We start from the raw sequence: 115343 nt of genomic DNA on the forward strand, positions 1-115343 counted from the left end.
GGTCGGCGATCAGGCCGGCACCGATCTTGGAGGAGAGCACCTCATGAACACCATCGACTTGACTCCCACCGTCGACATCCGCCGCGCCGAGGACCGGTTCAAGTCCGACTTCGGCTGGCTGGATTCCAAGCACTCGTTCTCCTTCGGCCACCATTTCGACCAGGCCAACACTCATCATGGGCTGCTGCTGGTCAACAACGACGACATCGTCGATCCCGGTACGGGGTTCGACACACATCCACACCGTGACATGGAGATCGTCACGTGGGTACTGGAGGGCTCGCTGGTCCACCAGGACTCCACCGGCCACAACGGCGTGATCTACCCCGGCCTGGCCCAGCGCATGAGCGCCGGCACCGGCATCCTGCACTCGGAGAAGAACGACTCTTGGCGGCTCAGCGGCGACGTCCACCAGGACCCGGTGCACTTCGTGCAGATGTGGGTGGCGCCCGACGAGGCCGGTATTACCCCCGGTTACGAGCAGCTGGAGATCGAGGCGGAACTGCTGTCCGGTGGTCTGCTGCCGGTTGCCTCGGGTATGCGCAAACATGATGGCCACGCCGCGATCCGGATCCGGAACTCGCACGCGGCCCTGTACGCCGCGCGGCTCGCCCCAGGACAGTCGGTGCACCTGCCCGACGCGCCGTTCCTGCACCTGTTCGTGGCCCGCGGCGCGGTGACACTGGAGGGTACTGGCCCGCTGCATACCGGCGACGCGGTGCGCTTGACCGCCACCGGCGGCCAGCAGGTCACCGCGAGCGAGCCCGCCGAGATCCTGGTCTGGGAAATGCACGCCACCGTCCAGTTCTGACCTTCGGTACCCATCCACCGTCAGGGGCAAGGATGTGACTTTCTCGGGTTCAACATCCGCCGCCACCACGGCCGGGCCCGGCTGATCAAGCCCAGCGAGGACGACCGCTGCCGCCGAGCGGGCTGGTTGCGCACGTTGGATCGGCACACGCAGCCACTGCTGCCCCTACGATCCCCGCAGTGTTCTGCAACGCGGCGGCCACCACCGGCGTGCGGTTCTTCAGCAACGGAATCCATTTGTCGCCCTTGCGACTGACCCCGCCACCGGCGATGAACAGGTCGGGCGAGATCGCGTTTTCGATGGCGACCAGCACCTTCGTCACCTCCGGGGCCCACCGCTTATAGCTCCAGGCGTGCCTTTCCTTGACCGACGCGGCGGCCCGACGCTCGGCCTCCATTCCGCCGACCTGGATGTGACCGAATTCAGTGTTGGGCAACAACACACCGTTATGGATCACCGCCGAACCGATGCCGGTGCCGAACGTCAGCAGCACAATGACGCCGTCGTTGTCCTTGCCGGCACCGAACTCGACTTCGGCCAATCCCGCCGCGTCGGCGTCGTTGAGCAGGGTCACCGGCTGTCCGCCGAGTTCGGCGCTGATCACCTCCTGGGCGTTCACTCCGATCCAAGACTTGTCGAGGTGCGCGGCGGTACGGGCTACGCCGCCGCTGACCACCCCCGGATAGGTGACGCCAAGCGGCGCCTCCCACTGAAAGTGCTTCACCACCTCGCGGATCGTGTCGGCGAGAGTCTCCGGAGTAGCCGGCCGCGGGGTCGGGAGTTTGAAGCGGTCGCCGATCAGCTGCCCGGTGCCGAGATCGACGACGCCGCCCTTCACGCCGGTACCGCCCACGTCGATGCCGAAGCCCCAGCGATGCGGCCTAGCCTGGCTCGGCTTTTCGGTGACCGAAGCGGTGGTATCGCCCATGGACGCTCCAGTACGTGGCGGCGGCCCGAGGTCAGCTCCCTCCACAGATTCCGGGCTGGTCGTTACCGTGGGTTTCATCGAGTCCCCTGGTCACGAATCGGATATCGAGGCCGAGATTTCGGCGGGCTGCCCGTATTCCATCGAAAAAGGGCGCAAAGGGTTCAAGAATCTATTCTCCCCCCGAGCCGGTATTCCTGCTACCTGCAAAAGCGGCCGGTCCAATTGCAGTTCGACAGCCGACGGCGAGAACATCAAGTTCTACCGAGGCCATCGGGGTCGACATCAACTCCGAACTGCCATCAGATGTGTCGGACACCAGCGGCCGATCGGCACGATGCCCGGTTCGATCATTTCCAGCCTCGAAAAGAAGCGGGCGACCCGACATGAGGTACGTGCACCTTTTGTATGCTGCTGTGCTGCGTCGGCGTGCACGGTGGCCTCGGGGTCGAGATCGGCGGTGAGGTGCGTGAAGCTGGCGTATGACTGGCTGCGCCCCTGTCATGCTTGCCGTATGGCGGCAGGGACGGTCGAAATGTTCGAGCGGCATCGGGCACGATTGCTCGGTCTGGCGTATCGAATGCTCGGTTCGGCGGCTGACGCCGAAGACATCGTCCAAGATGCGTTCCCGCGGCTGATCGAGCCGATGGCCTGCCACGGAATCGCCGCGGTCGAGAAGCAGTCGTGGACACGCCTGTGAACTCTGCAGATGTCATCGTGGTGGGTGGTGGCCCCACCGGCATGACGGCCGCCGGTGATCTCGCTCGCGCCGGACGGTCGGTGAACGTGCTGGAGCGATGGCCGCAGATCAACCCGGCCAGCCGGGCATTCGCGACCATGGCTCGCACCCTGGAAGTCCTCGACGCCCGCGGTCTGGCCGAGGATCTACTCGCACAGGGCGCCACCACACCGGCGGTGAACCTGTTCGCGGGTGCGAAGGTCGATCTGACTCACCTGCCCTCACGGTACCGCTACGCGCTGATCACGCCGCAGACCAATGTCGACCAGGCCCTGGCCCGCTATGCCGAAGCACAGGGAGTAAATATCCATCGCGGTGTCGAGGTCGTCGGCCTGGTGCAGGACCGCGACGGTGTCACGGTGACGACCCACCACAAGGACGCACCGGTGAACACCGAGACAACCCGTTGGCGCGCAACGTATCTGGTGGCCGCCGACGGTGCCCACAGCACCATCCGAACCCTGCTCGGGGTGGAATTCGCGGGCAAGTCGGTGTTGTCCTCGGTGGTGCTGGCCGATGTGCTGCTCACCAATGGACCAGCCGGTGTGGCTTTGACGCTCGGCGACACCCGCGACTGCTTCGGATTCCTCGTCCCCTACGGCGACGGTTCCGGCTCCCGCTGGTACCGGTCGATGACCTGGGATCGCCGCAACCAGCTGCCGGACTCCGAGCCGGTGGACGAGCGCGAGGTGGTGGACGTGCTCACACGGGCGATGGGACGTGATGTCGGCGTGGCCGAGATCAGCTGGCGTTCCCGCTTCCACTGCGATGAGCGCCAGATCCACGAATACCGTTCCGGACGTGTGTTTTTCGCAGGCGACGCCGCACACATACACTCTCCGATGGGCGGGCAGGGCATGAACACCGGCATCCAGGATGCCGCCGATCTCGCTTGGAAGCTGGACACCGTCCTCGGTGGCGCGAACGACGCGGTGCTCGACTCCTACCACGCCGAACGCCACCCTATCGGCCGCCGCGTCCTGCGGCAGAGCGGCGCGATGATGCGCGCGGTCACGGTGAAACCGCGCGTCGCGCGCTGGATGCGGGACCGAATTGCCCCGAAAGTGCTTGGCTTCGGCCCGATCTCGGACGCGATCGCGGGCAGCTTCGCCGGAGTTACCCTGCGCTACCCGTCCGGCCGCGGCCAGTCCCCGCTGGTCGGAACCCGCGCCACGGAGACTCCCCTGCGGGGAGACCGGCTCACCGTGCTACAGCGCACACCCGGCTTCGTCCTCATCCGGGAACGCGGCACCGCCCCCGTCGCAACGAATCTCATCCAAGCCGAACGCACCGACACCGGCCCCGCCCTGCTGGTGCGTCCCGACGGCTACATCGCCTGGGCTGGACGCACCGCCGCCGACCACGGCTGGCGCGACCCCCTAGCCTTCTGGACCCAAAAGAGTTGAACCCCAACCCCGTCGAAAGGAGCATTCCCATGACCGTGACCGCGATCCAGATCGGCCTGCACCCCGACGTCATCGATTACACCTCCCCCGACTTCAGTCAATTCCCCGGTCTGACCAAGGACGTCCTATCCAAGGCCAACGACGACAATGTCGCCGGACCGCGCGCCGCCGGCTACGAGGTCGACAACTGCCTCATCGACCTCGGTGACGCCGGTGCCGAAAAGGCCCGAAAGTGGCTTGCGGCCAAGCACTATGACGCCGTGCTCATCGGTGCCGGTATCCGCCGGGTCGCCAGCAACACGGTGCTCTTCGAAGCGATCGTCAACACCGCTCACACACTGCAACCCGGCTGCCGATTTGTCTTCAACTACTCCGCCACCTCGACCCCCGACGACATCCGCCGCTGGTACTCCACACCGGACGACACCACCCCGACCCACTGACCTCCACAGCCGCGATATCCCGTGATGGCCCAGCTCAGTGAGCGCCCCTCGATGGTCATCGGCGCCGGTCCGGTGTCGATGACCATCAAGTGATGTGCCGAGCTAACATCGGTGTCCGACAGCGGGCGGGTCGCCAACCGCAATCAGATCGCCGCACGCCGACTGGGCTGGCGAGGATTCCGCCAGGAATAACATCTCACCGATTCGGCGTCAACAGCACCAGCGGGATCTCACGGGTGGTCTTGCGCTGATAGCCGGCGTAGCCGTCGTACGCCGCGACGACCCTGGGCCACAACGCCGCGCGTTCTTCCACGGTGGCCACACGAGCCGCCATCGGTTGCTTGGGACCACTCTGCAGCGCCACCTCGACATCGGGATGGTCACGCAGGTTCAGAAACCACGCGGGATGGGTGGGATCACCACCGCGCGAGGCCACGATCACGATCATCTCGCCATCGATGACCGGCGCGGTCAGCATGACCTTCCGCGGCTCACCGGATTTGCGACCGATCGTGGTGAGCTCGAGGGTCGGCATCCCCACAATCGTCCTGCCCAACCTCCCGCCGCTTACTTTGAGCAGGGCACGGTGAATGGCGTTTTGGATCTTCAACTGAGCATCACTTGGCATGGTGCGCAACCTACATCGGCACGCGTGCCACCGGGCAAGTACAAGTAGCCACGGGCACCAGGGCTACGGCCCGCCGATGTTCGGCCGGTACCCCCTCCACCGCGACAACTCCACTCGATTACCTCAGTGACGCGGTGGGACTCACCGTCCGGCACGAGCGCCGACGAGCTCGCCGCCCCCGCTGGCAGGACACCGCATGGAGAACAACTCCGGCAGCGGTAAGCCGGCTCCGGGAACTGTTCGAAAAGTTCGCCGCCGCGAGAACCAAGCAACCAACTGTACGAATCCGGACAATCACACGGAATCAGCATCGCGCCCGTCGCCACCCCACACGACCTCCCGGACCTGCGACACGCCCCAAATGCACCCGATGGCCAGACGCTCAGTGGAACGGAAACCGTCTGGATTGCGTCACAGGCGCGACACAGACTCAACCCATCCCAAAATTGCCCCAAACCTTCGCGTGGTTACATGCGATTTCTCCGTGCACAGCGGAACGTTCGCCCGGTCGACCGCTCAGTCGAGACCGCCCGGTCGACGCTCACACGCCTCTCGCATGACAGCGCGAGATCAACGGAACCCAGAGTCGTCGTCCCGAAGGACCCACCTGACCTCACTTCGGCCACTGCGCTCGCCCTGCTGCGCCTCATCCAAAACGTCGCGTCCGAGGCTGCGACAACCCGGACGCGCGACCGTTGAACGGCGACTAACACAGCCCGACAATGCATTCCGCGCGACCACGTGGCCTCACGGCGCGCCGATCATGACCAACCTCGCCGAACTTTATCGTGACCGGTTCAGCCAGCGCGCCATGCGGCTATTACAGGGTCGTTGCATAGCCTTCTGGTGGCACAGGCCCGCGGCCATCGAGGTTCCGGGCCTTTGGGTGTGGGGGTCGGTTCGGTTCTGGGGGGCGAGAGGTTGAAGTGGGGGCGGGCGGTCTCAAACCGTGTGCTTGGAGTTATGCGTGGGGGATCTACGTACGGCGCGGATTATCCCCGCAACGGAGAGCCCCGAGGCGAGTGCGATCAGTGGCGCGACGGCGCGGCTCCACTGGTTGCCGATCGGGCGATATCGGGCTGTACCGTCGCGGATCTCGATGTAGCCCAGGGGGCGTACGTCGGCTCCGCCTCCTTCGGCTCCGTCGCTGGACCCGGTTCGGCCGAATCCGAACCGTGCCTGTGCTACGGGAATGACGGTGATACCGCCGGCGGTGACGGGTTCACCGAAAACCGCTGCTGCGCGCGCTCGTTCACCCAGGCTGTCCACCCCATGCCGAGGCAACGCCGCTGAGATCGCCGCGGTACTGGCCTTGTCGATCACGCTGGACGAAAGATCAGGATCCCGTGATGTCCCCATGGCCGTCAACCTCTCCAACCGTTGCTGCCTTCGTCAAAGAGTAACCGGTGGCCGTGTCCGAGCCATCGGCATGTGCGAGTGGTCCACAACCGGACCGATCACTGCCTAGACAACAGCGATCCTCCCAGCTCGAAGGGCACTTTCTCATTCACCGCACACAGGCGACCGGCGCCGGCATTGTCTACCCTCCGAGTACGAACGCCCCAGGTTGCCTCGAGTCTGGGCAGCCGACCGGTCACCTCGGCAATCGATACGCTCGGTCCACTGCGCACGAACCGGAAAAGTCCTGTGCGGCATCCGAAATCGGCCAGAGCCATCCTGCGCGATCAGCTAGCTGAGCCGGTCGGCAGTGGGAGTGGTGCTGGGTTGTCGACCAGCGCTGCCTTGTAATACGCATCGACCACTACACCCTGCACGAGGTCGTCATGGTGCTTACGAGGGTGACGGAAACGGCCATCCGGGTCCTCCCAGCCGCGGAAACCACCACCGTTTCTCCGGCCTGCAACCCATCGACGTCGAGCAAACCGAAATAAGCTGTCATCCCTGGCATTCCGAGCGTACCCAACCAGGTCGGGCCGCCGCCGTACTCAAATCGACGCCGGTAAATCGGTCGTGCTTCGCACGGGCTGACTGCTACCGTGCAGCCATGAAGGTCAATTCACGAATCGTCGCCGCGGCCGCACGAGCTCTCAGCTCGCCGGTCGCTGCCGCCTGACCCCTTTCTCCCATGCCGGCGACCGGAAACGGTCGGCTGGTGTGCGCCGGTGTTGTTGCCGGACTTGCCATATGCGGTCGCTTCCGGTCGATTTCACATCGATGGAGCAACCACCGTGATCACGACAGACCAGACCGTTCAGACCTTCCTCGACTTCTTCCGCGAACGCGGGCACGAACTCACACCGGGCGGATCGCTCATTCCCTCGCCGGGGGATCCGATGCTGTTCACCACCTCCGGGATGCACCCGTTGACCCCATATCTGATGGGCCGATCCCACCCGCTGGGCAAGCGACTCACCAGCCTGCAGCGATGCCTGCGCCAGGTGCGCACCATCCTGCTCGATGAGGAACGCAAATTCGATCTGCTGCTCCAGCGCGGACGAAAGGTCCTGTCCCACAGCCGTTTCACCGGCCCCTTGACCGACGACGACTACCACTACCTGCACGACACCCACGGCCTGCCCCGCGATCTCGTGGTGTACCTGAACACCGAAACAGGTGCCAGTTGACATGCCGCTGCTGTGTCAGGCCGTGGTCGATCCGATCAGCGCCGTAAGCGGCTACAGCGTGCACGCGGAGTTATGACTTTGCTTCCGGATTGCCGTGTTGTTCGAGGGCTTGGTCGATCGGTGCTACGTACTCGGCCGGAATCGCCTTGCCGTTTCCGCAGATGCCTGTCCATGCCGGAGTTTTCGGGTCAGCGTCGCCGGCTCGCGGATGGCCGAACCTCCGCGACGTGCTCGCGCAATGCCACACAGCAGCGAAGCCACAGGTCAATGACCTGCGGCTTCGCCAGCGGGTGGGGCCTAACGCTCCACAACGCGAACACCCTGACGGCGGATGGGCCGCAGATCCGGGTCGAACCCGTTGGCACCCGCGTGGCGGACGGGGTTCGATAGCAGGAAGCCGCCGAGCGGCAGGCCACTGTCGTGCGACTGTGGATCGCACCCTCAGCGGCATTCGCGGAGGTTATCGGCTACAGGTGTACCGCGGTACGGACGAGGTTGGCGACGGCTTTGGATCTGCTGTGTGGTGGCCAGGCGATTACGGTTGTGACCGCCGGTGCGTCCGGCACGGGCACGATGGCGTGATCGTCGCGTAGCTGGGCTCGCAGCGACTCGGGCATGACCGCGCAGGCCCGTCCGAGCGTGATCAGCTGGGTCAACTGGGTATGGTCGCGCACCTGCGGGCCGGGGCCATCGGGATAACTTCCGTCCTGTCGAGGCCAGCGCGGCAGGGGCAGGTCCGTCAGGGCGTTGACCTCGGCCATCGACATGTGGGGTCGGTGGGCGAAGGGGTGCCCCGCGGGCAGGACCACGATCTGCTGTTCGGTGTGCAGGTCCTCGGTGTCGAATCCGGCTGTCGTGTCGTACGGCCGCTGAAGCAGAGCAACGTCGGCACTCCCGTTGCGTAGCAGGCTTTCCGGTTCGCCGGGCCCGCAGAGCACGACCTCGACTGCGACAGCGCAGGGGTCGGCGGCGTAGGCGTCCAGCAGCTTCGACAACAGTTCGCTGGACGCTCCTGCCTTCGCGGCCAGCACCAGACCGGGCTGGTCGGCCGCGGCGCGGCGGGTGCGCCGCTCGGCGGCTTCGACCGCGTCGAGCACGGTCCGGGCCTCTCGCAGCAGCACCGCCCCGGCCTCGGTTAAGGCGATGGCGCGAGCGGTGCGGTGCAGCAGGACGACTCCGAGCCGCCGTTCGAGCTGCTGAATGGCTCGTGATAGTGGTGGTTGTGCGATCGCGAGCCGTTGTGCCGCCCGCCCGAAGTGCAACTCCTCGGCGACGGCGACGAAGTATCGCATCTCCCGCGTCTCCACCAGGTCATGGTATCCGGCGATGACCGCGACCAATACCCGTGCGGTATCGCCGCCCACCCGATCGGTCTTGGACGCTGCACCCGCAACCGCAGCAGGATCAGCGGTGTGAGTGAACGGACGATTGCGCTGGTGACCGGCGCGAACAAGGGAATCGGATACGAGATCGCCGCTGGCCTGGGCGCGCTCGGCTGGCGAATCGGTGTGGGTGCGCGTGATCGGCAACGCCGCGACACCGCGGTGGAGAAGTTGCGCGCGGCCGGAACCGATGCGTTCGGTGTGCCGCTCGATGTGACCGACGACGCAAGTGTGGCCGCGGCGGCCGAATTGATCGCCGACCACGCTGGAGGGCTCGATGTTCTGGTCAACAATGCCGCAATCACCGGTGGTATGCCGCAGACACCGACCACGGTCGATCCCGCGACCGTGCGAATCGTCGTGGAAACCAACGTGATCGGGGTCATCCGGGCCACCAACGCTATGCTGCCGATGCTGCGCGCCTCGGCCTCACCGCGAATCGTCAACATGTCCAGCAGCGTCGGTTCGCTCGCCCTGCAAACCACGCCCGGCATCGATATGGGCCCAGTTCCTGCTGCGTACTTGGCCTCGAAGACCTTCCTCAACGCCGTCACGGTCCAGTACGCCAAGGAACTGGGTGATACCAACATTTTGATCAACTCCGGCTGTCCCGGTTTCACAGCCACCGACCTCAACGGCTTTCTCGGCGTCCGTACACCGCAACAGGGTGCGGCCATCGCGATTCGCCTCGCGACCCTGCCCGACGACGGCCCGACCGGAGGATTCTTCGACGACGCCGGAACGGTGCCCTGGTGACGGGCACACCGGTGGCCACCATTCCCGTTCTCGAAGTCAGCCACGCGTCGCGCGTCCGAGGAGAAGCACGACATTGACAAAGGCAGTCAGATACGACGAGTTCGGCGGAATCGAGGTCTTGCGGGTCGACGAGATCGACCGACCTGTGCCCAGGGACGAGCAGGTCCTCGTGCGGGTCAAAGCGGCAGGCATCAACCCCGGTGAGGCAGCCATCCGAACCGGCGCGATGGCTGACATCTTTCCCTCGACCTTTCCGTCCGGGCAGGGCAGCGATCTCGCCGGGGTTGTCGCGGAAGTCGGCGGCGGAGCCGACCGATTCTCGGTCGGCGACGAGGTGATCGGGTTCTCCGAGAAGCGGGCCGCTCAGGCCGAGCTGGTCCTGGTCGACGTCGACAACCTCACACTCAAACCGAACGACGTCTCATGGGAGGTGGCTGGCGGCCTATACGTCGCCGGCGTGACGGCCTGGGGGGCAGTACATTCCGTGCAACTCGACAAGGGGGAGACCGTTGTCGTCTCCGCAGCAGCCGGAGGAGTCGGCTCGCTCGCCGTTCAGCTCGCGCGCCGTGCCGGAGCCACGGTCATCGGCCTGGCGAGCCAGCACAACCACGAGTGGCTGCGAAGCCACGGCGTGATCCCGGTCGTATACGGTGACGGCGTCATCGACCGGATCAAGGCCGCCGCACCGGGCGGCATCGATGCCTTTATCGACACCCACGGCGGCGGGTACGTCGAACTGGCCCTCGCTCTTGGCGTCGCCGTCGAGCGGATCGACACCATCGCCGATTTCGGCGCGGCCGCAAAGTACGGAGTCAAGACCGAACCAGGAACCACCGCCAGGCCGGGCGCCGAGGTACTCGCCGAATTGGCCGCCCTGATCGCTGAGGGACACCTCGAAGTCCCGATCGCGAACGTCTACCCGTTGACACAGGTCCGCCAGGCCTACACCGAACTCGAACGCCAACACACCCACGGCAAAATCGTGCTGAGGCCCTAACTGGTGCGACTACACATCCGGAATTCGGCCATGAGCGTGCGTCTACTCTCGCTACATAGACAGCCCACCCGGAGAGTGTCGGGCTGACGACTCTGGATCGCTCGGAGACAATCGATGCTCATCGTTGGCTGAACGCACGCAAGGTGTTCGCGCAATGCCACACAACAGTGAGCCCAACGCTGATCAATCCGAACCATCCCACGGCCGAAGGGCCCCAGCTGCGCATCAAGCCGGTAGGCACGCGGCAGGTGACATCCAAGACAGTACCTGGACCGCGCGCTGTCCGAGCTGCGCGCTCAGGCGCGGAGTCAGCCGCTGCCTCGTAGAGAAGGTACGGAAGTTGAGGGCATCCAGGTCCATCGAGGGTGTTCCTCGGTATCGGAACCGCCCACCGCGTCAGGTTGTGACGTGGTGGGCGGTCGTGGTTCGCGTCTATTGGTTGTAACCGAAGATCGCGTTCCAGGCCCGTTGGTCGGTGGTGGCGTTGCTGATCGACTCGGCGGGGGTAATGCGATGCACCTTGGAGTCGGTGTAATCGGGCAGTTGCACGCCGCGCACCTTGGGCGCGGCGACATCGGTGCGGACCGAGTACTCACCGATATCGGCGAAGACTTGCTGGCCACGTTTGGAGAGGTTCCAGTTGAGGAACAGTTTCGCGGCAGCGGTATTGGTTGCTGTTGAGGCGACTCCGGTGTAGTAGTCGTATGCGGTAACGCCTTCGGCCGGGACGACGAATTTCACCGGCGCGTTCGCGTTGTTCGCGATATTGACGGCGCTGACGACAACGGTGCCCACGTCGATCTGGCCGCGGGCCAGCGCGTCGAGCTGGGCGCCGATTGAATCGAAAACCCTTGCCCCGGAAGAATATTGATGTAAGTAATCGTCGCCGAGCACTGCGCGCTGGAATCGGGTCAGTGCGAGGGCGCTGCCGCCGGCGCCGGCTTGGGCGATTCCCCGCTTGTTCGACCACCGGTCGTCCAGTAGGGATCGCCAACTGGTCGGCGCGGCGTCGGTGTGGACCAGCGCGGTGTTGTAGCCGAAGGTGTAGATGGGGTCGAACGTGCGGTAATAACTGCCGCCGTCGAAGATGACGTCATCATGCATATTCGTCGCCGTCGTTGGTTGGTAGGGCTGGAAGACGCCCCGCTCGGCGAGGCCGTGCACGAATCCGGCATCGGAGATGCGCACGACGTCGGCCTTGAGTTTGCCGGCGCCGTGCTCGGCGACGATTCGCTCGTAGAGGCGGTTGGGCGTGAGCCGGATCTGTTTGACCTGGATGCCGGTGTCGGCTTCGAATTGGTGCAGGAGTGTGGCTTCGCTGGCTTGGGTGTAGCCACTGTAAAGGGTGAGCTTGCCCTCGGCTCTGGCCTGTGCCCACAGGCTCTGGTCGGCGATTTGCTCACCGTTGATGATCAGAGCGTCGTCTCGCTGGATACTCTGGGCCGGTCCGGCCAAGGGCGGGCCTGCCGGCGGCGGCGCACAGGCGGTGAGGCCGGCCAAGACGATGGCGCCCAGGCCGATCACGATCTTCTTCATCAGACGGTTTCCTTGGATCCGAGTCGGCGCGACAGCATCGCGAGGGTGGCGATGACGACGCAATACAGCAGGCTGAGTTCGGCCGCGGCTTGGAAGGAGCCGTTGTCGTAGGCGTCGAAAATCGCGATCGACAGCAATCGGGTGTCGGAGGTGAACAAGAACAGCGCCGCGGTGAGTTCTCGCATGGACAGCATCAGCAGCAGCAGGAACGTGGAGGACAGACCGACCCGCAGCAGTGGTGCGGTGACGAAGCTGATCGCACGGTGTCGGCGGGCACCGAGCATGACGGCGCTGTCTTCGAGGTCCTTGTCGAGCTGGATGATCGAGGCCGACACGCCGCGGTACCCCTGGGGGATGAAGACCGCGACGAACGCGATGACCAGCACGGCGAGGGTTCCGTAGACCGGTACCGGCATGGCCAGCCAGGTCCACAGCAGTCCGAGTCCGAGCACGATGGCGGGTACGGCCAGCGGGAGCATGGCGAGGTATTCGAGTAGCTTGCGGCCGGGTGCGTTGGTGCGATACCGGGTGTAGGCGAGGGCGAAGCAGAGTGTGGTTCCGATCGCGGCGGTCGCGACGCCGACAGTGACGCTGTTGAGCACGACTTGGTGAAAATCGGAACTCTTCAGTGTCTGTCCCATGCCCCAGAACGACAGCGCGCCGGGGCGGCCCAACTGCGCGAGGTCAGCGACATAGGGACTGGTCTGCAAGCTCGCGAGGATGAGCGCGAGCACCGGCAGGGCCACCGCCAGCGCGAAGTACACCCAGGCGAAGATGGCGCAGGGGATGCGCCAGCCGCGCAGCGGCACCTTGCGGGCTCGCACACCTTTGCCTGTGACGGTGGTGTACTGCTTGCCGCTCATCGCCCGTTGTTGGAACGCGACCACCACGACGAGGAGCACCGTGAGGACGACAGCGACGGCGGCCGCGTCGTTGGAGCGCGCGGGCGAGGCGTTCATCAGCCGGAAGATCATGGTCGGCAGGGTGTCGATACCGCCTGCTACACCGATGACCTGCGCGACCGGAAAGTTCTCCACCGACAGGGCGAACACGAGGATGCCCGAGCCGACGATGGCTGGCATGACCAGTGGGAAAGTGACCTTGCGCAGCATCTGGGTGAGCTTGGCCCCGTGCAGGCTGGCCGCGTCCTCGAGATCGGGGTTCATCAGCGACAGCGCCGAGTGCACCATGAGAAACGGGTACGGCGCGTAGTACAGGCCGAGAACGAAGATCATCCCGCCGAAGCTGTAGATATTGATCGCGTTCGGCAGGCCGATGCTGTTCAACGCCAGATTGAGATAGCCGCTGGCGGGCCCCGCCAGCAGTACCCACGCCAGCGAACCTACGAGTGCGGGCAGGAACAGCGGGGCGATGCCGATGCCGTAGACGAGTTTGCGGCCGGGGATGTCGGTTCGGGCCGCGAGGAAGGCGAGGGTGCAGCCGATCACCAGCGCCAGCAGTGATGCGCCGATGCCGACCGCGGCCGAACTCAGCATCGCTGATCGTGCGGTCGCGGAACCGAGCACACGGAAGTTGTCCAGGGTGAAGTCGCCGAAGTCGAACAGCGAGGTGCGTTCGGACTTGTCGGTGAACGCGCCCATGACGATGAAGAACATCGGGCACAACACAATGAGCGCGAGCAGGGCCAGTTGCAGCAGCACCGGGAACCAGCGGCGCAGCCGGGGCCGCCGGTAGTGGGGCGCTGCGGTTTTCGGCGCGGTCTCGACCTGCTCGGAGTGCGGGTGATCGGTTGCCGTCGCCACTGCGTGGAGGGTTTGCTTACTCATGCTGGCACCGCTGTCGTCTCGACGCGGTCATCGCGCAGGATTTGGGCCCCGCCGGGGACGGCGGCGACCCTTGCGCGCTCGCCGATTCCCAGCACCCGACTGGCGTGGCCGGTGGCGATGGCTTCTACTTCGGGTCCATCGTCCAGTGTCACCCGGTAGCGGATCGAGGCGCCCTGATAACTGGCGACTTCGACGCGGCCGCTCCAGAACTGTCCGGTCGGTGTGCTCTCGTCTACCGCCGTGACCAGGAGATCCTCCGGGCGCAGGCAGACGATTATCGGGTCGGTCTCGGCTGGTGTGGCCTCCACCCGAACCGCGATGGACGGGTAGTCGGTGAGCTGCACCACGCCGCGTTGTCCGGTGCTGGGTGTGCAGCGGAAGATATTGCCGACGCCGAGGAAGTCCGCGATCGATGCGCAGGTCGGCTTGGTGTAGATCTCCTCCGGGGTACCGATCTGCACGATGCGCCCCTGCTGCATCAGTGCGATGCGGTCGGCCAGGGCGAACGCCTCGACTTGGTCATGGGTGACGTAGACGGTGGTCAGTCCGAGTCGCAGTTGCAGTTCACGCAATTCCATCCGGAGGCGTTCACGCAGGCGGGCGTCGAGGTTCGACAGCGGCTCATCGAGCAGCAACACGCTCGGTCGCATGACCAGGCTTCGCGCGAGCGCGACCCGCTGCATCTGCCCGCCGCTGAGCAGGCTGGCACCGCGGTCGGCCAGTTCCCGCAGACCCACCAGATCCAACGCCTCGAGCACTCGCGTGCGGATCTCCTGCTTTCCGACCTTCTGCATCTTCAACGAGAATGCGACATTCTCGAAGACGGTGCGGTGCGGCCAGACCGCGTACGACTGGAACACCATCCCGACATTGCGCCTGTGCGGCGGAACGGCGCGGCCTTTCGCCGAGTCGTAGACGACGTGATCCCCGATGGCGATGCGTCCGGCGTCGGGGGTTTCTAGGCCGGCGATGCACCGCATCGCACTGGTCTTACCGCATCCGGATTGCCCGAGTAGCACCAGTGATTCGCCGTCGGCGATGTCGAGATCGAGGTCGCGCACCACGGTGTTGCCCGCATAGGAGAGGGTCAGGTTGTCGATCGTGACTTTCATGTGTTTCCTTCATCCTGGACATCAATGTCCATGAGTTCGCCGACTATTCGCCCGGTGGTGATGGATCGGCCGGGGCAATGCGGTCGGCCTGGGGCCGATTGTCGTCGACCACCTCGTCGAGCTGTGGTGATTCGGCAGTTCACATCGGAATTCCCGGCGGCTCGCCGGAGCCTGACCGTCATGCGGAGCCGGCCAGGACCGCAGGCGGCGTGACGAAGAGCTCTGCGGTAGCGATGCGCCTCGCGGCTCGGTGCAAGGTGACCGATTCGAGGCCTGCCTCCGGTATCGCGGCGATGTCGAGGTGCAGGACACCGGCCGCGGTGCCCAGTCGAAGGGACCCGGGCCACCGGATGCGGGCATTGTCGGCGACAACGCTGCCGGACACGGTCACCGCGGCCGCCACCGCGACAGCCGAGGTGAGCCCGATCGCGGGATGCGGCGCGAGCATGGAGACCATCCGGACCGAAACGTCGTATTCCTCGGCGCTGATATCCTGCCCCGCGCTGGTGCGGTAGTCGCGTGGTGGGCCGATGATGCCGACCTTCGGGATCGCCTGCGAAACGGGAGCCCCGGCTCGGTTGAGCCCCATCCGCAGCGAGGATTCTCCGCGTAGCGCGATGAGCAGGGGCACGTGCTCGGCGATCACCTGATTGTCCTCGGCGCCGGTCAGCCCCAGGTCGGCGGCATCGAGCAGCGCGGCGGGGGCACCGGCACTCACCAGGGTGGCTCGGTAGTCGTTGTCACCGACCGTGACCCGGTCCCACGCCGCACCGGTCGGCAGTAGTGATCGGTGGTCGGCGGCCAGGTCGGTGAAGGTCAGCGAGACCGGGACGCCGAGCGCGCTGGTGCCCGGGACCGCGGCAGTGCCCTCGGCGGGGACGATCCCACCCGGGGTGGCGATCTCGGCGGTGAGGATCGCGCCAGTGTTCTCATTGCGCATGCGCACCGTCGTGGTCTCGGCGTCGACCGGGACGAGCCCTGCTTGCAGCGCGTACAGACCGATCGCTGTCGCGCAGTTTCCGCAGTTGCTGCCCCATTCGACTTGCCGGTCCCCGATCGCCACCTGGGCGAACAGGTAGTCGATGTCGATGCCGCGCGCGTTGGAGCGCCGGACGATCGCGGCCTTCGATGTGGTGGAACTGCCGCCGCCGACACCGTCGAGTTGGCGGGGGTCGCCCGAGCCGAAGGCCGATGTCAGGATCGCGTCGACCCCGCCCGCCGGAACGATCAAGGGGTCTACATCCACCGCGTTGAAGAGCCAGCACTTGCTGGTCCCTCCGCGCATCCAGGTCCCGCGGAGTGTGAACACCAGTCCGGCCGCCTTTCACTCGTGAAGAGGATTTGTGAAGCACCGCACAATCCGAACTCGTTCATGAGCTGGGTCACGGTGACAGGGACAAGCGTGCGTCATCGCAGGCTGGAGTACAATTTCGAAAATATCGATAAGGATTAACTTCTACTAAACACTGGAGCTGCGCCGTGCTCGATACTCGTCGCCTGTTGCTGCTGATCGAGGTGGTGCGCGCAGGCTCCATCACGGCAGCCGCGGCCAGACTCAGCTACACGACCTCCGCGGTCTCCCAGCAAATCGCCAAGCTCGAGAACGAGGCCGGCCAACCGCTGCTGGAACGGCATGCGCGCGGCATCCGGCTGACCGAGGCAGGGGCAACGCTGGCCCGCCGCGCCGAGCGCATCGAGACTCAACTGCTTGCCGCGCGCAGAGAGCTCGACGACATCGCCGGACTCCGCTCGGGCACCGTGCGGATCGGAACATTTCCCACGGCCGGATCCAGCCTGTTGCCGTCGGTGGTCAAACTGTTCAAGGCTCGTCATCCCGCCGTGGCGTTGACTGTGCGCAGCTCCCGCTTCGCACAACTGCGCGCCATGCTCGATACGCGCGAGGTCGAACTGTCGCTGCTCTGGGACTACGCGTGGGCTCGCGTCAACGATCAGGAGCTCGCGGTGCATGAACTCCTCATCGATCCACCGACACTCGTCGTATCGGTCAACCATCGCTTCGCGGATCGGAAAACAATCGCGATGCGCGAACTCGCCGACGAGCAATGGATTATTCGTGCGGACCAGCATCCAGTCGGGCTCGCCCTGGAAAGGGCTTGCAACGCAGCAGGATTCACCCCTTTCGTCGCATTCGCGGCCAACGATTATCAGGAAGCACAGGCGATGGTGGCGGTCGACCTCGGCGTTTCGCTGGCACCCCGACTTGCGCTGTCGAATCTGCGAGAAGACGTCCGCGTGATTCCGCTGACCGACGGAGCCCCGTCCCGGCGAGTTCTGCTCGCGCACTTGGCCGAACAGCGTCTCACTCCAGCGGCGAACACGCTCCTCGAGACGTTCGAGGAAGTCGCCAAGGGCTTTGTCGAACGATCCCTCGCGAGTCGCGGCTACTAGCGTGTTCCTGGAAGGTCATGTGTCTTGACTTGATCCATCCGGGTTGCGGGGCGGATTCACCGTCACACCACTACCTTCACCGATCATCGCCGCCGTCGCGCGGCGGGGTCGGTCTGTGCTTGCCACCGGACCAGCGCCGCTGCGGACGGCCGCGCATATTTCCCCAGGGATCTCACCGAGGTGTGCCTGCTCATGCGCATCAGCATCGGCGTGAACGATGTAGTCGCCGTGTCCGGGCACCTGTCGAGTACGGCAGCTCCGCCCAGCGCAGCACGGAAACGGTTCGGATAACGACACAAACGCGACAAAGCCGCAGGCCATTGACCTGCGACTTTGCCGTTCTGTTGGCCTAACGCAACACCACCCGAACACTCTGGTTGCCGCCGGTCCTGAGATTCATATCAAGCCTGTTGCGACTAGAGCTCTGAACACAACGGGTGGTCGCCGATGACCGGCAACCGCCTCGCTCAGGCCGGGGCGGCCGTCTGCCAGCCTGATGCCCACAGATTGGCCGGGCTGGTCTCGCCCCGGAAGATCGCAGCGTTGCGCTTGGCGAATTCCGCGAACGATGTCGGCCGGATTCCGAAGCGACCGAAGATCTCTACGTGCGGCTGCGATTCCGGACCACCCGCGCGCCGCAGGGCGAAGAGATCATCAAGGTCCTTCGCGAAGCGTTCCGAAATGCCCGCGGCGATCATCTGTTCCATCTTCGCGGCCGGATCGATATCCACATAGGTGATCGAATTACCGATCACCTCGGACAGCACCGCGCAGACCTCGGTCATAGGCAACGCTTCCGGCCCGGTCAACTCGAAGCACGCGCCTTCGTTGCCATCACTGTGCAGCACCTGATAGGCCACCTTGGCCACATCGTCGACATCCACTGGGGCAAGGCGGGTTTCCCCAAGCGGCTGTGCGAAGAAGCCCCGCGCCTGCATCGTCGGCACTTCACGATAGTAGACCTGCATGAATTGGCTCGGTCGCAGAAACGTCCACGGCACATCCGAACTCGCGAGATACCGCTCGATTTCCGCATGCATGCGACCGAAGCGAAACGGAGAGTCCAGTTCGGCTCCGAGTCCGGACACCTTGACGATGTGATGCACATGCGCGGCTTTCGCCGCATCGATCATGTTCAGCTGCGCTTGGACCATGTCGTCGTCCGCACTGGAGATCAGCATCAACTTGTCCACGCCGTGCACCGCCGCGCCAAGGGATTCCGGATCCAAGAGATCGCCGTGCACCACCTCAATCCCCGCTACCCTGCCCAGTTCGTCCCCCTTCACCCGATTCCGCACCAATACCCGGACAGGCCTCCCCTGCCGAACGAACTCTCGCACCACAGCCGAGCCGGTCAGACCGGTTCCTCCGGTAATCAGGATCATCGAATATCTCCTTCGCTGGCAATGCGGCGAATTCCGCACCCACTGATGTAGACCGCACCGATCCCGAGAACTGACCACAGTGCGTCGACGGGAATCCTGAAGACCGAACTCGCGTTCTCCGACGGGTGACCAGCAGCATGGCCGCGCGAGCTGATGCCGCGCTGATCCAGATCCACGAGCGATATCGCCAAGAGCTCGCCGGCTTCTGCTACCGCATGTTGGGATCGCCCTTTGACGCCGAGGACGCGGTCCAGGAGACATTGCTGCGGGCCTGGCGTGGCATGCACGGGTTCGAAGGTCGGGCCTCACTGCGAGTCTGGCTCTACCGCATCGCCACGAATGTGTGTCTGGATATGCTCCAGCAACGAGGGCGTCGGGCGCTGCCCATGCACGTGGGCCCGGCGGGCAACGCGGACGTGAGCCTTGGCGAGGCCGATCCCGGCGATACTTGGGTGCAGCCGGCGCCCGATACCCTGGTGTTGCCCGCCGACGCCGATCCCGCCGATTTGGCGATCCTGCGGGACACCGTGCGGCTCGCGTTCGTCGCCGCGCTGCAACACCTTTCGCCGCAGCAGCGTGCCGTGCTGATTCTTCGCGATGTACTGCGCTGGCGCGCCAATGAGGTGGCCCAGCTGTTGGACACCACCGTTGCCGCCGCCAACGGTATGCTGCGTCGCGCCCGAACCAAGCTCTCGGGCCTCACCCCCGCCGATTCCCGTGTGAATCAGCTCGACGCCGGTCAGACCACGCTGCTGCGCCGGTACGTCGAGGCATTCGAACGGAGCGATATCGACGCACTCATCGGGCTGCTGCACGAGGACGCCACACTGTCCATGCCACCGTACCGCCTATGGCTGTCCGGAGCCGACGAGATCGGCCGCTGGTTCGCCCGCGACCCCAACCCCTGCGCAGATTCCCGTGTTGTTCCATTGCACGCCAACGGATCTCCAGCATTCGCGAGCTACCACACGGCCGTCGGCCGCACAGACTACTCGGCCTTCGCAATCCATATCCTCACCTTGCGCGACACCCGCATCGCCGGAATCGACCTCCATCTCAACCCCGAGCTGTTCCGGCTATTCGGTCTCCCCGTCCGCCTCGAATTAGAAGATCCAGCCATGAAAAAGGCCGGTTCGGGCGGCTCGGGGGTCGTCCCCTCGGCAATACACGGAACGAGAAAGGCTCATGCTCTCCGTGAGCATGAGCCTCCTACGAGTGGGCCCAACGCTCCACAACCCGAACTCTCTGGTAGTGGTCGGCCATGGAACGGCAGCGACTCTATGGGTTCGCCGACCCGCCACCCCAATGGCTGCCGACCTCAGCCGGGCGTCACGGCATAATCGGCTTCGCCGCGGAACACAGCAGCGTTTCGCATCGCGAATTCCGTGAACGTCGTCGGCACAACGCTCAGCCTGTCGTGGGTGTCCTGTTGTACGGCGGCCCGGCCCAGTGCTCGACGCTCGGCGAACAGTTGGCCGAACGCCATCGCTCGTTCTGGCGGGTAGCCTGCGGCAATCCACTCACGCTGTTTGTCCTCGGGTGGTACGTCGACGTAGCGGATCTGGCGACCTACTGCGGCAGAGATGTGCCGCGCAATGTCGACCATGCCGAGAGCTTCTGGTCCCGTCATCGAGTAGCTGCGACCTTCGTGGCCTGTCGTGGTGAGCAGGGAATACGGTCGCCGAGCCGGGACGACCTGTCGCGCCTGTTATCAGGATCATTCTTGGGTTCCTTGTCTCGAGCATGCGGCCCCATAGCCGCCATGAAGAAATCCGGGTCCGGCGGTACCAGATGCGGACCGTGCCGGCTGGTTCATTTGCGAATGAACGCGGAGGCAAAGGTGCGCAGTGTTTCTGGGTTGAGGGCATCGGCGAATCCGACGATCAGTTCATCGACTCCCGCCCGCTCATAGACATCGAGTCGTCGGCCGATCGTGTCGAGTGTGCCCACGAGTCCGTAGTCGGCAAGTTGGCCGGGAAAGACCATCGGAGCCCACGGCGGGACTGCCGCTCGGGCTTGTTCGTCGGTATCGGCGATGATGCAGTAGGACGTGGAAGTCTTTGTGATCGTGGAGAAGTCTCGCCCAATGTCGGTGCAGTGCTTGGCAAGGATGCCGTATTTACGGGAGACGTCGTCCGGTGGTTCCTGCACATTGCACAGATCGCCGTATTTGGCGACGAGCTTGAGCGTGACCTTCTCGCCGCCGCCGGCGATCATGATCGGAATATGTGGTTCTTGCGCACCACGCGGCTGATTGATCGCCCGGTCGGCCCGGAAGTGGCTGCCGTCGAAGCTGGTTGCCTGCCCGGTCCACATTGATGTGATGATCTGCAGCGATTCCTCGAGTCGACGCATCCGCTCGGCTGTGGCCGGGTAGTCGTAACCGAAGGCGCGGTACTCGTCCTCGTACCAGCCCGCTCCGATGCCGAACTGCAAGCGCCCGTTGGCAATGACGTCGAGGGTCGAGGCCATCTTCGCCAACAGGGTCGGGTTTCGGTACCCGTTGCCAGTCACCAGTTGGCCGAGCTTGATGCTCGTGGTCTCCCGGGCCAGCGCGGCGAGCGTGGTCCACACCTCGAACACGTACGCGCCGGGTGGCCCGAAAGGCATGAAATGATCTGGAGCCCAGATTGTTTCGAAACCACACTGATCGGCGGTGACGGCGAGTCCGCGGATCGTCTCGAACGCTGCCACCGGGTCGGTGTAGCCGTAGAATTCCTGAGTGGTTCCGGTCGGGAGATAAAAGCTGAGTTTCACTGTGCGCCGGTCCTTTCGCGACTGTGGGCACACGCGGCTGGCGTGTCACTGGTTGAGACCATGCCCGCAGGTAAGAGGAATCGGGCTCACCGAACCTCACCGGTCAGCGACCCGGCGATCTCCGGGAATCCGAACGCAGGCACCAGCGTGGGATCGAGGAATGCCGTGATGCCGGTGACATGGTGACCGTCGATAGCCAGGACCGCCACCCCGAACGCGACGAACTCGTCGTCGAGATGCCCGCGAAAGTAGGCGACAGCTGCCGGCTGACCGTTGGCGATTGTCGGATACATCCGGAAGTGCCCGGCCTCTCCGAGGACCCACCGAGCCAGCTGTGCGACACACGACCGCTTACCCGACTGCCACGAGCGCAAAGGAACGGATTCGAGAGTGGCGTCGTGTCGCAACAATTCGGTGAGGGCGGCGATGTCGGCGTACTCGAACGCCTCCATGTATCGCTGAAGCAGGGCACGGGCCTGCGGTGAATCCGGCTCGATCACGGCATCATCTCTCGGTGTCACCTGATCGAGTTTGGCTCGGGCGCGCTGCAACGCGCTTTTGGCGGCCACGACGCTCATCTCCAGCATGTCGGCGACTTCTGCAGCCGGGTAGGCGAGCACTTCGCGCAGGATGAACACAGCTCGCTGGCGTGGCGGCAGATGCTGCAGGCTCGCCACCAGCGCCAGACGCAGGTTGGATCGGGACGCCACGATCTCGGCGGGGTCCGAACTATCTGAGAGCCGGTCAGGAAAGGGTTCGAGCCAGAGCGGACCGGGCTCAACCGGTTCAGCGAATTCCGTCATGGCCGGACCAAGTCCGGATGGCAGGACCCGGCGCTGCCGGCCCGCCACCGCCGTCAGACAAACGTTGGTCGCGATCCGATACAGCCAAGCGCGTACCGATGAGCGTCCCTCGAACGACTCCCAGCTGCGCCAGGCACGCAGGTAGGCGTCCTGGACGAGATCCTCGGCCTCGTGGACGGACCCCACCATCCGGTAGCAGTGCGCGATCAGTTCCCCCCTGTACATCTCGGCCTCGCGCAGAAACTCATTCCGGTCGATCTCGGGCGAGACTGTCGGTTGCATGGCAGCTCCTTCGGCAGTGGCCGGTGTCATTGGTGTGGACCCTCACAGCGGCCGAGATTCACCGGTAGAGAGGCCGCCTGTTGGGGGGGCTCGCATGGCACGTCTCGAACAGCCACTGCCCGAAATGCTGGGCGAGCACCCATGTCGACCATTCCCAGAGTTCGGCCGGAGGTACGTCGGCACCGGAAAGGACCGTGACACTCTTGGTGATCGCAATGGCCGTATCCGGGGTGAGAAACCGGATGTTCTGCACTTCGTGGACGCGCCGCGAGTTCTTCAGTGGGCCCGCGAAAGCAGCCCCCATCGCTGCTCGAATGCCATCCCGATTCGGCAGGTAGATGCCCGGTAGGATAACGGTCGCACCCTCGGCATAGCAGCTGACAAAAGCTTCGGTGTCGCCTTTCGCCCAAGCCGCGACGGCGTCGTCGAAGACGGCGCGGATGGCGGTATCCGCCTCGGCCGAGGCGCTGGAGGCATTGCCTGCGGTCATGGTTTTCCCTTCGGTCGCGAACGTGCCACCCCAGTCGGTGGGCACCTCTCGCAATAGAGACCCGAGTGGTCGTGCAAAGGAATCGCAGCCATCTGACACCAATAACTACTGGCGCATCAGGGGTCCAAGGGCAGCGCCCGCCGGGCGGCTTTCAGGGCTGCGCCCCGAACGGCACGCCGAACGAGAAAGGCGAGCGCTCTCGCGAACGCTCGCCTCCGACGAGTGGAGCTAAGGGGACTCGAACTCGAACCCCTGACTGACCCCCATTTTTGGAGTTCGAGTGGTCTCACGGTGTCGACGCTCTTCGAATTCCGGGTCTGGCACACATTTCGTGATCGGCTACTCCCGGTAGAGCCGGCGCTCCAGCAAGGTGTCGTGCCGGCATTCGCGGGCAACTCCGGGTGCGGACGGGCACGCGCTGAGAAGATTTACTGCCCAACCGATCTGAAGCCTTTAGGAATCGTGCCAGGCGGTTGAGCCTGCTTGATCGTGAGGCATACGCGGCGCTATGTGCGTGATGTCTCGAGCGCGCCAGCCGCTGTTCGAGTTCGGTGAGGAATGCTCCAGATTGGAAGTAATCTTGCCCAGTATCTTTGGGGCGTAAGCACCAATTTCCTCCCCCTCGTCCACGCTCTCCCGTGCTCTATAGCCATCCACTTCAGGACTGCCCGGCGGCCCCACGTCTGACAGCGAAATTCGTGTTACAAGAAGAAGGAAGAGGCTGCCCGCCTGACGAATTGGGCAGGCTGCCACCCGGAGCCGTCCCAGAGAATAGAACGACGACTGCGATCGCTTCGCCGTGGATCCTCCCACGGGCGATCACAACGCGAAGGCATGTCAGCGGGGCAGCAGGGTGATCCGGGCGTTGTGGGCGGGGCTGAGACCGGTGTGGTAGCGGCGTGGGGGTTCGACCGGGCCGGGGACCGTGTCGATGCGGCGATGTTCGAGGACAGTGCGGAAGAGGATGCGCGCTTCCGCGAGGGCGAATTGGGCGCCCAGGCAGCGATGCGGACCGGCGCCGAATGTCAGCCAGGTGTGTCCGTTCGGTCGCTCGTCGAGGAAGCGTTCGGGGCGGAAGACCATCGGGTCCTGGTAGTGCTGTTCTGATTCGTGAATGAGCAGGATCGGGACGATGACGATGGCTCCCTTGGGGATGTGGACACCGTTGATCACGGTGTCGCGTAGCGCTCGTCGGCCGGTGAACGGGGACACCGGGCGCAGCCGCATCGTTTCGGCGACCACGGCGTCCAGGTAGGCATCGAGCCTGGCTTGGTCGCCGGAGTCGGCCGCTGCGTCCAGTTCGGCCATGGCCGCCGGGTGGCCGGCCAGCATGGCGGCGATCCAGCCGAGCGTGATCGCGGTGGTCTCGTAGGCGCCGAGCAGAATGCCGCGCAGGTTGCGGGCCAGCGCGGCGTCGTCGTGCTGATCCAGATCGGTGCCGACGTACCGTGACAGCACATCTTTCCGGTTGTTCGCGTAGTCGGGGTCGGACCGGCGGGCGGCGATCTCCTCGATGATGACGGCGTCGACATCGGCTTGGCGGCGACCGAGCGGCGGGTAGGGCGGGGTGTATCCGCCGAACAGCGGCGTGAGCAACGTGACGGCGAGGAAGCCGCGACTTTCGATCTCCCCGAACCACTCGCTCACCGCCCGCTTGAGTCGGTCCCTGCGGGCCGGAGCCACGTCACCGAAGACGACGCCGAGCAGCACACCGATGGCCAGGTCGTAGCCGACCTTCAAGAACTCGATCGGTTCACCGACCGGCCAGGTGGGCAGTTCGCGCTCGACCACCTCGACCATGAGATCTTCGTAGGACCGCAGTGCCTTGTTCTGGAACGGCGGAGAGAACAGCCGGCGCTCGCGGCGGTGCTCGTCGCCGTCGAGGAAGATCAACGTCTGTTTGCCGAACATCATGTCGTGGCTGGATAACCGGCTCAGCACCTGCCCGATCGAGAAGTCGTCGTGGTTGGCGAACAGTTCTCGAACATCGTCCATGTCGTGGGTGACAAGCATGGTCGGGAATCCCGGCGGCGAAACGACGAACCGTTTCCCGAGTTGCAGCAAGGGGGAACTGTGGGTGCCGGGGCGCAGCAGTCCTCCGAGTTGCCCGAGATGGCGGGTACGTAGTCGAGGAAGTTGGTGCAGCGAGACCAAGGTGTCTGACACGTAGCCATACTCACCGTTGGCTCGACAATGCGCAAACTCGAAATCCCCACAGCGACAACGGACATCGAATGGCTGCTGCCCCTATTTTTCGGGGCGCACGGCGGCTACGTCGAATTTGCCGCCCCGGGAAAATGGCGTAACGATGGCTATATTGTGACGCTGTTAGTCGCAACGCGCCGCATGCCATGTTCCCGTAGATCGGGGAACCAGGAACGGCCGAATCTCGGATTTCACTGTCAGAGGAAGTAGTTCGTGCTCAACACTTTCGTCCAGACACTGTTCGCTCAGGTCGACAATCGGCCGACCGATGTGGTGTACCGGTTCCTGGACAGCGGTGATGTCGATGGTGTCGTCCGCGAAATCTCGTACGCAGACCTGGGTGTTCGTACTCGGGCGATCGGTGCCGCACTGCAGGATTCGATGCCTCGGCGGGCGCTGTTGCTGTACCCGGCAGGCATGGAGTTCGCCGAAGCGTTCTTCGGATGTCTGGCGGCCGGTGTGGTCGCCGTTCCCGCGCCGCTGCCCGAATGGGAGAACCGCGCGCTGCGTCGGCTGCGGCGGATGGTGGCGCACGCCGAGGTCGATGTGGTGCTGGCGCCGCGGCGGGTTGTCGCGGATTCGGCGGCGCTGTGTGCGGAGATTCCCGAGTTGGCGAATGTGCCGTGGCTGGCCACCGACGAGATCGCAAGCGAAGAGGCATCGCGGTGGGGGGAGCCGGATCTCGGCCCGGATTCGGTCGCGTTCATTCAATACACCTCCGGCTCGACCAGCGCGCCGCGCGGGGTACTGCTCACCCATGAAAATCTGCTGCACAACCAGCGGGCGATCGCGGCAGGGCTCGGGCACGACCGCGCGTTCGCCGACTCATGGGACGGCGCCCTGTTCGCCAGTTGGCTGCCGATGTACCACGACATGGGACTCATCGCGCCGCTGCTGCACACGATCTATCTCGGCGCCAATTCGGTGCTGATGTCGCCGCTGCATTTCCTCCAGCGTCCCGAGCAGTGGCTGCAGGCGATCGCCACCTATCGCGCCCACACCAGCGGTGGCCCCAACTTCGCCTACGAACTGTGCGTACGTCGGATCACACCGGAGCAGATCGATCGACTCGACCTGAGCAGCTGGCGGGTGGCGTTCAACGGCTCCGAACCGGTGCGGGCCGCGACGGTGCGGCGGTTCACCGACACCTTCGGACGGGCCGGATTCCGCGCCGAAGCCCACCAGCCGGTCTACGGTCTGGCCGAAGCCACCCTGATCGTGACCGCGCCGTCCACCGCCGTGCCGCCGACGCTTCGTGAGGTTCCGGGGGGCGATGCCCTTGGAGGCCCCGGACGCCGTGCCGAACTGGTCGGTGTCGGGCGGGCGGCCGAGGGAATGTCGATCGCGGTCGTCGACCCCGAGAAGGGCGCCGAATGCGCCGACGGGGTCGAAGGCGAAATCTGGGTCGCCGGAAACAGTGTCGCCGCAGGCTATTTCCGTGACCAGCAGGCCACCGCCGAGGTGTTCGGGGCAACGCTGCCCGGTGACGGTCGCCGCTTCCTCCGCACGGGGGACCTCGGAATCCTCTCCAGTGGCGAGTTGTTCGTCACCGGCAGACGCAAGGATCTGTTGATCGTCGACGGCCGTAATCATTATCCGCAGGACATCGAATCGACCGTCGAGGCCGCGCACGACAGTATCCGGGCCGGATGTGTCGCGGCCTTCTCCGTCGATCTCGGGCCGACCGGCGAGCAGCCGGTTGTGTTGGCCGAGGTGCGCGGCGAGGATCCCGGCGAACTGGCCGAGGTCGAGGTCGCCGTGCGCGGCGCGGTGGCGACCGAGCACGGGCTCACGCTCGCGACGGTGCTGCTGATTCGACCGGGCACCATATTCAAGACCAGCAGTGGGAAGATCCAGCGTTCGGCGTGCCTGGCGGCGTATCTGTCCGGCGAATTGCTCACGTTGACGGCGGGCCCCATGCGGTCGCCGGAGGACGAACTGAACGACTACGAATCGGATACGGCGACCGAGGAGTCGGCGGATCGGTCTGCCGCGGAGCCGTCCACGGAAGCGATCCGATCCTGGCTGGTGACGGAGATCGCGCGGCACGCGGCGCTGGATCCGGAACGCATCGATGTGCATCTGCCACTGGTCGAATTCGGTTTGGGCTCACACGATCTGGTGGAGCTGGTGGTCGAGCTGTCGGATTTCGTCGGACGCTTCATCGACACCAATCTGTTCTTCGACCAGCCCACGATCGACGGTGTGGTCACGGCACTGGCGCCCGCCGCGCCGATCGAGTCGGGTGCGGCCGCTCCCGAGGCGGAGACCGCGGACGACTCCGACGACGCGATCGCGATTCTCTCGATGTCCTGCCGATACGCCGGAGCGGCGGATTCACCCGAGGCCCTGTGGCGGCTGCTGGACGGCAACGGCGACGCGCTCACCGACATGCCCGCGGGCCGTTGGGACATCGACGGGCTGTACGACCCCGATACCTCCGCGACCGGCAAGGCATATACCTTCCGCGGCGGATATGTCGACGGCATCGATCGCTTCGACGCCGCCTTCTTCGGAATCGGCCCGCGTGAGGCCGCGGTAATGGATCCGCAGCAGCGGATGATGTTGCAGCTCAGCTGGGAGGCGATCGAACGATCGGGGCGCGATCCGCGCACCCTGCACGGCAGCGCGACCGGCGTGTACCTCGGCGTGTACGGCACTGGCTATCTTGCCGATCCGGCGCCGGAACAGCTGAACGGCCAAGTGGGAACCGGACTGTCGCCGAGTGTCGCGTCCGGGCGGATCTCCTACACGCTGGGGCTGCACGGTCCGGCGGTCACCATGGACACTGCCTGCTCCTCGTCGATCGTCGCGATGCACTCGGCGATGCAGGCGCTGCGGGCGGGAGAATGTGATCTCGCCTTGGCGGGCGGCGCCACGCTGCTGATGTCACCGATCGCCCATATCGAACTGTGCAAATTGGGTGTGCTGTCGCCGAGCGGCCGGTGTGCGCCGTTCTCCGCCGACGCGGACGGGACAGTGTGGGCCGAGGGCGCTGGTCTGCTGTTGTTGAAGCGGCTCAGCGATGCTCGCCGCGACGGGGACCGGGTGCTCGCGGTCATTCGTGGTTCCGCCGTCAATCAGGACGGCCGCAGCCAGGGGCTGAGCGCCCCCAACGGCGCGGCGCAGGAGCAGGTGCTGCGCTCGGCGCTGCGTGTCGCGGGTCTGGCGCCGCACGATATCGACTACGTCGAGGCGCACGGCACCGGTACGGCGCTCGGGGATCTGATCGAGGCCCGGGCACTGACACGGGTATTCGGGCCGGGTCGTGACCCGGCTCGGCCACTCGGTATCGGGTCGCTGAAATCCAATGTCGGGCACACCCAGGCCGCGGCGGGCGTGGGCAGTGTCATCAAACTTGTGCTCGCACTGCAGCACGAACGAATCCCCGCCACCTTGAACGCGAGTGTGCCGGCACCGCTGGTCGATTGGGAGCGAAGCGGTGTGGCGGTCGCGGCCGAGCCCATGCCATGGCGACGGGGTGATCGGCCGCGTCGTGCCGGTGTGAGTGCTTTCGGACTCAGCGGCACGAACACGCACCTGATCCTCGAGGAGGCTCCGCCCGAGCCCATGGTTGTGCCGGACACGTCAGCCGACGACCGGAGTGTTGCGCTGCTGCCGATTTCGGCTCGCAGTCAGGCGTCGTTGCACGGTCAGGCCGAGCGGCTGCTCGAACTGGTGGTTACCGACCCGCGATTGGAGCCGGGGCAGGTCGCGCGCGCACTAGCGTTGCAGCGCACCCAGTTCGAGCGTCGTGCGGTGGTGGTGGCGGCCGATCGGGATGAGATGGTCGGCGCGCTGCGCGATCTGGTGGACGGCGGGTCGTCGGAGAATGTCGTGGTCGGCGCCGGTGCGGTGCTCACCAACGCCAAGACCGCCTTCGTCTTCCCCGGGCAGGGCACGCAGTGGGTCGGTATGGCGCGCGATATGCTCACGTACTCCGAGGAGTTCCGCGCGGAATTCGAGCAGTGCGACAAGGCTTTCGGCGCACACACCGGCTGGTCGCTGGTGGACAAGTTGACCACCATGACCGCCGCGGACCTCGATGATTTTCCCGTAGTGCAGCCGCTGTTGTTCGCGACCATGGCCGCGCTCGCGACCACCTGGCGAGCGGCGGGCGTCATCCCGGATGCGGTGATCGGTCACAGTCAGGGCGAGGTCGCCGCTGCCTACTGCGCCGGTGCCATCGAATTGAGCGATGCCGCACGGATTATCGTCACGCGCAGCCGCCTGATGCAGGCCATCCGCGGAGCGGGCGCGATGGCGATGGTCGGACTGCCCGAAGCCGAGGTCAGCCGGCGGCTGGCAGGCTTCGACGGCCGGGTGTCGATCGCGGCGGTCAACGTGCGCCGTTCGACGATCGTGGCGGGCGAGCAGGCCGCGGTCGAGAAACTGCTGGCCGAGCTGAACCATGCGGGCATCTACACGCGGCTCGGCGGCTCGGGTACCGGCTTCGCCGGGCACAGCCGGTTGATCGAATCCATCCGTGAACCGCTGACAGCGGAGCTGGCCGATATGGCCACGAATTTGCCTGCGACGCAATGGTATTCGACAGTGTCGGGCGAGCCGGTGACGAGCGGGACGATCGGGCCCGACTACTGGTATCGGAACGCGCGCGAAACCGTGCGGTTCGCGCCCACGATCGAGCGCATGATCGCCGACGGATTCCGGTATTTCGTCGAACTGGGGGTACATCCGTCGCTGACCGCAGCCGTCAAGACGGTATCGGAGGACCTCGCGCGCGAGGTGGCGGCCGTGGGTTCGCTGGTACGAGACCAAGACGGACCGACCTGCCTGGCCAGGGCGCAGGCCGAACTCTACGTCGCGGGTCACGAACTCGACTGGACCAGTATGGTTCCCGAATACGGGCGGGTGGACCTGCCCACCTACGCCTTCGACGAGCGGCGGTTCTGGACCGACCGAGTGCACCGTGATACCACCTCGCTCGGGCTCGGAGACGTCACCCACCCCGTACTGGGTGCCGTTGTGCCGCAGCCTGATTCGGATGGCGTCATCTTGACCGGCCGGGTGTCGCGTCAACTGCAGGCGTGGGTGGCCGATCACGCGGGCCCGAACGCGGTACTGTTGCCCGGCGCGGCATTGGTCGAACTGGCCGTCCGTGCCGGCGACGAGGTGGACAGCCCGGTGGTGCGGGAGCTGGTATTGCGCGCCCCGATGCTTGTCCCCGAACGTGGAGCCTTGCAGATCCAGACGGTGGTCGGTGGCGTCGACGCCGATGACCGCCGGACGGTGCGCATCTACGCCCGCGACGAACACGATCCGGATACCCGGTGGACGCTGCACGCCGACGGCGTCCTGGCCGAAGAGTCCGAACCTGTTCCACCGCAAGTCGATTCGTCGGCGTGGCCGCCCGCAGACGCGGAACGCGTCGACGTCGACGGCCTGTACTCCGAGCTGTATACGCGCGGCCACCACTACGGTCCGCTGTTCCGTGCGATGCGGACGGCCTGGCGACGCGACGATGAAATCTTCGTCGAGGTAGAACTCGCCGAATCCGCTCATGGCGACGCCGCGAAGTTCGGTATCCATCCAGCACTGCTGGATGCCGCATTGCACGCCACCGCCCTGTTCGCCGCCGACGGCGAACACGCCATGCTGCCGTTCGTGTGGACCGACGTGGCGCTGTGGGCCTCGGGCGCCACCGCACTGCGCGTCCGGCTGACCCGGTCGGGCGCCGACACCCTCACCATGTCCGCGACCGACCGGACCGGACGACCGGTGGTATCGGTGGGGTCGGTGCTGTTGCGACCGGTCGCCGCCGGACAGTGGGATGCGGCATCGCTCGCGCCCGCGTACCGTCGCCTGTTCCGGATGGAGTGGTCGGAACTCGCGCTACCTGTGCCGGACCGCTCACTCACGCTGAGCGAGTGGAATTCCGCCGAGCCGCCAACTGCCGACGCGATCATTCTGCCGGTGCCCGAGGGTGATTCGCCGGAACAGGTGCACGACGCGGCCCAGCACATCCTGACCGCGCTGCAAACGTTCCTCAGCGATGGTCGATTCGAGAAGACGACGCTGGTCGTGCGCACGCGTGGCGCGGTGTCGGTTACTCGCGATGCGGTGGCCGCACCTTCAACAGCTCGTGGAGGGTCCGGCACGGAAGTACCGGATCCGGCGGGTGCGGTCGTGTGGGGGCTGGTGCGTTCGGCGCAGTCGGAGAATCCGGGCCGCATCGTGTTGATCGACACGGCCGACCCCGAAGAGGACATCGCCGCACTCCTCGCCACCGGCGAACCCCAGTTGGCCGTGCGTGACGGGGTGGCGTTCCTGCCGCGGCTGGTTCGGCTGCCGGAGACCACAGCGCGAGCGTCGGACGGCCGGATGTCGCTCGGGGACGGTGCCGTGCTGGTCACCGGGGCGCCAGGGCGGCTCGGTTCGGCGCTGGCCCGTCATCTGGTCGACGCGTACAGTGCCCGAGACCTGGTGCTGGTCAGTCGCCGCGGTATCGATGGCCCGGGTGGGCGTGAGTTGCGGGACGACCTGGAAAGCCGCGGTGCGCGGGTGCGATTCGCAGCCTGCGATATCACCGATCGGTCGGCACTGGCGCAGTTGCTCGACGGTATGCCGCTGGCCGGTGTGGTCCACGCGGCGTGTGTACTCGATGATGGTGTACTCAGCTCGCTGACGCCCGAGCGGCTCGGCCGCGTGCTGCGTCCGAAAGTCGATGCGGCACACCATCTGCACGAGCTGACGGCGGCGCAGGAGCTGTCGATGTTCGTGCTGTTCTCCGCGGCGGGCGGATTGTTCGGCACGCCAGGACAGGCCAACTACGCGGCGGCCAACGCCTATCTCGACGCACTGGCGCTGCGCCGCCGAGCACGCGGGTTGCCCGCGCAGTCACTGGCCTGGGGCGCGTGGGAGGTCGATATGCACGACCATTACGCGCAGGCCGACATTCGGCGTATCGAGCGCGCGGGCATTCGCGCGTTCTCGGTGCCGCAGGGTATGGCCTGTTTCGATGCCGCGCTTCAGCTCGGCGACCCGATGCTGGTCCCCCTGCTGCTCGACACCAACGTGCTGCGGCGTGCGCCCGCCGTCCCGCCGCTGCTGCGCGGGCTCGTGCGCCGCGCGCAGCGCCGGGCCATAGCCGACGTCGCGACTGTCGACGTGGCGGCGGGATCGCGCTTCGCCGAACAACTTCGGGCCGCACCGCGAGCGGAGGCGATCGCCATGGCAATGGCCGCGGCAGCCGAGTGGACCGGGCAGGTGCTCGGCCATACAGGCGCCGAGTCGGTCGGCGCCGAGGAGACCTTCCAGAGTCTGGGTCTGGATTCGTTGATGGCGATCGAACTGCGCAACAAGGTGCGCGAGCACACCGGAATCACGGTGCCACTCGGCACGATCCTCGCCGACCAGAATCTCACCGACTTCGCCCGCTATCTCGTCGACGCGGTGGCACAGCAGGCCGATACCGGCGCTTCCGACGCCGTGGCCGCCGAGGTACCCGAGGTCGAGGTGCTGCCGGTGACCAGGGACATGATGCGTCTGCTGCGGACCGAACAGCTCGGTATCCCGAGCGCAGCGCAGACCGGCGGTGTCGCCGTGCGACTGGCCGCGCCGATCACCCGAGAGCGACTGGAGCAGGCACTCACACGACTGGCCCACCGACATGCCGTGCTGCGCACCACTATTCGGCGCAGCGAGGAGCACGGACGGCAGCTCGAGATTCGTCGTGAGCCAGGAGACCTGGCCGGTTGGCGCGACCTCGACCACCTCGGTGGCACGATCGTCGAGGAGCATTTCCGAGAGCTGATGGCCCAGCCGTTCGACCTGGAGACAGGTCCACTTTGGCGCTTCGAACTGCTGAACGCCGAATCCGGCAACCAGGTACTGCTTTTCGGCGCGCATCACAGCATGAGCGATGTGCAGTCGATGCTGCTCGTCGCGGGCGAACTCGCCGCTGAACTGTCCGGTGCGCAGCTCGACGACGTCGTGACCAACCGTGACATGCATCAGCTACTCGCCGCACAGCTGAACAAGCGCGCCGCTACCGATGCCGCCGTCACGCGATGGCGCGAGGCCTTCTCCGGAGCGCGCCGACTCGAGCTGACCCTGGCGAATCCGCGTCCGGCCCAACGCAGCTACGGTGCGGGAGCGATCGCGCTCGACATGCCCGCCGGATTGCACGACCGGGTCGCGGACCGCGCCCGCGACCTCGGCCTCACACCGGCCGCGGTCTTCCTCGGCGCACTGACTATCGCGCTGGCACGTCGGCAGCAGGTCGACCGGTTCGCCGTGGCAGTCCCGGTGGATACCCGCATGCACGCCGACGCCACCGACGCCGTCGGGTATTTCGGTGTGCCCGTGCCGTTCCCGGCGGCCGTCCCGGCCGGTGACCTCGTCACCGACGTGCTGCGACGCACAGGTGAGCGGCTGCGGAATCTGCTCGCGCCCGGCGCGGGCTTCGCCGATGTACTCGCCGCGCTGGCCACCGAGGGCCTGTATCGCGACAACGCGCCGATGATCGAGGTGTATTTCAACTACCTGCGCGCCAACTCCGCCGTCGCGCCGGTCGATGTCGTTCCGGTGAGCACCGGCTACTCCGATCTCGACCTCATGGTGGCGGTGCTGCCGGATACCGGCCAGGTGTGGTTCACCTATAACAGCGACATCATCGACGCGCGGACCTGCGCCGAGTTCGGCGCGGAATACCTGGAGACGGTCGCGGCCGTAGTCGCCGATCCCGAAGCGCCGGTACGGCCCGAAACACTTGGGCAACAGCAGGTTTCTGGTGTTCGTGCGGCACTGGGTGCGACATTCGCGCTGGGCCGGCTGCCCGAGTTGCTGGTGGCGGCGGCGTCGGATGCCACCGAGATCACCATCACGGAGGCGCCCTATCACCATGTGCTGTCGTGCCTGCATGATCCGTCGGGCGTCTTCGCGCAGCCCTCGACGGGGCTGGTCATCGTCCTGCTGCGTGCGGCGGATCTGGAACGGTTCGGCGCGATTTCCGACGACCTGCTCACCGAGCTCGCCGCCGACTATCCGGCGGCCGTGCGCGAGGTGGCCGAACGCACGCGTAGGCCGGTCGTCGTCGGCATCCTGCCATCTGCCGGGCCGGAGGAACGATTGCTCGTGTGGGAGCGGCTCGTCGCCGAACGCCTGCATGAGATTCCCGGCGTCGCGGTGCTGGAACCGCGCGAGTGGCTGCGCCACCACCAGGTGGAAAACCCCTTCGACGACCGGACCGAACTCCTGGCGCACCTGCCCTTCTCCCCCGAATTCCAGGCGGCGGTGGCGCTCACCCTCGCCGCGACCGTCGGCGTCGTGACCGAACCAGCGCCGAAGGTGATCGCGGTAGACGGCGACGACACCTTGTGGAGCGGTACTGCGGGCGAGATCGGTTCCGCCGCTGTGGCTTTCGATGAGCCACGCCGAGCACTCGCCCGGCGGCTCGCGCAGTGGCGCGCGGCGGGAACGCTGCTGGTGCTGGTGACGAACAATGACGACGATATCGTCGACGCCATCCTGGACCGACCCGACAGCCCGCTGCGTCGCGACGATTTCGCCGCGATCTCCGCGGGCTGGGACGGTAAGCCCGAGCGACTGGAGGAGGTCGCACGCACATTGCGGCTCGGCCTCGACAGCTTCTGCTATCTCGACGACAACCCAGTCGAAGTGGCGCGCATGCGCGCGCAACTACCCGAGGTGCTGTCGGTGACGTGTCCGCCCGCCGACGAACTGGAAGCGTTTATCACGCGATTGTGGCCGATGGTGCCGATCGCGGCGACGGTAGAAGACCGCGCGCGAGCCGACTTCTACCGGCAGGAACAACAGCGCGACAGTGCCCGCGCCGCCACGGAATTCGCGGAGTTCCTCGACCGACTGAACCTCGAGGTCGAAATCGAGCCGCTGACCGAAGCCACGATCGAGCGCGCACGACAACTCGTGCGGCGGACCACTCAGTTCACCCTTGCCGCCGTCACCGTCGACGATCTCGATCGGTGGCGCGACGAGGGCGAGCTCTGGACCGCGACGGCGCGCGACCGCTTCGGCGACTACGGGCTGATCTCGGTACTCGCGCTACGGAAGGATGCGGGCACCCTGTGGGTTCGCGGCTGGCAACTCAGCTGCCGCGCCCTCGGCCGCGGCGTCGAGGAACGACTGCTGAGCTGGTGCGCGGACAGGGCTGATGCCCTCGGCTGCTCGACGGTACGGATATCGGTCGAACGCACCGCCCGCAACGAACCCGCTCGCCGATTGGCGGCGCGCATGCTGGGCGAAACCCCCGATGAACCGCAACTGGAGGTGTCGGTGACACCGGATCGCCTCCGAGAGTTCCGTTCCTGGGAGATGCAGGCGAATGACGAGGAGGTGACCGGGTGACCAGCCCTGACGAGCGAACGGCCGTCCACACCCCGGGCACCGACCAACGCGCGCCGGACGAGCGGATGGCTGTCCGTAACGCGGCCGTCGACCGTCGCGCACGCGGTGAAGTTCTCGAACGGGGCACTGCCGGAATGGATATCGCCGCCCTGCTCGCACGTACCGGCGCCGCACCTGTGATCGAGGCACCGCGCGCACCGCAGGTCGAGACAGGGGGCGGCGCGCGACAGTGGGACGCCAACGCGTTGGCTGCCGCGATCACCGAGCTGGCGAATCGCTTCACCGAGACGCCCATCGACGCCGACACCGACTTCTTCGACGCGGGCGGAACCTCCCTCGCCGCAGTGGAATTGGTTGCGGCACTCGCACGCGAGCTCGATATCCACCCGGATCTCGACACGGTGTTCTTCGACGCCCGCCCGCGCAGGCTGGCGCACCGCTGGCTGGCCGACCACCCGGAATCAGCACCGTCGCGGCTAGCGGCAAAACCCGGCACCGACGACGTCGACCGACTCTTCGCCGATACCGACGACCTCGCTCAACTCTTCGTCGATCTCGCGGGCGCCGACCGATTGCCGCTCGTAGCAGCGCCGGATCCGGTCGCGCCGCGCCGCATTCTGCTGACCGGGGCCACCGGATTTCTGGGCAGTCACCTGCTGTTGGATCTGTTGCGGCACAGCCAGGCCCACGTGGTGTGCCTGGTCCGCGCCGTCGACGATCAGGCCGCCACCGGGCGGCTGGAGCACGCCCTACGGCGCTTCGCACTCCCCTGGTCACGAGAGGTACTGCGGCGCGTGACGCCGCTGGCGGGCGACCTACGCCTCCCCCACCTCGGCCTGTCCGACGAACGTTGGGAAACCCTTGCCGCGGACGTCGATTCGATCGTCAACGCGGGTGCCGCGGTAGATTTCCTGCGCGGCTATCCGTCGCTGCGCCGGACCAATGTCCTCGGCCCGCTGACCCTCGCGGAGCTGGCCTGCACCGACCGGCCGAAACCAGTGCACCACATCTCCTCACTCGCGGTGTTCAACGGATCCGAGGCCGCCACGCTCGGCGAGGACGAACCGACCGCCAATGTCGCCGCGCTGCCGATCGGATACGACCGATCCAAATGGGCCGCCGAAGCTGTACTGCGCCGGGCGGGCGAACACGGACTCGTGGTGACCATCCTTCGGCCCGGCGGGATCGGTAGCCACCCGGAGACCGGTGCCCACAACCCGCGTGATCTCAACGCGGGGATCACCGCGGCACTGATGCGCTTTCGCACCGTACCGGGATTCCGGTACCTCAACGCCGCCCCGGTGGATTGGGTCAGCCGAGTGGCCGCGCAGATCGTCGGCACCCCGAGCGCCTGGGGCCACACCTATCACCTCACCGGCGCACCCACCTCGCTCGAGCAAATGGTCGCCGAAACCACCATGGGCGGCTTGGGTATTCGCGTGCAGCACTGGGAGCAGTGGTGCGATGACACGGTACGAGCGATCAGGGAAGGACCGGTGCCGGAACTGGAATCGCTGGCGCAGGTACTGCAAAGTCCGGTGGCCCGGCGACAGCTGGCAGCGATGGTGACCGCGCCGCCCGCATCCGCCGCACGTACCGATGCCTTCGTGTCCGCCAACGGCCTGCCGGCGCCTGCCACCCCCGGTCCGGCGGCACGCGGCAAGATGCTCGCCACCATGGCGGGCATGGGACCACAGCCGGGCGAGGAGCCCTACCTGCGGTTCAACGAAACACTCACCGGGACGGTCGGCCCGATCGGCGGGACCGCCGACATCCCCTGCATGCTACGGCTAGGTCTTTCCGTCGCGAGCAGCGCTCAGGTGTTCAGCACACGAACCCTGGATGTCAGCGGCGAGCTGACCTGCTCTCGGCTGCACGACGAGCCGCTCACGGTCGAGGGCACCGCGACCGTCCGACCGCATGACGGCCTCCCGTTGCGCCACGAAGTACGGCACCCGATCATGCATTACCAACTGACGCTGCGTGATTCGTCCGGCGATACCTGGTGGTTGGAGGGCTACAAATTCGCCGCGGCACGGCGACGCATGGTGCGCCAGCTCGGAACCCAGGTGATCGAGATCGGACGCACCGGCGAGCCCGCCTCGTACACCGGCGAGGTCACCGTGCCGATGCACACCTATCTGCCCGACCAGATCGACGGCATCGAGATCGATCCACGACTGCCCGAACGGCAGCAACGCCTGGCGAAACTGTTGTGGCTCAGCTGGTTCGGCAGCCAACTCGGAAAGAGTCTGCTGGAACCGGTGCTCCGGGTGGGTACCGATCTGCTGGATCTGCGCCGAGCCATGCGAAAGGAGCACCGACGGTGACGCGATCACCCAGCCCGGAACTCGGTGCCGGAGAGCTGATTTCCTTCCGCACCGCCGACGGCATCGACCTCGAAGTGCGTCGCGTCGGTCCCACCGACGCACCTGCGGTGCTGCTGGTGCACGGGCACGGGGTGTCGTCGGAGATGTTCGCGCTTCCCGAGATTCGCAATGTGACCGACGTGCTGGGCGATGCGGGCTACCAGTCGTGGCTGCTCGACTGGCGCGGTAGTTCCCGCTTGCCCTACAACACATCCGGTAGGCCCTACACCTTCGACGATGTCGCGCTCTACGACCTGCCCGCGGCAGTCGCGCAGATCAGGGCGCGGATCGGGGACCGCCCGCTGTTCGTCGTTGCGCACTGCATCGGCGCGCTGGCCCTATCGCTGAGCATGACGGCCGGGCTGCTGCCCGGACTGGCAGGCGTGGTCGCGCAGGGCGTCTTCTTGACTCCGAAGGTCAGCACGTCGACGCGGATGCGCGTGCTGCTGGGCAGCGAATTGATCGGCTCGCGCATCACCCACCTCGAATCCGACTTCCGCAAGGTCGGCCTGTGGTCCAAACGCACCCTGCTCTACGCCGCGCTGTCACGCAAGGGCGACTGCCCGGACCCGACCTGCCGCATGGTCCACGGCGGCTGGGGTATGGGCGCCGAGCTGTTCGAACACGACCGCCTCGACGCGCGCACCCACGACAGGCTGGCCGAACTGTTCGGCGCGATACCACTGTCGGTGCTGCCGCACCTACGGCAGATGGAATTGGCGCACGCCGTCCTGCGGTGGAACGTCGACGACGAGCGCTACAGTGCGCTCCCGGAGAACGCGCTCAACCGGGCCGATCGCATCGACTGTCCGGTCCTGCTGCTGTCCGGCAGCCGCAACCAAGCCTGGCTCGATTCCAATAAGCTGTGCTACGAGGTGCTTTCGGCACGCAATCCGGACGTCGATGTCCGCTACATCGAGATTCCCTCCTACGGCCACCTCGACACGTTCATCGGCCGCGGCGCGGCACTGGACGTATTCGGATATATCGTCGACTTCCTGGACGAGACGTCAGCTCGGCTGACGTAGCGGCAGGCCGGCGGCTCGGTAGATGGCATCGATGACACTCATGGTCTCCACGGCATCGCCCGGAGTGGTGGTCACCGGCTCGCCGCGCAGCACCGCGGCGGCGAAGGCGTCGAGTTGGTAGTCGTAGGAGGCGCGACTCCCGAACCGCCGCAGCCGCCTCCCGTTCTCCGAACGAACCGACAGCACATGTCCCAGATGCGGCAGCACCGGATTGATCAGCCGCATCCGGCCGCGTTCACCTACGACGGTGGCGCCGATGCGCAGCACGTCCGACGACCACATCGAGCACCGGATGCGGCCGGTGTGCCCGGACGGGAAGCGCAGTTCGGCGGTCATCGCACGGTCGATCCGCGCATCGTGCAGCTTCGCCTGCGCGGCAGTCACTTCCGGGTTCTCGCCGCCGAGCACGCGAGCCATGTGCACCGCGTAGCAGCCTGCATCCATCAGGGCCCCGCCCGCGAGGTCGTAGTTGTAGCGGATGTCGGAGAACTTCGGCAGCGGGAAGCTCAGCGCGGCTTCCACACGAAGCAACGTCCCCAATTCGCCGGACGCGATGATCTTTTCGGCGGCCGTTATCAGCGGGTGGTAGCGGTAGTGGAATGCCTCCATCACCACGCGATCGGAATCGCTCGCCAGCGCGGCGATCTCCCGCGCCTCCTCCGCGTTGGCGGTGAACGGCTTCTCGCACAGCACATGCTTTCCGGCCTGCACGGCGGCACGGGTCCACCGACCGTGCAGGCCGTTGGGCAGCGGGATATAGACCGCGTCGAGATCGGGCGCGTCGATCAGCGCCCGATAACTGTCGTACGCCTGCGCGATGCCGTGCTTGCGGGCGAAGCCCTCCGCGCGCGACCGGTCCCGGGCCGCGACCGCCGCGACGACGACCTCAGGATTCCGCTCGGCCGGTTTGATCAGGGACGCGGGCGCGATACTCGCCGCACCGAGGATCCCGATACGGAGCCCAGAGCGGATGTCTTCGGTCATCCACCGACACTAACATCGGCACCGCACCGCGGCCGACCTGCTCCGGCAGCCGGACAATCGGCGAATGCGGTTGAATCACAACAGATCACGAATGGAGTCGAGTATGCGAATCGCATTATTGACGGCGGGAACCCGGGGCGATCATCAGCCGTATATCGCCCTGGCCGATGAATTCCGTTCACGTGGACACCATGTCGAGATAACCGCCACCGAGAACTACGCCGATGTGGTGCGGCGCTCGGGCTTCGAGCCGCACGTCATCCCGTTCAACTCCGCGGAGCTGCTGGAATCGCCCGCGGCCAAACGCGGTCTGTCCTCCGGCAATCCGCTGCCGTTCCTGCAGATCATGCTGGACACCGTCAAGATCATGACGGGCGAGCGTGGTGAGCGGATGCACCAGGTGCTCAGCGGCGCATGCGAATCGGCGGATGTGATCGTGTCGTGCGCCTCGACATTGCCTTGGGCGATGGAGCGCGGGGAGAAGACCGGACAGACCGTAATCGGCGGTTTGCCGTATCCGCTCGAGCGCACCGGTGAATTCCCGTCGTCGTTCATGGTCAAGCACATGCTCTCGTCGCGGCGACTGCGGCTGGCCAGCTACTCGGCCTTCGAAATCGCGTACGGCGTGGCGTATCGCAAGATGGATCGTCGGGTGCGCGAAATGATGGAACTGCCTGGTAAACCACGGAATCCGTTCCGTCGCATCCGCGAGGACGGTATTCCGTTGGTGCACATGGTGAGTCCGGTGCTGTTGCCGAAGCCGGGTGACTGGCCGGACCGCTCGACTGTTGTCGGTGCGCCGATTCTGCCTGCGCACCTGCGTGACGCGTGGGGCGAGTCCGCCGTCGATCCGGCACTGACCGACTGGCTCGACGAGGGTGAGCCGCCGATCTACTTCTGTATGACCGGAATGCCGATCCTCGACCCCGTCGGTTCCTGTGATCTGATCGCGGCCGTGTGCCGCAGGCTCGGAGTCCGCGCCCTCGTGACCGTGAAAGGCGAGGGCTACCCCCGCGGTATCGGCTACGACCGAAACCTGTTCGTCCTGGATTCCTTCGACTACGACCGAATCCTGCCGCGGTGCCGCGCGGTCGTCCACCACGGCGGCAGCGGAAATACCCATGACGTGCTGCGGGCCGGACTGCCCGCGGTGGTGATCGGAGTGCACAGCGACCAGTTCTTCTACGGCTGGCGGATATCGGCGCTCGGAATCGGGGCCGACTTCCCGTATCCGTCGCTGACCGAAGATCGGCTGCACGATGCGCTGGTTCGGACGTTGACACCCGAGGCGCGCGACCGTGCCGCGGAACTCGGCCGCCTGGTCGCCGCCGAGAACGGTGTCCGTGCCGCGGTGGACGCGGTGGAACAGCTGACCGTCACGACATCGGCCTGAGCCGTGGCCGATTCCGTGCACGTCGCGATCTTCACCGACTTCCACCCCGCCACCCTGGGCGGCGTCCAGACCGCGATGCGGTCGCTGTGCGACGGCCTGCGCCAGCTTGGCCATCGCGTCACCGTATTCTGTGCTCCCACACCGAATTCCGTGACGCACGATGCCGATACGGTCCTGCTCCGATCCGCGCCGTTCTCGATGTCGAACGGGCTGCCGATGGTCCTTCCGACCCGAGCCAATCAACAACTGATCGACGCCGCGTTCACCGAGCGCGGCCCGATCGATATCGTGCACACGCTGACCACCTACGGCTGCGGGATCGCGGGCGTACGCGCCGCACGCAGGCACGGGATCCCGATCGTCCAAACCATGCAGAGCCGTGATGACGCGATGATCGAAAAGTATTCGCCGTCACCGTATCTGGCCGCCTTGACCATGCGGCTGTTGCACGGCTGGTTCGTGCCGCTACGTCGGCAACGGGCATACGACGGTGACGGCCGGATCGCGCGACTGGCGTGGCGTCCGCTGATCGCGCAGGCCCAGGCGGCCGATCGGGTGATCGTGCCGACCCAGCACTTCGCCCGCCGCTTGGCCGCCCGCCGCGTGGACCGGCCGATTCACGTGGTGTCCAACGGGATCGATGACGCGCTGCTCGACCGTATCCACGGCGCAGGCGGCTCGGCGACGAACCCGGACGCACCGCTGCGTGCCCTGTGGTGCGGTCGCCTGTCGCCGGAGAAACGTCCGCTCGAAGCGATCGAGGTGGCGCGCCTGGTCGACGAATGCACGCTGGACATCTACGGCAGCGGCCCGCTCACCGGTCGGGCTCGCTCGGCGATCGCCGAGGCGGATCTGAGCCACCGCGTCCACCTGCACGGCGAGGTCGATCAGGCCGATTGCCTGACCGCCATGCGCAACCACGACATCCTCCTGCTCACCTCGGACTGCGATACCCAGGGCATGGTGCTGCTGGAAGCGGTGGCAATGGATCTGCCGATCCTCTACTGCGACCCCGAACTCTCCGAAACCGTGCCCGACGAAGGCGGCGTCCGCGCCCCCGATCCATCGGTGGAATCGCTCGCCGCCATGCTGCGGGCCCTCGCGCGGGACCGAACGCGCCTGCACATGATGCGCAAGGCACTCGCCGCGCACGCCGACGAACCGCGCCAATCGAGGCACATTACCGGCATCCTGTCGGTCTATGCTGACGCGCTCTCCGCACCGCACATGCCCTCCGGCGACCGGACCTGAGAGGTGTTACGAGCGGCGCCGCCGCCAGGCTCGGCCCGGTTCTTCGCCCGGCATCTCCGCCGGGTCGGTACATCACCGGCCTGATGTGACAGGAATCGGCGACCGGCTTCGAACCAGCCGCCGATATCGTCCACGATCATACCGCCAAGAAGGCGAGTGCCGCGCCGCAGCGCCGCCGCGCGAACAGCCTCACCACACGGCTGGATCCTGCACGTCTTCGCCGCCGAAATACATGCAGAACCGGATCTGCTCTGGCTGGTTTTTGCGCGGTGCTGGTGTCCTCGACGCCAGGTTGACCAGTGCAGTCGGTGGGCGAGGTCACGGACCGGTGCGATGAGCACGGGCCTGCCGGTGCACTCGGCCCACTCGAGAGCCTCACTACCTGCCGAACTCGGCTCCGGGAGCGCGTAGCCGTCATCAGTAGCCGTGATCAGCCCTGCGGCGGTGAGTTCACCCGGCATTGATCGCGGAGCCACATGTCCCCCCACCGGGCGTCGGTGTCGCCGAGGTGGGCGAGCACGAATCCCGGCAAGCCGCACGCCGACAAGGCATGTGCGGCAGTGGTTTTGGCGAAGTTTCGATGACGGTGGTGCCGGTGATGCGAGCGCTTCCCGCATAACAAAGCGAGGAATCACGCGGCAACCGCCGCTACACCACTCCGCTGGACTTGACTCGGCGGCGTGAATCGATTCCCTCAGGTCCCAAGCGAGTTCGAGCTGACCAGGCGTTTCCAGTTGCCCATGTTTTGCGTGTCCTGCCGAGGGCACCACACAGAACTGTGACCCGCTGACCAGCGGGTACGCAGTGCCCCGCTGAGAGTAATTACACGAATTGCCCTGTAAACGCCTGGAAGGAGTCGGAAATGGCCCGGTGGGATATCACCTCTGACGATGTAGGTCGTTCAACTACGGCCGACACCGACCCAGTCCTCGCGACCGTCGGCCTTCGTCGGCCGTCGCCCGCGGCGATTCGATAGCCGCAATGCGGCGAGGTCCCCCGATTCGCCCGGGTTGACGAGAGGGCCGGGCGCCACGCAGGATCGACCGTGAGATGGACGATTCATGCTGGTAAGGCTATTGGGTCCGGTAATGGTGGAGGCCGCGGACGGGACGAAGGCGTCAGTCGGGGGGCCGCGGGTGCGGGCATTGCTGGGGTTGCTGGCGCTCGAAGCCGGGCGAATAGTGCCGGCGGCGCGACTGGTGGACGGGGTGTGGGGGGAGGACCCGCCGGCTGGGACCGGGAATGCGTTGCAGACCTTGGCGAGTCGGTTGCGCGCGGCGGCACCGGGGGCGGTTCGGAATGACGGGGGCGGGTATGTGCTCGAACTGGCGCCCGAGGACGTCGATGTGCATCGGTTCACGCGTGAGGTCGAGGCGGGGCGGGCATTGCTCGCGGCCGGCGAGGCCGAACGAGCCATCGCGTGCTTCGATGCCGCGCTCGCGTTGTGGCGTGGGGAGCCGTTGAGCGATGCGGGGGAATCGGAGGAATTGCGCGCCGCGGCACTGCGATTGACCGAACAGCGGCTCGATGCAGTCGAACTGCGAGCGGACGCCTTTCGAGCCCTGGGCCGAGGCGGCGAGGTATTGCGTGAGCTCCGCACGGAAGCAGCGGCACATCCGTTCCGGGAGACGCTGGCCGCACGACTGGTGCGGGCGCTGGCGGCAGCGGGACGAACATCCGAGGCGATACAACAGTTTCAACGAACCGAGACCCTGTTGCTGGACGAGCTCGGCACGACACCCGCCGAGGTGCTGCGCTCGGCCCTGGCCGAAATTCACACGAACGCACCCCGTAATCCCGCAGTCAACGAACCTGCCATCGAGACGACGCCCGGATCGGGTCGAACGGGAGTTACGGCAGCATCCCGGACCAGCGAGACATCAAAGGTGTCCGCGCCGCTGCTGCCCAGGCGGTTCACCAGCTTCGTCGGACGCGGACGCGATGTGGACGGAGTGCGACGGGCGCTGCGCGAGGCCCGACTGGTGACACTGTCAGGTACCGGGGGCGTGGGGAAGACACGGCTGGCCGCCGAGACGGTCGGGGCGCACGCCAAGGACTGGGCGGACGGTTACGCTTTCGTCGAACTCGCCGCACTCGAGCGGGAACGGGCCGACCGACCGGCCGTGACCGCGGTCGGAGTGGCGATAGCGAACGCGCTCGCTCAGTTCGAGCGACCCGACGAACTGTCCACGGAGTGGGCCGATGTACTGGAGCGGACGCTGTCCGGCCGCCGAATGCTGTTGGTACTCGACAACTGCGAGCATGTCGTGGAGGCGACCGCGCGCCTGATCGACGATCTGTTGCAGCGGCTGCCCCTGCTACGGGTGCTCACCACGAGCCGGGAGGCGATCGGCGTGGACGGCGAGCGACTGTATCCGGTCCGCACCTTGGACCTGCCCGACGCCGACGCGGGTTTCCGGGCGGTCACCGCATCGCCCGCGGTCCGGCTGTTCATCGACCGCGCCACCGCGGCACTCCCGAATTTCGCGCTGTCCGAGAGCAATTCCGCGGATATCCGCGCCATCGTGCACAGCCTGGACGGCATGCCGCTGGCCATCGAACTGGCCGCCGCCCGCCTGCGGAGCCTGCCGCTGCCGGACCTCAGCGCGCGGCTCACCGATCGCTTCCGGCTGCTCACCAACAGCACTCGCCACGCGGTCCCGCGCCATCGCACCTTGCACGCGGCCGTAGCCTGGAGCTGGGGACTGCTCACGGATGCGGAAGCCGCAGCAGCCCGGCGTTTTTCGATTTTCGCGGGCGGCGCGACCTTGGACGCCATCACCCAGGTGTGCGGTCCGGACGCCATCGACACGGTCACCTCACTGGTGACCAAGTCGTTGGTGGACTTCGATGGACAGCGCTATCGAATGGCCGAGACCATCCGAGCCTATGCGACCGCGGAATTGACCGCAGTCGGCGAGGCGGACGAGGTCTCCCGCATCCACGCCGACTGCTTCCTGGAATTCACCGATGCCGCGGCCCACGGATTACGCACTGCCGCACAACCCGATTGGCTCGTGCGGCTGATCGCCGAACACGGCAATTGCGAAACCGCGCTGCGGTGGGCGCTGGACGCGGGCGACGGTGAGCGTGCGGTTCGCCTGTACGCGAATCTCGTCTGGTATTGGCTGCTGCGCGGGTTGCACGGCGACATCTCCGAACGCCGCCGCGAGGTCCTCGCCCTGCTCGGCGACACACCGCCGCCGGGGTGCACCGGGGCCTATCTGGCCTGCCGGTACGGCGAGGAGCTGCCCGCGTACTTCACCAACATCTGGTGGGGCCAGATCCGGGATAACACAGGGCAATTCGAGCGGCTGACCCGTGCGGCCCTCACCGAGGATCGGCCCCCGCACCCGATGTTCGTGCTCATACTGGCGCTGCGTGACCTGCTCGGCGACGACGACAGCCTGTTGACCGCGTGCACCACCTCCGACGATCCGTGGCTACGCGGAAATGCGCTGATAGCACGGGGTTTCGATGAACTGGGCGGCGACCACCCGGCCCACGCCCTGCCTACTTTGGAGGCGGCGCTGACCTGCCTGAGCGCGCACGGTGACGCCCGGTCACACAGCCGCGCCCTGATCTCCCTGGCCAGCTACCGGACCCGGATGCTCGGCCTGGACAGCGCCCGCCCGCTGATCGCGAGCGCGCTGGAACTGCTCAGCGCCGACCTTGGCGCCGGTGAGCGCATGGGCGTGCTGCTCTTCGCGGCGGAAATGCACCTGGTCGGCGGCGATACCGACGGCGCGGCAACCTATCTCGACCGGGCCGAGGCCCTGATCACCCCGCACATCATCCCCTCGCCCGGCCGCTTTCTGGCGGCGACGCAGGCGCACCTGGCCCACCTGCGCGGCGAGAACGACCGCGCGATGGAACTGTTCCGGCGGATGTCCGAGCAGCCGCTCCCCGCCGCCCCGCCACCCGCAGGACGCCACGACACCGTCCGCTTCGTGAACCTGGTCTTCGTGAGCACCGCGCACGCGGCGGCCCTGGTCGCGGCGGGGCAGCCGGACGACGCGCTGCAAGAGCTGGCCATGCCCCGCGATCTGGCCGCTCAGACCTCGGCGGCGCTGCTGGCCGAGGTCGGTATCGGCTATGCCCTGGTTGATCTGGCGAAGGGCGCCCCGGAACGCGCGGCCCGCATTCTCGGCGCCACCGACCGGATCAACCGGAGGGCCGGGGTGGTGCGCATCGGCCCGTTCCGGCGGCGGGCGCTCGACCAGGCGGAAGCGGCGCTCGGTCCCGTGCGCCTCGGCGCGGAATTCCTTGCGGGCGCCCGGCTTCCGGACGAGGCGGTGCTCGAACTGCTGCGTACCGTTCGCTGACAACGACTGTCAGCGAACGGTACGGGCAGCACTGGATGCTCGGGACACGTATCCCACCGATCCAGGAGTGTTCATGTCCGTTCCCCCGAACACGGAATCAGTTGTTTCTGTGCGTGGTTCCCGCCGGCTCGGCGAACGTCTCGGTACGGCTGGCGCCGTACTGGGAGCCGGGTTCATCATCTCCGTCGGCGGCGGTTATCTGCTTGCCCCGCGGCGAATGGCCCCGGGCTTCGGCTTCACCGACTGGCCGCACCGCGAGGCCGACGGCTTCCTGAACGTCAAAGGCGTCCGCGATGTGGTCACCGGTCTGATCATGCTGGTCCTGCTCGCGGCCGGGCAGCGCCGCGCCTTGGGCGCCACCCTGCTCACCATCGCCCTCATCCCGACCGGCGACATGCTCACCATCCTGGTGCGCCGCGGCTCCACCGCCACTGCGCTGAGTGTGCACGGCCTCACCGCCGCCCTGGTAGCCGCAACCGGCGCGCTGCTGCTGCGCCGTGAAAACCGTTGAGCAACAGATGAAGACGCTGGTCAACACCGCTCACATCTACATGATCATCGGCCTGATCTCCGGGTTCTACTACCGCGAGATCACCAAGGCCGAACATTTCACCGGGCAGACGGAGCTCGGTGTCGTGCACACCCACGTGCTGGCGCTGGGCATGCTGTTCTTCCTCATCGTGCTGCCCCTGGAGAAGCAGTTCACGCTCAGCGCCCGGAAGAGCCTGTACGCCTGGTTCTTCTGGCTGTACAACATCGGCCTGGTCATCACCGTCGCGGTTATGACGCTGCACGGCACCCTCACCGTGCTGGGCAGCAGCAGCAATGAGGCGATCGCGCTCTGCGCGGGTCTGGGACACATCCTGCTGACCACCGGGCTGATCGTCTTCTTCATCACCCTCGGCAAATCCGTCGGCGACAGCCGAACACCGCGCACCGCAGCGGTATTCGCCGACCAGGAGGCGTCATGACGACCGGCCGGGACGGCGCGCTGTGGACGCGGGACGCGGTCTCGCTCGCGGCGCTTATCGCCGAGGGCGAGATCACCGCGGCCCAGGTCGTCGAGGCGCATCTCGAGCGCATCGCACAGGTCGATTCCGAAATCGGCGCGCTCACCGCGGTATTCGCCGAGATCGCGCGCGCCGAGGCGGCCGCGGCCGACCGCCGGGCGCCGACCGGGCCGCTGCACGGGGTTCCGGTCACCGTCAAGAACAATCTCGATGTCGCCGGCAGCCCGACCACCTGGGGCGTGGCGGCCTTCGGACAGGCCCTCGCGACAGCGGACGCACCCGCGGTGTCCGCACTGCGGCGAGCCGGGGCGATCGTCATCGGGCGAACGAACATGCCGGACTTCGCCACTCGCTGGCACACCGACAACGACGAGGCGGGCCCGACGGTGAATCCGTGGAACCCGACTCGCAGTCCGGGCGGTTCCAGCGGCGGTGACGCCGCCGCGGTAGCGGCGGGCATGACCCCCCTCGGCCTGGGCACCGACTTCGGCGGTTCACTGCGGATACCCGCCGCGTTCTGCGGAGTCGCCTCCCTGCGCACCACGCCCGGCCGGGTGGCGGTGGCCTCGAGCCTGCCCGGGGCCGCACCCGCACCGACGAACCAATTGTTCGCGGCGCCAGGGCCGTTGGCGCGCACCGTGCGCGATCTGGCGACCGCCTTCGAGGTCCTCGGCGACAGCGCCGACCCGCGCGATCCCGGGTGGATTCCGGTGCGTGACGCGACCGATGCCGCCCCGCCCGCGGTCGCCGTCATGCTCGGTGGCGATATCGATCCGCAGGTGCGGGCCGCGCTGCTCGGCTGCGCCGACGCCCTCGAACGCGCGGGATATCCGGTGGCCGAACTGGATCCGCCGCACTTGGGCGAGGTGGCGGCGGACTACGGCCGATTGGTGTCCACCGAGGTGGTGGTCCAGCGCCGCGAAGCCATGCGGCGAGTCGGCAGCGCCGGACTGAACACCTTCGTGAACGCGGCGATCGACCTGTTCCCACCCCTGGATCTGGCGGGCTACATGACCGCGCTGGGTGAGCGCCTCACCCGCCGCGCGGCCTGGTCGCGCTTCCTCGCGGAGCATCCGATCGTGCTCGGCCCGGTCTCGGACGAACTGCCCTGGCCGGTCGGCTACGACCTCGGCGGCACCGCACAGGTCGCGACCATGTACGCGGCGCAACGCCTCACGATCGCGGCCAACTACCTGGCCCTGCCCGCGGTCACGGTCCCCGCGGGCGTCTCGGCCGAGGGTCTTCCCATCGGGGTCCAGTTGATCACCGCCCCATTCGCCGAGCGGCGCGCGCTGATTGCCGCCGCCCATATCGAGGCGGTCTTTCCGATGCCCACACCCATCTCACCGGCAACCGACCCGGCCACCCGGGGCCTGGCTCCGTCCAGTGGCTCGGGCACGGCGCGATGAACATTCTTGTAGCGAGAGGAATTCACATGTCACACAACACATTGCGATCCGCCGTGCGCGGACGGGTACTGCTGCCAGGTGACGAAGAGTTCGATACGGCACGGACGCCGTGGAATCTGAATATCGACCAGCCGGTCGCGGCCGTCGTGCACGTCGAAGACGCGGAGGATATGGCCGCCGTGGTCGGCTACGCGCGTGACGCGGGCCTGTCGGTGACCGCTCAGCCCAACGGCCACGGTGCTTCCGGTGATACCGCCGGCACCATCCTGGTGCGCACGCGCCGACTCGATCGGGTCGAGGTGGATCCGGCGCGGCGACGTGCCCGCGTCGGTGCGGGAACCAATTGGGGCCAGGTGCAGGCGGCGGCCGCTCCACACGGCTTGACCGGGCTGGCCGGAAGCTCCCCGGTGGTCAGCGTTGTCGGCTACACCCTCGGTGGCGGCTTGTCGTGGTTCGGCCGCAAATACGGTTGGGCGGCCGACAGCGTCCGGGCTTTCGACATCGTCGATGCCGACGGTCATCAGGCCCGGGTCACCGCGGAATCCGACCCGGAGCTGTTCTGGGCACTGCGTGGCGGCGGCGGGGATTTCGCAATGGTGACGGCAGTGGAGTTCGATCTGTTCGCGGCTCCGGCCCTGTTCGGGGGCCTGATCGCCTGGCCGACCGAGCAGACCGAGGCCGTCCGGGCTGCCTTCCAGGACATCGCCGATCACGCACCGGCCGAGCTCACGGTCTGGCTCAATCGGCTGGAGCTGCCACAGGCACCCCCGATGATCGCGATCGCCGCGGCTTACCTGGGCGAACCGGCACGTGGGCGGGAACTGCTGCAACGGCTGGACACGATCGACGGCATCCTCGCGGACACGCGCCGGGAATTGTCCCCGGCCGATTTGGGCGCCATCGTCAACGAGCCCACCGCCCCAGGCCCCGGACTGCTGCGAACCGAGCTGCTGACCGCATTGGACGAGACCGCCGCCGAGATTCTGCTGCACGCGCCGATCGATCCGCTGATGGGCATCCAGATCCGGCAGCTGGGAGGTGCGCTCGCCGAGCCCACCCGAGGCGCGGTTCCGCCGTTCGCGGAGCCCTACGCGCTGTGTCTGCAGGCGACCGGCTCGGACCTCGACACGGTTGCCGCGGTGCACGCCACTCAGAAGCGCCTCATCGCCGATCTGGGCGCGCGGGTCAGCGGCCGCAAACCGTATACCGTCCTGTCCGCCGGCGACAGTGTCGCAGAGGTTTTCGACACCGGCACCTTGGACCGGCTGCGAAAGCTCAAGCAGGCCCGCGACCCACACGGCGTATTCCGCGCCAACTTCCCGATTCCCCACTGAACCTTCAGTTTCGAGCCCGAGGTCAGGCACCTCCGCACAGCGCTGCCCCGCCGATCGTGATCGGCGGGGCAGCGCTGTGCCTGCGATCAGCTATCGCAACCCCGGCGAGGCCGAATCCTGTTGCTGGCATTTCAGCGGTCACACGTGTTGACACCCGAGGCTAAGTAGATTAGCTTTTGAGCTATCAGCATTAGCTTCAAGCTCTCCGGGAGTTCGATATGACCGAGTACCTGACCATCGACGGTGGACAGATCGCCTACGACGTGACCGGCGACGGCCCGCTGGTGGTGCTGTCGCACGGCATCGGCGACCGGCGGCAGGCCTACCGGCTGCTTGCGCCGAAGCTGGTCGCCGCCGGCTACCGGGTCGCGGCGGCGGACCTGCGTGGACATGGGGAGTCCAGCATGAACTGGAAGTCGCACGACGGCAGCGACGCCATCTCGCGCACCGACGTCGCCGGCGACCTGCTCGCCCTGATCCGCCACCTCGGCGGTCCCGCGGTCATCATCGGCCACTCCATCTCCGGCGGCGCCGCCACCATCGCCGCCGCGCAGGAGCCCGAACTCGTCAACGGTATTATCGAACTCAACCCGTTCACCAAGACCCAGTCCTTCGCCGCGGGAGCGATGTTCACGGTTTCGCGTTACCGCAAGGGAATGACGCGGCTGATGGGCGCCATGATCTTCAAGAGCCTCGGGCTGTGGATGAGCTACCTGAACGTCGCCTACCCGATCAAGCCTGCCGACTACGACCAGTACATGGCCGAGCTGTCGGCGAAGCTGCGCGAACCCGGTCGGTTCGCGGAGTTCCTGAAGACCGGCAAGTCCACACCGGCCGATGCCGAAGCGCAGCTGCCCAACATCAGCAGCCCCGCCCTGATCATCATGGGCACCGAGGACCCCGACTTCCCGGACCCGAAGGCCGAAGGAGCCGCCGTCGTGGCGCTCATGCCCGCGGGCCTGGGCACCGTCGAGCTGTCGGAAGGCTCCGGACACTACCCGCATGCGGATTCGCCCGACCGGGTGGCCGAACTTGCGCTGAAGTTCCTCGCGGAGCGGGCGCGTGCCTAGGGTCGGACTGACCAAAGCCGACGTCGTCCGTGCGGGTGCGCAGCTCGCCGACGACGTCGGCTACGGCAATCTAGCGATGGGGCCGCTGGCCGAAAAGCTCGGCGTCCGAACACCTTCCCTCTATAAGCACGTCGCCAACCTGGCCGACCTGCAGCACGGCATCGCCGCGCTGGCCATGACCGAACTCGACAGCGCGATTCGCGACGGGATGCACGGTCTGTCCGGCCGACAGGCATTGGCGGCCTTCGCGCGCGCGTTCCGGGCGTATGTGGTCGCGCACCCCGGCCGGTACGCCGCCACCATCGGGGCCGAGTTCACCGGCCCCGACGATCCGCTGCTGAAATCCAGTACCCGCGTGCTCGATTCGATGGTCGCGGTGCTGCGCGGTTACGAGATTCCCGACGACGAGATGGATCACGCGCTGCGCACGCTGCGCAGCACGTTCCACGGTTTCGCGTCCCTGCAAGCGTCGCGCGGTTTCCAGTGGACCGGCGACCCGGAAGTCAGCTTCGACTGGATGATCCGCTTCATCGACCGTGGACTGCGTACGGGCCGCGAATCGTAACCGTGGATCAGAGTCCCAGTTCACTGGATCCGACCATCGATCCGATGGTCGGTGATCTCGCCGGGAAGACCAGCCGCCTGCGCGCCGCGGGTCCGCTCACGCGGATCGACCTGCTGGGCGCGCCCCGCCTGGACCGTCACCCCAGCACGCACTGGACAGACAGTTGCTCACTGACCCCAGGCTGGTCAAGCACATCAACGCCTGGTCGCTGTGGAAATTCGGGGTGGTGACTCGACAGTGGCCCTTGATCGCCCTGGTCAATACGGACCGTTCGATGTTCACCGTGGACCGTGCCGAGCATCGGTGCCGATCAGCGCGCCGATCCCGGCGTTGTACTGCTTGCGCGCCAAAGTGTCTGCTTCGTCGACGAATTGCGTGTGCGACTGGGCGCTCGACCACCGGCGGTCTGCGCGCTCGGATCGGCAGTGGCGTCAGATCAGTCACCCGACAGGACACGGCAGTCAGTGTTCGTACCTGGCGCTGAGGGTCGGTTGGATCACATTTTGCGTTCCTGCCGTATATCCATGAGATGGTTATCCGGTGAGATCAGGCTTATCGACGTGATCCGCTTGGCTCATCTACAGAAAAGAATGAATTAAGCAATGACTCAAGGCAGTGTGAAGTGGTTCAACGCCGAAAAGGGCTTCGGTTTTATCGCGCAGGACGGTGGCGGCCCTGACGTCTTCGTGCACTACTCCGCCGTATCCGGCTCGGGATTCAAGTCCCTCGAAGAAGGACAGCGCGTGGAGTTCGAGGTCGGACAAGGACAGAAGGGCCCGCAGGCCCAGGACGTCAGCGTTATCTGATCGACGCAGCTCGGAACAGCCCCGCACCCTCAGGGTGCGGGGCTGTTGCGTGTTCCGGGGCCATGAACCGGGGCCGCCGCCGCTGACCGTTCATCGGAGAAATGGCTTGATTCCAGCCGTACTCGAGCGCAACGGTTCCTCGGGGCGCCACTTGATCGACGATCGGCCACCGCTTCGCGGAGCGACGTCGATAATTGTCATTCCAGCAACCTGCAAGCTCGCAAACCGGCTGCGGCGCAGCCGAACCCAACCGGGCTGACCGCTGGGTTCCGCAACCGATTGCAATCCGTGGTATACGCAGCTGCCGGTCCTGACGGGTGGGGCAAGCAGGCGACAATGGCCGATCTGATCACCGAGCAGATGCCGAAGGATCAGCTGTTGTGCATCGGGCTCACGGGGTGGTCTTCGGCGGCGCTTGCGCCGGTGGCGAAGTGCTGGCGGTAGCGCTCGGGGGTGGTGGAGAGTCGGCGGGTGAAGACCCGGTGGAGGGTTTCGCCGTGGCGGTAGCCGACCGCGCGGGCGATGGCGGTGATGGTGAGTTCGGTGGATTCCAGGAGGCGGCGGGCCGCGTCGATCCGGAGGTCTTCTACGAATGCGGCAGGGGTGGTTCCGGTTTCGACGCGGAAGGCGCGGGCGAAATGCCGTTCGCTCATGCCGGCGCGCTGGGCCAGAGCGGAGACTGCCAGGTCGTCGTCGAGGTGCTCGGGGAGCCACTGTTGGACGGCGCGGATGGCAGGGGTACGGGCGGGCTGGGTGCGCAGTTGGGCGCTGAATTGGGCTTGGCCGCCGGAGCGGCGGGTGAAGACGACGAAGGCGCGGGCGATCTGCTGGGCCATTTCGCGGCCGTGATCGTACTCGACCAGGGCCAGGGCGAGGTCGATCCCGGCCGCGACGCCCGCGGAGGTCCAGCGGTTACGATCGTGGACGTAGATGCGGTCGGGCTCGACGATGACGCGAGGGTAGGTGCGGGCCAGTCGATCGGTCGTACCCCAGTGGGTGGTGGCTCGGTAGCCGTCGAGCAGGCCGGCGGCGGCGAGCAGCAGCGCGCCGGAGCACACCGAGGTCACTCGGCGGGATTTGCGGGCCAGGGCGGGTAATTCGCGGACCACCTCCGCGGACACCGGCCCGGAGATCCAGCCGCCGACGACCATCAGGGTGTCGATCTCGTCAGCGGAGGTGGCCAGGTCATGCAGCGAGTGTTCGACCGCGATGGTCAGACCGCCGTCGGCCTTGATCGACCGGCCCTTCGGCGAGGCCGTCACGAGCCGGTACAGCGTCTTCGCGGTGATCGCGTTGACGAACCCGAAAACATCCATCGGCCCGGCCAATTCGACCAACTGCATGCCCTCGTAGGCGACGAAAACGATGGTGCGCGGCGCGGGCATTCCCCCATCATCGCAGTCGGGACAGGTGGCCGCCACGATCAGGTGGTGACCGTGACGGCCGCCGGGCTCCCACATCGCCGCCCGCAGCGAGGAATCGCCGCATGGAATGGCGATCGGGAGGCCCGTCCGAGCGTCCCCATCAGCGAGCGCGCGCGGCCCCGGCGCTCCTGCCGCGCACCGTGTGCTCATCGAGGAACGGGATGATCACTGCGGCAACACGATCCGCGAACTGAGCGTGCGGATAGTGTCCACCGCCCTCGACCATCACCACCCTGCCCGAACCGTCCGGCATGGCGGCCACGATCGCGTTCGCCTCGGCCTCGGGATCCGCGAAATCCGGGTCCGCCGAACCCATGACCACCAGCGCCGGGCAGCGGACGTCCGCCAACCGGGCGTGCGCGTCCGCGGGCGTGGTCTCTGCGGTCTTCATGAACTCCGCCCAGCGGCCGGGCTGCCGCAGGATGTCCTCGAGGTCGGCCATATAGCGGTCGTAGTCGGCAGGCTTGGTCGGATAGGCGATGTCCAGATACCGCCGCCACCAGGGCAGCGACTTCATCATCGTGGTGAGGGTGAGACGCACCCCGCCGCGGCGGTATCTGCGGCTGGTGAGCAGGGCACCGACATGCACGCGCTGAGTGAGGGTGAAGGGGTCGATCTCGACGATCGCGGTCACCAACTCCGGAGCCTGCGCCGCGGCGATCGTTGCCGAGCCGCCCGACAGCGAGTGCCCGACGATCACCGCCGGGCCGCCGAAGTGCCGGATGACGCCCAGCAGGTCCTCCGCTACATCGGTGCGGCTGATGGCGGCTTTTCCGGTCACCGACGGCCAGTCGAGGCTCGATTCGCCGTGCCCACGCATGTCCACGTTGACCACCCGGTAGCCCGCGTCGGCCAGAGGGCCGACGAGGTGGCGGAAGTCTTGCCGCACGGTGCCCATGCCGTGCGACAGCACCACGAGCGGTCCGTCGCCGACCACATCGCAGGCAAGCTGTCCGTATTCGAGCGTCACATACTCGGTCATTGTCGTTTCCTTCCAGCGGAATCATCCGGTGGCCGCGACTGCGACCTGCTGGAATTGAACGCCGGGAGACCGGCGCGGCCGACACCGAAGGCCGGAAGGGTCAGTCGGACGGCCGATTTCGTCAGATCCTGACCAGTGTCGCCGCGGAAACGACAGTCGCTGACCGCGGTTTCGACCGCGCCTTCTCCGCTCGCGGAGCACTCAACACCACGACCGTTTCCTGCCAGCGCCGGTGGATTGCCGAGCCCAGCCTTGACGTCATCAGTGTTCTTCGGTTTGGTCCGCTGTCCAAGCCGCGATCTGAGCGCGGGAGTTGAATCCGAGCTTGGTCAGGATATGTTCGACATGACCTTCGGCAGTGCGTTGCGCGATCACCAGCTCGGCAGCGATTTGCTTGTTGGTGAGTCCTTGGGCGATGAGGGCGGCGACCTGCCGCTCGCGTTTGGTCAATTTCGCGGAGGTGTCCGACACGGAGGCCGCATCGGCGGGTTGTTCCCCGAGCGCATAGGCGATAGCGGCATCCATACTCATCTCCCGGCCTTGCCGAAAGGCACCATCGAATCTGCGAGTGCCGAGGGTTTGACGTGTTGTCCGCTCGCATTCCTCATGAAAGCGCGACATGCTTCGCAGGACGGCCCGCACACTGCTGCCCACCAGCCATTTTCCCTGGGCTGCCCCCATCAGCACGGCCGCGCGCTCGGTATCGCCCTGGTCGGCGGTAGTCCAGGCCAGCGCCTCGAGGCTGAATGCGGTGAACACCGGACTATTCGGCCGTCGGTTGATTCGCAATGCCGCCTCGAGCAACCTTTGGGCGCGGTCCCGTTCGCCTTGCAGCCACGCGGAAACGCCCAAGCCGCGCAACGCGGCAGAGCGATAGAGCAATTCACCTTGCGCTTCGGTGATGGTAAGTACTCGGCGGTAATGCTCGGTCGCCTGGACCATGTGGCCGCGCAGTTCGTAAGACCAGGCGAGGATGGTCAGAGCACTGACGTAGAGCTCGTCGGTCTGGTTCGAGCCGAGCAGGTCGACAGCTCGTTCAAGGGAGGAGGATGCGTCGGCCGCTGCGCCGCTGGCGAGTGCGGTGATGCCGGTAGCGTATGCGAGCTGTCCCTGGATGGCGGGGGTAGCTGCCTGCTGGGCGAGCAATCGCCCCTCCTCCAGAAGGGCGGCGGTGGCTGGGAAATCCCCCTGTGGCGCGGCAACCTCGCAGGCAGCGCGTAGCGCACCGATGCGGTCGGGTATCGATTGCGCGCCGGGGTGGGCGAGTACGCGATCGAGCCAGATTCGGCCTTCCCCGTACATTCCGCGAAGGATCCAGAATTCGTGCAGCGCGGCGGCGATTCGCAGCCCGGCCGCAGCCGCCTCGTCGGTGTCCTCGGAAAGGCAGGATTCGAGCGCGTCGCGCAGGTTGGGGAGTTCGCGCTCGAGGCGGGCAATCCAGTAGGGCTGCCGGTCACTGATCCACCCGGCCTGGGCGTCCAGCGCCAATTGCTGGTACCAGTCGCGGTGCCGTCGGCGCAGCTCCTCGTCTTCGCCGGACTCTCGCAGCTTTTGCCGACCGTAGTCACGCATTGTCTCGAGCATTCGGAATCGGACGATGGTGTCGGATTCCTCCCGGATCAGAATCGACTTGTCCACGAGGGCGGACAGCACATCGAGCGAGCTGTCCGGTGCCAGGCCGACACCGCATACCTGTTCCACGGCGTCGAGTTCGCAACTCATGGCGAACACCGACAACCAGGCCCACAGCCGCTGCTCGGCCGGGGCACACAACTCATAGCCCCAGTCGACACACCATCGCAGGGTCTGCTGCCGGGTCGGCGCGGTACGACTGCCACGCGTGAGCAGCGCGTACCGATCATCGAGGCGTTGCAGAAGCTGCTCGGAGGACATCGCACGCATCCGAGCCGCCGCCAGTTCGATCGCCAGCGGCAACCCATCCAGCCGAGCGCAAATCCGGGTCACGGTAGCCTTGTTGTGCTCGTCGAGTTCGAAGCCCGGCACGGCTGCCGCGGCGCGATCGGCGAACAGCGTCACCGCGTCGAAACGGGGCAGCCTAGTCAGCGTCGGCTCCCGGTCCTGATCCGGGACCGTCAACGGCGCCACCCGCAGCACCGCCTCCCCCGCGATATTCAACGCTTCCCGGCTGGTGGCGAGAATCCGCAGGTCCGGGCACGTCCGCAGCAACGCCTCGGCCAACTTCGCCACGGCTTCCACCATGTGCTCACAGTTGTCCAGAACGAGCAAGATTTCCCGCGCGCCCAGAAACTTGACCAGAACATCGCGCAAAGGACCGGGCGCCGCGTCCCGCAAGCCCAGGGTAGCCGCCACGACGTCGACCAGCAGCGTGGCATCGGAGACCTCGGCCAGTTCGACCAACCACACCCCGTCGGCGAAATCCCGCCGCGCTTGCGATGCGGCCCGCAGCGCGAGCCGCGTCTTGCCGACACCCCCGACTCCGGTGAAGGTGATCAGCCGGGACGTGGACAGCAGATTTTTTACCGCCGACAACTCGGTGCGTCGGCCGACAAAACTGGTCAGCTCGAACGGCAGATTGCCACCACTGTCCTCGGCGCCCGCTGCCGGCGGGCGTCGTCCCTCCAGCGTTGGCTCCCGGTGCCGATGCTCGATAATCGATTCCGACTGCCGGCCCGCCTCACCAACCGACAAACCGTGGCGCCGCTGCACCTGTCGATTGCTCTCGCTCAGGCCCGCCGTAGAAGGGCGTTCGTCAGGGTCGCGGCTCATCGCAGTCTCCACACCACCGACACATCGTCGGGGATACCACTGTCCCGGAGGTCCGGCATCGGTTGGGCGGTGATCCGCAGAAACTGTGTCACCACATTCTCACCCTTACCACGCTGGAACGCGGCATGGCCGGTCAGCGCGCAGAACAGGGTCGCGCCGAGCCCGTACACATCCGCGGCCGCCGCCGGCGCATCCCCGTTCAGCACCTCCGGGGCACTGAATGCCGGTGATTCGGTGACAATGCCTGCAGCCGTTTGGAATCCACCAGCGATGTGGGCCATCCCGAAATCGGCCAAAGCAGGCTCGCCGTCGTCGGTGCGCATGATGTTTCCCGGTTTCACACTGGCGATGGCACCGGGCTCCGGCGCGATCTGACAGCAGCGATACACCACCCCGAAACCGCCGCGGCCGATCTCCATCGCATCCTCGAAACCGGCCGCAGCCAACTCCGCCATGATGGTCGTTGCCACCTCATGGTGTGTGCGAAGCGGATCGTCGTGAGTCATCGGCCGAGTACGATCCCACCGACATGTCTTCGGTCACCGGGCACCATGCGCTTACCTTTCGCCAATACTCAGCGTATCGCCGACAAAGGCAAGGCCGGGGTCGTGGTGTAAATCCCTGGACGCCATGACGTGCCCGGTCTCCATGGCACACACCACGGACTTCGTCCATTTGCGGCCGAACACCGACGAGATCCCGATGTACTCAATTACCGGAGGAGCAGCGTCGGCAATCGCGATAATTGTTCAGAATCAAGTCCACGAACGAATCGAAATGATTACCGGAACAGCGGAACTGAAATGCGATACGCCCTGCGGACATTCGAGACAGACCCTCTCGCGGCATCTCACGGCACCGGTGACATTGTTCTTGCCGACGTCTCGACGACGGTGGCGCTTCGGTCACGGCTGAGGCCCGACAGCAGTATGATTCGTCGGTCCGAGAAAGCTTCTGAAGACGACCCGAGGAGGCCAATAATGGCTGTCGTCGTAGAGTTGCATTTCAAGACCGACGACTTGTCCGCAGCCAAGCAGTCTCTTGATTCCAACCGGGATCTGTTGCAGGAGATCACCCAGGATGCGAAAAACATGGGCGGACTCCACCATCGATTCCTGGAGGGCGACGGAGAGATCATCGTCATCGATGAATGGGAGAGCGAAGAATCGTTTCGCAAGTTCTTCGACAACAACCCCAAGATCGCCCGGGTAATCCAAGCGGCGGGGATCCCCGGACCGCCGACGAGTATGAATTTCTTCCAGCCGGTGCCGACGGCCGGCACGTTCTGAGCAGACGACCAGGACGGTGGGGATCGTCAGCTGAGGATGCGGTGGAGCCCGGTGGGGCTCCACCGCAATCCGTGCTACGGCCGGCTGCTCTTCCTGCGAAACGTCAACCGAGCCAGCCGGTTTCGAACCGGCTGACAAGGAACAAGCTGAGGTCTACTTCGGCGGCCGGACTACGGGTGTGAGGAGCAGCCGTCCCGTGGCGCCGACGCCTTCTTCGAGTCCGCGCTCGGTCATACGGCGGAGCATGCTGTTGTTGCGTTGCATCCAGAGCGACTGCGTCGTGGCCCAGGCGGCGTCCCTGGCGTGGGCGATGCTGAAGCTGCACAGGATGTGCTTCAGTGTCTCGGCGTCCTTGGTGGTCAGCCGGAGCAACTGGGGCTCGTATTCCGCGCGAACCTCGGCCTCGATCCTGGCCAGCAGCTCATTGACCTTCAGATAGTCGGCGTGCACCGGTTTGGTGTCGGGTGTGGTGGACCGCTCCTTGCAGGTCATCACAACTGCCATCGGCAAATCGTGATTGATGTGGGCATTCATGCCCGCCAACGCGAACTGGAGTGGCCACACGGTGCGGTTGGATCGGGAATCGAAGACCGGCTGCCAGACCGGATTCGGCCACTTGCCGTCCTTGTCGGCGTCGACCGCATCGAAATACAGTTGCGCGAACACCACATCGAGGCGTTCGACGAATTCGGGATCGGCGAAGAATCCCGCAGTGATCTGTTGACCGACCAATTCGGTGACGCGCAAATACATGTTGTTGAAGCACGCGACGCCGTCGCGCGGATCGAGCTGGTCCTTGATGTCGTGCATTCGCCGGATGACCTCGGCGACGGGACCGGGAATTTGAACCGTTGTCACGATCTCCTCCTCTGCAGTCCTCGGCACGGCGGAGTTGCTGCCGGCACGTTGAATAGGTCCTGGAGGGTTGATCCGCCCCTCGCTTGTAGTTTGCTGAGATTTGTTGGCTTCCACCGGCTTCTCGCTGGGCCTGACCGAACCCTTCCACCTACCACGGTATCGCTGGGCGAACGACCATGAGCAGCAACGGATTACTTCGGACAAACATCATGAAATCGCTTCGCGACGGTCGGTACCGACGTCGGTGATCTTCCAGCCCGCACTCTTGTTCACGGTGACCTTGTAGGCCACCGGGGTCATCCCGCCTCCTGGCGTCTGAACGTTGGTGGAGCTGACGGTGAGGTAGACGTTCACCAGGTAGACGCCGGCCTTGTTCGACATGACCATCGCGGCATCGGGAGTAGCGGTCGAGGTCGAGCGCAGCGGGGTGACGAGATCACGCATCTTCGGTGCGGTGGTGCCGAATTTCGCGGCCAGGTCGGCGGTGGTGTTCGCCTCGAGTCTGCCGATCCAGGCATTGAAATCCTGGCAGTCGGTGGTCGACGCGCCCGCGGCATAGTCGATGGCGACCTGTTCTGCCTGGCGCTGTTCGGCGTCGCGGTCGGCGAGGTTGCCGCGCGCGACGGCCCACAGCGTGCCGAAGGCGACTGTGGCCGTGAGCAGCAGCGCACCGGCCGCGGCGACGAGCACGGTCGACACCGGCACCCGCACGGTTCGCTGTGCGGTGGAGGGTTTCGTGGTGCGAATGCCGGTCCGGCCCAGTCGCTGTCGGCGTCGACCCGCTGCGGTTCCTCGAGCAGGGTGCGCACTTCGCCCGATCGCGACAGCAGCAGCGCGGCCAGCAGCCCGGTGGACCGGCTCAATTCGGGAGTCGACGGCGCGAGACGACCTCGCGACTCATCCGCGAATTGTTCTCCTCCGGCTGCGGCGACAGCGAAGTCGCCAGGGCCGCACAGGAATCCGCAATCGCTATCCCGGTGTGCCTGGCCATCGCGCCGGTGGGGTTCCCGCTGAGCAGCGCCGTGGTCAGCGTGTGCACCGCGGCATACTGATCGTTGCCGCCTGCGCGCAGCTCCCGAGGGTAGGCAATCGTGATGATGGTGGTCAGGGTGTCGAGCACGTCGATGAGCACGAACACCGCCGAACTCGCGCCGTCGAAGTCTCGTGCGGAATTAGCGTCGCTGACGAGTCGGTGCCCGATACGCGAGCCTTCGAAGATCGCGTGCAGGACACTGTCGAGCGGGATCCCTTCCCGCGCCCATCCCGCAGCGGCCTTCTCCAAGCGGGCCATGCCTGCAGGGATCGGTCTCCTTGCGGCCGTCGAGCAGCATGCTCGCCGATTCCAGGCAGATCGCGACCACGGCGAGATGGGTTCCGGCTGCCTCGGTCGACAGCATCTTGCACGGTGCCACCTTCTCGGCGAACGATTCGACGCTCGGACAGCACCCGCACATCGCGCAGCGGCGCGGAAATCGGTTGCCCACCGGCCGTCACCATCGATCGCGGTTGGTTCGAAACCACCATGACCCAGAATCCCTCCGACATTACTTCTCGGTAAGAAAACTCAGAAGTAAGTTGACTTGAGAGTAAGTTTAGATTTCGTGTGTAGGCCGTGAGATCGGTTGCGACGCTCGGAAAAGTAGTTTGCGCGAGCCAGATCGTGGTTAAAGCTAGGAGGATGCCGGTGCCGAGGACGCCACCGGCTCATGATCCGGGCTGGAGACTAGCCCGCGGGAAATGCAGTCCGCCACTTACCTCGGTCGACTGCCGCGACAGCGGAAGGAACCAGACACATGCTGATGCTCACCCCCAATGCCATCGAGGCAGTTCGCACCATCACCTCCGCAGACGGCACGCCGACGGATGCCGGGCTGCGGATCTCCACGACGGATGGCGCAGAGACGATGTCGCTCGCGATCGCCGCGGGTCCGGCCGAGCAGGACCAGGTGCTGACCGCGGAAGGGTCGCGGATCTTCCTGGACGAGCAAGCCGCCGCCTTCCTGGACGACAAGATCCTCGATACCGAACTGGACCCGAACGGCCAGGGCACCTTCGTCCTCGCCCAGCAGGACCAAAGCACGACCGGCCGGTAGTCCGGCTCGGGGGAATCAGAACCGGCTAATTCTGCGGCAAGCCCCAGCAGGGGTAGTCGCGGCCGGCATCAACGAGGCCGACGCTCTGCGGCGTGCGGCAGATGACGTGCGGTTTGTGGCGATAATCCACAACCAGATGCAGCGTCGCAGCCTTCTCACCGGTGAACGTCTGATGGCATTGGGAACAATGGCACACATTGTGCGCACTCAAAGGCCACCAGCAGCGACATCCGCGGCATTTCACCGTCTCCGCCGATCTCGTCTTCATGATCACTCACCCACTCGCGCAACCCGGATGCTTTCCGCCATCATCCTCGGCCGTACCCGCAGGATAGACCGTCGCAGCGCTCAGGCATCAATGCGTGTCGACGGCCGACCGAGATTTCGCTGGGCCACCACCCTGAGGGCAGTCCATACCGTGCTCCATCAGCTCTCGTAACCGATTGCGGCACTGCGTACTTGGTTGACGTAGACGGTGGAGTGGTTGTAATCCAGGACGGCTTGCCGCCAGCCATGGGCGGTGGCCAGGTCAGCGCCGGTCGCGCACAGGTAGCGGCCCGCGGCCAGCGCCGCATCGTCGATGTTGTCGGGGCTACCCGAAAGATCGCTGGTGGCCGCAGGTTTGCCGGTCTCCAAGGTTTTGGCGAGGGCGTTGTAGTCTGTGCCGGCGCGCACACCCAGCGTTTCCACGTGTCAGGGATGAACTGAAACGGTCCCATCGCGCGCGCATACACCGTGCGCCCGGCTCCGGCCGTGGCGTTGGGTTCGACGATCAGGGCATTGCCGCCGGTCCCGTTCAGGACGATGCCGCGGATCGGTGGCCGCACCAGACCGTCGGCGGCGATGGCGGCACCGCCGAATCGGGCGTGATCGCTTTCCGCACGGGGCGATCCCAGCCAGGGTGACCCAGCCGAGATGGCACGTCGGCTGCGCCTTCGCCATGGCCACCGTCGCGATTCCGTAAGCCCGCAACGCTCGCACCGGGATCCCGTATTTTCCGGCCCGCACTCGAGCCCAGTCACGGAGTTGGTCGAGCGGGTGATCGACCGCATCGAGCCGAATCGCCGGTACCGGCTCCCCCGCACGGGGCGGCAACGGATCGGATGCGCCACCGCATCCCGCGAGGATTGCGGCTACCGCTGCCACGAGCAGCGCCGTGGGCGCTGTCATCACCCCCGAGCGCGCGGGCCGGGCGGATAAGAATTCGTCATCGTCCCTCGAAATTCACTGTCGCAGTGGGTCTTCCAATGCGGGTCGCTTGCTATTCGGTGCGCAGGGGTGGCGTCGTCTTCGGGGGCACCTTCGTGGGCTTAGGCGCGGTCGAGTGATGCGGAGTCGTGGTCGGTGGATGCGCGATCGTCGGCTGGGACGGTGGCGGCACCGGCTTCCTCTCGGTCGTCTTGGTGATTGTGGTCGTCGCCGGAATGCGTTGGGCCGATGTGGTTGTCGTCTTGCCGGATGGTGTCGTTGTCCTTGCGCTGGTCGATGTTGTCGTCCTGCCGATAGCCGTCGTGGTTGTCGGGAGGACCGATGTGGCCGTCGTGCCGGTGGATGTTGTCGTGCCGGTCGGCGGCAGGTGGTCAAAGATTGAGCGCTACTCCGGTTCTGACGGTTAAGCTCGGCAGATCCTGGAGCGAGACGGTCGCCTCGTAGGTGCGGTCGAAGCCGGTGGAACTTATCTTCCAGCCGTCGGCGGTGCGCCGATATCGGTCGTTGCAGAAGGCGGCTCCGATCAGCATCAGGTTTTGCTCGAGCATGATCACCCGGTCCTGCAGATACCAGCGACCGGTCGCCTCATCGCCGTGCACGGTGATCTCCGGATGATTCACCCGATGCTCGGTGAGGACGGCCGCACCGAGGGCCGAGCGCATGAACTCGACCATATCGGCGCGATTGGCAAGCCTGAGATTGCCACCCTGGTGACCGTCTTCGCCGTAGTCGCCGATGACGTCCTCGGTAAGAGTGTCCTCCAAGACATCCCATGCCTTGGTGTCGATGGCATACAGATAGCCGTATTTGACCTGTTCGATGACCTCGATGTCGCCCATTGACCGATCCCGGTGTGTCGAGTAACTCCGTCTGCTGACGCAGGGATTCCTCGTCGGACGCCATCCCGACCCGCGCCAAGAACAACGGCAGCAGCCACCGCGCCAGATCGCGATCACCGTCGTGAACCTTCGCCATCGTCTTGGTGGTGACCATCGCCCCGATCATTTCGGTGCCAAGACTCGACACCACGATGCAACTCTGCGGGCGGGCGCGCAGTGCCCGCACCCGCTTCCGGTTGGTGGTGGTGTGGACCCAGAATTTGCCGTCCGACCAGACGAAAGAGTGCGGCATGCCGACCGGCCAACCGTCCTTGTTGGTCCAACAGACGGTGCATTCGTTCTGCAGCTCGAACAACCTCTCGCGGTCGTCATCAGACAGCTCGAAGGCCGACAAATCCTCGAGATTATCCAGTCCCTTCTCCATGCCGGTAACGCTACGGCGGATGCAGGCAGCTCCGATCCCACGTTTCCGCTCGACGAGACGGCTTGGGAGGCAAAGAATTAAGGGGCGATGCCTGCAAGGGAGCTCTCAGATGAGGCTCTTGTTTTTGCGGATGCGCCAACGCAGGTCTCGCATCAGCCCGTAGGTGGGCGCGAAGCGCAGGAACCGTGGGATGAAGCGGTTGACGAACCCGACGAACAGGAAAAGGTGTTCGAAGCGGCGTTGATCGGCGTCGGTCCATTCGACCTGAAGTTGCTCCTTGAAATACGGCGCCAGGAAACCGATCGTCAAGAACTTCAACAGGTTTCGGAACGGCAGCCGCAGATACCAGTGGATCATCCGAAGGTTGAGCAGATCATCCAGGTAGGCGCGGACCGTGTCGTCGAGGACGGCTTGGCTGCTCGCCTCGTTCCAGTAGCGGTCGAAGTCCTTGCGGGTGGCGGGCCACATGTCCTTGGTGACCTGCACACCGGTCGCCAGAGTGGAGGCGGTCTGATAGAACTGCTCGGCCTGCCCATCGTTCATCTTGCCGTGCAACAACTGGTAGGTGTCTTCGAAGCCGATGAAAAGACAAGCAGCAACCCACTTTTGGAGATCACGGTTGAAGGCGTTGTACTTGACCGGGCTATCGGGACCCGACCGCACCTGACGGTGCGCGACGTTGATCGCCTCCCGATAGGCATCGATCTCATCCTGGGTGCCCAGGATCGCCACCGCCAGATACTGCGTGGTGGTCCTGGCCCGCTTCCACGGATGCACCATGAGCGCTCCGGACTCCACTCGGCTCTCCGAAACGCCATAGCCGACACCGGGTCGCGCCATCTGCATCACCACATTGGCCGCGGCACCCGCGAAATTCCAGAAGTCCAGTGCGTCAGCGAGTTTCAGCGGCCGCTTGGTCTGCGAGCGATGGATGGCCGGAATATGGATCCGGGTTTCCTCGGTGGTCAGTGGCCCCACGGTGGGCAGCGGTTCAGCGGTTGCGGTCATCGGATTCCTTCCGTTGTCGGGTCTGTAGCGGTCGAATGAGATGCGTATGTACGTTCTGTCGTTTCCTCCCCGATCCGGCAGCGGACGAGCATGCAGCCCTTTCCTAGCGACCAATAGGTCGAAGTATTGTGAATACACAGTAACTTATTGCCAGGCGATCACGCTGGTCAACAGCGAAAAAAACCGTGCTACATTCGGTACACATGCAGGCCGTTGCTATCCGCTCGGCGGCCGTGGATGCGCACGAATTGTGGATAACATCAATGGCCGGGAACCGACGAGTCGCATCACGCGCCGGCAGCCGCGATCGGCTCCCTGCGAGCGATAGTCCAGCGTCGCCTATCCCGCGAATCCCACGGCCGACGCGAAGGTGTGGGCCGTCGACGTGCCCGACAGACGCGTTCAGCTTGAAAAGCGCACGGGCACAACCGATATCGAGTATCGAAACGACACTCAGCGGCTGAGGAGGTCCCTGTAGGTTTCGAGGATGCCGCGGATGGATGGCGTCACGAGCAGGTCACCGTCCAGCGGCGCCCATACGTAATCGGCGTGAGCAGACAGGACGATCGGGCTGGTGGCTGCGACCGCTACGGCGAAATGCAAGCGCCGCACGGGCTTTCCGGCCGGCGACAGGTAGTCGAAGTCGCCGATGTGGCGGCCGATATCGGTGACCGTCAGCCCGGTCTCTTCGCGGACTCCGCGAATCAGTGCGGCGGAGACCGATTCGCCCGGTTCCACAGTGGCACCCGGAAGCTTGCGGGTCAGCGGGAGCGGTCCGGTGCTGTGGGCCTCGAGCAGCAACACTTCCCCGCCCCGGTCGATGATCGCACCGACTCGCAGACCGACTCCATCACGTTCGCCGCGTGGAAGCGCCTCATCGAACATCGATACCGACATCGGCGGACTCACCAGCCTTCGGTCGGGCGGACGCGCCGCATTCGGAGTGAAAGCAATCATCCCAATATTAACGTGACGGGCCCGCCGCAGGACAGCAGGCACCAGAGGTGTGTTCGCGCAATTGATTTCGCCCGGTTGACCTGCCGACCCGAGGCGCCTCCCGCGGCCTTCTTTTGAACCGATTGGATTCAAGTATTGAACGCATGGGTTTCAATACCTAGTCCACGATGTTCATGATGTCCGGAACCGACGCTCACCCCGGTAGATACAGCGACTATTGGCTGCCGCTTGTCGGTAGCTCGAGATTGTCTGCTTCTGTATCGTCGTGTCTGCACTTACCGTCGGGTGGCGGACGTTTCGACACGAACGGCCGTGCAACGGAGGTGCCGGGAGGGTTCGAAGTAGTCGTTTGGGTCCACGAAGTGTTGTCGCGCAACGGTAGCTCGGAATGAACGACGGAGAGGGGCGTAGGTGGCGACAGCTGCGCAATTGCGAGCCGTGCTGGCGGTATTGCAGGCCGACATGGAAAGAACCGCTTCCAGCCGGTCGGCGGAACCGCCCGTCGAACGCGCCGAGCTAGCGGGTCGGCTACACGGTTTGATCAGTAGTGAGCTGCGGGACTTGGTAGTCCAGGACCCACTTGGGCAGTACATGGGCCACTGGTCGATGGCCGCGACCGCCGAGCAAGACGCCGTCGGTGATGTGTCGGCGCAGGCGCAGTTCGACGCACGGTGGCTGCGTCACCACATCGCCACACTGGCCTCCCGCAATGCCCCGACCCCCGTGCCCGCGCTACTGGCCGCCGCGGTGCAGGCCGTCGACGCTGCAACCACTTTGCTGGCGCTGGCCCGCGATCCGCGCGGCGAGGGCAGCCAGGCCGCGTGGCAGGCGGTAATCGATGATCTCGCGATGGCATTCCATCTGGTCAACGACGAGCACGACGCCGTCACGCAGCCGATCCGCTGAGTGCAGGCACCTGACGATCACCGGTTCCGGGCACCGAGATCGACGGACCGGAACCGGTGACGATGTCAATCGCCTTCCGGGGTCTCGGTAAAACGCTGCAGGTAGAGTTGCTCGCCCAGCTTCTCGATCAGGTCGAGTTCGGTCTCCAGATAGTCGACGTGCGATTCCTCATCCTCGAGAATGGACTCGAAGATGCGCGCGGAGGTGACATCACCGCGCGAGCGCATCAGCTCGATACCGCCGCGCAGCCGGTCCACGGCCTCCATCTCGATCTTCAGATCGGCCCGCAACTGTTCGGGGACGGTCTGGCCGATGCGCAGCGGGTTGAGCTTCTGATAGTTGGGCAGCCCCTCGAGGAAGAGGATGCGATCAGTAAGCACCTCCGCATGCTTCATCTCATCGATGGACTCGTGGCGGGTGTGCTTGGCAAGTTTGGTGAAACCCCAGTTCTCCTGCATCTTGGCGTGCAGGAAGTACTGGTTGATGGCCGTGAGTTCGGCTGTCAGCTGCTCGTTGAGCAGCGTGATGATTTCCTTATCGCCTTCCATGGGTGTGATGGTGTCACAGCTCACAGTCGGTGAATCGGTAAGGACGGCCTATCGTGTCGGACTATGCAGCGGGCACCTCGACGCCCTGGGCGGGGGCCGCACAGGCTCGGCCGACGACCTCCGAAAGGCGACGAGTGCAGCTGCCACAGCCAGGCTTCCAACCGCACGCCTTTTTGACCTGCGCGGTCGAGCTGGCGCCTGCCGCGACACAGCTGTGCACGTCCGATTCGGAGACGGCGTTGCAGATACAGACGTACACGGATGCCTCATTGTGCGAGTGGGACGCTTCACGAGGTTAGCCTCATCTAAAGAGGTAAGCCTCCCCTAATGTATAGCACCCCAATCCCGATTCCTGTCAATAGCCTCTCGGCACTATTCGAGATAGTGATCCCCCACCGCCTACCGGATCCGGCGGACGAGTCGGGCTCGCTCGAAGAAGGCGAGCAGTTGCTGCGCCTCCGCTTTGGATAGTTCAGGTGCCGCGCCGAGTACGTCGGCTACGTCCAGTGAGACTCCGGTCGGCAGCTGGTTCACCCACTGGCATGCGGGTAGGTAGCCCCGGTCGAGTCGCACGGTCGTGGTCGAGGTGTCGCGGAAGCCGTAGGCGGTCACGGAGATTCCGGCGGTTTCGGCGTGGGTGGTGTCGACGTGCAATGCGCATTGCCCGGCTCGGACAAAGGCGGTTTCGGGGGTCACAGGCAAGTCGGGGACCTGTGACCGGACCAGATCCTGGATGCCGATTCTGGCGACCGCATCATCGAAGGCGTCCAGGGCGGCGGTGAGCCACTGCGTGTTGTCGAGGTCGTATACCGATTCACGCCAGTACTGCTCCCGGAGCAGTTCGTTGCGGAGCGAGGCCGGCAGGAAGTCCAGGCGTAGCGGTGGGATCAGCAGGATATGCAGCGAGATCGATTCCTGGTCGGAACTGGTCTCGTGCCAGTATCCGCGCGGAACATGCAGTACCGCACCGGGTTCGAGCCGGTAATCGGTCGCGTCGTCGGGTATCTCCGATGGTGGCTCGCCTTCACCGTAGATGCGCATCACCGCGGACACCGGATCATTCGGCGCCCAGCCCTCCAGCGGCGCGGGCGCGAAGCGGTTGGGGGCGACGCGCCAGGTCTTGCAGCCGGTCAGCTGCACCGTGATGACATCGACCGGATCGAAGTGCACGGAGGTGCCCGAACCGGGGCGATTGCAGAACAGCTGGCATTTCGCCGATTTCGCCGAGACCCCGAACGCGGCTGCGGCATCGCCCGAGGTTCCCGCAGCGCCGTGAGACGTCGGTGAAACGCGGATGAGAGCTGGAAGTCGGAGGCTTCTCACTATCTGAACGGGAGGACAGACAGTGAGCGAAGCAATCACGCAGAACACGGGGACCATTGGCGGGCGCAGCGTGTCCGAGGGGGCATTCGCCCTGCTCGAGGTGCTCGCACACCGCAACGAAATGGGTTTGGCCCGGTTGGCGGTGGCAGCGGGATTACCGAAGGCAACGGCGTACCGGCTGCTCAACCAGTTGGTCGCCGAGGGTGCGGTACAGCGGCGCGGGGGCCGCTATCAGATCGGCCCCCGGGTGTTCCGGCTCGGCCAGACCTGGCAACCAGCGCGGCTGCTCCGGGCGGCCTCGGCACGGCCGCTGCGCCAGTTGACCGCGGCATCAGATCGCGGCGGCTTCAGCCTCGCGGTGACCGACCGGGGACACACCATGCTCATCGGCGGCATCGGACGCGAGATCGACGAGATCTTTCCACTGCGGCCGGGAGTACTGCTGCCGCCGGGCACGGCCGCCGAACAGGCGTTGACCTTCGGTCATCCGAATCCCACACCGCCAGAGGGTTTTTCGGCGCGAGAGTGGCGTCGCCGAGTCACCATGACCAGTGACACCGAACTTGCCTACGACACCGATATGAGCCGATTCCGACTCGCCTGTGTGGCTGCGCCGGTACACGGCCCCGCGGGTGAGATCGTCGCGGCGCTGGCGGCGACCGTGGCCGAAGTCCAGCGAATCCCGGCCGTGGCCGAAGCGGTAAAGCGGGCGGCTGGATCGGTCAGCACCAATCTCACCAAACTCCTCAGATCACACGGAGTGCTGACACTATGACCGGATATGAAGCGGCCGGTCCTCGCCGCATTGCGACAGGAACCGGCCGTGGATGTGGTCGGTAATCACATGCCGAGCATGGAACGCAAGAAGTTCACCGTCATCCAGAACATATCCATCAACATCAGAGACTCACCTTCTTCGCAAGTAGCCGTCATAACCCGCCATACCCAGCGATATGACAGTTACGCAGCGCGACTCACCAACCACCGGTCGACCGCCGCAGCATCGGTGCGGGGCTCCCTGGCACCACCGTCACGTATGGACGGGTACGGCCGACAGACGCGCCCGAGCCGTCCCGTACTCCGCGATGAGGCGATCGACGAGGGCGGCGGCCGGACGTACCACATCGACGTTGCCGATGCCATGACCGGCGCCCCAAACATCGCGCCAGGCCTTCGCATCCTTGGCGCTGCCGCCGGCGAAATTCATTGCCGCGGAGTCGGATCCGGGTAGCGCATCGGGTCGAGTCCGGCGGCGATGATGCTGCCGCGCAGGTAGTTGCCGTGCACGCCGGTGAAGAGGTTGCTGTAGATGATGTCCGACGGTCGAATCGACGATCATCTGCTTGTAGTCGGGTTCCGCGTTCGCCTCGTCGGTGGCGATGAATATCGACCCGATGTAGGCGAAGTCGGCACCGGCCGCCTGGGCGGCCAATACCGAGTTGCCGTGCGCGATCGATCCGGACAGCACCAGCGGTCCGTCGTACCAACTGCGGATCTCCTGGACCAATGCGAACGGCGACTGCGTTCCCGCGTGACCGCCCGCGCCCGCCGCCACGGCGATGAGTCCGTCGGCGCCCTTGTCGACGGCCTTGCGGGCGAAGACATTGTTGATCACGTCGTGCAGCACGATGCCGCCGTAGGCGTGGATGCGGTCGTTGACCTCCGGCCCGGACCGGATGAGCGCGTCGAACTCGTCGGCGACGTCGAGCCCTTCGGTCGCCACGTCAATTCCCTTGTCGCGCAACATATCTGCCAGCGATGCCATGGCATCGACATTGAGATCGGCGAGGACGAGATCGCGAACACCTCCTCGGCGCAGCGCAGCGCGACCGCCGAGCCGAGCGCGCCACCCACGCCGGTCACCACCGCGGTCTTGCCTTCGAGCCTCTAACCCATGTCGGGACAGTGAATTTCTGTCATGGGTGGGCGTCCACCCGTGACACCAGAAACAACGAGCTCACGCCGTCGAGCGCGGACTTCAGCGAGTGCGCGTGCCGCAGATCGGCCTCGACCGGTTCGACCCCGGCGGGAAATACAGCAGCGGCCGTGTCGCGGGTCGCGGCCCGAACATCGGCGTGCTTCACCAGTTGTGTCAGCAGTTCCTTGCCGATATTGCCGGTGGCGCCGGTTACCAGAATCGTCTTCGCGGACAGTTCGGAGTTGATCATGAGCATGACGCTAAAATCTGAATGCGAGTTCAGGTCAAGCGACCATGCGGTGGTCGGCTATCGAATCACCTTGGCATCCACCGGTTTCGGGGTGAGGATTCGTTCGACCAGCCGCTGCCAACCATCAGCTAATTGCTGTCGCGCGTCAGCGGCATCCGCTGCGGTCGTGGTGTGCAGGTAGAGCAGGACGGGGGCTTCCAGGGCCGCGGTCAGCTGGACGGCGAGGATGTCGGTGTCGGGGAAATCGACGTGCGCCCGGTTCAGCAGCATGCGGATGTGGAATTGGGAGATGGTGGCCGCACCGACCGGGATCGGCTGATTGGTGTCCAGGGCTGCGCGGGCGATCGCGATGTGGTCGAACAGGAAATCCAGGCGAGCTCGGCCGAAAGCGATCAATCGCTGGATCGGGTCGGCGCCGGGGCCAAGTGGTGGTGGGCCAGACAGTACCGACTGCTGGAAGGCTTTTTCGTCCTCGTCCATCAGGGCGTGGAAGATGCCCGCCCTGGTCCGGAATCGGCGGAAAACCGTGCCCTTGCCGAGTCCGGCACGTTCGGCCAGTCCGTCCATGGTGACTTTTTCGACGCCGAGCTCGTCGACCAACTGGCGCGCTACATCCAGCAGATGTCGTCGATTACGTGCGGCATCGCCGCGTTCGTTGCGCGGCAGGCCAAGGTGTAGCGCGGTCGGTTCCACGAGTTCCAAGTTACCGCCGGGAATGAAAGCGGGGTAAAGTCCGGTTTCGATTCTGTTCGTGTTTGCCCGCTCACCGCCTCCGGTCGAGCGATTGACTAGGAGTTCTCGATGAACGTCTTCCTCTGGATCCTCCAGGGCCTGTTGGCCGTGGTCTTGGTGGCCGCCGGGGCCACGAAACTGGCCCAGCCGCGCGAAAAACTTGCCGCCAAAATGTCCTGGGTCGAGAGCTTCACCGACCAGCAGGTGAAGGCGATCGGCGCGGTCGAGGTGGTGGGCGGACTCGGCCTCGTGCTGCCCGCGCTCACCGGAATCGTCCCGGTACTCACCCCGATCGCGGCGGTCGGCGTCGCGATAATCATGATCGGCGCCGCCCTGACGCACGCCCGCCGCAGCGAATGGGGCGAAATCGCGCCCAGCGTGGTGCTGTTCGTACTTGCCGCCGTGATCGCGTGGGGCCGGTTCGGCCCCTACTCGTTCTGAAGCAACAGCCGATCGCGGGCGGATGTGCGGCTACCGCCGGCCGCGCATCCGCTCGCGCAGCACGAACTTCTGCACCTTGCCCGCGGCCGTTCGGGGCAGTTGGTCGACGATGACGAGCCGCTCGGGCGTCTTCTGCCGTGCCAAACCGGTTCGGGCGAAGTGCTTTCCGACGAAGTGCTTTCCGATTTCGTCGAGATTCAGCGCGCAGTCCGTGCGCAACACGACCACGGCACAGACGCGCTCGCCGTAGCGCTCATCCGGTAGGCCCACCGCGGCCGCCTCGGCCACCGCGAGGTGCTGCGCGAGGACGTCCTCGACCTCCTTCGCGGAGATGCTCTCCCCGCCGCGAACGATGATGTCCTTCTTGCGGTCATGACCGGCCAGTTGATCGCGGTCAGCGGTGGATTGCAGATGCTGGGCGCTTGACGCCCGGTGAGTGATAAACAGTGGCCCTAATCCCGTCACGCACCACTTCTCCCCGCACGTCGCACGCGCTTTTTGCCAACCGGCCAGTAGACTGAGGATCCGCAAAGCCACGCATCGAGGAGTTGGCCCATAGTGACTGCCGTCGACGTCGAGCCCGCCGACAGCGGGCAGGACTCCGACCTCACCACCGTCGAGACCGACGCACCGGTCGGCAAACTCGCCGCCCAGATCGCCCATCGTATCGAGGCGGATGTGATGCGCCGCGGCTGGCCGGTCGGCGAGTCCCTGGGATCCGAGGTGGATCTGCGCGAGCGCTTCGGGGTCAGCCGCGCGGTGCTGCGCGAGGCGGTGCGGTTGGTGGAACATCACCAGGTCGCCAAGATGCGGCGCGGTCCCAATGGCGGCCTGTTCGTCTGCGCTCCCGATGCGGGCCCGGCGACGCGCGCCATGGTGATCTACCTCGAATACATCGGCACCAGTGTGTCGGATCTACTGCAGGCCCGGCTGCTGCTCGAGCCGATCGCGGCGGGGCTGGCCGCGGAGCGGATCACCGAGGACGGAATCGATACCCTGCGCACGGCACTCGAACACGAAATTCGCCATGCCGAGGAGCCCGAGGTTCAGTCGCAGGATCCGCTGCATCCGATGCTCGGTGAATTGTCCGGAAATCCGGTGCTGCACTTGTTCATCGACGTGCTGACCCGGCTCACCGCACGATATGCGAACACCTCGCGCCGACTCTCGAAGGCCGAGATACTGAGCTCCAAGGAGACTTCGCGCATCGGGCCATCATCGATGCCGTCATCGATGGCGACGGCGCGCGGGCCCAGACGGATCTGACCTCGCATCTGGAGTCGGTGGCGGCATGGATCGAAAAGCACCGGGTGCGTCGCGGGCCGCGGGTCGCGGGCAATGTGATCGAGCCCGAAATGGTCGAGGGGCCGCGGGCAAAGCTGGCCGAGGTGGTCGCCGCCAGGATCCACGACGATATCGCCGCGCGCGGCTGGCAGGTCGGCATGGTGCTCGGCTCGGAGACCGATATGCTCGCCCGCTACGGCATCAGCCGTGCGGTGCTGCGCGAAGCTGTCCGCCTGCTCGAATACCACGCGGTCGCCCAGATGCGCCGCGGACCGGGCGGTGGACTGGTCGTCACCGAACCCGAACCGCAGGCCAGCATCGACACGATGGCGCTGTTCCTCGAATACGAGGGCGTCACCGCCGACGATCTGCGAATCGTCCGCAATGCCATCGAACTCGGCGTCGTCGCCCGGGCGAGCGCCCGCTACGCCGACGGCGATAACGAAGTGGCGCAACGTCTCTCGGCGGCAGTCCGGTGGCCGACCGAGGGCCCGGCCGACGACCCGCGCAAGGCCGACCTCTTCCACACCGAATTGGCCGATTTGGCCGGCAATCCGGTGCTTTCGTTGTTCCTGTCGATCATCACCGAACTGTTCCGCCGCCACGCGGCCGGAAACGATCAGCCGCTGCCCGGTGACACCGCCGCCGAGGAGGTCGAGCACGTGCACCAGCTCATCCTCGACGCGATCATCCAGGGCGATGCCGGAATCGCCAGGCACCGCATGCGCCGCCACCTCGACGCACTCGCTCCTTGGTGGCATTGAACCTGCAGCCGGACCGATTTCCGCAGCGCCACTGAAGTTTCGACGACCGGGACGCCGACCACTGGCGTTGTCCGCGTCCCGGCCGCTGGGTCCGGATCAACCGCTGACGCTGAACCGGGCCAGTTCGTGGGCCACCATGCCGTCCAGATCCGGGGCGGGTGGTGCGGGCAGTTCGACGGCGCGGTCCCGTGCCGGCAACAGCACGACGGCGGTGCCGGGTGTGGTGATCTCACCGCGCTGGTTCTCGCAGCGCACCTCGAGGTGAATCTCGTTGCGCCCGTCGACCTGTCGCTTGTCGACCACCGTGCCGCGCACCCAGGTGGTATCGCCGATGTAATTGAACTTGCGGTGCTCGCAGCGCAGTTTCCACAGCCAGCCGTCGTCGCCGACCCAGTCGGTGAGCAGATGGCACAGCCAGGTCTCGCGCATGCCGCCGTAGTCGTAGGAGTTCGGCAGCCCGAGTTCCTGCGCCCGCGCGGCCCACGCCACAAATATCTCGGGGACTATCGCCGACCGGTACCGGCGGGCAGTAATTGCGTCAGAAATGACAGCGGCGTCCGGCGCAGCGCCGGATCGGTACCGATGAGCGCGACGATGGCGGGCTCGATGGCGGCTCCGGCATCGGCCGCCAACCGTGGCAGGCCGAGTTCGGCGCACTGCGCCAATACCGGGTCCAGCACGGCGATCGCCTCTTCCAAGCGGTCTGCGGTTGCCAGGCAGCACGCCGATAGCAGACGCGCCTCTAATAACGCCCGCGGGCGGCGCTGGCGCTCGAGTCCGCGTACCAGCCGCTCGGCCAATACGGTGGCGGTCTCGGCGGCCCCGGCCGAGTGATCCGTCAATAGCAGCCGTATTGCCGAATCCCACTGGATTTCCGAGGTGAGGATGGCGATTCCGTCTCCTTCGGCGCGGTAGGGCTCGAGCCGCTTCAGTGCCGCGGCCTCGTCTGCGGCGATGGGCAGGCCGAGGCGGATTCGCTCGTTGACGATGCGGGCGGCCAACCGGGGCAGCGCGAGATTGCGGGCCATCTTCGCCCCCTTGGCAAGTCGCTCCCGCGCCGCGCCGAGGTCGCCCCGCAGCGCCGCGATCCGCGCGCCGATTCCATATGTTGCCGACACGAATTCGACCGCTCCGCCTTCGGGCCCCGCCTTGACGCTCTCGTCGAGCAGCGCCTCCGCTTCGTCGAGTTCACCCCGCCAATAACACATCGCACCGAGCAGTGCGCCCGTCATACGCGTGACGTAGGAATGGCGGCCGGTTTCCAGTGCCAGCGACCGAGCGGTTTCCAGATGCGCCTGCGCCGCCGCGATATCGAGTTGCTCGAAGGCGGCCACCCCGGTCAAGCCGTAACTGTGCAGTAAGCCGGTCGGCCCCTTGACCCGGGCCCGATGCGGCGCCACCCACCGCTGCCACCGGTACACCTCGTCGAAGTCGAACCGATAGAGGGCGGCTGCCGATCCGACCCCCGCCGCGACGGTCGCGATGAACGGGTCGACCACCGACTCGAGCCGATGCGCGACGTACTCCGGCAATTCCGCGAATCGGTCGGCGGTGAGTCGGCACGCGGCACGCGCAAGCATGGCCTCGAGGTGGAGTCCGGCGGTGTCGTCCGCATCCGGCCGATCGGCGCCGAGCACCGCGTCGACCCGATCCAGGGCCGCCTCGGCGGCCACCGGCCGCTGCAGCGAGATATTGCCCCAAGCCACGAACAGTTGCAGGCGCGCGCTCGATACCGCGACCGCCGTCGGCAGTTTGGCGACCAGCCCGAGCAGGGTGGCCGTCCGGGCACTCTCCAACAGTTCCGTCGCGCGTTCCTCGATCAGGCGCCGCGCACCCGCCGAATCACGCGCGGTCAGTGCGTGATCCACCGCTTCGTTCAACATCGCGTGGTCGGCGAACCAGTCGGCCGCGATGCGGTGCAGCCGGATCCATCTGTCGGGATCCTGTTCGGCCAGCCTGCGGCGCAGGAAATCGCCGAACATGCGGTGATAGCGGAACCACTCGAAGTGGTCGCCGATATTGTCCCGCAAATCGACATTGCGCAGGAACAGATCTCGGGCCTTGACCTGCTGCAACAGCTTTGGGGCCGTGGGGCCCGACAGCGCTTCGGCCAGTCCGGCGCAGATCTTCTCGGTGATCGAGGTCGCCAGCAGAAAGTCCAGCAGGTCCGGATCCAGAGTGTCGAGCACGTTTTCTACGAGGTACTCGCCGATCGCCTCGTGCCGGCCCGACAGTTGATCGATGAACTCGGCGGGATCACTGCTGCCGCGCAGCGACAGTGAAGCGAGTTGCAGCGCCGCGATCCAGCCTTCGGTCGAATCGAGCAGTTCGGCGACCTGCGACCTGCCCAGCGTCAAGCGATTGATGTCGAGAAGGAACGCCGTCGATTCGGCATCATCGAATCGCAGGTCGTCGGAATCTATTTCGACCAGTTCGTCGCCGACGCACATCCGGCTGAGCGGCAATCCCGCACGCGTTCGGCCGGTGACGATCACCTGCAGGTGATGACATCCGTTGTCCAGCAGGAATTCCATGGCGGCGCGGGTACCGGCATCGGTGACGAGGTGCCAGTCGTCGATGACGACGGCGAGCGGCGCACCGCTGTCGTGCACTTCATCGATGAGCGATACCAGCACGTATCGAGTGGCATCGTTGGAACGCTCCTCCAGCATCGTCACGAGCCCGCCGGCCAGATCCTGGCGAGCCCGGCGAATCGCCTCGACCAGGTGGGCGAGGAACCAGACGACATTGTTGTCGTCGTGGTCGATCGTCAACCACGCGACCGCCATCCCCTGTGCGGTAAGAACATCGCGCCACTGCGCGGCCAGTGTGCTCTTGCCGAAGCCCGGCGGCGCATGAATGAGCAGCAGTCGGCGATTGCCGCCCTCCTGCAGTTTGCGCAGCAGCCGCGGCCGGTCCACCAGGGGGCGTCCCGAGGTCGGCGGACGATATTTGGTCGACGCGACCGGCGGTGGCACGGTGGTCCGCGGGCCGGTCCCGCGCTGTGCGGGCACCATTATCGGCCCGGACCGCGGTTCGTGCGGATCCCCGAGCACCGCCATGGCGTCCACATCGAGCCCGCAATTTCGTTGGACATCGCGCAGCAGATAGCCGAATTCGACTGCCGTACGCGGTCTTCGGTCCGGATCGGTGGCCATCGCGGCTTCGATCGCGGCGCGGAGTTCGGCGGGGACGTCGACTTCCCCCAGGTCGGGACCGGGTGTCGAGGTGACTCGAACGAAATGCGCGAGCACGGCCTCACCGCTCCGGCGTTCGACGGCCGCGTGCCCGGTCAGCAGGCAGAACATGGTGGCGCCGAGGCTGTAAACGTCCGAAACCGCGCTCGGCGGCGCACCGCGCAGCACCTCGGGTGCGATGAATGCCGGTGTGCCGGTGATGCGTCCGGCGGAGGTCTCGAATCCCCCGCCGATATGCGCGATGCCGAAGTCCGCCAGCTGCGGCTCCCCGTAATCGGTCACCAGAATGTTCGCGGGCTTCACATCCCGGTGCAGTGTGCCCGTCGCATGCGCCGCGGCGAGCGCCCCGGCGATCTTCACCCCGATCGACAGCAACTCCTGCCACGGCAGCGGCCCCGTCGCGCGCAATCGCGCATCCAGCGACCCGCGCGAATGGAAGGGCATGACGATGAACGGACGGCCGTCGGCGGTCACATCGGCCTGATGAACCGCAACGATATTGGGGTGGCCCGAGAGTCGGCCGAGCGCGTGCTGTTCCCGGACGAATCGCTCGCGTTCGTCGCCGCTGATCTCCGCGGTCAGCACCTTGATCGCGACGGTGCGATCGAGTGAGGGCTCCAGACACCGATAGACGACGCCGAAACCTCCGCGGCCGATCTCCTCGGCATCCTCGAATCCGGCGGCGGTCAGTTCCGCGGCGATCCCGAACCGGATATCGCGCTGGGTGTGTTCGTTCTCGTAGTCGGACATGGCGAATCGGCTAATCGACCGGCGTCGATCCGCGCGAACCCCCGAAGCCGCGATGTCCGACCATACGATCACCTCTCGAGGCAAACCTGCCGACCCCGACCTGCCGATCATAGTCGGGAAAGCCGAGCTCCGGTGGGGTTGCCGAGGCAGTGCCGGGATTCCGGAAAGCTGTTGCGGACGCGATCTGCAGGCGTACTCGAGATCGTTCCGCTCACCGGGATCCGACAGACGCGTCGCCGGGCGCTCGCTATCGCCCAATAATTGTCATCAACTGACGAAATTCATCGGCAAGGAGCACCCGATGCGTGACGAAAAGGGCATTGTGCACGAGTCCGACCTGGTGATCGCTGACGGGCTGGCGGCAGAGGTCTCGATCGACGGTATGTGCGGCGTCTACTGACCCGAATACACCAGGTCACCCGCCACGATGGTCGCCGCGACGATCTCGGCATCGAGGTGATGGGCGGCCTCGTCCGGCGGTACCGACAGCAGTGTCAGGTCGGCGACCGCGCCCGGGGTGATCCGGCGCGGCGTCGCCGGGCGCTCGGGTGCGCCGAAGAACAGCGACAGCGCTATGGAGACCGAAACCGCTTCCGCGGCATGGAATTCCGTCGGCCGATGTACCGCGGCACGCACCACCGACCACGGATCGGGTGCGCCGAACGGTGCATCGGACCCAGCTGCGACACCGACCCCGGCATCGAGGAGTGAACGCAACCGCCACAGATCGGGCAGATCCTCCGCGGGCACCTCGTCGCGGTACTGCTCGGCTCGTTCGACCACGAAATGCGGCTGGGTGACGACCGTAACTCGCTGTCCGCGCAGCCAATCCAGCGATTCGTGCGGGATCACCGCACCGTGTTCGATCCGATCCCCCGCTCGCACACCGGCCAGGTCCAGCGCGGCCATGGTCAAGATGAACTGCACCCGCGTAACGCAGTGCACCGCGACAGCCCGGCCTGCGGCATGAATCGCGCGCAGCCGGTCGGCGAATTCGTCGAAGGGGGGCAGATCGAAATCGTCGAGCACGATCTTGGTGGGGCCCAACGTGAATCGTGTGCCACTGGGCTCCAACACTTCGGGCGGAGCCATGCAGTGCGCCCGCTGGACGATCCGCCCGGTTTCGACCGTCTCGGCCAGTTGGTCGATATCGGTCTGTGCGAGTCCCGGGGTCGCGTCGGTGAATCCGGTTATGCCCATCGCCGCCGCGGCGGCGCTGACTGCGGCCAGATCCGTTGTCCGCGAGTCGATTCGCTCGCCCAGCCAGGAGTCGAGACGGCGCAGCCGCCCGGTCGGCCGTCCGTTCTCGTCGCGTTCCACACCCGACGTGTCATTGCCGTCCAGGCCGACCAGCTCACATGCCATCGAGTTGAGCTGCCACAACACACCCGTGCGATGCTGCACGCGCACGGGACGGTGCGGGAGCATCCGGTCCAGCACCGCACGATCGAGGGGTCCGGCTACCGACTCGTGGTATCCGGTGCCGCGAATCCACCTGCCGGGCAGCAGCTTTCGATCGGCCTCCTGCAATCGCGCCGCCAACTCGGTTGCCGTGCGCACCTGCGGCGGGCCCAGCGGAACCGATTCGTAGGTCGCCGCGAGTGAACGCAGATGGATGTGGTGGTCGTGCAATCCGGGCAGCAACCAGCCACCGCCCGCGTAGATCTCGTCCTCACCCGGCAGGCGAACCAAACCGGTCGCGCATTCGGTAATGACACCGCCGTGGGTGCGCACGTCCATCCGGCCCGAACCGAATACCTCCGCGTCACGAATCAACATGGGGCACAATTCGTTTCATTCCGTCCAGTTGCGGTACCCGCGGACGCAGTACCCGTTGCGAACGACCGTAGTGCGGGCATTCGACAACCCAATCCGCACCATCGGCAAGCACTCGATGCGGTCCATGGGTGAGCGCGGGGGCCGAGGCGAAGGCGGCGGCAGTGGCGCGCATGGACAGGTCGATCAGCTGTCCCCCGCCACCGAGAACGGCGCAGCATACCGCCAGTGCCGCACAGATTCCGGTGAGTGGATCGGCGATGGCGTCACCGCAGAACACCGGCTCGCCCGCGTCCCAGCCGACCAGGCCGCCCGCCACCGCCGCATCGTCGCCGAATGCCACGCGCATCGGCTCGGCACGTCCGTATCCGGTCAGGCTCAGCCAGACCTGTCCGTCGCGATGCACACGTTCCCCGGGAGCCAGCCCTAGTTGGGCCATCGCCCGCGGCCGCGATGCCTCGATCACCACGTCCGCGGTGGACACCAACTCGCGCAGCGTCTCCCGCCCCGCGGCGGTGTGGAAGTCGACGGCGATCTGTTCGTGCCCGCCGTGAAGCCAGTCGAAGAAGCGGGGATCACCGCGGCGCGCGCCATCCGGGCGCCGCGTGCTCTCCACCTTGATCACCCGCGCGCCTGCGCGCCCGAGCAGATGGGCACACAGCGGGCCAGCCCACATCGAGGACAGATCGACGACCACAGCCCCGTCCAGCCGCGCTCCGACGACCGGTTCGGCAATCCGACTTGTCTGCCAGGGACATTGGGGACCGGGCGTCGCGGATGGTGCGGCTGATGATCCGGCGACAGTGTGTGCCGCGTCGTCGGGCACGCCAGTGGAAGGGTGCGCATCGACCGGCAGCGCGTCGAAGGGGTGTCCGGCAGCAGACAGCGCCGCGGCGGGGTCCGCGTCGACAGGCAGCGCAGCGGCGGGTGGCGGGGCAGCGGACAGCGCGTCGGCAGGCACCACAGCGGCAGGGTCCGCAGCGGCGAGCAGCGCGGCGGCGGGTACGCCAAGTAACTGTGCTCGGTCGGCGAGGTCGGTTGCGGTCCACGCACGGGCGGCCGTGGTGAGCGTTTCCCACGGATCGTCGGCCACCGAATCCATCCCCAGGATCGCGGGCACCGAGTCGATATCGTCTTGGCGGCTCAAGGTGATCGCGCACCAACCGTCCGAGGTGCGCAGCAATCGACCGGCTCCGCCCGCGGTCTGCCGACCGCCGCGTCGTAGGTTCAGCAATCCGGCGCGACCGGCCAGGAGCAGCCCCGGATCGGCACGAACCTCGGAGCCGATCTGCGCGGTGATTCGCGCCAGCGCCCCGGTGGTTTCGAGGAGTAGTCCGTATGCCGCCGCCGGCGAGACAGCGGGAGCGCCATCAGGGCGTCCGGTCAGATCCATCGCGCCGGACGCCGCCCAGGCGAGCGCCGCGCACTCCGGCTGCGTTTCGACCGGGCGCGACAGGACATCGGGCGGGCACAGTGACCGCATCCAATCCCGCTGCACCGCTGCCGTAGCCGAGGTATCCGTGTGCGATCAACTCCTCGTCTGTTCCACCGCGTCGACCATGCCCCAGTCCAGTGCGTCCGCCGCGGTCAATCGCTGTTCGGTCAGCATCAACCAGGCGGCGCGCCAGCGGCCGATCCGCCGCGGCACGCTGACGGTACCGCCCGCTCCGGGCACCAGGCCCATCCGCAGTTCCGGGAATGCGAAATAGGTATCGGGGGCGGCGATCACCGTGCCCGCGAACGCGGCCACCTCCGCCCCCGCACCGATGCATGCTCCGTGGGCGCGCACCGTGACCAGGTCCCGGATGCGGTCGATGATCCGCCATGGCGCCCGGTCCAGCCGGACCAGATACGCGGCCACCAGATCCGTCGCCGTACCGAATTCGTCCAGATCGCCGCCACTGCTGAAAACCGGCCCCGCCCCGTTGATTTCGACGGCGGTGATCGTGGAATCGAGGTCGGCCAGGCGCACCGCCTCCAGCAGTTCCTCACGCAGCCGCATGCTGAGGGCATTGCGCCGCTGCGGGTGATTCAGCGTGATCGTCAGGCGATCGTCGTCGCGGTGTGTCCGAACCAATGCATGCTCCGGCGGCGCGACGGTGCGCGGCGCGCCACGCTCGGCCAGCCAACGCTCGAATTCGGTGCCACCGAGGAGCATCGAGTACACCGCCGCCTCCGCCGCCAGCCCGGGCACGGTCGGCAACCGCACCGTCTGGCGCAGCAACTGTCCACACGCGACGGCCGCGCGGGGCGAATGCTGTACCGCCGCCCCCAGCAGATCGAGCGCGGCATCGATGTCGTCCACCACAACGGCGTGCGGCAACGAGCTCGCCGCGGCGTCCGTGGTGAGGGTGAGCGTCGCCGCCTCCAGCAGGGACGTCAGGCCGGGTGTCGCAGGCCCACGCAGCACCCCGATGACGAGCGGTAGCGCCTGATTCATCCGTTCGGCGGTCCGGGCGACTCGGTCCGGCGTTTCCGCGCCGAATGCGTCCAGCGGGACCACCACCATCGGGGTGGCCGGAGTTCCGTCCGCGGTGAGCTCCACCGCGGACTCGTCGAACAAATCGATCCCCGAATCCGGCATAACTAAAAACTAACCGCGTCGACGAGCGGGACCAACTGCATCGACGCTCCAGTCGTTCATGTCCGGAACCGACCGGAAAGAGTATACCTAATCTGGTTAGAGTAACTCACAGTCCGATTCTCGACCCGGAAGGCCGACCATGACCGATCAGCCCGATGTCCTCGTGGAACGCACCGACACGATGGTGCGGCTGACCCTCAACCGCCCTGACGGGCGACATGATGAACGAGGCCGCGGCGGTCGTCGAGAAATTCGGCGACGATCCGACCGTTCGGGTATTCGTCGTGACCGGCAACGGGCGGGCATTCAGCTCGGGAGCGGATCTTTCCAACTCGGCCGGCAATGGTCCACAGGTCGCGACGCTCGACGCAGCGAACCGGTTGATCCGTGCCCTGCGCGCCGCACCCCAACCGGTGCTCGCGGCGATCAACGGTCCCGCGGTCGGCGTCGGATGTTCGCTGGCCTTGGCCGGGGACATCACGGTCGCCCGCGAATCCGCCTACTTCCTGCTCGCCTTCGCCAATGTCGGTCTGATGCCCGATGGCGGTGCCACCGCCATGGTCCCGACTCTGATCGGATATGCCCGCGCCGCCCGCATGGCCATGATGGCCGAGCGCATTCCCGCACCGCTGGCTGCCGAATGGGGCTTGATCGGCCAGGCGGTGCCCGATACCGACTACGATGCCGAAATCGCAAGGCTGGCAACCAAGCTCGCCAACCGGCCGACGGCGGCATACACCCGCACCAAGCGCGCGTTCAACGCGATGGCCCTCGCCCAGCTCGACCAGGCGCTCGACCTGGAACGCGAAGGTCAGTCCGCCCTCTTCGAGACCGCTGATGTCGCCGAGGGCATCGCGGCGTTCAAAGCCAAGCGCACGCCAGGTTTCATCGGCCGCTGAGCGAGTTCGTCAGATACCACAAAATCAGCGGAACCTGTTACAACGGCTTCACAAAAGCCCTGTTCAGCGCGGGTAGTGCGGCGCGACTGCGTGATTGACACCGAGGAGGACGACTCGTAGCTTCGGCGGACCGGAACGGGAATCCGGCCCGACGAAGGGAACTCAGCGTTGATACGGCGTGTGTGGTCAGGTCTCTGGTCGGCAAGAACATGGTGGCGCGCAATCACTTCGGCGATGACGGGCGTCGCGGCGGCAGCCGTGCTGGTGCCCGCACATGCGCAGCCGAGCGACGCCGAGCGCACGGAAGTGCTGGTGATCTCGACATCGGCGATCTCTTCGGTCACCGAATCCGTGGTAACCGTGCAGATTCCGCTGCCGGAGTCGGTCGGACCGCATCCGAGCGCGTGCGACCATCTGTCGTATCTGCGCTACCGCAGACGATGAATCTGCTCGGCATCGCGGGACTGGCCGCATATCTGGCTCCGGACACCGAATCCGTTCTGGCACAAGTCGGGGGCGGCCGGGATCGCCTTGCGATCGGGACCGAGCATGGTGCCGGTCAGTCCGTGCAGCGCGGGTATCGCGGCGATGTCGCCGGGAACCGGGAAGTTCTTCTCGGCCACCGGTCCACCGTCGAAGAATCCGAACCCGGTTTGCCCGGGAACTGTCGGCGTATATGCGTGCACGCTGGAGCGAGTTCGTCAGGACCAGCGAACCCGGCTGGGCCGCTTACGATTCGGAGCAGCGCCTGACTCATATCCTCGATGCGAAACCTTCGGTCGTCGCCTACCCCGAGGAAACCTCTCGCGGTCTGTGGCGCGACCACGTCTTCGCGGCGCTGCCACTGCTCGGTTAGCGCGCGCTCGGTGCGGCGCTCGGCGCGGGGCCGCACCGACGATGGCCGGGCAGATCAACCGGCCCGACCTCAGCGCACTTTCCCGAGAACGGGTCAGTCCCGATCGAAGACCGGATTCGCCCCACCGGCCGGCCCGCGGCACGATGTCCACACCGGCCGCGATGGCCCGCCGGGTGACCACGCTGCCGATATTCCCGCTACCGATGATTCCGAGAGTCTTTGTCATGCGCGCTCTTTCGCTGGTGGCCGGAGCCGACTCCGGCGATCGGACCAGCTGCACTAACGCACCAGCGGGACGATCACCGGAGCACAACCGGTGAACGCCCCGCCGGGCAACTGCGTGAGGGTTACGAATGGGCCGGAGCCGCAGGCGCATCGGTGCCGTGCTGAGCCTGCAACTGGTTGTACTTCTGCGTTCCGGCAGCAAGACCGACCGGGATGGCCAGGGCGAGACCGCCGACCGTAGCTCCGAAGCCGCCCACCGCGACCGCACCGATCAGGCAGGTCGCCGCGAGCGCGGGGACCGTCAGCGTGCCCGCCGACATGAGCGTCATCAGAGTGCCGCCCGTTGCCATGCCGAACGGACAGCCCACCACGGCACCGAGCACCGAACCGACCGCGGAACCCACCGCAAAGGCGGCACCCATATGCGGGTTCGCAGCCTCGACAGCCTGATTGAAGTTCGACATGGGATCACCCGCCACCGGGGCAGCGGCTGCGGTGATCGGAAGCGCCGCAGTTGTGGTGCTCGAGTCGGAGACAACCGGTGCCGAGCCGGCCTCGTCCTGGATCGGAGATCCGGCAACCGTCCGGCCCGTAGCATCACGGACGTCGAATTGGCCCTGCTGCATGACTACGGTGCCGAAAGGCGTGCTGAGCACCGACTTTCCGACGGCGAGGTCGTCGCTGAAATGCACGCCGGGCGCAACGTCGGTGGTGACGGATTGATTCTGCTGGGCATCGACGGCAACTCCGGTATCCGCGTCGGCGCGCGCGGTACCGGCGGCGATCGCGACCGCTGCCGCAGTCAAGGTGGTGACGGCCATGCCACGAGTCTTGAGGTTCATTGTTGTGTATCTCCTGGGTCGGGTGAGCTATTGGGCCGAATCGGGGTTCGGGACCTCTTCGGCGATCAGCCCCTTGGAATGCAGCGAGTTGTATTGCTGGCCAAAGGCATTGCTCATCGCGGGTGAGCCGGTCACGATGCTGCCGACGGTCCCACCCAGGAAGCCGAGGGTGCTCGCACCGATGATGCAGCCGCCGACGATCCCTACCGGTGTCAATACGGCCGTCGGGAGCGTGAGGGCACCGCCGGTCACCGCACCCAACGGGCACCCGACGACCACACCGATCGTCGTCCCGACCACCCGGCCTGCCGTGGAATCGTTGGCGAAGGCGCCAGTGATCGAGGTGAAGGCGTTCAGGTATTCCTGCCCGGGATCCGCGGGCGCCGCACCGGCCTGCTGGGAACTATCGACTACCGCGACGGAGGACGGCGTGGCGGCCTGGTCCGGTTCGGCGGTCGCGGTTCCCGCGCAAATCGTGCTGGCCACGATCGCAACGGCCGCCCATCCGGCCGCCTTGGGTATCTGATGCATGTTGCTGCCTCACTGATATTGGAGCTGAAGAAGAGCGAGAATCACGTTCTCATAGAACGAGAATGCTGATACCAGTAAGGGCACAGCCGAGAAATAGAAAGACATCATGCCTACATGCAAGATCGGCATGGCTATGCACCGCGTAGGCGCCGACGGGTTGACACGCGTCGTCTGCGACTGTTCACAACCCCTCCTCCTCGGCAGCCTTCCGCTGATGAACGGCCGCCGCGGTGAGGTTCCTCATCTTCACGATAACTAACTTCTTCCCTACGCGAATCTCTCTCTCCATTGAGAGAATGTCATTCTTACAAGGGATGCGGGCAGTTAGAGGTGTTTTGCGAATATTTGGCGACTACTGCTGTCCGGGCAGCAAGGTAAGGAATAGCGCGTGCGCATCGGCGCACAGCCGGTCGCCATCGTGCAGGGTCGCGACCAAGAAGATCTTGCGCCCCTCCTGCCGCTCGACCCTGGCGCGGATGGTCAGCTCTGTGTCGAGCGGCGTGATGGACCGATAGTCGACGGTCAGTGAAGCAGTGCGGATCGCCGCCCCCGAATAGGCGACCCCGCTCATGCCGAGCACGGTGTCGAAGGCGAGCGCGACATGACCGCCGTGCACCGCCGTATTGCCGCCGAGATGGAAGCGGCGAAAGGTAATACGAGCCGACACGCCGTCGCGGTCGGAGCGGTCGACGACGAACGGCGGCAGGGTGATATTGCCGTTCGCGGGCAGGTCGGATCGAACCCAAGTGGGCACCGACCACTCGTCGACCAGGACCGTGTCCAACAGGCCGTTGAGTTCCTTCAGCGTGGTGATCGTCTCGAGCGCCACGTCATCGGATGGGCTTGCCAGTCGCACACGGTCCATCAGGCCGCGAATCTGTTCGATGAACTCCCCGTAGTGCGGACCGCCACGGGAGATATCGGGCGTGCGATCCAGCGAAGGAGACCGCGCCGGCCGAAACCCACCTTCGTGGTGCTCTTCGGTGGGTAACGGCTCGAACTGGCTCTCATTCATGAGAATTACATTATCGCCCGGCGCTGGGACACTACGGACCGCGGCCCGCCCTACGGGACGGCGGCACCGTCGTGCGTAACCGCCTTTCCGTTCAACTGGTCACCCAACTGCGCGAGATCGTAGGACTGCCTGGCCAGCCAGAAGCGCAGGAATCCGGTCAGCGAATAGCGCAGGAACAGCGCCGATCCCACCACGCTCGCCGCCACGCCGCCGAGTGCGAGAGTTATCGCATCACGTTGTGCCAGTGGGTCTTTGGTGCCGTGCGACATGAAGTACGACACCACGGCCACCAGTAGGCCGAGCACCATGAGGGTCACTCCGGTGCGCAGCCACAGCACGGCCCGGCCGGCCGCGGGGTCGGGAATCTTGGCCTCGTCGAGTTCGCGGACGAAGCGGTCCGCGCGTGTTTCGGTCATTCGGAGCTTCCTAAGTAGAGGGCCGCCAGTTCGTCGCGGATGCTGTCGGGGTGGCCTTGTTTTTCGATGCGACCGCGCACGAGCACGGCCGCGTGGTCGGCGATATCCAGGACCGCCGCGGCGAACTGCTCGACGACCAGGACCGCCACGCCCTGCCGGGCGATTTCGGCGACCTGCTCGTAGAGCTGACCGACCACCAACGGCGCCAACCCCATGGACAGTTCGTCGAGCATGAGGACCGCCGGATCGGTGGCCAAGCCGCGGGCCAGGGCGAGCATCTGCTGTTCGCCGCCGGACATGGTGCCTGCCGTCTGATCGGCCCGCTTCCCGAGAATCGGAAAGCGGGTGAAGGCGATCTCCTGGATCTCCTCGCGGGAGCGACCCGTGAAAGTCATCATCAGCAGGTTGTCGCGGACAGACAGATTGGGGAAAACGCCGCGCCCCTCCGGGATCAGGCAAACCCCGGCCCTGGCCAAGTCGCGTGGGTCGGCACCGGTCATATCGCGTCCGCCCAACCGCAGTTGGCCGGACGCGACCGGATGCACACCGGCCGCGACCTGCAGTGTGGTGGTCTTGCCCGCGCCGTTCGGCCCGAGCAACGCGACCACCTGACCACCGACGACGCTCAGATCGATGCCGTGCAGCACTGTGATCGCGTCATAAGCCGCGCGCACCTCACGCAGTTCCAATAGCGGGTCGGCGACGAGATCCGTTGTCGGCGTGACTGTTTCGATACTTTCCACGGTCATGCCGCCCCCAGATAGGCCGCGAGCACGGTTTCGTCGCGCCGGATCACCTCGGGTGGGCCCGAGGCGATGACCTTGCCGAGGTCGAGTACATAGACCTCGTCACAGACATTCATGACCAACCCCATATCGTGTTCGACCAGCAGCACCGCCGTCCCGTCGGCGGCCAGCGAACGCAGTAGCGCCGCGAATCGTTCGGTCTCGCTGTGGTCCTGACCGGCCGCGGGTTCATCGAGCAGGATGAGCTCTGGTCGAGCGGCCAGTGCCCGGCCCACCTCGATCAATCGGCCGGTCCCCGTCGGTAGCGCATCGGCACTGCTGTCTGCGACTTCGCGCAGGTCCAACCGTTCGATGATCTCGTCGACGACCCGGGCGGCATGCCGACGCTGTGGCCCGAGTTCCGCGGCGACCAGCAGATTGTCACGAACGCTCAAGCGTCCGAACAGTTCCAGGCGCTGGAAGGTGCGAGCCATCCCGAGCCGGGCGCGGCGGCCCGTACCGAGCCGGGTCACATCGCGCCCGTTGATCAGCACGCGTCCCGAGGCCGGTTTGCGCAGACCGCAGATCACGTCGAAGAACGTGCTCTTGCCCGCACCGTTCGGACCGATCAATCCGGTGACATGACCGGCTTCGGCCACCAACCCCGCGCCGTCGAGCGCGCGGTGGCCGCCGAAGACGACGCTGACATCCTCAACGTGCAGCAGCGGTGGCACGGCTCAACACCTCCTCGTCCTGGGTACGCCATGGCCGCCGAATCCCCCACCATTCGACCGGTAGTTCGGGTTCGGCCGGCACGCGCTGCCGCGCGATCCAGACGCGGGCACCGATGACGACGAGCACCAGTCCGAAGAACAAATGCCAGCCGGTGATCACATCAGCCAGTCGAAGCACCCACAGCAGCACCGAGACGACCAGCACCACCGGCATCACCACACGATCGCGAAACATCGGCAGCCATTCCTCCCGCATGGTGGCAATCGCACCCTGACCGAGCATGCCGCCGGCGAAGGCGATACCGCCCAGCGAAGGCAGCACCTGGGACAGGTTCAACAGTGACGGCCAGAGCACCGGAATCACCAGCAGCGGCCCGGCGTAGGCCGCGCCGGTGAAGAAGCCGCTGCCGACCGCGCCGAGTCCGGCGATCACCACGATCAGGAAGATCGGCAACCCGGAAACCAGGTTGAAGTGATCGGAGGTGACCGCCCGCAATTGCATGCCGTACAGCGCACCACCGAGTCCGGCGATGGCCGCCGAGAGGGCGAACACCAGCACCTTCGCCATGAGCAGATTGCCGCCGAGGGTCGCGTACGCGGCCTCGCTGTCGCGCATCGCGATCAATCGCCGCCCGAACCGGCTGCGCCGCAGCATCGCTATCGCGAAGCCCGCCGCCGCCAGGCATACCGCCGCGAATACGGTCACCTGGGCGGTGCTGTCGAGATGCAGGCCGAACAGGTGCGGCCCGACCAGACTCACCGAGCCCTGTTCGAAGAAGTTGATCTTCGTACCGAATATGTGCACGGTCGGCAAGGTGAATACCCACCGGTCGAGGACGACCGAGAACGCCACCGTCGCCAGGGCCAGATAGACCCCGGACAACCGGAGCGCGGGCAATGCGATCACCGCGCCCACCGCACCCGCGACCGCCATTGCCAGCAGCAATGCCCACCACTGCCCGTCCGCGCCGTACTGGGCATAGACGACCGCCCCGACTCCGGCGATGCTGAGCTGACACAGCGAGATCTGCCCCGCGTATCCGGCCAACGGCACGAACGACAACCCGATCACGCCGAAGGCGAAGATCTGCCCGTAGGTGATCAGATCGGCCTCGCCGAGGACAGTGGCCAGCACGACACCCAGCGCCACGACCACCCCCGCGAAGGCGGCCGATCCAGAAACCGTCGGCAGCGGTACCGGACTCAGGCGCCGATCCCGACCGCGCAGCCGTCCGTGCGGGAACAGCAGCAGCGCGATGAACAACAGCAGCGCGGGCGCGGCCAGCCGCAGACCCGGCAGATATTCGTTCTGCGGCAGATAGCCGGTGAGGTAACTCTCCAGACAGCCGACCACGATCGCGCCGAGGAAGGTCATCGGCAGGCTGCGCAACCGGCCGAAGATCGCCGCGGTGTAGGCGCTGACGATCAGCAGCGACAACTGTGGCGCATCGAGCGCGACGGTCGGCGCCACCAGGATGCCGCCGATCGCCGCCAACTCGATGCCCAGAATCCACGCGACTCGGTTCGCCCGCCGCGGGTCGGCGCCGGTCAGACCCACCAGCGCACGATCGTCGACGGTGGCCCGCATCTCCGCACCGGTCCTGGTGCGGTACAACAGGATCCGCAGGCCGACGGCCACCGCGATCGCGACCACCATCGTCAATGCCTGATGCCAGGTGATGGTGACGACCCCGAAGTGCAACGGCCGCTGTTCGGCGAAGAACTTCGGCAGGGTACGGGCCGTGTTGGGGTCCCACACCCATTGGGCGAGCAGGATCAAACCACTCAGCAGGGCAATGGTCATCACCAACTTCTCCGCATCGCCGAGGCCTTGGGTAGGGGCCAGCGCCCACGCGAAGAACAAGCCGAACAGCGGCGCGAATACCAGCAGCACCGCGGCGATCGCCAACGGCGCTGGCACGTCCCAGCCGATGTGCAACTGCCAGTACACGAATGCCGACATCATGCCTGCCGCCCCATGCGCGAAATTGAATACGCCGGTGGTGGTGTAGGTGAGCACCAGGCCGCTACCGATGATCGCGTAGATCGCCGCGGTGCTCAGCCCGACGATGCCGAAGGCGAGGAATTGCTCCATTGCCGAACGACTCCGCTACTTCAAGTCGCTCATGCTGAGCCCGACATCGGCGAGGGTCATGGCCTTGCCGTAGTCGTTCTTGTACACGTAGGCGTCCATATCGCAGCGGTATGGACCGGTATCGGGTTTGAAACCGGTGGCCTGCTGCCAGCCCTGCGGGGTCGCCTGCACGATGTTGTAGCACTTCGGCAGCGCTCCGTTGGGCCGCACATCCACCGGTGCCTGCAGGCCGCCCGCGGTCCACGCCGTCTCCTTGATGGCGGCGTCGTACACGCATTTGCTGGTCAACTGATCACCGCAGCTGGCAGCCGATTTGGCGAAAAGCAGCCACGCGGAGAAAGCGCGCAGCGCCGGATAGGTGACATCCTTACCGGGGGCGTACTTGGCGAACAGGTCCTTCACCAGCTTGACATCCGGCACCGTCGCGGACGCCTCGAGCGGCGCGATGCCACTGAGATCGGCGAAATTGTTCTGCGCCGCAAGGGATTTGCCCGCCAGCTCCAGGAACTGCGAGTTGTAGGCGTTGCTGTTGGCGTCGATCCAGTCCAGCTTGTAATCCATCCCGGTCAGCACATCCTCGAGCTTGGCCAGGCTGCGGAAATCGCCGAGGAAGATCAGCCCCTTGACGCCCTTGCTCTTGATCGACTGCGCGTACGGTGTCCAGTCCGCGACGCCGGTGGCCGGATAAAGCTCGTTGTACACCACCGAGGCGTTCATCGCGCTCAGCGATTCCTGGAATTTGGGCACCATCGCCTTGGTCACCGGCGAGTCACCGGTGATGATGCCGACCGCACCGGCCGAGCCGGGGTAGGTCGTGAGCAGCCACTGGTGATATCCGGTGTATATGTCGTAGGGGCGAGAGGCCGACGCGCCGCCGCCGACTTGCAGGTCGGATCCGGAGTTCTTCACATCGACGACCTGCGCCGGAAACTCCGGCAGCAAGCACTTCAGCCGATCCTCGACGCCGAGCGAATCCAGTGCGGCGCCGCCACCTACCAGCGCGAAGTCCTCGCGGCAGGCCTCGATCATGCGCTGGCGGACTTGCATGAGCTTCGCATCGCGCACGGTGGCGACCAGCTTGCGCCCGCCGACACCGCCGGCCGCATTGCACCAGGAGGTGAAAACATTTGCCGCATCGACGAATTCGGTGTTCTTGGTGAAACCGACGTCACTGAAGACCCCGACCTTGATCTCGCCCGCGGTGACACCCTGCGCGGACGAACTCGACGGCTTACCGGCCTGGCAGACATTCTTCAGATCACCGAAGTCGCCCGACGCAGTCGAGCTGGTGGTGTTGGTGCCCTCGACTTCTTCACCACCACGACTACAGCCGGCCGCCAGCAGCGCGGCTGCCAGCAGAGCAACGAGTATTCGCTGCGATTTCACGTTTCCTCCTCTATGGGACGCCGCCACGATCGGTCGAGGCCCGCGTCCCTGTTCTTCATCGAGCGGCGCCCCTACCGGATCTGATGCTCTCGCCGTCGGGAAAGCAGCTTTCCATATTTGGAGAATCATCACGGTCGATTTGGGAAATGTGGTCTACATCGAACTTCGGCGACAGCCCGACCAAGCCGACCGCGCGATAACCCGCCAGCACGCGATTGCCACCAGGCAGGAATGAGAATAGGATTCTCGCAAATAGTGAAGGAGGATCTCATGTCGGCCCAAACCTTGCCGTATCCGCTGTTCGACGCGGACAACCACATGTACGAGACCAAGGAAGCACTGACCCGCCACCTGCCCAAGCGGTACGAGGGCATCATCCAGTACGTCGAGGTCAACGGCCGGACCAAGATCGCAGTGCGGGGGCAGATCAGCCAGTACATCCCCAATCCCACCTTCTCGGTGGTCGCGCGCCCGGGCGCCATGGAGGATTACTTCAAGAACGGCAACCCGGAGGGCAAGAGCCGCCGCGAGATCTTCGGCGAGCCGATGAAGGCCATCGACGCCTTCCGCGAGCCCGGGCCGCGCCTGGCGCTCATGGACGAGCTGAAGGTCGACCGGAGCTTGATGTTCCCCACCCTGGCCAGCCTGGTGGAGGAGCGCCTGCGCGATGATCCGGAAGCCATCCACGCCATCGTCCATTCGCTGAACCAGTGGATGCTCGAGACCTGGTCGTTCAATTACAAGGACCGGATCTTCGCGGTTCCGGTCATCACCCTGCCGATCGTCGAGGAGGCGATCAAGGAGCTGGAGTGGGTCGTCGAGCACGGCGCCAAGGCGATCCTGATCCGCCCCGCTCCGGTGCCGGGGTTCCGCGGCCCGCGCTCGTTCGCGCTGCCGGAATTCGATCCGTTCTGGAAGCGGGTGGTCGAGCTCGGCGTCGCCGTGACCATGCACACCTCCGACAGCGGCTACGCCCGCTACACCCAGGAATGGGACGGCGCCAACGCCGAGATGCTGCCCTTCGTCACCAATGCCTTCAGCATGGTCAACGAATGGCGACCGGTCGAGGACGCCGTGACCTCGCTGCTGTGCCACGGTGCGCTGCTGCGGCATCCGGAGCTGAAGGTCGCCATCATCGAAAGCGGCGCCGCCTGGCTGGGCCCGCTCATGAACAAACTGTCCGAAACCTTCAAGAAGGCACCCGAAGGCTTCGGCATGCAGAACCCGATCGAGACCATCAAAAACCAGATCTTCGTCAGCCCCTTCTACGAGGAGGGCGTGAGCGACCTGATCGACCTCATCGGCGTGGATCGAGTGCTGTTCGGGTCCGACTACCCGCACCCCGAGGGCCTGGCCCAGCCCACCCGCTTCGCCGATATGCTCACCCATCTGCCGGTCGAGGATCAGGCCAAGATCATGGGCGGCAACCTGGCTGGTCTGCTCGGCGTATGAGTGGTCAGGCCCGGAGGCGGCAGCGAAGCGTAACCACGCAGGGCCCCGCTCATGCGCCAAGTGGGCACAGCGTATGAACTGGGAGACCATCCCGCAGATGGTCATGAGTGCGGCCGACCGCTTCGGTGCCGCCGAAGCGGTCGTCGACGGACCATTGCGGATCAGCTTCACCGAACTTGCGCAACGGGTCCGCCGGGCCGCGGGCGCCTTCGCGAACGCCGGAGTCGAATCCGGTGACCGAGTGGCGATTTGGGCGCCCAATTCGGCCGAGTGGATCATCGCGGCGTTCGGATTGCTGAGCGCGGGCGGGGTCCTCGTCCCGGTCAACACCCGGTTCAAGGCCGAGGAGGCCGACGATATCGTGCGCCGCAGCGCGGCGAAACTGCTGCTGGTGCAGCAGGGCTTCCTCGGCGGGGACTACGCGGGTCCGCACGGCGTGCCGGTGATCGACCTGAAGTCGGACTTCCTGTCCAGCGGTGCGCCGTTCGAACGGCAGGTGCGTGGCACGGATATCGCCGACATCATCTATACCTCGGGCACAACAGGAAAGCCCAAGGGCGCCATGATGAATCATCTGCAGACCCTGCGGCTGTATTCGGAATGGTGCGAGCTGGCCGATCTGCGGGAGGGCGATCGCTATTTGATCGTCAATCCGTTCTTCCACACCTTCGGATACAAAGCCGGGATCATCGCGTCGCTCATCCGCGGCGCGACGATCCTGCCGGTCCCGGTCTTCGATGTCGATCGGGTACTCGAGTTGGTCGAGCGCGAGCGGGTGACGATGCTGCCCGGTCCGCCGACCCTCTATCACTCGCTGCTGGAGGCCAAGGACCGTTACGACCTGTCGTCGCTGCGGACGGCGGTCACCGGTGCCGCCGATATTCCGGTCGAACTGATCCGCCGGGTGCACGAGGAGTTGCCGTTCCGATCGATCATGACCGGATACGGGCTCACCGAGGCGGGCACCGCGACGGCGTCGCGCCCCGGCGACACCTTCGAGCAGATCGCGACGACCGTCGGAACCGCCTGCGACGGCATCGAAGTGCGCATCGCCGATGACGGCGAGGTGCTCGTCCGCGGGTACTCCGTCATGCAGGGCTACCTCGACGATCCCGAGGCAACCGCCGCGGCCGTCGACCCCGAGGGCTGGCTGCACACCGGCGACCTCGGCAGCCTGGATTCCGACGGACGGCTGCGGATCATCGGCCGTAAGAAGGACATGTTCATCGTCGGCGGCTTCAATGCCTATCCGGCCGAGATCGAAGGCGTTCTCCTCGAGCATCCGGCCGTTGCGCAGGTAGCGGTGGTCGGTGTTCCCGACGAGCGGCTCGGGCAAGTCGGCAAGGCGTTCGTGGTCGCCACCGGACCGATCTCCGAACAAGAACTGATCGGCTGGGCCAAGACCCGCATGGCGGGTTACAAGGTCCCGCGTTTCGCGGAGTTCTGGGAAGCGCTGCCGTTGAACGCCACCGGGAAGGTGATGAAGGATCAGCTGCGGTAGGCCTACCGCGGGTTCCCGATCACCTTCGCCCCGAATTCGGCCAACGTCTCCGGTGTGGCGAAATCTGTGAACCACACATAGAACCGCTCGACGCCGCGCTCGACGAGGTCGTCGAAGTGCGCGACCAGGTGCGCGGCATCGCCGACGACAAGGCCCGCACCCAGCTGACCGAATCGCCGAGTGCTGCGCGCATGCACCTCCGCGGCATCCCAGCCGTGACCGACGAAGCCGACCATCTGCTGGACGGATACCCGCGCCGACCCGATCTCGGGTCGCAGGTCGGGCAGCCGGTTCAGTTGCGGCGCAGGCAGATTCCACCATGTCGCATAGTCACGCACCAATTCCAGCAGGGGTGCGCTGGTGCCGCCGATGACAATCGGAATCGGTGTACTCGGCGCCGGCACCTGCACCGGTCCCTCGGCATTCGGTGCGCCCCAATACTGGTGCAGCAGTTCCAGACTGCGCCGCAGCCGATCGCGGCGCGCGGCCGCTCGGTCCCGGGTGATGTCGAATCCCACCAGCTCGTGCGGTACCGAGCCGGCGCCGAGGCCGAGTTCGAATCTGCCGTCCGATGCCTCCTGCAGCGTCACCGCCTCCTTGGCGAGAATCGCCGGATGCCGGAACGAGTCGCATAACACCAGATGTCCGATCCGCAGCCGCTCGGTTCGCGCGGCCACCCATGCGGCCACCGTCATCGCCTCCCACAGCGGCAGTTGTTCGGCGCCGGGCGCGACCAGATGATCGATGAACGCGATGCCGTCGAACCCGCCGGCCTCGGCCACGCGGGCCCGTTCCACGATGTCCTCGACGCGCAACTTGATCTGCGGCAAGAACAGAAACCACTCGGGCCTCGGATTGTTCACACCGCCAGGCCACCGTCGACTGCGACCGTCGCACCGGTCATCGCGCTGCTGTCCGGCCCGGCCAAAAAGGCCAGGACGCCGGCGATCTCACCCGGATCGAGCAACCGTCCGATCGGCTGTTGGCCGGCGAATCCCGTCACGTCGGGCAGCCGGTAGAGGCGCGCGATCTCGGCCAGCAGCGCGGTATCGGCGGAGCCGGGACTCACCGCGTTCGCGGTTACCCCGGTGCCGCCGAGCTCCGCGCCGAGCGCTCGAATCAGCCCTGTCACACCGGCTTTCGCCGCACAGTAGACGGCGAGCTGGGGCAGGCCCTTCGTCGCGGCGGCCGAGGCGACGGCCAGAAACCGCCCCGAACGCGGTGCGGGCCGGGCCAGCAGCGCCGGAACGGCCGCCCGCGCCAGATTCACGACCCCGCCCAGGCAGACATCCAGGACCGCGCGCTCCTGCTCGATCGGCATCTCCCACAACGGAACTCCACCGGCGATGACCCCGGCCGCCGCGACCACCGCATCCAGCCCGCCCCAAGTACCGACTGCCTCGGCCACCGCAGCCTGCAGTGCAGACGGATCGCGCACGTCGGCGATATACGGTCGCACCGCACCGACCCGGTTCACCCGGCTGCCCGCCTCGGTCGCCACCGCGACGAGTTCGCGTTTACTCCCCATCGGATAGGGCAGCGCGGGATCATCGCTCGCCAGATCCACTGCGAGCACCGACCAGCCCCGAGACGCCAATTCCAGCACCGTCGCCGCCCCGATCCCCCGCGCGGCGCCGGTGACCAGCGCGACCCGCCGATGCTCCGAACGCGAGGTCACGCCGACCTCGGAATCGGCGGATATTCGGCACCCGGTCGACGCCGATGCGAGTAGTCCTCCGACGGCCTCGACGCGGTTATGCGGTCGATCCGGGCCGACGTCGAATCACCGTGTCCACCTGGGCATTCCGTACGCGTGCGGCTGCTCGGCAGCCCGCGCAGTCCGGTGAACAGTTCCAAAGCGCGCCATATCGGTTCGAATCCGCCTGCGGCACGGATGTTTCCGGCGTGGAATCGGTCGTGGTCGGCGAACGCGAAGACATCGCCGATCGGGTCGATCACATACCGCACCCTGCCACCCCCGCGCAGGTTCGACCCCGGAATCGATGCGCCGTCGCCAGGCAGGTGGAAGAACGAATCTCCAGTCAGGACATCGGTATCGTGCGCGCGCTGCCAGTCGGCGAGTGTCCGCTGCTGAGCAGCCGTCGGGTGCGGCTCATCCGAGACGCGGCCGGATGGCCGGGTCAGCCGAAGCCGCGCACCGAACATATCGGCAATCGCCTTGAAAGCGTCGAGCTGGCCGACATTTTTGCTGGTCACGGCGACGGACAGCTCGAATCCATAGACGCCCGACGACGCGAGCAACTCCATCGCGCGCACCGCCGCCCGGTATGCCCCGGTGCCGCGCACCGCGTCGTTGACCGCCTCGGTCGCGCCGTCGAGGCAGATCCGCACGTCGATATCGCCGTTCCCGGCGATCCGGCGTGCGGCATGGGGAGTTATCCGAATTCCATTGGTGGAGAACTTCACTCCGATGTGCTCGGCGGTGGCGTAGTCGACCAGTTCCCAGAAGTCCGGGCGTACGGTCGGCTCGCCGCCGCCGATATCGACGCGGCTGATCCGCATCCGCTCGAATTCGTCGATCAGGGCCTTGCATTCGGCGGTGCTCAGCTCGCGCGTATCGCGGCCGCGAATGCTGGCTGAGCAGTGGATGCAGGGCAGATCGCAGGCGTGGGTCAGCTCCCAGGTCAGACAGGTCGGCGCCGCGACGGCTTCGCTGGTGTTGTCGATCATGGGGACTCCCGCGTCATTGCTTGCGCCACCGAGGTGAGAAATGTTGTTCTCATAACAGGAGAATGACATTCCGCAAGGGAAACAAGGAAGACTGGCCCACCCATTTCGGTATCAGGCGACGGCTTCCTCGCCGACGAGGGTCGTGCGGTGCATCAACCGGCGCGAGCTCACCTCGTAGCGCTGGGCGCGGTGCAGCATGCCGGTGTTGTCCCAAACCACCAGATCGCCGGGCCGCCATTGATGCTGCAGGGCGAACTGCGGCTGGGTCGACCAGTCGAGCAACCGATCCAGCAGCGCCCGGCTCTCGTCCGCCGACATGCCGACGACCTGTGCCGCGGTCGCGCCGATCAGCAGCGACTTGCGGCCGTTCTTGCGCGTCCACACCAGCGGATGCACCCGGGTCGGCACCTTCGCCCAGGCGGCCCGCTCCCGATCCGTCGGATCCGGATTGGCCAGCGACTGCGCATGCGCGAAACTGTGCACCACGCGCAGGGTTTCGAGTTCGGCCCGCTCGGCGTCCGGCAGCGCCGCGTAGGCGGCGAAGGTGTTGGCGAATTCGGTGCCACCGCCGTCGGCGGCCACCTCGAGCGCGGTCAGCAGGGTGGCCTGCTGCGGGACAGCGTCGGTCGCGCCATCGATATGCCAGAAGAAGGTGCCCTCCCGATAGGCGGCCAGCACGCTCTTCGCCGGATCACGGGTGATGGCCGATACTTCCGGATGCGCCTTCTCGCCGCCGAACGGCGCGACCACGACCTCACCGAGCAGGCGACTCAGCGCAACGAGCGCATCGTCATCGATGTGGGCGTCGCGGTAGATCACCACCCCATAGCGGTCGAGCGCCGCGCGCAGGTCGTCGGCAACTCGCCGATCGGCGAGTTGCCGACCGGACAGGCCGGTGATTTCCAATCCGATGTGGTCGGTCACGGGGGTGGCGGTGACGGTCATGATGTGCCTCTTCGGTACGGCAGCACGCGGGTCGATGCCCTGCGAATGCTGAACTAGTGCCCAAACTTGATATGTGCATATGCTTAACACCGTGACGGATGACAGGTCAAGAGGCCGGGCGAGCACGGACGAGCCGACTGCCGCGCGCGGCACCGCCCGGGTCCGCCGGATCGGCGCGCAGGATTCGACCACCCGGCTCGCCATCCTCGATGCCACCGCGCAGATCATGCTCGAGCAGGGACATGCCGCGGCGACGTCACGGCGGGTCGCCGCGCTGGCCGGGGTCAAACCCGCGCTGGTGCATTACTACTTCCCGACCATGGACGACCTGTTCCTGGCGGTATTCCGGCGCGGCGCGGAGGCCAATCTGGAGCGGCAGCGCCAAGCCATGTTCTCCGAGCAGCCGCTGCATGCGCTCTGGCAGCTCAGCCGGGAACCGTACGGCACCCGGCTACAGCAGGAATTCATGGCGCTGGCCAACCAGCGCCCGGCCATCCGGACCGAGATCGCCGCCTATATCGAGCGTTTCCGCGATATCCAGGTGACCGCGCTGACCTTCATCGCCCGGGCCAACGGCCTCGACCTCACCGAGCTGCCGCCGGTGGTGATTTCACTGCTCATCGCCAGCGTGTCCGGCGTCATCGCGACCGAGAATGCCGTGGGCGTCACGCTCGGCCACGCGGATCTGGTCGCATTCGTCGAGCAGTACCTGGACCGGTTCGAGGCGAACGCATCCGAGCGCACCGAGATCGAGGCCGCGGATTCGTGATCCGCGCATGCGTTCAGTCTGAGTTTGAGCACTAGTTCAACATCCGAACCGGGGTAGCCCGCGGCTCCGACAGCTAGTCGTCGATATCCGGTGGGAATTTGTCGACCGCGCCCGCGCGCAGGGTGTATGGTCGACCTCACTGCGAGAGTGGCATTCTCCCAAATGAAGATTGACCATCTCTCCGCTTGTCTAGATCGGGGTGACGCACACCCCCGGCGTCGCACGAACAGCGAGGAGTCACGTGAACATCGACGACATGATCCTGGTGAGCATCGACGACCACGTCGTCGAGCCGCTCGATATGTTCGACGGCCGGGTGCCGAAGAAGTGGGCCGATCTGGCGCCGAAGGTGATCGTCGACGAAAAGGGCGTCGACCGGTGGGTCTACCGTGGCAAACCGACGGGTGTCACCGGGCTCAACGCGGTCGTTTCCTGGCCGCCGGAGGAGTGGGGGTACGACCCGGCCGGTTACGCGGAAATGCGGCCCGGTGTCTACGACATCCACGCCCGCATACGGGATATGAACGCCAACGGCATCCTGGCCTCGATGTGCTTCCCCACTTTCGCCGGATTCAGCGCCGGCCACCTGAGTCACTTCAAGGACGAGATCACCGTCGCGATGATCCAGGCATACAACGACTGGCATCTCGAGGGCTGGTGCGACGTCTACCCCGGCCGGTTCATCCCGAACGCCATTCTGCCGCTGTGGGATCCGCAGCTGGCCGTCGCCGAGATCCACCGCGTCGCCGCGAAGGGCTTCCGCGGCGTCACGATGGCGGAACTGCCGCACCTGCAGGGCAGCCCGAGCTATTTCGACGAGGACTTCTGGGGACCGGTCTTCGGGGCGCTGAACGAAACCGGTCTGGTCATGAACCTGCATATCGGCACCGGATTCGGGGCGCTCAAGCTGGCGCCGGACGCGCCGATCGACAATCTGATGTGCCTGGCGCCGACGGTGTCCCAGATCACCGTTCAGGATCTGCTCTGGGGTCCGGCATTTCGCAACTACCCCAATCTCAAGGTGGCGCTGTCGGAGGGCGGCATCGGCTGGATCCCGTTCTTCCTGGATCGCTCCGATCGCCACTACACCAACCAGAGGTGGCTGCGGCGCGACTTCGGCGGCAAACTGCCGAGCGAGGTCTTCCGCGAGCACGTGATCGCCTGCTACGTCACCGATCCGACCGCACTCACCTATCGCGACGCAGTCGGGATGGACATCATCGCGTGGGAATGCGACTACCCGCATTCGGACTCGCTGTGGCCCGACGCACCCGAATTCGTGCTGAAGGAACTGAACGCAGCCCACGCCGACGACACCGATATCAACAAGATCACCTGGCAGAACGCCTGCCGTTTCCTGAATTTCGATCCGTTCGAGCACACCCCGAAGGAGCAGGCTACCGTCGGCGCGCTGCGCGCGAAGGCCGCGGGTTGGGATACCTCCACGACCACGCGGCAGCAATACGCCGAAGCCTATGCCCAGCAAGCACACTGATCGAGGGATGACGATATGCAGTTGATGGTTTTCTCCCGCCCGCAGCCCGGCCGGGACGAGGAATACAACACCTGGTACGGCGAAGTCCACGTACCCGAGATGCTCGCCATCGATGGCGTGAAATCCTGTACGCGCCATCGTCTTCGGACCACCGAGGACCAGCCCGCCGAATATCTTGCCGTCTACGACATCGACGGTGATATCGACACCGTGATGAAGGAACTGATGGCCAGGTCCAAGGACGGCCGGATGAGGCTCAGCCCGTCGATCGATCCGGCCAACACGCGGATGACGATCTGGGAGCCGATCTGATCCGCAGCCCGCGGGGCAATCCCGGCAAACGTCGATGTCGCTGGGCTGGGTCCGCGACATAGCCTACGACGAAGACCGCCGCATCCGCACCGCGAAGCCCTGCAAGTCATGTCGACGATTTCGGCGGCAGCCTGCCAACATACCGACCCGGACACAACTGAACTCAAATAGCAACGGCCCCAGTCCATTACGTGTCGGACTGGGGCCGTTCAGCCGTCAGGGTGTGGAACCCGCTACGGATCGAGTCGGTTGAACTCACCGTCTTTCACGCCTGCGGTAAAGGCGTCCCATTCGCTCGGTGTGAAGATCAACGATGGGCCGGTCGGGTTCTTCGAGTCGCGAACACCGACCGTTCCGCCGCGTAGGTTTGCGACTTCCACGCAGTCCCCGCTCGGCTGGCTGTAGCTACTCTTAAACCAATTCGCGCCGGACAGGTCCCTGGTCACGCGGCATACCGTCTGGTGCCACCGGAACCGACCCGCGCACACCTGCTGCATCGACCGACTCGGTCGGTGGCCACATGAGTACACCGCTGCCGTCCGAGCAAGACGTCGTCACCGCGCGATTCGACATGCGGCCACCCTGCGGAACCCACCGCGCCGCGCTCGCCACCTCAAAGCCGCGCACCGAACCACAGGGTAAATGTCATCGGCGGTAGTCGAATGGTGGGCCGAGCACCGGCGACAGCCACCATTTGACTACCGTCGGCAGATGCTTTGCCGGAGATGAGCTGCGCAGTGCCAGCTCGTGCGGTAGGTCGGCTGTGACTCGAACGACCGCGATCCGCATATCCTCAGAACCCGAGATCGGCGAGCAGCCGCTCGCTTTCGGCCCAGAGGCGGGTGGCGGCGGCATCGTCGAGGGCGACGGAGGCCGGTGTTTCCACTGTCTTCCGGTAGAAGTAACGCCCACCGTCTCGACCGCCCCCGGGATCGGTGGCCAGCCACACCAGGGTGTCGGCCGGTTCATCCGGTGGCACCGTATCGGCTGCGGCCATATATGCTCGCATCGCCGCATCGCCGTGTGTGGCGAAGTTACTGGCGACGACTCCTGGATGCATGGCCTGCGCGACGATCCGGTCAGGTGCCGCACGTCGCGCCAGTTCGCGAGTGAACAGAATATTGGCGAGTTTCGCGCGACAGTAGGCCGCTGTCGGGTGAAAGTCGTTCAGGCTCTGTGGATCCGCCCAATCGAAGCCCTCGGTCGCACGGTGCGCGCTCGACGATACGGCGAGTACACGCACCGATCCGGATGGCAGGCCCGCCGCGCTCCTCCGCAGCAGCGGCATCAGTTCTCTGGTGAGCAGGAACGGGGCGAGGTGGTTGGCGGCGAAGGTCGCCTCGGCGCCTTCGGCGGTGATGATCTGCCGATCCCGCACCCCACCCGCATTGTTGATCAGCACATCCAGACGTGTTGTGCGGCTCGCGATCTCGGTGGCCACACGCGCCACCTCCGTCATCAGAGTGAAGTCGGCGCGCACCATGTCGAAGCCGCCGCCGTCGCGCGCGGCGACCGTGATCCGCATTCGCGCGGCCGCACAACGCTGTCGATCGCGACCGACACCGATCACCTGCCAGCCGCGTGCCACCAGCTTTTCGGCGGTCGATGCGCCGATGCCGGAACTGGCTCCGGTCACCACCGCTACCGGACGATCTGCCTCGAATGCCAAAGTCGTAGCCTCTCAGTCATTTCAGCGGGGCCGCAGGCCGTCGAGCAGGAGACCGACGGTGAATTGGACCCGCTCGTCGAGTTGTTCGGGAGTTGGTGGGCGACCGGCCACGATGGAGCGCACCTGGCCGCCGACGACCATGCTCATGAAGGCGCGGGCGGCCTGTCCGGAGTTGGTCGGTGCGATCGTCCCGGCGGCGATAGCGCGGTCGAGGACACCGGCTACGAAGTCGACCACCGGCCCGGCGCTCAGGTCGTAGTTGGCGACGAAGATCTCGGGGAAGCGATAGCTCTCGGTATTGATAATGCGTTGCAGGCGTAGTCCGTTCGGCGTCATCACCTGATCGATCCGCAGCCGGGCAACCTCGGTCAGCGTCTCGGCCAGGTCACCGTTGTCGAAGCCCGCGAGCACGTCCGCGGGTACGACCTGTCGCTCGATGGCGCGCCGGACGGCGGCGAGGAACAGCGATGCCTTGTCGGGATAGCGGGCGTAGACGGTGCGTTTGGTCATGTTCACGCGACCGGCGATCATCTCGATCGTCGCCAGCTCGTAGCCGTGCTCCAGGAACAGATCCAGTGCGGTGTCGAGTAATTCCTCGTGCCGCGCCTCGGCCTGTGCTCGGGTAGGCCGCCCGGCCGCGCGCCGAATGGGCGGTCCGACCTCCGTCATCGCCGCCTCCACGAAATTGCCGCTTGCGTCATCGTGCCTCCGATCGCTAATAATGATACGCATGAGTTGCCGTTTTTCCAGCGGGCAACGTCACCGGGAAGGACCCCCGTGAGCTCAGCCATCGAAACCCTGACACAACTGGCCGATGCCGCCGATCGCTTCGACCACTCCGCCGCCGACCTGCGCGAAACCCAGGTCGCGGCACTCGACGAGAAACTCCGACAACACCACGACCGGATCAGGCTGCTCGGACACCGCGCGCGGGAAGCCGGTATCACCGAGATCCGCGACCGCGCGGATATGGTGCCGCTACTGTTCCCGCACTCGGTCTACAAGAGCTATCCGGAAAGCTTTCTGATCGAGGAGAAGTGGGATCGGCTCGGCAAGTGGCTCGGCACCGTATCGCCCTACCCCATCAGCCCGATCGAGACCTCCGACATCGCCGATATCGACGACTGGATCGGGCGGCTGCAGGCGGCGGGGCATTACGTCTCCTGTTCCAGCGGAACGACCGGCAAGTCGGCCATGCTGCTCGCCTCGGAGCGGGATATGGAATGGTCGCGCAAGGATACGGTCAATGTCTTCTCCTGGGGTTCGGGTGTGCGCCCCCAACAGGATCGGCGGATGGTCGGGATCGCCGCCACCGCATCCGTCCCGAAGAACGCGGTCATCGCCGCGGCCCAGCAAGCGGCGTTCGGCGATCCGGCCAAAGTGCGTTTCCGCCTGCCCATTCCACCGATCACCGTCGGCTCGCTGACCAAAATGGTGGTGCTGCGCAAGAAGATCGCCGACGGTACCGCCCGGCCGGAGGAACTGGCCGATTTCGACCGGAACTCCCGGGATCGGCAGGAGGCGCTCGACAAAGCGATGATCGCCGGTGCCGAGGCGCTCGTGCGATACCGTGCGGACAAGCTCTATATCTCGGGCATGTGGAATGCGCTGTACCAGGTGGCCGCGATCGTCCGGGATATGGGTTACTCCGCCGCGGACTTCCACCCCGACAACTGCCTCTACGTCGGCGGCGGACTCAAGCGCGCCCAATTGCCGCCGGATTACCAGCAATTCGTCCACCAGACCTTCAATATCCCGGCCGACCGGGACTTCCAGAACTATTCGATGCAAGAACTCAATTCCGGAATGCCCAAGTGCCGCAAGGGCGATCGCTATCACATACCACCATGGATCGTGCCGTTCATCCTCGACGAGGACGGTGCGACACTGCTGCCGCACGAATCCGGTGAAATCGAAGGCCGCGCCGCATTTTTCGATCTCTCACTGGACGGACACTGGGGCGGGATCATCACCGGCGACAAGATCGCACTCGACGTCGACCCCTGCGCCTGTGGCAACAAGGGCCCGTCGGTCCGCAATGACATCGTTCGATACGCCGATATCAAGGGCGACGACAAGATCGGCTGCGCCGGCACCGTCGACGCGTACGTCAGGGGCCTGTCTTGACTTCCTCCCCTCGCCTAACAGCGGGGGATTCCAACCTTCACAGGTCGGGTTTCCTGCTTCCCCGGCGACTGCCGCACCGACGACTGCCGGGTTGGTCTTACACCACATCCACAGGCAGATACCGCCAGCCCAGCGGCCAAAATATTCCTCGCAGCGTTGATGTCACGATCATAGGTCACACCGCAGCACCGGCACACCCACTCCCGCACATCCAACCCCATAGCATCATGCACCGATCCACACGCCGAGCAGACCTTGCTCGACGGGAACCACCGGTCCACAGCAACCACCTCACGCCCGTACCAAGCGGCCTTGTACTCCAGCATCGAACGCAACTCCGACCACGAGGCATCGGAGATCGCACGTGCCAGACGGCGATTGCGAAGCATCCCTGCCACATTCAGATCCTCGATCACGATCGTTTGGTTCTCACGAACGAGCCGAGTACTGAGTTTATGCAGATAATCCCTGCGGCGGTCCGTGATACGAGCATGGAGACGCGCCACCTTCCGACGAGCCTTCTCCCGGTTCAACGACCCCGTGGCCTTGCGGGCAAGCCCGCGTTGAGCTTTCACCAGCCGCGCCTGTTCTCGCCGCAGATGCCTGGGATTGATGATCTTCTCCCCAGTCGACAACGCCAACAGCGAAGTAATCCCAGCATCCACACCAACAACACTCTCGGTGCGCGGATGGTCGGCGACCACGGTCTCGGTGAGCATCGACACGAACCAGCGGCCCGCACTGTCACAAGTCACGGTGACCGTGGACGGCTGCACACCTTCGGGCAACGGCCGAGACCACACGATATTCAATGGGTCGGCCATCTTCGCGAGGGTGAGTTCCCCATCACGGAAAGTGAACGCCGACCGCGTGTACTCCGCCGACGAGCGAGACTTCTTCTTCGACTTGAAACGCGGATACTTTGCCCGCTTGTCGAAGAAACTCGCAAACGCGCCCTGCAGATGCCGCAACGTCTGCTGCAACGGCACCGAAGACACCTCACCCAAAAACTTCAACTCATCGGCTTTCTTCCACGCAGTCAGCATCGCGGAAGTCTCGTTGTAGCTCACCCGCCGCTGCTCGGCGAACCACGCGCTAGTCCTGGCCTCCAAAGCCTTGTTGTAGACCAAACGAACACACCCGAACGTGCGCACAAGCTCCCGCTCCTGCTGCTCACTCGGATAGAAACGGTACTTAAACGCCCGCTTCACCAACCTCTCCCCCATGCCCCACACATTAACAAGTCAGGTCGTGAACAGTGAAACAATCTGCGCCAGGATCATTTTCGGCTCATGCCTGGCATGAACTCGATCCGCTTCCTCCCACGGCTCAAGCCGGACGTCTCCACACCACGGCCATCTGATGATCATCACAGACACCGAAGCCGTCGCAGCCGCGCCTTTCTTCCTGCGCGGCGAATTGCTCGAGGGTGACGACGTCACGCACCGCTCGCGCGATCTGGGCGTCACCTTCGCGACACCGCACATCCCGATGGACCGCGCAGTGCATCCGCGCAGCGAAGTGCCGCCGCTGCTGAACGTCCCGCTCGCGGAGATCATCGATTTCCTCGTCGAGACCGGGCGACAACTGCGCGCCCCCGAAAACCCGTTCGTGCGCGACTGCATCGACCGGATGTCGTCCACCCATGTGCTGCCGGGCGCCGTCCTGCAGGCACAGGTCATGGGCGCGGCGGGCTACCTCGACAAGCGGCTGCTCGAGACCGTGGTCGAACAGAATTTTCCGAACCCGCGGGCTCTTGACGAGTGGATTCCCAAGCGGGACTTCACCGGTCGCCAGAGTTTCGTGCGGGCATTCGCACCCCGGCTGATCCATGTGCTGCCCGGCAACTCCCCCGGCGTCGCGGTGAAGTCCATTGCCCACGGCGCACTGGTCAAGGCGGTCAATCTGTTCAAGATGTCGTCGAGTGATCCGTTCACCACGGTCGCGATCCTGCGGACCATGGCCGATATCGATCCCGACCACGCCATTGTGCGGTCGATGTCCGCGCTCTACTGGCGCGGTGGCGACGATGCGGTGGAACGGGTGCTGTACCGGCCGCAGTATTTCGACAAGATCGTCGCCTGGGGTGGCGGTGATGCGATCGACAACGTGATCAAATACCTCGGGCCGGGCTTCCAACTGGTGTCCTTCGACCCCAAGACCTCGATCTCGATGGTCGGCCGGGAGGCCTTCGCCTCGGACGAGTCGCTCGACCGGGCGGCCGAACTCGCGGCCACCGATGTGATGGTGCTCAACCAGGAGGCCTGCGTCGCAAGCCGTTTCGTCTATGTCGAGGCCGATCAGGCCGACGCCGACCGCTTCTGCGCCCGGCTGCACGCCCGCATCGTCGACAAGGCCGCCGGATCGGGCGACACCCGACCGCTCGATATCGATTTGCGCGAGCAGATCGACACCCTGATGATGCTCGACGACGAGTTCCAGGTCTGGGGACGGACCGACGGCAAGGGCCTGGTGATCCGTTCCGACGAACCGGTGGACTTCCACCCGATCAACAAGACCGCCAATGTCGTTCGCGTGGACAGCCTCGACACGGCGATGAAGTACGTCAATGTGGCGACGCAGACGGTCGGCTTCTTTCCGTTCGACCGGATGGCCGACTACCGCGACCGGCTGGCCAGCGGCGGCGCCCAGCGCGTCGTCCGCCTCGGCGAAGCCGGACCGAGCACGATCGGCAACCCGCACGACGCGATGTACCCGCTGCACCGTTTCGTGCACTGGATGGCGCACGAGGACGGAGTCGCACCGGATTAGCTAGCCCGACCTTTCACCTTTGGCGAGGTCGTGGTGCGCATCGGGCAGCCGCACCACGACCCGCACCTGGAACATCAGCGATCGGGTCGGCAGCACCATGACCGCGCCGAGCGCCGCGGCCCGCCGCACCGCGACGGAGTGCGCGCCGACCGGCCCCCACCACCAATTCCAGCCACAGCCGTGTCGCGAGAGAATACGGGCGGTGCTGGTGAAGTCCGCGTCCTCGAGCCCGACGGCATCGACGAACAGTCCGCTCAGCGCAATGGACCCGAAGAGCATCGACGGCGAGATCCCGTCGCAGACGACGTGCACGGTGCCCGTGGCGCCGACCCACCGTGCGGCCCGCTCCAATACGGCACGGCGACTCTTCGGGCTGCCCGAAACCAGCGCGACGGCCGCCGCGGTCAAGCGCCGGGTCCTTCCAGGATCGTCACGGCCGACACCGCGGTCGGCCCACCGAGGTTGTGCGCCAAGCCGATCCGCGCACCGTCGACCTGATTGACCGCCGTACCGCGCAACTGCTCGAACAACTCGACGCACTGGGCCACGCCGGTCGCCCCCGGCGGATGTCCCTTGGCCTTCAGGCCGCCACTCGGATTCACCGGCAGCGCGCCGCCGACCTCGGTGACCCCGCTCTGGATCAGTTTCGCGGCCCCGAATCGCTCGGCGAAGCCGAGGTCCTCGTAGCTGATCAGTTCGATACCGGTGAAGAAGTCGTGCACTTCCGCGACGTCGACATCCGCGGGAGTCAGACCCGCCATCCCGAAGGCCGCCTCAGCGGCTCGCACGGTGGCCGGGAAGGTCGTCATATCCCGCTTGTGCTGGTGCATCACCGAATCCAGGCCGAGGCCGACGCCGCGGATCCACACCGGGCGATCGGTGTAGCGGTCGACCACATCCGCCGCGGCGAGCACCAGCGCCGCCGCACCGTCGCTCTGCGGTGCGCAGTCGTAGAGCCCGAACGGTCCGGCCACGATCGGCGCCGCAAGCGCCTGCTCCAGGCTGATCTCGAAACGCAAGCGGGCCTTGGGATTACGCACACCGTGCCGGTGGTTCTTCACCGCAACCATGGCCAAATGCTCTCTGGTCGCGGGCGATTCGTGCAGATATCGGGCCACGTGCAGCGCGAATCCGACGGGCGCGATCAGGCCGAGTGGGTAGTCCCAGGCCATATCGCGCGCCATCGCCTCCCATTCCCACAGCATGTCCTTCTGCGCGGTCTCGCGCAACTTGTCCGCGCCGACGACGAGGGCCACGTCGAAAGCGCCCGAGGCGATGCCGAACAGGGCATTGCGCACCGCGTCATTGCCTGTCGCACAGGAGTTTTCGACCCGGGTCACCGGCAGATCCGGCAGCCCGAGCGCATCGGCGACAATCCCGGCCGGGAATCCGTCGGTATTGCCCATCGCACCGAACCAGGCCGCCTTCAGATCGGAGGTGGCCAACCCTTTGTCGATGCTGGCGGCGCATTCGGCGAACGCCATCGGCACCAGATCCTTGACGCCGAGGGCGAAATGCTCGGCGAAGGGCGTCATACCCGCACCGACGATAGCTACTTCCCTCATCGCGCGACCTCCGGTTCGAATGCGTATCCATAGTCGGGCACCCCCGACCGCACGGCGACCCGGCGCAGCACCATGCGGCCGCGGTCCCCGATCGCGACGGTGCCCGGATCGGTGCCGGTCACCTTCGCCAGCGCCCGCACCCCGACACCGTCGAGTTCGATGATCACCAGGGTGTACGGACTTCTCAGCCCCGGCACCGGTATCGCGACGGTGGCCTCGGTGTATACGGTGCCGGTGCGCGGCAGCGGCACCAGGGTGTAGCCGGTGCTCAGACCGCCGTCCGCGGCGACCCGATAGCGCGGCGGGAAGTCCAGTTCGTCACTGCCGGGGTGTTTTCCGGCCTCCCAGCGCACCTTCGCCTCGAATGCGCGCTCGTAGGCGGCCAGCGAGATCGGAATCTCGGATCCGGGCCACAGGTCGCCTTCGGGCAGCTCTCTGGCCGTCGACTCGTGCCGGTGCAGCACGGCCGTACCGGTGGCCACCGTGATACCGGACAGGCTGGCCTGCTCCACCCCCACCAGCAGACCCGTACTGCCCCATTCGGCCATGGCCGCCAAGGCGAACAGCCCGGCGCTGGCGCCCACCGTCGGCAGCGACGGCGGGCCGCCCAGGCACAGCGCGGCCGCCTGTTTGTCATCGACCCCGGCCACCGCCACCGGTGTGTCCAGCCAAGCCGCAGCCAGCGAGGCCAACAAGCCGCGCGTGTGCAGCAGTCGCGGGTCGCCGTAATCGTGTACGGCCCCAACGGCATTGCGGGTGCGCACCGGCAGGCTGCGCGCCACCCGGGCGGCGGTGCGCACCTGCAGGCCGTGATCGGACACCATTGCCGCGGCCGCGCCCGCGGGCTCGGTATCGACCCCGATGATCAGGGTGCGCGGCCGGGCGGAACTGAGCGAGTCGAGGGTGGCGGGGGCGCCGCCGAGCCGCTCGATCACCTCCAGTTCCGGATCCAGCCCCAGCCCCGCCAGCAGGACCGCGGCATTACTGCTTCCCACCAGCGGCAGATCACGACTGACCACAATCACCCGTTCCACCGGACCGGCGTCGTACAGCGCGGCGCGACCGGCCTCCACGGCCAGGGTGATCGCGTCCTCGTCGTCGCCGAGCACCCGATGGCGCTGGGCGCCCCAGCACGGCAGGTAGGTCCCTATCGAAGCGATGTAGGTCATGGGTACTCCAGCGAATTACGTGATCGCACCCGCGGTTTTGAGCGCGATGATGCGGTCCCAGTCCAGGCCGAGTTCGAGCAGGACCTCGTCGGTCTGCGCGGCGAATTCCGGGCCGGGACGCAGGTCGGGCGCGGCGAGATCGAACTGCACCGGACTCGAAACCAGTTGCAGCTCACCGGCTTTGCGGACATATTCGTTCGCCTGCACCTGCGGATCGTCGATCGCCTGGAGCGCGTCCTGCACCGGCGCCCACGGCCCGGACAGGGTCGCGAAACGCTCGGTCCACTCGGCGAGCGTCCGGGTGGCGAACACCTCGCGCAGGATCTCCACGGCCACAGCGGTATTGGTCGCTATCGCGGCGGCATCGGCGAATCGCGGATCTTCCGCGAGGTCCGGCCGGTCGATATGTTTGCATACGTCGCCCCAGAATTTGCCGGGCTGCAACATGACCAGCGACAGGTACCGACCGTCCTTGGTTGCGTACAACCCCGACAGCGGATTCGACGGCGAACCGTGCGATCCGGTCGGGAACGCCCGCAGCGGCTCCCCCATATATGCCGAGAGCGCGATGGTGTGCCCCATCGACCACAGCCCGCTGCTCAGCAGCGACACATCCACGATCGACGGCTCGCCCGTGCGTTCCCGCTTCAGCAGCGCGGCCGCGATGCCGCCCGCCAGATTGGTTCCGGAGATGGTGTCGCCGAATGCCGGACCGGGCGGAGGGATCAGCCCGTCGATATTAGGCGGGGTGATGGTGGCGGCGACGCTGCCGCGGCACCAGTAGGCCGTCATGTCGTAGCCGCCCTTGTCGGCCTCCGCACCGCGCGGGCCCAGCCCGCTGCCGCGGGCATAGATGATCTTCGGGTTCACCGCGCGAATGTCGTCGACGTCGATGCCGAACTTGCTTCGGTGCTGCGGCAGGAAACTGGTCAGGAATACGTCCGCGGTCTTGGCCAGGTCGTGGATCACCGCCCGGCCCTCCGGCACCGACATATCGACGCCGATGCTGCGCTTGCCCCGATTGGCATGCTCCACATTGGGATTGGGGTCACCCTCGACCTTGAAGGTGGCGATCTGACGCAGCCCGCGCTGCGGGTCACCGGTGACCGCGTGCTCGACCTTGATCACGTCCGCACCCCAGTCGCAGAGCACGGCGCCCGCCGACGGCACGAACCCGTACATCGCGACCTCGAGGACGCGGATCCCGTCGAGTGGTCCCCGGCTCATCGGACCGCCGCCGCGAAGGTCTTGATCTCCAGGAATTCCGTCAACCCGTCGACTCCCATCTCCCGGCCGATGCCGGACTGTTTATAACCGCCGAAGGGCGCGTCGGCGGCGAAGTAGTTGCCGCCGTTGATGCTCATGGTGCCGGTGCGGATACGCCGCGCCACCGCGAGCGCCCGCTCCTCGTCGGCGCTGAACACACCGCCGGACAGGCCGTAGATGGAGTTGTTCGCGATCCGTACGGCATCGTCGTCGTCCTCGTACGGGATCACCGCGAGCACCGGTCCGAAGACCTCCTCCTGGGCGATTTCGCTGTCCGGATCGACACCTGCCAGCAGCGTCGGCAGGTAGAAGAAGCCCGGATCGACCTTCTTGCCACCGGTCACCAGTTGGGCACCCGCTGCTACGGCGCGCTGCACCAAACCGTCGACCTTGTCGCGCTGGCGCTCGCTGATCAATGGGCCCATATAGGTTTTCGGATCGCCGGGGTCGCCGTAGCGGACATGCGCGAAGTTCTGCGCGACCATTTCGACGATCGCGTCGTGATCCTTGCGCGGCACCAGCAGCCGGGACGTCAGCGCACACCCCTGGCCGGCGTGGTTGACAATGCTGAACGCCGCGAATTGCGCCGCCGTCCGGTAGTCGGCGTCGTCGAGCATGATCGCGGCCGATTTGCCGCCGAGCTCGAGGAATACCCGCTTGAGCGTCTCGCTCGCGGCGGCCATGATCTTGCGTCCCACCGGCGTCGAACCGGTGAAGGTGACCACGTCTACGTCGGGATGCGTCGTCAGCCGTTCGCCCACAGCCACATCCGAGGAGGTGAGCACATTGACCACACCGGCGGGGATGTCGGTGTGGCGCGCGATGATCTCGCCGAGCGCCAGGGTGGCCAGCGGCGTATCCGGTGCGCCCTTGAGCACCACCGTGCAACCGGCCGCGAGCGCGGGCGCGAGCTTGGCCAATGCGAGCTGATGCGGATAGTTGTATGCGGCGATGGCCGACACCACGCCCGCGCCTTCCTTCTCGACCCAGCGCCGATGGCGCTGGCCGCGGATTTCGATATCGCCGAGGTCCTCGGTGAAGGAGAACTTCGACAGCAGTCCGGCGTAGAAGCGGACGATCTCGAAGGGGATCTCGAGCTGGTTACCGTGCGTGAGCTGCCTGGTCGCGCCGACCTCCGCGATCGTCAGCTCTCGCAGTTCTTCGACGTTATCGCGAAACGCCTGGTAGAGCTGTTCGAGGCAGTGCGCGCGGAATGCGGCGTCGGTGGCCCAGGTCGTGGTGTCGAAGGCCCGCCGGGCCGCGGCGATGGCCGCGTCGGTCTCGGTAAGGCCCGCCTCCGGTGCGTACCCGTACACCTCGCCCGTCGCGGGATTGAGCGAGGCGAGCGTGTGCCCGGTCTCGATCAACTGTCCGTCGACGAGCAGCCGCCGGGTCGGAATCTGCTCCGTCCGGGCGGCCACTTCTTCTTGCACTGACATCCGGTCTCCTCGACTGCGCATGGAAACTTCATTCTCGCTATTGGAGAATCTTACATTCGTCGATCGCGAGACTGTAGCAACATTCAGAAATAGGCAACACCTGTCAGCGCATGGATGTCGTTGGCGTTCGAATGTCGATATGCCCGCATCACCCGGGAAGTCTTGCGTCTAAGCTCAACGCGAGAGTACGGTTCTCAACATCCGGAAGGGAGATTCTTGCGTGAAAACCGCTGTGGTCACCGGAGGCGCCTCGGGCATCGGCCTCGGCATCGTCGAGCGCCTGCGCGCTGACGGCCTGAACGTCGCCACCCTCGACCTGAACCCGTCCGCGGAGGACGATTTCGCCTATCAGGTCGACGTGACGAAGCCGGACGAGATCGCCGAGGCGTTGACCGACGTGCGCACCAAACTGGGCCCGATCACCGTGCTGGTCAATGCCGCCGGAATCGAGAAGTACCGCCGCTTCCAGAACCTCACCTTCGAGGAGTGGCAGCGCATCATCGATGTCAACCTGCACGGCGTATTCCACACCGTCCAAGCGGTTCTGCCGGATATGACAGCCGCGAACTGGGGACGCATCGTCAATATCTCCTCCTCCAGTACCCACTCCGGCCAGCCGTTCATGGCGGCGTACGTGGCGGCCAAGTCCGGACTCAACGGCCTCACCAAATCGCTTGCGCTGGAACTGGGGCCGTACGGGATCACCGTCAACGCGGTGCCGCCGGGCTTCATCGATACCCCCATGCTGCGCCGGTCCGAGGAGAAGCAGTTGCTCGGCGGAACCATCGAGGAGCACATCCAGCGCACCCCGGTG

Annotated in this window: 98 protein-coding genes and 5 pseudogenes (1 of these 103 only partly in view); 41 read left to right on the plus strand and 62 right to left on the minus strand. The window is 65.9% G+C overall.

Translation table 11 applies throughout. The annotated features are described in order from the left end of the window. Positions 1 to 43: 43 nt before the first annotated feature. Positions 44 to 811: a pirin family protein gene (locus ACFYOW_RS07505; protein ID WP_387286063.1), complete on the plus strand. Its 768-nt coding sequence runs from the start codon at positions 44 to 46 to the stop codon at positions 809 to 811. Positions 812 to 896: 85 nt separating this feature from the next. Here the strand turns inward: ACFYOW_RS07505 and ppgK are convergent, their stop codons facing one another. Further along, positions 897 to 1739: a polyphosphate--glucose phosphotransferase gene (gene ppgK, locus ACFYOW_RS07510; RefSeq protein WP_387285441.1), complete on the minus strand. Its 843-nt coding sequence runs from the start codon at positions 1737 to 1739 to the stop codon at positions 897 to 899. 282 nt (positions 1740 to 2021) lie between these two features. Further along, positions 2022 to 2210 (minus strand): annotated as a pseudogene (locus tag ACFYOW_RS07515) (SAM-dependent methyltransferase); the annotation flags it as partial. Between the two features lie 40 nt (positions 2211 to 2250). Between ACFYOW_RS07515 and ACFYOW_RS07520 the strand changes: the two are divergent. From ACFYOW_RS07520 to ACFYOW_RS07530, 3 genes and pseudogenes are all read left to right on the plus strand, one after another. Beyond that, a pseudogene (locus tag ACFYOW_RS07520) lies at positions 2251 to 2373 on the plus strand (sigma factor); the annotation flags it as partial. A 59-nt stretch (positions 2374 to 2432) separates the two neighbouring features. Continuing rightward, positions 2433 to 3881, plus strand: a complete 1449-nt coding sequence (locus ACFYOW_RS07525) for an FAD-dependent monooxygenase (protein WP_387285442.1) — start codon at positions 2433 to 2435, stop codon at positions 3879 to 3881. A gap of 29 nt (positions 3882 to 3910) precedes the next feature. Beyond that, the gene (locus tag ACFYOW_RS07530; protein ID WP_387285444.1) at positions 3911 to 4324 is read left to right on the plus strand and encodes a hypothetical protein; all 414 of its coding nucleotides are present in this window, start codon (positions 3911 to 3913) and stop codon (positions 4322 to 4324) included. A gap of 196 nt (positions 4325 to 4520) precedes the next feature. Here ACFYOW_RS07530 and ACFYOW_RS07535 read toward each other — a convergent pair whose 3' ends face one another. The 3 genes and pseudogenes from ACFYOW_RS07535 to ACFYOW_RS07545 all read right to left on the minus strand — a co-directional run. Next, on the minus strand, positions 4521 to 4952 hold the full coding sequence (locus ACFYOW_RS07535; protein WP_387285445.1) for a nitroreductase/quinone reductase family protein: 432 nt from the start codon (positions 4950 to 4952) through the stop codon (positions 4521 to 4523). 942 nt (positions 4953 to 5894) lie between these two features. After that, a complete protein-coding gene (locus tag ACFYOW_RS07540; protein WP_387285447.1) occupies positions 5895 to 6311 on the minus strand; it encodes a GerW family sporulation protein in 417 nt (138 codons plus the stop codon). A 469-nt stretch (positions 6312 to 6780) separates the two neighbouring features. Then, positions 6781 to 6885: pseudogene (locus ACFYOW_RS07545) on the minus strand (NADP-dependent oxidoreductase); the annotation flags it as partial. 256 nt (positions 6886 to 7141) lie between these two features. Between ACFYOW_RS07545 and ACFYOW_RS07550 the strand changes: the two are divergent. Beyond that, complete coding sequence (locus ACFYOW_RS07550) at positions 7142 to 7537, plus strand: alanine--tRNA ligase-related protein (RefSeq protein WP_387285449.1); 396 nt, start codon at positions 7142 to 7144, stop codon at positions 7535 to 7537. Positions 7538 to 8004: 467 nt separating this feature from the next. Here ACFYOW_RS07550 and ACFYOW_RS07555 read toward each other — a convergent pair whose 3' ends face one another. Next, complete coding sequence (locus tag ACFYOW_RS07555; RefSeq protein WP_387285451.1) at positions 8005 to 8901, minus strand: LysR family transcriptional regulator; 897 nt, start codon at positions 8899 to 8901, stop codon at positions 8005 to 8007. Positions 8902 to 8949: 48 nt separating this feature from the next. Here ACFYOW_RS07555 and ACFYOW_RS07560 point away from each other — a divergent pair, with 48 nt between their 5' ends. Continuing rightward, positions 8950 to 9675, plus strand: a complete 726-nt coding sequence (locus ACFYOW_RS07560; protein ID WP_387285453.1) for an SDR family NAD(P)-dependent oxidoreductase — start codon at positions 8950 to 8952, stop codon at positions 9673 to 9675. A gap of 73 nt (positions 9676 to 9748) precedes the next feature. Next, positions 9749 to 10672 (plus strand): NADP-dependent oxidoreductase, encoded by a 924-nt coding sequence (locus ACFYOW_RS07565; protein WP_387285455.1) that lies wholly within the window; start codon positions 9749 to 9751, stop codon positions 10670 to 10672. A 432-nt stretch (positions 10673 to 11104) separates the two neighbouring features. On the opposite strand, the gene ACFYOW_RS07570 is transcribed toward ACFYOW_RS07565, so the two are convergent. The 4 genes from ACFYOW_RS07570 to ACFYOW_RS07585 form a co-directional block, all read right to left on the minus strand. Beyond that, positions 11105 to 12208 carry an ABC transporter substrate-binding protein gene (locus ACFYOW_RS07570; protein ID WP_387285457.1) on the minus strand — a complete coding sequence of 368 codons (1104 nt, stop codon included), beginning with the start codon at positions 12206 to 12208 and terminating at the stop codon, positions 11105 to 11107. Then, positions 12208 to 13995, minus strand: coding sequence for an ABC transporter permease (locus tag ACFYOW_RS07575; protein ID WP_387285459.1), 1788 nt, complete (start codon positions 13993 to 13995; stop codon positions 12208 to 12210). The genes ACFYOW_RS07570 and ACFYOW_RS07575 overlap by 1 nt, the downstream gene beginning before the upstream one ends. Then, positions 13992 to 15107, minus strand: a complete 1116-nt coding sequence (locus tag ACFYOW_RS07580; RefSeq protein WP_387285460.1) for an ABC transporter ATP-binding protein — start codon at positions 15105 to 15107, stop codon at positions 13992 to 13994. The genes ACFYOW_RS07575 and ACFYOW_RS07580 overlap by 4 nt, the downstream gene beginning before the upstream one ends. A 178-nt stretch (positions 15108 to 15285) precedes the next feature. After that, positions 15286 to 16392 carry a PrpF domain-containing protein gene (locus ACFYOW_RS07585; RefSeq protein WP_387286065.1) on the minus strand — a complete coding sequence of 369 codons (1107 nt, stop codon included), beginning with the start codon at positions 16390 to 16392 and terminating at the stop codon, positions 15286 to 15288. Positions 16393 to 16586: 194 nt separating this feature from the next. Between ACFYOW_RS07585 and ACFYOW_RS07590 the strand changes: the two genes are divergently transcribed. Then, a complete protein-coding gene (locus tag ACFYOW_RS07590) occupies positions 16587 to 17516 on the plus strand; it encodes a LysR substrate-binding domain-containing protein (RefSeq protein ID WP_387285462.1) in 930 nt (309 codons plus the stop codon). A 467-nt stretch (positions 17517 to 17983) separates the two neighbouring features. On the opposite strand, the gene ACFYOW_RS07595 is transcribed toward ACFYOW_RS07590, so the two are convergent. Further along, a complete protein-coding gene (locus ACFYOW_RS07595; protein WP_387285464.1) occupies positions 17984 to 18901 on the minus strand; it encodes an SDR family oxidoreductase in 918 nt (305 codons plus the stop codon). Positions 18902 to 19038: 137 nt separating this feature from the next. On the opposite strand from ACFYOW_RS07595, the gene ACFYOW_RS07600 reads away from it, so the two are divergent. Continuing rightward, positions 19039 to 20241 (plus strand): sigma-70 family RNA polymerase sigma factor, encoded by a 1203-nt coding sequence (locus tag ACFYOW_RS07600; protein ID WP_387285466.1) that lies wholly within the window; start codon positions 19039 to 19041, stop codon positions 20239 to 20241. Here ACFYOW_RS07600 and ACFYOW_RS07605 read toward each other — a convergent pair. The 5 genes from ACFYOW_RS07605 to ACFYOW_RS07625 form a co-directional block, all read right to left on the minus strand. Beyond that, on the minus strand, positions 20220 to 20531 hold the full coding sequence (locus ACFYOW_RS07605) for a hypothetical protein (protein ID WP_387285468.1): 312 nt from the start codon (positions 20529 to 20531) through the stop codon (positions 20220 to 20222). The genes ACFYOW_RS07600 and ACFYOW_RS07605 overlap by 22 nt on opposite strands. Positions 20532 to 20713: 182 nt before the next feature. Next, positions 20714 to 21658, minus strand: coding sequence for an LLM class F420-dependent oxidoreductase (locus tag ACFYOW_RS07610; RefSeq protein WP_387285470.1), 945 nt, complete (start codon positions 21656 to 21658; stop codon positions 20714 to 20716). Positions 21659 to 21744: 86 nt separating this feature from the next. Continuing rightward, entirely contained in the window at positions 21745 to 22743 is a 999-nt protein-coding gene (locus ACFYOW_RS07615) for a sigma-70 family RNA polymerase sigma factor (protein ID WP_387285472.1), read from the minus strand. Between the two features lie 58 nt (positions 22744 to 22801). Then, the gene (locus ACFYOW_RS07620) at positions 22802 to 23278 is read right to left on the minus strand and encodes an SgcJ/EcaC family oxidoreductase (protein ID WP_387285473.1); all 477 of its coding nucleotides are present in this window, start codon (positions 23276 to 23278) and stop codon (positions 22802 to 22804) included. Between the two features lie 792 nt (positions 23279 to 24070). Beyond that, positions 24071 to 25399: a cytochrome P450 gene (locus ACFYOW_RS07625; RefSeq protein ID WP_387285475.1), complete on the minus strand. Its 1329-nt coding sequence runs from the start codon at positions 25397 to 25399 to the stop codon at positions 24071 to 24073. 252 nt (positions 25400 to 25651) lie between these two features. On the opposite strand from ACFYOW_RS07625, the gene ACFYOW_RS07630 reads away from it, so the two are divergent. From ACFYOW_RS07630 to ACFYOW_RS07640, 3 genes are read left to right on the plus strand one after another with little or no spacing between them, the layout of a single operon-like run. Next, positions 25652 to 35785 carry an HAD-IIIC family phosphatase gene (locus ACFYOW_RS07630; RefSeq protein WP_387285477.1) on the plus strand — a complete coding sequence of 3378 codons (10134 nt, stop codon included), beginning with the start codon at positions 25652 to 25654 and terminating at the stop codon, positions 35783 to 35785. Then, positions 35782 to 38115 (plus strand): thioester reductase domain-containing protein, encoded by a 2334-nt coding sequence (locus ACFYOW_RS07635; protein WP_387285479.1) that lies wholly within the window; start codon positions 35782 to 35784, stop codon positions 38113 to 38115. Before ACFYOW_RS07630 ends, ACFYOW_RS07635 begins: the two co-directional genes overlap by 4 nt. Continuing rightward, entirely contained in the window at positions 38112 to 39182 is a 1071-nt protein-coding gene (locus ACFYOW_RS07640; protein WP_387285481.1) for an alpha/beta hydrolase, read from the plus strand. Before ACFYOW_RS07635 ends, ACFYOW_RS07640 begins: the two co-directional genes overlap by 4 nt. On the opposite strand, the gene ACFYOW_RS07645 is transcribed toward ACFYOW_RS07640, so the two are convergent. Then, positions 39165 to 40166, minus strand: a complete 1002-nt coding sequence (locus tag ACFYOW_RS07645; RefSeq protein WP_387285483.1) for a Gfo/Idh/MocA family protein — start codon at positions 40164 to 40166, stop codon at positions 39165 to 39167. The two genes, ACFYOW_RS07640 and ACFYOW_RS07645, sit on opposite strands and share 18 nt — an antisense overlap. Positions 40167 to 40269: 103 nt before the next feature. Here ACFYOW_RS07645 and ACFYOW_RS07650 point away from each other — a divergent pair, with 103 nt between their 5' ends. From ACFYOW_RS07650 to ACFYOW_RS07690, 9 genes are all read left to right on the plus strand, one after another. Beyond that, the gene (locus ACFYOW_RS07650) at positions 40270 to 41559 is read left to right on the plus strand and encodes a glycosyltransferase (protein ID WP_387285485.1); all 1290 of its coding nucleotides are present in this window, start codon (positions 40270 to 40272) and stop codon (positions 41557 to 41559) included. 3 nt (positions 41560 to 41562) lie between these two features. After that, complete coding sequence (locus tag ACFYOW_RS07655) at positions 41563 to 42810, plus strand: glycosyltransferase (RefSeq protein WP_387285487.1); 1248 nt, start codon at positions 41563 to 41565, stop codon at positions 42808 to 42810. A gap of 1061 nt (positions 42811 to 43871) precedes the next feature. Beyond that, entirely contained in the window at positions 43872 to 47135 is a 3264-nt protein-coding gene (locus tag ACFYOW_RS07660) for a BTAD domain-containing putative transcriptional regulator (RefSeq protein ID WP_387285489.1), read from the plus strand. 73 nt (positions 47136 to 47208) lie between these two features. Further along, on the plus strand, positions 47209 to 47646 hold the full coding sequence (locus ACFYOW_RS07665) for a DUF4267 domain-containing protein (protein ID WP_387285491.1): 438 nt from the start codon (positions 47209 to 47211) through the stop codon (positions 47644 to 47646). Between the two features lie 7 nt (positions 47647 to 47653). Beyond that, positions 47654 to 48106 (plus strand): DUF2871 domain-containing protein, encoded by a 453-nt coding sequence (locus ACFYOW_RS07670; RefSeq protein WP_387285493.1) that lies wholly within the window; start codon positions 47654 to 47656, stop codon positions 48104 to 48106. Further along, positions 48103 to 49554, plus strand: coding sequence for an amidase family protein (locus ACFYOW_RS07675; protein ID WP_387285495.1), 1452 nt, complete (start codon positions 48103 to 48105; stop codon positions 49552 to 49554). The genes ACFYOW_RS07670 and ACFYOW_RS07675 overlap by 4 nt, the downstream gene beginning before the upstream one ends. 26 nt (positions 49555 to 49580) lie before the next feature. Next, positions 49581 to 50888, plus strand: a complete 1308-nt coding sequence (locus tag ACFYOW_RS07680) for an FAD-binding oxidoreductase (RefSeq protein WP_387285496.1) — start codon at positions 49581 to 49583, stop codon at positions 50886 to 50888. A gap of 218 nt (positions 50889 to 51106) precedes the next feature. Then, positions 51107 to 51958: an alpha/beta fold hydrolase gene (locus tag ACFYOW_RS07685; RefSeq protein WP_387285498.1), complete on the plus strand. Its 852-nt coding sequence runs from the start codon at positions 51107 to 51109 to the stop codon at positions 51956 to 51958. Then, a complete protein-coding gene (locus ACFYOW_RS07690; protein WP_387285500.1) occupies positions 51951 to 52523 on the plus strand; it encodes a TetR/AcrR family transcriptional regulator in 573 nt (190 codons plus the stop codon). The genes ACFYOW_RS07685 and ACFYOW_RS07690 overlap by 8 nt, the downstream gene beginning before the upstream one ends. Positions 52524 to 52543: 20 nt before the next feature. On the opposite strand, the gene ACFYOW_RS07695 is transcribed toward ACFYOW_RS07690, so the two are convergent. Continuing rightward, positions 52544 to 52675, minus strand: coding sequence for a hypothetical protein (locus ACFYOW_RS07695; protein ID WP_387285502.1), 132 nt, complete (start codon positions 52673 to 52675; stop codon positions 52544 to 52546). Positions 52676 to 53125: 450 nt separating this feature from the next. Here ACFYOW_RS07695 and ACFYOW_RS07700 point away from each other — a divergent pair, with 450 nt between their 5' ends. Then, entirely contained in the window at positions 53126 to 53329 is a 204-nt protein-coding gene (locus ACFYOW_RS07700; protein ID WP_387285504.1) for a cold-shock protein, read from the plus strand. 371 nt (positions 53330 to 53700) lie between these two features. Here ACFYOW_RS07700 and ACFYOW_RS07705 read toward each other — a convergent pair whose 3' ends face one another. The 3 genes and pseudogenes from ACFYOW_RS07705 to ACFYOW_RS07715 form a co-directional block, all read right to left on the minus strand. Then, a complete protein-coding gene (locus tag ACFYOW_RS07705) occupies positions 53701 to 54903 on the minus strand; it encodes a GlxA family transcriptional regulator (RefSeq protein ID WP_387285506.1) in 1203 nt (400 codons plus the stop codon). Beyond that, entirely contained in the window at positions 54854 to 55735 is an 882-nt protein-coding gene (locus ACFYOW_RS07710) for an alpha/beta fold hydrolase (protein ID WP_387285508.1), read from the minus strand. The genes ACFYOW_RS07705 and ACFYOW_RS07710 overlap by 50 nt, the downstream gene beginning before the upstream one ends. Positions 55736 to 55996: 261 nt before the next feature. Beyond that, positions 55997 to 58989 (minus strand): annotated as a pseudogene (locus tag ACFYOW_RS07715) (LuxR C-terminal-related transcriptional regulator). Between the two features lie 474 nt (positions 58990 to 59463). On the opposite strand from ACFYOW_RS07715, the gene ACFYOW_RS07720 reads away from it, so the two are divergent. Beyond that, positions 59464 to 59772 carry a hypothetical protein gene (locus tag ACFYOW_RS07720; RefSeq protein ID WP_387285510.1) on the plus strand — a complete coding sequence of 103 codons (309 nt, stop codon included), beginning with the start codon at positions 59464 to 59466 and terminating at the stop codon, positions 59770 to 59772. Between the two features lie 153 nt (positions 59773 to 59925). Here ACFYOW_RS07720 and ACFYOW_RS07725 read toward each other — a convergent pair whose 3' ends face one another. The 3 genes from ACFYOW_RS07725 to ACFYOW_RS07735 all read right to left on the minus strand — a co-directional run bounded on the left by ACFYOW_RS07725 (position 59926) and on the right by ACFYOW_RS07735 (position 61921). Then, a complete protein-coding gene (locus ACFYOW_RS07725; RefSeq protein ID WP_387285512.1) occupies positions 59926 to 60630 on the minus strand; it encodes a DUF5995 family protein in 705 nt (234 codons plus the stop codon). A 207-nt stretch (positions 60631 to 60837) separates the two neighbouring features. Continuing rightward, positions 60838 to 61329, minus strand: a complete 492-nt coding sequence (locus tag ACFYOW_RS07730) for a hypothetical protein (protein ID WP_387285514.1) — start codon at positions 61327 to 61329, stop codon at positions 60838 to 60840. A gap of 160 nt (positions 61330 to 61489) precedes the next feature. Beyond that, positions 61490 to 61921 (minus strand): hypothetical protein, encoded by a 432-nt coding sequence (locus ACFYOW_RS07735; RefSeq protein WP_387285516.1) that lies wholly within the window; start codon positions 61919 to 61921, stop codon positions 61490 to 61492. A 502-nt stretch (positions 61922 to 62423) separates the two neighbouring features. Between ACFYOW_RS07735 and ACFYOW_RS07740 the strand changes: the two genes are divergently transcribed. Continuing rightward, the gene (locus tag ACFYOW_RS07740) at positions 62424 to 62723 is read left to right on the plus strand and encodes a hypothetical protein (protein ID WP_063038619.1); all 300 of its coding nucleotides are present in this window, start codon (positions 62424 to 62426) and stop codon (positions 62721 to 62723) included. Between the two features lie 426 nt (positions 62724 to 63149). Here the strand turns inward: ACFYOW_RS07740 and ACFYOW_RS07745 are convergent, their stop codons facing one another. Next, a complete protein-coding gene (locus ACFYOW_RS07745) occupies positions 63150 to 63398 on the minus strand; it encodes a hypothetical protein (protein ID WP_387285518.1) in 249 nt (82 codons plus the stop codon). Between the two features lie 662 nt (positions 63399 to 64060). On the opposite strand from ACFYOW_RS07745, the gene ACFYOW_RS07750 reads away from it, so the two are divergent. Further along, on the plus strand, positions 64061 to 64339 hold the full coding sequence (locus tag ACFYOW_RS07750) for a hypothetical protein (RefSeq protein ID WP_387285520.1): 279 nt from the start codon (positions 64061 to 64063) through the stop codon (positions 64337 to 64339). Here ACFYOW_RS07750 and ACFYOW_RS07755 read toward each other — a convergent pair. From ACFYOW_RS07755 to ACFYOW_RS07765, 3 genes are all read right to left on the minus strand, one after another. Next, the gene (locus ACFYOW_RS07755) at positions 64304 to 64771 is read right to left on the minus strand and encodes a nuclear transport factor 2 family protein (RefSeq protein ID WP_387285522.1); all 468 of its coding nucleotides are present in this window, start codon (positions 64769 to 64771) and stop codon (positions 64304 to 64306) included. The two genes, ACFYOW_RS07750 and ACFYOW_RS07755, sit on opposite strands and share 36 nt — an antisense overlap. Before the next feature lie 529 nt (positions 64772 to 65300). Further along, positions 65301 to 66203, minus strand: a complete 903-nt coding sequence (locus ACFYOW_RS07760; protein ID WP_387285524.1) for an oxygenase MpaB family protein — start codon at positions 66201 to 66203, stop codon at positions 65301 to 65303. A 453-nt stretch (positions 66204 to 66656) separates the two neighbouring features. After that, positions 66657 to 67160, minus strand: a complete 504-nt coding sequence (locus ACFYOW_RS07765) for an NUDIX hydrolase (protein WP_387285526.1) — start codon at positions 67158 to 67160, stop codon at positions 66657 to 66659. Between the two features lie 411 nt (positions 67161 to 67571). Here ACFYOW_RS07765 and ACFYOW_RS07770 point away from each other — a divergent pair, with 411 nt between their 5' ends. Continuing rightward, positions 67572 to 68066 carry a hypothetical protein gene (locus tag ACFYOW_RS07770; RefSeq protein WP_387285528.1) on the plus strand — a complete coding sequence of 165 codons (495 nt, stop codon included), beginning with the start codon at positions 67572 to 67574 and terminating at the stop codon, positions 68064 to 68066. A gap of 65 nt (positions 68067 to 68131) precedes the next feature. Here the strand turns inward: ACFYOW_RS07770 and bfr are convergent, their stop codons facing one another. From bfr to ACFYOW_RS07785, 3 genes are all read right to left on the minus strand, one after another. Next, positions 68132 to 68614, minus strand: coding sequence for a bacterioferritin (bfr, locus tag ACFYOW_RS07775; RefSeq protein WP_387285530.1), 483 nt, complete (start codon positions 68612 to 68614; stop codon positions 68132 to 68134). A gap of 61 nt (positions 68615 to 68675) precedes the next feature. Beyond that, positions 68676 to 68873, minus strand: a complete 198-nt coding sequence (locus ACFYOW_RS07780; protein ID WP_084508260.1) for a (2Fe-2S)-binding protein — start codon at positions 68871 to 68873, stop codon at positions 68676 to 68678. Between the two features lie 140 nt (positions 68874 to 69013). Beyond that, on the minus strand, positions 69014 to 69937 hold the full coding sequence (locus ACFYOW_RS07785) for a JmjC domain-containing protein (protein ID WP_387285532.1): 924 nt from the start codon (positions 69935 to 69937) through the stop codon (positions 69014 to 69016). 22 nt (positions 69938 to 69959) lie between these two features. Here ACFYOW_RS07785 and ACFYOW_RS07790 point away from each other — a divergent pair, with 22 nt between their 5' ends. Further along, on the plus strand, positions 69960 to 70712 hold the full coding sequence (locus tag ACFYOW_RS07790; protein WP_387285534.1) for a helix-turn-helix domain-containing protein: 753 nt from the start codon (positions 69960 to 69962) through the stop codon (positions 70710 to 70712). A 255-nt stretch (positions 70713 to 70967) separates the two neighbouring features. Here ACFYOW_RS07790 and ACFYOW_RS07795 read toward each other — a convergent pair whose 3' ends face one another. From ACFYOW_RS07795 to ACFYOW_RS07805, 3 genes are all read right to left on the minus strand, one after another. Further along, positions 70968 to 71702 (minus strand): NAD(P)H-dependent flavin oxidoreductase, encoded by a 735-nt coding sequence (locus tag ACFYOW_RS07795; RefSeq protein ID WP_387285536.1) that lies wholly within the window; start codon positions 71700 to 71702, stop codon positions 70968 to 70970. A gap of 151 nt (positions 71703 to 71853) precedes the next feature. Further along, complete coding sequence (locus ACFYOW_RS07800) at positions 71854 to 72105, minus strand: NAD(P)H-binding protein (RefSeq protein WP_387285538.1); 252 nt, start codon at positions 72103 to 72105, stop codon at positions 71854 to 71856. 57 nt (positions 72106 to 72162) lie between these two features. Beyond that, positions 72163 to 72798, minus strand: coding sequence for a TetR/AcrR family transcriptional regulator (locus ACFYOW_RS07805; protein ID WP_387285540.1), 636 nt, complete (start codon positions 72796 to 72798; stop codon positions 72163 to 72165). A gap of 108 nt (positions 72799 to 72906) precedes the next feature. On the opposite strand from ACFYOW_RS07805, the gene ACFYOW_RS07810 reads away from it, so the two are divergent. Beyond that, positions 72907 to 73278, plus strand: a complete 372-nt coding sequence (locus ACFYOW_RS07810; protein WP_387285542.1) for a DoxX family protein — start codon at positions 72907 to 72909, stop codon at positions 73276 to 73278. A gap of 30 nt (positions 73279 to 73308) precedes the next feature. Here the strand turns inward: ACFYOW_RS07810 and ACFYOW_RS07815 are convergent, their stop codons facing one another. Further along, the gene (locus tag ACFYOW_RS07815) at positions 73309 to 73815 is read right to left on the minus strand and encodes a hypothetical protein (protein WP_387285544.1); all 507 of its coding nucleotides are present in this window, start codon (positions 73813 to 73815) and stop codon (positions 73309 to 73311) included. 117 nt (positions 73816 to 73932) lie between these two features. Here ACFYOW_RS07815 and ACFYOW_RS07820 point away from each other — a divergent pair. After that, a pseudogene (locus tag ACFYOW_RS07820) lies at positions 73933 to 75326 on the plus strand (FadR/GntR family transcriptional regulator). A gap of 96 nt (positions 75327 to 75422) precedes the next feature. On the opposite strand, the gene ACFYOW_RS07825 reads toward ACFYOW_RS07820, so the two are convergent. After that, positions 75423 to 75815: a hypothetical protein gene (locus ACFYOW_RS07825; RefSeq protein ID WP_387285546.1), complete on the minus strand. Its 393-nt coding sequence runs from the start codon at positions 75813 to 75815 to the stop codon at positions 75423 to 75425. 14 nt (positions 75816 to 75829) lie between these two features. Further along, entirely contained in the window at positions 75830 to 79273 is a 3444-nt protein-coding gene (locus ACFYOW_RS07830; RefSeq protein ID WP_387285548.1) for a protein kinase, read from the minus strand. A gap of 301 nt (positions 79274 to 79574) precedes the next feature. Here ACFYOW_RS07830 and mftA point away from each other — a divergent pair, with 301 nt between their 5' ends. Further along, positions 79575 to 79673: a mycofactocin precursor MftA gene (gene mftA / locus ACFYOW_RS07835; RefSeq protein WP_387285550.1), complete on the plus strand. Its 99-nt coding sequence runs from the start codon at positions 79575 to 79577 to the stop codon at positions 79671 to 79673. On the opposite strand, the gene ACFYOW_RS07840 is transcribed toward mftA, so the two are convergent. The 3 genes from ACFYOW_RS07840 to ACFYOW_RS07850 are packed head-to-tail and all read right to left on the minus strand — an operon-like array spanning position 79667 to position 83633. After that, positions 79667 to 81052: an amidohydrolase family protein gene (locus ACFYOW_RS07840; protein ID WP_387285552.1), complete on the minus strand. Its 1386-nt coding sequence runs from the start codon at positions 81050 to 81052 to the stop codon at positions 79667 to 79669. The genes mftA and ACFYOW_RS07840 overlap by 7 nt on opposite strands. Further along, positions 81039 to 82532, minus strand: coding sequence for a CoA transferase (locus tag ACFYOW_RS07845; protein ID WP_387285554.1), 1494 nt, complete (start codon positions 82530 to 82532; stop codon positions 81039 to 81041). Before ACFYOW_RS07845 ends, ACFYOW_RS07840 begins: the two co-directional genes overlap by 14 nt. A 45-nt stretch (positions 82533 to 82577) precedes the next feature. Then, a complete protein-coding gene (locus tag ACFYOW_RS07850; RefSeq protein ID WP_387285556.1) occupies positions 82578 to 83633 on the minus strand; it encodes an enoyl-CoA hydratase/isomerase family protein in 1056 nt (351 codons plus the stop codon). Between the two features lie 218 nt (positions 83634 to 83851). Here ACFYOW_RS07850 and ACFYOW_RS07855 point away from each other — a divergent pair, with 218 nt between their 5' ends. Both ACFYOW_RS07855 and ACFYOW_RS07860 read left to right on the plus strand, forming a co-directional pair. After that, on the plus strand, positions 83852 to 84532 hold the full coding sequence (locus ACFYOW_RS07855) for an enoyl-CoA hydratase-related protein (RefSeq protein WP_387285558.1): 681 nt from the start codon (positions 83852 to 83854) through the stop codon (positions 84530 to 84532). A 234-nt stretch (positions 84533 to 84766) separates the two neighbouring features. Further along, entirely contained in the window at positions 84767 to 84976 is a 210-nt protein-coding gene (locus tag ACFYOW_RS07860) for a hypothetical protein (protein WP_387285560.1), read from the plus strand. On the opposite strand, the gene ACFYOW_RS07865 is transcribed toward ACFYOW_RS07860, so the two are convergent. Next, positions 84961 to 85155 (minus strand): hypothetical protein, encoded by a 195-nt coding sequence (locus tag ACFYOW_RS07865; protein ID WP_387285562.1) that lies wholly within the window; start codon positions 85153 to 85155, stop codon positions 84961 to 84963. The two genes, ACFYOW_RS07860 and ACFYOW_RS07865, sit on opposite strands and share 16 nt — an antisense overlap. A gap of 53 nt (positions 85156 to 85208) precedes the next feature. Between ACFYOW_RS07865 and ACFYOW_RS07870 the strand changes: the two genes are divergently transcribed. Then, complete coding sequence (locus tag ACFYOW_RS07870) at positions 85209 to 85388, plus strand: hypothetical protein (protein ID WP_387285563.1); 180 nt, start codon at positions 85209 to 85211, stop codon at positions 85386 to 85388. Positions 85389 to 85735: 347 nt separating this feature from the next. Here ACFYOW_RS07870 and ACFYOW_RS07875 read toward each other — a convergent pair whose 3' ends face one another. The 8 genes from ACFYOW_RS07875 to ACFYOW_RS07910 all read right to left on the minus strand — a co-directional run bounded on the left by ACFYOW_RS07875 (position 85736) and on the right by ACFYOW_RS07910 (position 93357). Continuing rightward, entirely contained in the window at positions 85736 to 86455 is a 720-nt protein-coding gene (locus tag ACFYOW_RS07875; protein WP_387285565.1) for a hypothetical protein, read from the minus strand. Between the two features lie 27 nt (positions 86456 to 86482). Further along, complete coding sequence (locus ACFYOW_RS07880; RefSeq protein ID WP_387285566.1) at positions 86483 to 86986, minus strand: hypothetical protein; 504 nt, start codon at positions 86984 to 86986, stop codon at positions 86483 to 86485. Positions 86987 to 87338: 352 nt separating this feature from the next. Beyond that, positions 87339 to 88001 (minus strand): PaaI family thioesterase, encoded by a 663-nt coding sequence (locus tag ACFYOW_RS07885; RefSeq protein WP_387285568.1) that lies wholly within the window; start codon positions 87999 to 88001, stop codon positions 87339 to 87341. A gap of 50 nt (positions 88002 to 88051) precedes the next feature. Continuing rightward, entirely contained in the window at positions 88052 to 88417 is a 366-nt protein-coding gene (locus tag ACFYOW_RS07890) for a hypothetical protein (RefSeq protein WP_387285570.1), read from the minus strand. Next, complete coding sequence (locus tag ACFYOW_RS07895; protein WP_387285572.1) at positions 88414 to 89166, minus strand: ABC transporter ATP-binding protein; 753 nt, start codon at positions 89164 to 89166, stop codon at positions 88414 to 88416. Before ACFYOW_RS07895 ends, ACFYOW_RS07890 begins: the two co-directional genes overlap by 4 nt. Further along, a complete protein-coding gene (locus tag ACFYOW_RS07900) occupies positions 89163 to 89876 on the minus strand; it encodes an ABC transporter ATP-binding protein (RefSeq protein WP_387285574.1) in 714 nt (237 codons plus the stop codon). The genes ACFYOW_RS07895 and ACFYOW_RS07900 overlap by 4 nt, the downstream gene beginning before the upstream one ends. Next, positions 89854 to 91971 carry an ABC transporter permease gene (locus tag ACFYOW_RS07905; protein WP_387285576.1) on the minus strand — a complete coding sequence of 706 codons (2118 nt, stop codon included), beginning with the start codon at positions 91969 to 91971 and terminating at the stop codon, positions 89854 to 89856. Before ACFYOW_RS07905 ends, ACFYOW_RS07900 begins: the two co-directional genes overlap by 23 nt. Before the next feature lie 15 nt (positions 91972 to 91986). Beyond that, positions 91987 to 93357, minus strand: a complete 1371-nt coding sequence (locus tag ACFYOW_RS07910) for an ABC transporter substrate-binding protein (RefSeq protein ID WP_387285578.1) — start codon at positions 93355 to 93357, stop codon at positions 91987 to 91989. 270 nt (positions 93358 to 93627) lie between these two features. Between ACFYOW_RS07910 and ACFYOW_RS07915 the strand changes: the two genes are divergently transcribed. Continuing rightward, positions 93628 to 94809, plus strand: a complete 1182-nt coding sequence (locus ACFYOW_RS07915) for an amidohydrolase family protein (protein ID WP_387285579.1) — start codon at positions 93628 to 93630, stop codon at positions 94807 to 94809. Between the two features lie 73 nt (positions 94810 to 94882). Beyond that, positions 94883 to 96310, plus strand: coding sequence for a FadD3 family acyl-CoA ligase (locus ACFYOW_RS07920; protein ID WP_387285581.1), 1428 nt, complete (start codon positions 94883 to 94885; stop codon positions 96308 to 96310). A 2-nt stretch (positions 96311 to 96312) separates the two neighbouring features. On the opposite strand, the gene ACFYOW_RS07925 is transcribed toward ACFYOW_RS07920, so the two are convergent. From ACFYOW_RS07925 to ACFYOW_RS07940, 4 genes are all read right to left on the minus strand, one after another. Then, complete coding sequence (locus tag ACFYOW_RS07925; RefSeq protein WP_387285583.1) at positions 96313 to 97173, minus strand: LLM class flavin-dependent oxidoreductase; 861 nt, start codon at positions 97171 to 97173, stop codon at positions 96313 to 96315. After that, the gene (locus ACFYOW_RS07930; RefSeq protein WP_387285585.1) at positions 97170 to 97988 is read right to left on the minus strand and encodes a mycofactocin-coupled SDR family oxidoreductase; all 819 of its coding nucleotides are present in this window, start codon (positions 97986 to 97988) and stop codon (positions 97170 to 97172) included. The genes ACFYOW_RS07925 and ACFYOW_RS07930 overlap by 4 nt, the downstream gene beginning before the upstream one ends. Beyond that, positions 97985 to 99001 carry a mycofactocin radical SAM maturase gene (gene mftC, locus ACFYOW_RS07935; protein WP_387285587.1) on the minus strand — a complete coding sequence of 339 codons (1017 nt, stop codon included), beginning with the start codon at positions 98999 to 99001 and terminating at the stop codon, positions 97985 to 97987. The genes ACFYOW_RS07930 and mftC overlap by 4 nt, the downstream gene beginning before the upstream one ends. Before the next feature lie 111 nt (positions 99002 to 99112). Continuing rightward, positions 99113 to 99946, minus strand: coding sequence for a TauD/TfdA dioxygenase family protein (locus ACFYOW_RS07940; RefSeq protein WP_387285589.1), 834 nt, complete (start codon positions 99944 to 99946; stop codon positions 99113 to 99115). 169 nt (positions 99947 to 100115) lie between these two features. On the opposite strand from ACFYOW_RS07940, the gene ACFYOW_RS07945 reads away from it, so the two are divergent. From ACFYOW_RS07945 to ACFYOW_RS07955, 3 genes are all read left to right on the plus strand, one after another. After that, positions 100116 to 100715 (plus strand): TetR/AcrR family transcriptional regulator, encoded by a 600-nt coding sequence (locus ACFYOW_RS07945; protein WP_387286067.1) that lies wholly within the window; start codon positions 100116 to 100118, stop codon positions 100713 to 100715. A gap of 241 nt (positions 100716 to 100956) precedes the next feature. Continuing rightward, entirely contained in the window at positions 100957 to 102210 is a 1254-nt protein-coding gene (locus tag ACFYOW_RS07950) for an amidohydrolase family protein (RefSeq protein WP_387285591.1), read from the plus strand. Positions 102211 to 102225: 15 nt separating this feature from the next. After that, positions 102226 to 102522 carry a hypothetical protein gene (locus tag ACFYOW_RS07955; RefSeq protein WP_387285593.1) on the plus strand — a complete coding sequence of 99 codons (297 nt, stop codon included), beginning with the start codon at positions 102226 to 102228 and terminating at the stop codon, positions 102520 to 102522. Between the two features lie 233 nt (positions 102523 to 102755). Here ACFYOW_RS07955 and ACFYOW_RS07960 read toward each other — a convergent pair whose 3' ends face one another. From ACFYOW_RS07960 to ACFYOW_RS07970, 3 genes are all read right to left on the minus strand, one after another. Next, the gene (locus ACFYOW_RS07960; RefSeq protein WP_387285595.1) at positions 102756 to 103019 is read right to left on the minus strand and encodes a DUF397 domain-containing protein; all 264 of its coding nucleotides are present in this window, start codon (positions 103017 to 103019) and stop codon (positions 102756 to 102758) included. Between the two features lie 296 nt (positions 103020 to 103315). Continuing rightward, positions 103316 to 104191, minus strand: a complete 876-nt coding sequence (locus tag ACFYOW_RS07965) for an SDR family NAD(P)-dependent oxidoreductase (RefSeq protein WP_387285597.1) — start codon at positions 104189 to 104191, stop codon at positions 103316 to 103318. A 21-nt stretch (positions 104192 to 104212) separates the two neighbouring features. Then, positions 104213 to 104860 (minus strand): TetR/AcrR family transcriptional regulator, encoded by a 648-nt coding sequence (locus ACFYOW_RS07970; RefSeq protein WP_387285598.1) that lies wholly within the window; start codon positions 104858 to 104860, stop codon positions 104213 to 104215. Between the two features lie 108 nt (positions 104861 to 104968). On the opposite strand from ACFYOW_RS07970, the gene ACFYOW_RS07975 reads away from it, so the two are divergent. Continuing rightward, entirely contained in the window at positions 104969 to 106318 is a 1350-nt protein-coding gene (locus ACFYOW_RS07975; RefSeq protein WP_387285600.1) for a hypothetical protein, read from the plus strand. A gap of 14 nt (positions 106319 to 106332) precedes the next feature. Here the strand turns inward: ACFYOW_RS07975 and ACFYOW_RS07980 are convergent, their stop codons facing one another. Then, positions 106333 to 107544 (minus strand): RNA-guided endonuclease InsQ/TnpB family protein, encoded by a 1212-nt coding sequence (locus ACFYOW_RS07980; RefSeq protein WP_387285602.1) that lies wholly within the window; start codon positions 107542 to 107544, stop codon positions 106333 to 106335. Between the two features lie 136 nt (positions 107545 to 107680). Here ACFYOW_RS07980 and ACFYOW_RS07985 point away from each other — a divergent pair, with 136 nt between their 5' ends. Then, the gene (locus tag ACFYOW_RS07985; protein WP_387285604.1) at positions 107681 to 109090 is read left to right on the plus strand and encodes an acyl-CoA reductase; all 1410 of its coding nucleotides are present in this window, start codon (positions 107681 to 107683) and stop codon (positions 109088 to 109090) included. Here ACFYOW_RS07985 and ACFYOW_RS07990 read toward each other — a convergent pair whose 3' ends face one another. The 5 genes from ACFYOW_RS07990 to ACFYOW_RS08010 are packed head-to-tail and all read right to left on the minus strand — an operon-like array spanning position 109091 to position 114529. Next, entirely contained in the window at positions 109091 to 109498 is a 408-nt protein-coding gene (locus tag ACFYOW_RS07990) for a hypothetical protein (protein ID WP_387285605.1), read from the minus strand. Further along, positions 109495 to 110655, minus strand: a complete 1161-nt coding sequence (locus ACFYOW_RS07995) for a thiolase family protein (RefSeq protein WP_387285607.1) — start codon at positions 110653 to 110655, stop codon at positions 109495 to 109497. Before ACFYOW_RS07995 ends, ACFYOW_RS07990 begins: the two co-directional genes overlap by 4 nt. Continuing rightward, positions 110652 to 111824, minus strand: coding sequence for an OB-fold domain-containing protein (locus ACFYOW_RS08000; RefSeq protein WP_387285609.1), 1173 nt, complete (start codon positions 111822 to 111824; stop codon positions 110652 to 110654). Before ACFYOW_RS08000 ends, ACFYOW_RS07995 begins: the two co-directional genes overlap by 4 nt. A 15-nt stretch (positions 111825 to 111839) precedes the next feature. Next, positions 111840 to 113051, minus strand: a complete 1212-nt coding sequence (locus ACFYOW_RS08005; RefSeq protein WP_387285610.1) for a CaiB/BaiF CoA transferase family protein — start codon at positions 113049 to 113051, stop codon at positions 111840 to 111842. Continuing rightward, on the minus strand, positions 113048 to 114529 hold the full coding sequence (locus ACFYOW_RS08010; protein ID WP_387285612.1) for an aldehyde dehydrogenase family protein: 1482 nt from the start codon (positions 114527 to 114529) through the stop codon (positions 113048 to 113050). The genes ACFYOW_RS08005 and ACFYOW_RS08010 overlap by 4 nt, the downstream gene beginning before the upstream one ends. A 220-nt stretch (positions 114530 to 114749) precedes the next feature. On the opposite strand from ACFYOW_RS08010, the gene ACFYOW_RS08015 reads away from it, so the two are divergent. Then, positions 114750 to 115343, plus strand: partial view of an SDR family NAD(P)-dependent oxidoreductase gene (locus tag ACFYOW_RS08015; protein ID WP_387285614.1) — the 5' portion only. Its footprint extends 114 nt past the window's final position; the window shows 594 of its 708 coding nt (coding positions 1-594); the start codon lies at positions 114750 to 114752; its stop codon lies beyond the right edge, outside the window.

This window comes from Nocardia sp. NPDC006982 (assembly GCF_042869435.1).
Classification (GTDB): domain Bacteria; phylum Actinomycetota; class Actinomycetes; order Mycobacteriales; family Mycobacteriaceae; genus Nocardia.

Excerpts from the sequence above, each read along its gene's own strand:
- ACFYOW_RS07505 (WP_387286063.1), top strand. The coding sequence starts at position 44 with ATGAACACCATCGACTTGACTCCCACCGTCGACATCCGCCGCGCCGAG.
- ppgK (WP_387285441.1), bottom strand. The coding sequence starts at position 1,739 with ATGGGCGATACCACCGCTTCGGTCACCGAAAAGCCGAGCCAGGCTAGG.
- ACFYOW_RS07530 (WP_387285444.1), top strand. The coding sequence starts at position 3,911 with ATGACCGTGACCGCGATCCAGATCGGCCTGCACCCCGACGTCATCGAT.
- ACFYOW_RS07535 (WP_387285445.1), bottom strand. The coding sequence starts at position 4,952 with ATGCCAAGTGATGCTCAGTTGAAGATCCAAAACGCCATTCACCGTGCC.
- ACFYOW_RS07540 (WP_387285447.1), bottom strand. The coding sequence starts at position 6,311 with ATGGGGACATCACGGGATCCTGATCTTTCGTCCAGCGTGATCGACAAG.
- ACFYOW_RS07570 (WP_387285457.1), bottom strand. The coding sequence starts at position 12,208 with ATGAAGAAGATCGTGATCGGCCTGGGCGCCATCGTCTTGGCCGGCCTC.
- ACFYOW_RS07575 (WP_387285459.1), bottom strand. The coding sequence starts at position 13,995 with ATGAGTAAGCAAACCCTCCACGCAGTGGCGACGGCAACCGATCACCCG.
- ACFYOW_RS07580 (WP_387285460.1), bottom strand. The coding sequence starts at position 15,107 with ATGAAAGTCACGATCGACAACCTGACCCTCTCCTATGCGGGCAACACC.
- ACFYOW_RS07585 (WP_387286065.1), bottom strand. The coding sequence starts at position 16,392 with ATGCGCGGAGGGACCAGCAAGTGCTGGCTCTTCAACGCGGTGGATGTA.
- ACFYOW_RS07595 (WP_387285464.1), bottom strand. The coding sequence starts at position 18,901 with ATGATCCTGATTACCGGAGGAACCGGTCTGACCGGCTCGGCTGTGGTG.
- ACFYOW_RS07600 (WP_387285466.1), top strand. The coding sequence starts at position 19,039 with ATGGCCGCGCGAGCTGATGCCGCGCTGATCCAGATCCACGAGCGATAT.
- ACFYOW_RS07605 (WP_387285468.1), bottom strand. The coding sequence starts at position 20,531 with ATGACGGGACCAGAAGCTCTCGGCATGGTCGACATTGCGCGGCACATC.
- ACFYOW_RS07615 (WP_387285472.1), bottom strand. The coding sequence starts at position 22,743 with ATGCAACCGACAGTCTCGCCCGAGATCGACCGGAATGAGTTTCTGCGC.
- ACFYOW_RS07645 (WP_387285483.1), bottom strand. The coding sequence starts at position 40,166 with ATGACCGAAGACATCCGCTCTGGGCTCCGTATCGGGATCCTCGGTGCG.
- ACFYOW_RS07650 (WP_387285485.1), top strand. The coding sequence starts at position 40,270 with ATGCGAATCGCATTATTGACGGCGGGAACCCGGGGCGATCATCAGCCG.
- ACFYOW_RS07660 (WP_387285489.1), top strand. The coding sequence starts at position 43,872 with ATGCTGGTAAGGCTATTGGGTCCGGTAATGGTGGAGGCCGCGGACGGG.
- ACFYOW_RS07665 (WP_387285491.1), top strand. The coding sequence starts at position 47,209 with ATGTCCGTTCCCCCGAACACGGAATCAGTTGTTTCTGTGCGTGGTTCC.
- ACFYOW_RS07670 (WP_387285493.1), top strand. The coding sequence starts at position 47,654 with ATGAAGACGCTGGTCAACACCGCTCACATCTACATGATCATCGGCCTG.
- ACFYOW_RS07675 (WP_387285495.1), top strand. The coding sequence starts at position 48,103 with ATGACGACCGGCCGGGACGGCGCGCTGTGGACGCGGGACGCGGTCTCG.
- ACFYOW_RS07680 (WP_387285496.1), top strand. The coding sequence starts at position 49,581 with ATGTCACACAACACATTGCGATCCGCCGTGCGCGGACGGGTACTGCTG.
- ACFYOW_RS07685 (WP_387285498.1), top strand. The coding sequence starts at position 51,107 with ATGACCGAGTACCTGACCATCGACGGTGGACAGATCGCCTACGACGTG.
- ACFYOW_RS07700 (WP_387285504.1), top strand. The coding sequence starts at position 53,126 with ATGACTCAAGGCAGTGTGAAGTGGTTCAACGCCGAAAAGGGCTTCGGT.
- ACFYOW_RS07705 (WP_387285506.1), bottom strand. The coding sequence starts at position 54,903 with ATGAGCACACGGTGCGCGGCAGGAGCGCCGGGGCCGCGCGCGCTCGCT.
- ACFYOW_RS07710 (WP_387285508.1), bottom strand. The coding sequence starts at position 55,735 with ATGACCGAGTATGTGACGCTCGAATACGGACAGCTTGCCTGCGATGTG.
- ACFYOW_RS07720 (WP_387285510.1), top strand. The coding sequence starts at position 59,464 with ATGGCTGTCGTCGTAGAGTTGCATTTCAAGACCGACGACTTGTCCGCA.
- ACFYOW_RS07735 (WP_387285516.1), bottom strand. The coding sequence starts at position 61,921 with ATGGCCCGCTTGGAGAAGGCCGCTGCGGGATGGGCGCGGGAAGGGATC.
- ACFYOW_RS07740 (WP_063038619.1), top strand. The coding sequence starts at position 62,424 with ATGCTGATGCTCACCCCCAATGCCATCGAGGCAGTTCGCACCATCACC.
- ACFYOW_RS07755 (WP_387285522.1), bottom strand. The coding sequence starts at position 64,771 with ATGGGCGACATCGAGGTCATCGAACAGGTCAAATACGGCTATCTGTAT.
- ACFYOW_RS07760 (WP_387285524.1), bottom strand. The coding sequence starts at position 66,203 with ATGACCGCAACCGCTGAACCGCTGCCCACCGTGGGGCCACTGACCACC.
- ACFYOW_RS07765 (WP_387285526.1), bottom strand. The coding sequence starts at position 67,160 with ATGATTGCTTTCACTCCGAATGCGGCGCGTCCGCCCGACCGAAGGCTG.
- bfr (WP_387285530.1), bottom strand. The coding sequence starts at position 68,614 with ATGGAAGGCGATAAGGAAATCATCACGCTGCTCAACGAGCAGCTGACA.
- ACFYOW_RS07795 (WP_387285536.1), bottom strand. The coding sequence starts at position 71,702 with ATGGCATCGCTGGCAGATATGTTGCGCGACAAGGGAATTGACGTGGCG.
- ACFYOW_RS07800 (WP_387285538.1), bottom strand. The coding sequence starts at position 72,105 with ATGATCAACTCCGAACTGTCCGCGAAGACGATTCTGGTAACCGGCGCC.
- ACFYOW_RS07810 (WP_387285542.1), top strand. The coding sequence starts at position 72,907 with ATGAACGTCTTCCTCTGGATCCTCCAGGGCCTGTTGGCCGTGGTCTTG.
- ACFYOW_RS07830 (WP_387285548.1), bottom strand. The coding sequence starts at position 79,273 with ATGTCCGACTACGAGAACGAACACACCCAGCGCGATATCCGGTTCGGG.
- mftA (WP_387285550.1), top strand. The coding sequence starts at position 79,575 with ATGCGTGACGAAAAGGGCATTGTGCACGAGTCCGACCTGGTGATCGCT.
- ACFYOW_RS07840 (WP_387285552.1), bottom strand. The coding sequence starts at position 81,052 with ATGTTGATTCGTGACGCGGAGGTATTCGGTTCGGGCCGGATGGACGTG.
- ACFYOW_RS07845 (WP_387285554.1), bottom strand. The coding sequence starts at position 82,532 with ATGCGGTCACTGTGCCCGCCCGATGTCCTGTCGCGCCCGGTCGAAACG.
- ACFYOW_RS07850 (WP_387285556.1), bottom strand. The coding sequence starts at position 83,633 with ATGCCGGATTCGGGGATCGATTTGTTCGACGAGTCCGCGGTGGAGCTC.
- ACFYOW_RS07855 (WP_387285558.1), top strand. The coding sequence starts at position 83,852 with ATGATGAACGAGGCCGCGGCGGTCGTCGAGAAATTCGGCGACGATCCG.
- ACFYOW_RS07860 (WP_387285560.1), top strand. The coding sequence starts at position 84,767 with ATGACGGGCGTCGCGGCGGCAGCCGTGCTGGTGCCCGCACATGCGCAG.
- ACFYOW_RS07870 (WP_387285563.1), top strand. The coding sequence starts at position 85,209 with ATGCGTGCACGCTGGAGCGAGTTCGTCAGGACCAGCGAACCCGGCTGG.
- ACFYOW_RS07875 (WP_387285565.1), bottom strand. The coding sequence starts at position 86,455 with ATGAACCTCAAGACTCGTGGCATGGCCGTCACCACCTTGACTGCGGCA.
- ACFYOW_RS07880 (WP_387285566.1), bottom strand. The coding sequence starts at position 86,986 with ATGCATCAGATACCCAAGGCGGCCGGATGGGCGGCCGTTGCGATCGTG.
- ACFYOW_RS07885 (WP_387285568.1), bottom strand. The coding sequence starts at position 88,001 with ATGAATGAGAGCCAGTTCGAGCCGTTACCCACCGAAGAGCACCACGAA.
- ACFYOW_RS07890 (WP_387285570.1), bottom strand. The coding sequence starts at position 88,417 with ATGACCGAAACACGCGCGGACCGCTTCGTCCGCGAACTCGACGAGGCC.
- ACFYOW_RS07895 (WP_387285572.1), bottom strand. The coding sequence starts at position 89,166 with ATGACCGTGGAAAGTATCGAAACAGTCACGCCGACAACGGATCTCGTC.
- ACFYOW_RS07905 (WP_387285576.1), bottom strand. The coding sequence starts at position 91,971 with ATGGAGCAATTCCTCGCCTTCGGCATCGTCGGGCTGAGCACCGCGGCG.
- ACFYOW_RS07915 (WP_387285579.1), top strand. The coding sequence starts at position 93,628 with ATGTCGGCCCAAACCTTGCCGTATCCGCTGTTCGACGCGGACAACCAC.
- ACFYOW_RS07920 (WP_387285581.1), top strand. The coding sequence starts at position 94,883 with ATGAACTGGGAGACCATCCCGCAGATGGTCATGAGTGCGGCCGACCGC.
- mftC (WP_387285587.1), bottom strand. The coding sequence starts at position 99,001 with ATGATCGACAACACCAGCGAAGCCGTCGCGGCGCCGACCTGTCTGACC.
- ACFYOW_RS07940 (WP_387285589.1), bottom strand. The coding sequence starts at position 99,946 with ATGACCGTCACCGCCACCCCCGTGACCGACCACATCGGATTGGAAATC.
- ACFYOW_RS07955 (WP_387285593.1), top strand. The coding sequence starts at position 102,226 with ATGCAGTTGATGGTTTTCTCCCGCCCGCAGCCCGGCCGGGACGAGGAA.
- ACFYOW_RS07960 (WP_387285595.1), bottom strand. The coding sequence starts at position 103,019 with ATGCAGCAGGTGTGCGCGGGTCGGTTCCGGTGGCACCAGACGGTATGC.
- ACFYOW_RS07970 (WP_387285598.1), bottom strand. The coding sequence starts at position 104,860 with ATGACGGAGGTCGGACCGCCCATTCGGCGCGCGGCCGGGCGGCCTACC.
- ACFYOW_RS07980 (WP_387285602.1), bottom strand. The coding sequence starts at position 107,544 with ATGGGGGAGAGGTTGGTGAAGCGGGCGTTTAAGTACCGTTTCTATCCG.
- ACFYOW_RS07985 (WP_387285604.1), top strand. The coding sequence starts at position 107,681 with ATGATCATCACAGACACCGAAGCCGTCGCAGCCGCGCCTTTCTTCCTG.
- ACFYOW_RS07995 (WP_387285607.1), bottom strand. The coding sequence starts at position 110,655 with ATGAGGGAAGTAGCTATCGTCGGTGCGGGTATGACGCCCTTCGCCGAG.
- ACFYOW_RS08000 (WP_387285609.1), bottom strand. The coding sequence starts at position 111,824 with ATGACCTACATCGCTTCGATAGGGACCTACCTGCCGTGCTGGGGCGCC.
- ACFYOW_RS08005 (WP_387285610.1), bottom strand. The coding sequence starts at position 113,051 with ATGAGCCGGGGACCACTCGACGGGATCCGCGTCCTCGAGGTCGCGATG.
- ACFYOW_RS08010 (WP_387285612.1), bottom strand. The coding sequence starts at position 114,529 with ATGTCAGTGCAAGAAGAAGTGGCCGCCCGGACGGAGCAGATTCCGACC.